Source organism: Salmonella sp. 741265116_PST (genome assembly GCF_046567715.1).
Classification (GTDB): domain Bacteria; phylum Pseudomonadota; class Gammaproteobacteria; order Enterobacterales; family Enterobacteriaceae; genus Salmonella; species Salmonella enterica.
Window position 1 is genome coordinate 1 of record NZ_JBKFPH010000021.1, and the last position, 80,872, is coordinate 80,872.

Below are 80,872 nucleotides of genomic sequence, written 5' to 3' on the forward strand. Positions count from 1 at the left end.
GGATCGCGCGGGGAATTCACAGCAATCTGCCTTGCTGGAGGTGACGGTTGACTCAACGCTTACGGTGCCAGAGATTGCGCTGGCAGCAGGTGAAGACAATGGCGCTTCAGACAGCGATAACGTGACGAATCACCCCCAGCCTAAGTTCACGCTGCAGCATATTGATGCTGATGTGACCGGGGCGACCGTAAACGTGACGCATAACGGCGTGACAGACATCTATCAGGCGACGCAAGGCGCGGATGGCTGGACCTTCGCGCCGCCAGCCGCCTGGAGTGACGGTACCTACACGCTGAGCGTGACGGTGGTGGATCGCGCGGGGAATTCACAGCAATCTGCTTCGCTGGAGGTGACGGTTGATTCAACGGTGACAGTAACAGCGGATAACCTGCATGACGATGCGAGCGATGACGCCACGCCAACAGTGGTTACTCCACCGGAGTCTGAAACAGCGAATGCCGAAAGTGATACGCATCTTCGTACAGTGCCGTCTGCGGCGGAAGAAAGCGTGGTGAAGGAGACAGCCTATAGTATTACCTTGTTAAACGCTGACTCTGGGGATGAAATAGATCGTTCAATTAGTCAGACACCTTCTTTTGAAATATCAGTACCTGAGAATATTGTTAATGTCAGTGTTATGTTTGAAGGAGAAGAGTTTACTCTGCCGATAACTAACCAGAAAGCAATATTCGAAGTTCCGCTATCTTTGGACGATGGTGAATATACTATGGACGTGAAATTCATTGATAAGGACGCTGATTTCCTGATTAAGGAGAAAACATTCTCAGTCGATCACTCCTCGGCGGATATTGTGAACGCAATGAATGCAAGAGGAAAGACCGAGGATGATATTAATGATTCCCCTTCAACAAGTTCTGTAGGGCACAACAATAACGGCGCTATTGATGTTTTCGCCGTTAATGAAGTTACGCTACCTGTAGATAATCAAGAAGAACACGCATAATAACGGAGACCCCTCACCTTTGGGTGAGGGGGTTTACTTATGGATAAAAAACTAGAACCTTATTATTTAAGTGCGGAAACGGCATTATCTATAGTGTCTAAAAAATTCAACATAAAAATTGACATCAAAGAGGATGATATAAATTTAAGATTTAAAAAGTACGACAGAAATAACACTGATGACTCTATACAAATGAAGAATTTCTTTCTGTCGTTAGGGCTTTCTCTACAGGATGTATTATTTAGTAATGGTGAGGATTTACTAAATGAGCCTATGCCGATTTTACTATTAACACCAGAAATGAAGTGGATGGTGTGTGTGAGTGGCGGGCAAAAAATAAAGTTGGTAAACGCGCGCGGTGAACTCTGTTATGTTGAAGTTGAAGATGAATATTTAAAAGAGTTATCTGCATTTAGTATACTACCTTTAAATAAAGTTGTTGATAGTATAAGAGTAAAAAACATCATAAAAAACTCTTTATCGATGAACAAGATTTTTTATACTAAATACTTCTTTTCATCTCTTTTTATGGCAATTTTTGCGTTAACTATCCCAGTATTTAGTAATCTGTTCTATGATAAGCTTGTTCCAAGCGCTTCGGTTTCATCTTTATTTGGCGTGGCTATAATTGTTGCTGTATTTATTATTTTTGAGTTTATCCTTCGCACTTCGAAAGATATTTATCAGTCTATCACAGCAAGGCAGGATGACGTCGATATTGATATCGCATTTCTTGAGGCGGTCCTTTATAGTAAAAAGAAAAATGGCAGATCCATGTCATCAGCATTTGTGCTATGGAATGAGTTTCAGAAAATTAAACCCGTTTTATTAAACTCGATCTTTCAACGTATAGCCGATATTCCAATATTTATTATATTTCTTATTGTTATATATATAAATTTAGGTCTGGTCGTTATTGTACCTGTTACCATGTTTATCGTCTCTATTATTATTTCCATCGTTAACCACCATTATACTAATGAGTTAATGAACAAACAAAAAGAAGGACAGAAGAACAGGAATATTTTCATCTCAGAAGTTTTCTTATCTATTAAAATGATCCATACCTTAAATAATCAAGGTTTACTTTTTGATTGGGTTAATACATCAAATGAACAGTCGTATCTTAACCTGAAGATAAGGAAATTAAATCTTATCTATCAATCTATATTGGGTAGTATGTCATCTATTACCCAAATAACTATTATGGTAATAGCCTTTTTTATGGTAATTAAGGGTGATGTTACCACTGGCGCAATTGTTTCATCTGTCATTGTCTCTGGTCGTATCTCCGGAATCATTTCGAATTTTTCTTCTACATTAATCTCTATTTTATCAGCAGAAAAAACCGGTAAGGATCTGCTTTCTTTTTTTGATGAAGATCAGGCAGAAAAAACACCGGCATTACAGTCCATATCAAAGTGCAATGGCGATATCTCTATCCGGGGCGTGAGTTATCAGTATGATGCTCAATCTCCGATGATTATTAACCGACTGTCTATAGACATACCTGCGGGGCAGCGTGTCGCGGTGGTAGGCGAATGCGGTGCAGGAAAAAGCTCATTACTGGGAATGCTATCTGGCTACCTTTCGCCAACAGACGGTGCCATCTTATATGATGGATATAACTTAGGACATTTATCGCAGAACTTTTTTTCTCAGCATTTAAGTGTGGTGACGACACATGATGTTTTATTCACCGGAACCATTGAAAGTAATTTCGCGTTAAAACCGCAAAACGACAGGGGACGAGTACTCAAGGCGCTTCATCTGGCGAACTGTGGTTTTATCTTGCAACATCCTATGGGGCTGAAGTTTCCGGTGAATTTTATGGCTAAAAACCTGTCATCCGGACAGCAGCAGCAGTTATTATTAGCACGTAGTCTGAGCAGTAACGCCAGCGTCTTTTTATGGGATGAACCAACATCCAATCTGGATGAGAATACCGAGAAGCAAATTTTTGATAACTTAGATGAGTTTATTCATGGGAAAACGTTGATCATGGTGACGCATCGTCGATATCTGATAAAGTATTTTGACCGGGTTCTGGTAATGAAAGGTGGAAAAATAATCCGTGATTGTTCTCCGGATAAATTATTAATGTAAAATAAGCAGCGCTTGTCGCTGTTATCAGGTGGTACTGCTTAATAAAAAAGACCCGTTGCACAAACGGGTCTTTTTTGTCATTTAACGAGTCGGCAACGTCTTCAATAAGTTTAGCTCGATTCTGTTAGGGCTATTCCACTTGCCATTTTAGGATAACCACACCTGGCGGCCCTCATCAACGGCAATGCTAGGGACGTGATGGTTCGCAAGGCTACCCCTGGCGCGCGATTCCGCGTTGAGATAACCGGTGGGCGACTTCAGCGGCAGCGATAGCGTATCAGGTCAGCACCATCGGCCATTCTGGCGGGGTCTGGCTCATCGTTTCGACCATTACGGCTTCAATGTTATGCCAGATCGCAGCGAGATCCATCATGGTAATACCGAGTAAACCGGTGGCAAACCAGCAGGCGGATACCACGCCCAGACCGCTACTGATCACCGCCAGACCAATATAATCTGATTTACGGAAACGGATATTGAGCGTGCTGGCTAAAAACATGAGCACGGCGCTCAGCAGTTGCCAACGGAGAAGAACGACACCAGTGGTTATGGCAGCCATGAAACATTTCCTCTGAATAGACCTTTGTCCAGGACAGCACGGCGTTGTTCCCGGGAAATGTGGGACATTCTGGCTATCAACGGACGTCACATCAACATCGAATGAAACATTGTTTCTGTTTCATTGTTTTTGTGAACTATATCACAAAAACCAGTTTGTTCGCCAGATCGGCAATGTATTTTTTGTGCGTTTTATAACCTTATTTTCTGTGTGACTTCTGCGCATCCGTAGAGAAACTGCCGGAAAGCAAAGATGTATTATTACTACTCTTTTATTTTTTCCGTGAAATTCAGACCTGATAAAAATATCAAGTTATTTATCAAAAGAAAGGAGTAAAGATGTATACGTCATCGTTTACTTGAGTATAAATCTGATATTATCAAAAATATTTAGCGTCCTGCCTGGTATGTGAGAGATATTGCGCGTAGTTATTAATAGTAAATGTTGAACGGTAAAAGTCTGTTGCTAATATTGATAAATTCATGCACCGTAAACCTCCGTTTGGTTCACGTCTTATTTTGCCAACAATAGTCATAAATAATGCAGGGAAATAGGCTGAAAATGAGTCAAAGCACACGACGCAAGGTGTTGAGATTTCTCGGAACGATCATTGTGGTGTTACTTCCTGTATTGCTGGCTCTCTGGTTTGCTCATATCCGGGCAGTCTCTGAAACCAGAAATCAGTTACATTCATTTGCGCAGTTGGTATTAGATAAAACGGAGCGGGTTATCCTGCAAGCAGATTTAGCCCGCGATGCCGCTGAACAATATCAGGGGCAAGCCTGTACGCCAGCCCATCAACAGCGAATGCTGAATATTATCCGCGGTCGTTTGTACATTAATGAGTTGATTTATGCTGAGGGCCAGCGTTTTCTATGCTCTACGGTTATGACGCCAACAAGTCCTTATTTTATTCCCCGCGCTGACTATAAACGAAAGCCTGACATCGCTATTTATTACTATCGTGATACGCCTTTTTTCAACGGTTATAAAATGACGTATATGCAGCGGGGAAACTATGTCGCGGTTATCAATCCCTTATCTTATAGCGAGGTGATGTCAGACGATCCGGCGTTGGCCTGGGGAATGTATGATACGGTGACCAACACCTTTTTCTCCCTGAGTGAACAGGCGCAGGCTGATCGGCTATTACCTTTGGTACGACGGAGTGAACCTGTGTTCCAACAGGGTGAGCGTTTTTATACTCTGGTTAAATCAGCAAAACGACCGGTTGCCGCGATTGTGTCAACCTCAAAGCAACGCTTTTATCAGAACCTCTTTCATCAGCTTACATTAACGCTACCGTTAGGGATCATCTGTAGCATTATCGTCTTATTTATGTGGTCACGATCCCGGCAGGCATATTACTCACCGCGTCGATTGCTGCAACGGGCCATTACCAGGCACCAGCTTTGCCTTCATTATCAGCCGATCATTGATATCCGAAACGGGACATGCGTAGGTGCCGAAGCGCTATTGCGTTGGCCGGGCTATCACGGTCCGGTGATGAGCCCGTGCGAATTTATTCCGCTGGCGGAAAAAGAGGGGATGATTGAGCAGATCACCGATTATGTCGTCGAAGAGGTATTTAATGATTTAGGTGGTTTTCTGGCCGCGCACCCGCATCTTTATGTCTCTATCAATCTCTCTGCCGCCGATTTTCTCTCTTCCCGGTTAATTGCGATGATTCATGAAAAAACGCGTCAGCATTCAGTGCTTGCGCAACAGATAAAGGTTGAAGTGACCGAGCGCGGATTTATTGATGTGCCTAAAATGACGCCGATTATTCAGGCGTTTCGCCAGGCGGGATACGAGGTGGCAATTGATGACTTTGGTACCGGCTATTCGAACTTGCATAACCTGTACTCATTAAATGTCGACCTTTTAAAAATTGATAAATCCTTTGTCGACACGCTAACCACTAATAGCGCCAGCCATTTGATTGTGGAGCATATTATTGAAATGGCGCAAAGTTTGCGGCTAAAAATCATTGCTGAGGGGGTTGAAACGGCTGAACAGGTTAGCTGGTTGCTAAAACGCGGCGTTCAGTATTGTCAGGGATGGCACTTTGCGAAGGCGTTACCACCGCAGGAATTCATCGCCTGGCTACAACAAACGCCCGCGCCTCTGACGATACGCGGGCAGACGCCCTACAGGCGGTGACGGTAATCGCTGGGAGTGCGATCGAACTCGCGGCGAAATACACGCGAGAAGGTTTGCTGCGATACATAGCCCAGGTCCATCGCGATATCAAAAATCGGGCGCTCGGTCGTTCGTAGCTCAACGGCCGCCAACAGGAGACGGCGCTGGCGAATATACTCGCCTAATGTTTGATGCGTTACCGTACGAAACATCCGCTGCAAATACCACTTGGAGTAGCCCGATTTTTTTGCCACCACATCAATGTTTAGCGGTTGGTCGATATGTTCATCAATCCATTCGATAAGGGTCTGAATTATCTGCTGATGCGACATATTGTTGCCTCTTAAACAGTATTCGATTCGTCGTTTTGTCTGCGGGCGAGTATAATTCCTCAAGTTAACTTGAGGTAAAGCGATTTATGGAAAAAAAATCTCCCCGTTTAAAAGCCTTACTGACGCCGGGGGAAGTTGCGAAACGTAGCGGTGTTGCTGTGTCCGCCCTGCACTTCTATGAAAGCAAAGGGCTAATTACCAGTATCCGTAATAGCGGTAACCAACGGCGATACAAGCGTGACGTGTTGCGTTATGTCGCGATTATCAAGATCGCCCAGCGTATTGGCATCCCGCTGGCAACTATCGGCGACGCGTTTGGTATCTTGCCGGAAGGGCATACGTTAAGCGCGAAAGAGTGGAAGCAGCTCTCCTCGCAGTGGCGCGAAGAGTTAGACCGACGTATTCATACGCTGGTGGCGTTGCGCGATGAGCTGGACGGTTGTATCGGCTGCGGCTGTTTATCGCGTAGCGACTGTCCGCTGCGAAATCCAGGCGACAGGCTTGGCGAACACGGGACGGGCGCCCGGCTGCTTGAAGATGATTAACATGCACTCGGCCATCGGGCTGAGCTCACCTAAAACTAAAGCGCCGCTAAGGGCGCTTTAGTTTGTTTCCGGTCTTTGTCTTTCGCTCTATCCCGCTGATTACAGGAGGGTTTCCCCCGACGTCAACACCCCTCATATCGAGCACGTGGTGGAGGTTCCGGTTTGTGTTGATACTGTAAGTGTAAGCGACGACGCCCTGTTCGCCAGCGAAATGCTGATTTTTTAGCCGAAATTTTTACGGCAACTGCCATAATTTTCTATAGTTAGTTGGCATACCTTACAGGAGACAGCCATGCTGACGGTGCACCATTTAAATCAGTCTCGTTCGCAGCGCATCCTCTGGGCGCTGGAAGAGCTGGCGTTGCCTTACCAGATTGTGCGTTACCAGCGTGAAAAGACCATGCTGGCGCCACCGGCATTGAAAAAAGTGCATCCGCTAGGCAAGTCTCCGGTTATCGAAGATCACGGTATGGTTATTGCGGAATCGGGCGCCATCCTGGAATATTTGCAGGACACTTACGACAGTATCGGACGCTTTAAACCTGCGGATGCGCAGGGGAAACAACACTATCGATTCTGGCTACATTACGCTGAAGGTTCGCTCATGCCCTTGCTATTGATGAGATTGCTCTTTACCTCTCTGGGTAAACCGCCGGTACCATTGGGCCTGCGAACGTTGGGCGGCGTTATCGGTAAGGGCGCGCAAAAAGCGTACCTTAATCCGCAACTGGAAACCCATGCGCGCTTTATTGACGGGCATCTGGCAAATCACCCTTGGTTTGCCGGAGAGCAGTTAAGTATGGCGGATATCCAGATGAGCTTCCCGCTATTTGCGCTGCTTGCCCGAGGCGGGATCGCTCATCTCGACCATATCAACGCATGGAAAGCGCGGGTAGAAATGCGTCCAGCCTGGCAGCGAGCGATTCAGCAGGGCGGTCCGTTTACCATTCCCGGCGGATAATGGCGTTTTTGTGAGCAGATTGCGCAACGTATTTGCTAACAGCGATGCGAAAAATTGTTGCTGGATTGCGCAGTAACGATAACGTTTGCGCATCGTCTGGCGATTTATTGAGCATACTAAGCAGAAAAGCATAAAAAGCGGCAAAGTTCAGTTGAAAAAGCGTTTATGATCGCTGGATAATCGTTTGCTTTTTTTTGCCACCCGTTTTGTATACGTGGAGCTAAACGTTTGCTTTTTTGCGGCACCCCGGTTGTCGTAAATGTAGCATAAGGAGATAACGTTGCGCTGTTAGTGGATTACCTCCCACGTATACCGACGAATAATAAATTCTCAGGGGATGTTTTCTATGTCTACGCCTTCAGCGCGTACCGGCGGTTCACTCGACGCCTGGTTTAAAATTTCACAACGCGGGAGCACCGTTCGCCAGGAAGTCGTTGCTGGCTTAACCACGTTTCTTGCGATGGTTTACTCCGTCATCGTGGTGCCAGGGATGCTGGGTAAAGCCGGGTTCCCGCCTGCCGCCGTCTTTGTAGCGACCTGCCTGGTCGCAGGCGTCGGCTCTATTGTTATGGGGCTATGGGCGAATCTGCCGCTGGCTATCGGTTGCGCTATCTCGTTGACGGCGTTTACCGCGTTTAGCCTGGTCCTGGGGCAGCATATTAGCGTCCCGGTCGCGCTTGGCGCCGTATTCCTGATGGGCGTACTGTTTACCATTATCTCCGCCACCGGCATTCGTAGCTGGATTTTGCGTAACTTGCCGCAGGGCGTGGCCCACGGAACCGGTATCGGTATTGGCCTGTTTTTGTTGCTGATTGCCGCCAACGGCGTCGGCCTGGTCATTAAAAACCCGCTGGATGGCCTGCCAGTCGCGCTGGGCGATTTCGATACCTTCCCGGTGATTATGTCGCTTGTGGGGCTGGCTGTTATTCTCGGTCTGGAAAAGCTGAAAGTCCCCGGCGGCATTCTGTTGACCATTATTGGCATTTCTATTGTGGGTTTGCTCTTCGATCCTAACGTCCATTTTTCCGGCATTTTCGCTATGCCTTCGTTGAGCGATGAAAACGGCAACTCACTGATTGGCAGCCTGGATATTATGGGCGCGTTAAACCCTGTCGTTCTGCCAAGCGTACTGGCGCTGGTGATGACGGCGGTGTTTGATGCGACCGGCACGATCCGTGCGGTCGCAGGGCAGGCTAATCTGCTGGACAAAGACGGACAAATTATCGATGGCGGCAAAGCGTTAACCACCGACTCCCTGAGTAGCGTTTTCTCCGGCCTGGTCGGGGCGGCGCCAGCCGCGGTGTATATCGAGTCTGCGGCTGGTACGGCGGCGGGTGGTAAAACGGGCCTGACGGCGATTACCGTGGGCGTGCTGTTTTTGCTGATCCTGTTTCTTTCGCCGCTCTCTTATCTCGTTCCCGTCTACGCAACCGCCCCGGCGCTCATGTATGTCGGTCTGCTGATGCTGAGTAACGTGGCGAAAATCGATTTTGCTGATTTCGTCGATGCGATGGCGGGGCTGGTAACGGCTGTATTTATTGTACTGACCTGTAACATTGTCACCGGGATTATGATCGGCTTTGCCACGCTGGTCGTCGGGCGTCTGGTTTCCGGTGAATGGCGTAAGCTGAATATCGGAACTGTCGTCATTGCGGTCGCGCTGGTCGCTTTTTATGCCGGCGGCTGGGCTATCTAGCTCTGCCTTCATTCTGAAAAACGGGCGGCGTTGGTCGCCCGTTTTCATTTTCAGGACACATCACATTACCTTTTGCGTTAATCTGAAGAAGGTGAAACCGAGGCATGATGCCTCTCTCCATCATAAAAAACATCGCAAACAGGGAACGCATGGAAATTTTCTTCACAATACTCATCATGACCCTTGTGGTCTCGCTGTCGGGGGTATTTACGCGTGTATTACCCTTCCAGCTTCCTTTACCCCTTATGCAGATCGCCATTGGCGCGCTGTTGGCGTGGCCGACGTTTGGTTTGCATGTGGAATTCGACCCGGAACTCTTCCTGGTGCTGTTTATTCCGCCGCTGCTGTTTGCGGATGGCTGGAAGACGCCGACCCGTGAATTTCTTGAGCATGGACGAGAGATTTTCGGGCTGGCGCTGGCGCTGGTCCTGGTAACGGTCGTTGGAATCGGCTTTCTGATTTATTGGCTGGTGCCCGGTATTCCGCTGATCCCCGCCTTTGCGCTGGCCGCCGTGCTGTCGCCGACCGATGCGGTAGCGCTCTCCGGAATTGTGGGCGAGGGGCGTATCCCGAAAAAAATCATGGGCATTCTGCAGGGAGAGGCGTTAATGAACGACGCCTCCGGTCTGGTATCGCTGAAATTCGCCGTCGCGGTGGCGATGGGGACGATGGTCTTTACCGTCGGCGGCGCGACGCTGGAATTTTTTAAGGTCGCTATCGGCGGTATTCTGGCGGGTTTTGTGGTCAGTTGGCTGTATGGCCGCTCGCTGCGTTTTTTGAGCCGCTGGGGCGGCGATGAACCCGCGACGCAAATCGTCCTGCTGTTTCTGCTGCCCTTCGCGTCTTACCTGATTGCCGAACATATTGGCGTCTCAGGCATCCTGGCCGCGGTTGCCGCCGGGATGACCATCACCCGTTCTGGCGTAATGCGCCGCGCGCCGCTGGCAATGCGTTTGCGCGCGAACAGTACCTGGGCGATGCTGGAATTTGTCTTTAACGGTATGGTCTTTCTGCTGTTGGGACTGCAATTGCCGGGGATTCTGGAATCTTCGCTGGCGGCGGCGGAAGCTGACCCGAATGTCGAAACCTGGATGCTCTTTACCGATATCGTGCTGATTTATGCGGCATTGATGCTGGTTCGCTTCGGCTGGCTGTGGACCATGAAAAAGTTCAGCCTGCGCTTTTTGAAGAAGAAACCGATGGAGTTCGCCAACTGGACGTCGCGTGAAATTCTGATTGCTTCCTTCGCTGGCGTTCGTGGGGCGATCACCCTGGCTGGTGTGCTCTCTATACCGTTACTTTTGCCGAATGGCAGCGGATTTCCGGCGCGTTATGAACTGGTATTCCTGGCGGCTGGCGTCATTCTGTTCTCGTTATTTGTCGGCGTAATCATGCTGCCGCTGCTGTTGCAACATCTGGAAGTCGCCGATCATGCGCAACAGTTGAAAGAGGAGCGTGTCGCCCGCGCGGCGACGGCGGAAGTGGCGATTGTCGCCATTCAGAAAATGGAAGAGCGTTTGGCGGCGGATACCGAAGAAAACATCGATAATCAGCTGCTTACTGAAGTAAGCTCGCGTGTCATTGGTAACTTGCGTCGCCGTGCCGATGGGCGAAACGATGTCGAAAGCTCCATACAGGAAGAAAACCTGGAGCGACGTTTCCGTCTTGCCGCGCTGCGTTCCGAACGCGCCGAGTTGTATCATCTGCGCGCCACACGAGAAATCAGCAATGAAACATTGCAAAAGCTGCTGCACGACCTGGATTTGATGGAAGCGCTACTGATAGAAAATCAGTAGTCCTTGTGGCCCGGTGGCGCCATGCTTACCGGGCCTACAAGTAGGCCGGATAAGGTGCTTGCGCCGCCATCCGGCAAGGGTTTTAACCCATGGCTTACGGTTGTTGCAGCCAAAATCCTTCGCAACAGGTTAACCACGCCCGCGCGCTGTGCGACAGATACACGCCCTCTCGCCAAATCATGCCCAACTGCCAGCGGAGATCGCTTTCCAGCGGTAGCCAGCGCAGCGTGGCCTTATCCAGACGCTGACAAATCGGCTCCGGCAAAATGGCGATGCCGACACCCGCTTGCACCATGGCGGCGAGAAAATCCCATTGCCCGCTGCGCACGGCAATCCGTGGTTTTACGTCATGCTGGCTAAATAAGGTCATCAACTGGCGGCTCAGGGCAAAGTCTTCGTTATAGATAAGAAGAGGATGCTCCGCCAGAGCTTCAGGCGCGATGGAGTCGCAGGTTGTCCACTGACCGGAACGGGGAACCAGTACGCACAGCGGATGACTGAACAGCGATAACGTCGTCAGCCCGCTCGCTTCTTCCACCGGGAGCGCGGTCATCGCAACATCCAGCTCGCCATTCATTACCGCCTGCTGTACCGTCAGGCCGCCAAACTCCGAAATTTTGAGTTCAACGCCAGGGTAGCGTTGTCGAAACAAACTGATTGGCCCGGCCATCAACATGCCGACCATCGGGGGAATACCCAGCCGCAGCACGCCCTTATTGAGATGGTTAATATCGCTCAACTCAGCCTCTAACTGGCGAAACTCAGCGAGGATCGCCAGACCGCGTTCAAACACCACGCGTCCGGTATCGGTCAGCAATAACTTACGTCCGTCGCGGATCAGTAGCGTACAGTTAAGCTCATCTTCAAGATTTTTCAGCATCTTGCTAATGGTGGGCTGGGTGACAAATAACTTCTCCGCTGCGCGGGTGAAACTTTGCTGGCGCACCACCTCGACAAAATAACGCAGCGTTCTGATATCCATGATTATTCCTTCCGACTATGCCTGCAATGATTTTAATTCATTTCTGCCCGTGACGGAGGTTCTCTATACTGGTGCTCCGTATTATTTTTCAGGACATTCCCTCATGGCTGTGGCGATAAGCCGCGTTACGCCTGCCGTTGTGCAACGACTCCAGGTACCGGTTCAGGTACTGCTCTATGCAGGTTTATTCATTTTTTCCCAATATCTTGTCTCCTGGCTGCACCTGCCGTTGCCCGCGAATCTGGTCGGCATGGTGCTTATGTTGGCGCTGATCGTTTGCCGGATTATTCCGCTTAGCTGGGTACGCGCAGGCGCACGCTGGCTGCTGGCGGAGATGCTGTTATTCTTTGTTCCCGCCGTCGTGGCGGTAGTGAACTATGCCCATCTGTTACTGGTGGACGGCTGGCGCATTTTCTCGGTGATAGCGATCAGTACCTTAATGGTACTCGGCGCGACGGCGTGGGTGGTGGATAAAGTGTATCGCTATGAGATGAGCAGGCTAAACCGTGAATAACGTTCAGTTAAGCGTACTGTGCCTGGTGATTACGCTGGGAATTTACTTCGCCAATAAGCGTCTGTATCGCCGTTTTCGCAAATTGCCGTTGATGCCATTAGTGTTGACGCCGGCACTGCTGGTGTTAATGCTGGTGTTCGGTCATATCTCCTGGCAAAACTACATTGGTGAATCGCACTGGCTATTGTGGCTGCTCGGCCCGGCGACTATTGCCTTTGCGGTGCCGGTGTACGATAACCTCGCGATTATCAAACGTCACTGGATGTCGCTCACCGCGGGCGTAGTGACGGCGACGGTGGTGGCGGTCACCAGTTCCGTTTGGCTGGCGCGTCTGTTCACGTTATCGGATGAGATTCAGCGTAGTCTGGCGGTACGTTCCGTTACCACGCCATTTGCACTGGCGGCGGCAGAACCCCTGGGCGGGCAGCCAGATCTGGTGGCGCTGTTCGTGGTCGTCACTGGCGTGTTTGGCATGGCGGTCGGCGACGCGCTATTTTTGCGTCTCTCTATCCGGGAAGGCATGGCAAAAGGGGCAGGATTCGGCGCGGCGTCACATGGGGCGGGCACGGCGCGTTCCTATGAACTTGGTCAGCAGGAGGGCGTCGTCGCCAGTCTGGTCATGATGCTGTCCGGCGTGGTGATGGTGCTGGCAGCCCCGCTGGTGGCGAGGGTGATGTTCTGATTTTCCTCCGACCCACAGGGCCGGAGGAAACGGTAAGATTAATGCGCACGCCCTTGTTGTACGCCGAATCCCGTTTGGGAGCGGATAAACTGAGCGCGGAACTGCTCACGTTCACGGTTGCCTTCTGCCGAGTTATCGGTGGCCGAGAAAAACCAGATCCCCAGGAACGCCACGCTGATAGAGAACAGCGCCGGATACTCATACGGGAAGATCGCTTTTTCATGGCCGAGGATCTGCACCCAAATGGTAGGGCCAAGAATCATCAGCACCACCGCTGTCAGTAAACCTAACCAGCCGCCCAGCATAGCGCCGCGCGTGGTCAGTTTTGACCAGTACATGGAAAGCAGAATGATGGGGAAGTTGCAGCTCGCGGCGATAGCAAACGCCAGGCCCACCATAAAGGCGATGTTCTGATTTTCAAACAGGACGCCGAGGATAATGGCGATCACGCCCAGCACCAGGACGGTGATTTTCGACACCTTCAGCTCTTCACGTTCGGTTGCGCCTTTGCGGAACACGTTGGCGTACAAGTCATGCGACACCGCCGATGCGCCCGCCAGCGTCAGACCGGCGACCACTGCCAGAATGGTGGCAAACGCCACTGCCGAAATAAAGCCGAGGAACAGGTTGCCGCCTACCGCGTTGGCCAGATGCACCGCCGCCATGTTATTGCCGCCAATCAGCGCGCCCGCCGCATCTTTATAGGCGGGATTCGCCCCCACCAGCATGATAGCGCCGAAACCGATAATAAAGGTCAGAATGTAGAAATAGCCCATAAAACCGGTGGCATAGAACACGCTCTTGCGCGCTTCGCGGGCATCGCTGACCGTAAAGAAACGCATCAGAATATGCGGCAATCCGGCGGTGCCGAACATCAGTCCCAGACCCAACGACAACGCCGAAATCGGATCTTGCACCAACCCGCCCGGACTCATAATGGCTGAACCTTTCGGGTGTACCGCCATGGCTTCGGTAAACAGATTATTGAAGCTAAAGCCGACGTGTTTCATCACCATAAAGGCCATAAAACTGGCGCCAAACAGCAACAGGACGGCTTTGATAATTTGCACCCACGTTGTCGCCAGCATCCCGCCGAACAGCACGTACATCATCATCAGCACGCCGACCAGCACCACGGCGATGTGATAGTTGAGACCGAACAGCAGTTCAATCAGTTTACCGGCGCCGACCATTTGGGCGATAAGATAAAGCGCCACCACTACCAGGGAGCCACAGGCCGAAAGAATACGGATTGGCCCCTGTTTCAGGCGATAAGAGGCAACGTCAGCAAAAGTATAACGTCCCAGATTACGCAGGCGCTCGGCAATCAAAAACAGGATGATTGGCCAGCCGACAAGAAAGCCCAGCGAATAGATCAGCCCGTCATAACCGGAGGTAAACACCAGAGCGGAAATGCCGAGAAATGACGCGGCGGACATATAGTCGCCGGCAATCGCCAGGCCGTTCTGGAACCCGGTGATATTGCCGCCTGCGGTGTAGTAGTCGCTACGGGAACGTACGCGTTTAGAGGCCCAGTAGGTAATACCGAGCGTAAACACGACGAAAATCAAAAACATGATAATCGCCTGCCAGTTGGTGGGCTGGCGTTCAACCGCGCCGCTAATGGCATCCGCCGCATGAGCGGCGAAGGGGAGTGCGGCGGCAAGCGCCGTCAGAACTCTCTTCATAATGCTTTCACCTCATGCAGTACGGCGTTATTAAGACGATCGAATTCGCCGTTCGCCCGCCAGATATAAATTCCGGTCAACACAAAAGAAATCACAATCACCCCGACGCCAATGGGAATTCCTCGGGTGACGCTGGTTCCCGCATGTAGAGGCGTGCCCAGCCAGCCAGGCGCGAAGGCGATCAGTAAAATAAAGCTAATATAAACCGCCAGCATGATAACCGACAGAATCGTGGCAAACCGTTGCCGTTTTTCAACTAACTCCCTGAAACTCGCACTGTCTTCTATCCGCTGATAAATTGGGTCATTCATCACAGAGCTCTCCAGAGGTCCCCCTGCGTCTTTCGCGCTACAGGCGTGTTGGCCGCACTCGCGCGCCCCAGCCATATAGTGAACTATGCTGCTGGGGATGTGCTCGCTTGCCGCCTTCCTGTAACACGAAATCCTTTGGGGGAGGGTTTTTTTATATTTCCCTCTCCCGGTTTGAGAGAGGGCAGGGGTAGGGTCGTAGGCCGGATAAAACGCTTTCGCGTTGCCATCCGGCATTTATGGTTATGACGGCATCGCGATGGCCTGCTTCTCTTCGAGCAGTTTCTCCACCACGCCAGGATCGGCGAGAGTCGAGGTATCGCCCAGATTGCTGGTATCGCCCGCCGCGATTTTGCGCAAAATACGGCGCATAATTTTGCCGGAACGGGTTTTTGGCAGTGAGTCGGTCCAGTGCAGCACGTCCGGCGTCGCCAGCGGGCCAATCTCTTTACGTACCCAGTTGCGCACCTCCGCGTACAGTTCTGGCGACGGCTCTTCGCCGTGGTTGAGCGTCACATAAGCGTAAATCGCCTGACCTTTGATAGCGTGTGGAATACCCACCACCGCCGCTTCGGCGATCTTCGGATGCGCCACCAGCGCCGATTCGATTTCCGCCGTACCCAGACGGTGGCCGGAGACGTTTAACACGTCATCCACGCGACCGGTGATCCAGTAATAGCCGTCTTCATCGCGACGCGCGCCGTCGCCGCTGAAATACATATTCTTAAAGGTAGAGAAATAGGTCTGCTCAAAACGTTCATGATCGCCGAACAGAGTGCGCGCCTGGCCCGGCCAGGAATCGGTGATGACCAGATTGCCTTCCGTCGCGCCTTCTTGCGGATGGCCTTCGTTATCCACCAGCGCAGGCTGTACGCCAAAGAAAGGACGGGTGGCGGAACCGGCTTTCAGTTCGATAGCGCCTGGTAGCGGCGTGATCATAAAACCGCCTGTTTCAGTCTGCCACCAGGTGTCGACGACCGGACATTTTTCATTGCCGATCTTCTTCCAGTACCATTCCCACGCTTCGGGATTGATCGGCTCGCCGACGGAACCCAGAATGCGCAGTGAAGAACGGTCGGTACCTTCAATGGCTTTATCGCCTTCCGCCATCAGCGCGCGGATGGCCGTCGGGGCGGTATAGAGAATGTTGACCTGGTGTTTGTCGACCACCTGGCACATGCGAGCGGGCGTTGGCCAATTCGGCACGCCTTCAAACATTAAGGTGGTCGCGCCGCAGGCCAGCGGGCCATACAACAGATAGCTGTGCCCCGTCACCCAACCCACATCGGCGGTACACCAGTAAATATCGCCAGGGTGATAATCAAAGACATACTTAAAGGTGGTCGCGGCGTAGACCAGATAGCCGCCGGTGGTGTGCAGCACGCCTTTCGGCTTGCCGGTGGAGCCGGAGGTATAAAGGATAAACAGCGGATCTTCGGCATTCATCGCTTCAGGCTGGTGCTCAGGGCTGGCTTTTTCAATCAGATCGCGCCACCACAGGTCGCGGTCTTCTTGCCAGTCAATGTCGCTGCCGGTGCGCTTCAGGACGATCACATGCTCAACGCTAGTGACATTCGGGTTTTTCAGCGCGTCATCGACATTCTTTTTCAGCGGGATACTGCGTCCGGCACGTACACCTTCGTCAGCGGTGATCACCAGCCGCGAGCTGGAGTCGATAATGCGTCCGGCGACGGCTTCCGGCGAGAACCCCCCGAAGATCACCGAATGCACCGCGCCGATGCGGGCGCAGGCCAACATTGCCACCGCCGCTTCCGGCACCATCGGCATATAAATCGCTACCACATCGCCTTTTTTAATGCCCAGATCCAGCAGTGTATTCGCGAAACGGCAGACATCGCGATGCAGTTCGCGATAAGAGATATGTTTACTCTGCGACGCGTCATCGCCTTCCCAGATAATGGCGGTGCGATCGCCATTTTCCTGCAAATGGCGGTCAAGACAGTTCGCCGCCAGATTCAGCGTGCCGTCCTCGTACCATTTAATCGACACATTGCCTGGCGCAAAGGAGGAGTTTTTCACTTTTTGGTACGGCGTGATCCAATCGAGAATTTTTCCCTGTTCGCCCCAAAACGTATCGGGGTCGTTAATAGACTGTTTATATTTAGTCTCATACTGCTCTGGATTTATCAGGCAACGATCCGCAATGTTGGCGGGAATGGCGTGTTTATGTGTTTGGCTCATGCTGTTGTTCTCCTTGTAGGATGTTAATAATATGTCGCATAAACGTTAAATGTAGGGTCTTAATAAGTTTTGTTTAGTATTTGGGCGACAGATCACGCAAAAAGGGAACTGTGCAAATAAGCAGCAATCTATTTTTTGATTGTGTCCCGCAAAATTAGATAAATTTTCGGGATAACATGACGTTATATGAAATTTTTTAAAAAAGTGATCCGTGTCCGGAAATCACAAAAGAGAGGGAGTTTTGTCCAGGTTACTAACTCTAAAGTGGTATTTTACATACACTTACAATTGATTAAAGACAACATTTTAAGTGTGGTTATTTGTTACACATAGAGGAGAGCAATGTAATAACAGTATTTGTGCGGTTGCTGTTATGGAAAACGATAAAAAATCGCCGTTAAAGATAATGGCGCAATCTGGATGAGACCTCTATGGCAAGGAAAACACTACGCGCACGCCGTTTCTTCAGCCTTATATTTCCTTTTTTCTTCATTACCTCTGTTTACGCTGAGCAAACGCCTGTATCCGCAAAAACCGTTACTGTTGAAGCGAAAAATGAAACGTTCGCGCCTCAACACCCCGACCAATATCAGTCATGGAAAGCGACGTCAGAACAGTCTGCCCGTGAAGATGCGCTGGCGGAAGACCCTCGTCTGGTGATCCTGTGGGCGGGCTATCCCTTCTCCCGTGATTACAACAAACCACGCGGCCACGCGTATGCGGTAACTGACGTGCGCGAAACACTGCGTACCGGCGCGCCAAAAACAGCGGAAGACGGCCCGCTGCCGATGGCCTGCTGGAGTTGTAAAAGCCCCGATGTCGCGCGCCTTATCCAACAAGAAGGCGAAGACGGCTACTTCCATGGCAAATGGGCGCGCGGCGGCCCGGAAATTGTCAACGATTTGGGCTGTGCCGACTGTCATAACACCGCGTCGGACGATTTCGCCCAGGGGAAGCCAGCATTAACGTTGTCGCGCCCCTATGCTGAACGGGCGATGGAGGCTATCGGCAAACCGTTTGAGAAAGCCAGTCGCTTTGATCAGCAATCGATGGTCTGCGGCCAGTGCCACGTGGAGTACTACTTTGACGGTAAAAACAAAGCCGTTAAGTTCCCGTGGGATGAGGGCATGAAAGTCGAGAACATGGAGCAATACTACGACGCCATCGCCTTCTCTGACTGGACAAACTCGCTGTCGAAAACCCCAATGCTCAAAGCGCAGCACCCGGAATATGAAACCTGGAGCGTGGGCATTCACGGTAAGAACAACGTGACCTGTATCGACTGCCACATGCCGAAAGTACAGAACGCCGAAGGCAAGCTCTACACCGACCATAAAATCGGCAACCCGTTCGACAATTTCGCGCAAACCTGCGCCAACTGCCACACCCAGGACAAAGCGTCCCTGCAAAAGGTGGTCGCCGAGCGTAAACAGGCGATTCATGACCTGAAAATCAAGGTTGAAGATCAACTGGTACATGCGCATTTCGAAGCGAAAGCCGCATGGGATGCGGGGGCGACAGACGCGGAAATGAAACTGATTCTGAACGATATTCGCCACGCGCAGTGGCGTTGGGATCTGGCGATTGCGTCACACGGTATTCATATGCATGCCCCGGAAGAAGGTCTACGGATGTTAGGCAGTGCGATGGATAAAGCCGCGGATGCCCGTACTAAACTGGCGCGACTGCTGGCGACCAAAGGCATTACCCATGAAATTCCGCTGCCGGATATTTCGACGAAAGAGAAGGCGCAGAAAGCGATTGGTTTGAATATGCAACAAATCAACGCGGAGAAGCAGGACTTCCTGAAAACGGTCGTACCGCAGTGGGAAGATCAGGCGCGTAAAAACGGTCTGTTAAGCCAATAACCTCACATGTGACAAATTTGCCGGATGACAGCGCAAGCGCTTTATCCGGCCTACAGAAGTCTTGTAGGCCTTAAAGCTGCGCGCCATCAGGCATTATGTAATGGAGTGAATATGAGCGTATTACGTTCGTTATTAACTGCTGGGGTGCTGGCGTCAGGCCTGTTCTGGAGCCTGAGTGGAATCACTGCCACGCCAACGCCGCAGGAGTCGGATCAACGCTGGACGGTCACCCAGCAGCGTAATCCGGATGCTGCCTGTCTGGACTGTCACAAGCCGGACACCGAAGGTATGCACGGTAAACATACGGGCGCTATCAACCCGAACAATAAATTGCCGATAACCTGTACCAACTGCCACGGTCAACCGTCGCTTCACCACCGTGAAGGGGTGAAAGATGTGATGCGTTTTAACGACCCGATGTATACGGTAGAGCAGCAGAACAGCGTCTGTATGTCCTGCCACTTGCCTGAACAACTGCAAAAAGCGTTCTGGCCGCACGATGTTCATGTTACTAAAGTGACCTGCGCCAGTTGCCATTCCCTGCATCCGCAGCAAGACACGATGCAGACGCTAAGCGAGAAAGGTCGGATCAAAATATGCGTGGATTGCCACAGCGATCAGCGTACTAACCCGCACTTTAATCCGGCGTCCGTTCCGTTGCTTAAGGAGCAGCCATGAGTTGCACCCGACGTCAATTTATTACCCGCGTCGGCGCGCTGGCGGCGGTCAGTGGGATGGCAGGACGCGTTGTAGCGAACACGTTGAATATTAACGGCGTGCGTTATGGCATGGTACACGATGAGTCATTATGCATCGGCTGCACGGCCTGCATGGATGCCTGTCGGGAAGTCAACAACGTGCCGGAAGGCGTATCGCGCCTGACGATTATTCGCAGCGAGCCGCAGGGAACGTTTCCTGATGTGAAATATCGCTTCTTCCGCCACTCGTGCCAGCATTGCGACCATGCCCCCTGCGTTGACGTCTGCCCGACCGGCGCATCATTCCGCGATGCCGCCAGCGGTATTGTCGACGTGAATCCGGACCTTTGCGTCGGCTGTCAGTACTGCATTGCCGCGTGTCCCTACCGCGTGCGCTTTATCCATCCGGTCAGTAAGACGGCGGATAAGTGCGATTTCTGCCGGAAAACCAACCTGAAAGCGGGCAAACAGCCCGCCTGCGTTGAGTCATGTCCGACGAAGGCGCTGACGTTTGGTAATCTGGACGATCCCAACAGCGATATCTCCCGTTTGTTGCGGCAAAAAACTACCTATCGTTACAAGCTGGCGCTGGGCACAAAACCGAAGGTCTACCGCGTTCCCTTTAACTATGGGGAGGTGAGCCAATGACACCCGCTTCTGCATTTCATTTTGCATCACTGGTGTGGGACTGGCCCATCGCCATCTATCTGTTTCTGATTGGCATCTCCGCCGGACTGGTCACGTTGGCGATTCTGCTGCGTCGCTTCCATCCGGAGGCGGGCGGTTCGGACAGCACGCTGCTGCGCACTACGCTGGTGTTAGGGCCGGGGGCGATTATTCTTGGTCTGCTGATTCTGGTCTTCCACCTGACGCGCCCGTGGACCTTCTGGAAGCTGATGTTCCACTACAGCTTTACCTCGGTGATGTCGATGGGGGTGATGCTGTTCCAGTTGTACATGGTAGTGCTGGTGCTGTGGCTGGCGAAAATCTTTGAAAAAGAGGTGATTGCCCTGCAACAGCGTTGGCTGCCGCGGTTAGAGATCGTGCAGAAAGTGTTGGCGCTAATAACGCCGTTTCATCGCGCGCTGGAGACGTTAATGCTGGTGCTGGCGGTCCTGCTCGGGGCGTACACTGGCTTTCTGCTGTCGGCGCTGAAATCCTATCCGTTCCTGAATAACCCGATCCTGCCGGTACTATTCCTGTTCTCTGGAATTTCCTCCGGTGCGGCGGTGGCGCTGATCGCTATGGCGTTACGCCATCGTAGCAACCCGCACAGCACCGAGGCGCGCTTTGTACATCGCATGGAAACCCCGGTGGTATGGCTGGAGATCTTCCTGCTGGCGGCCTTTTTTATCGGGCTGGCGCTGGGCGATGACGGCAAAATGCGGGCGCTGGCGGCGGCGCTGGGCGGCGGATTCTGGAGCTGGTGGTTCTGGCTTGGGGTCGTAGGGCTGGGATTGATTATCCCGCTGCTGCTGAAACCCTGGGCAAATCGTAGCGTCACGTTTCACGGCGTGCTGACCGTTAGCGGCGCCAGTTTGACCGGCGTGCTGCTGCTGCGCTTTTTCATTCTTTATGCGGGACAGCTAACGGTTGCATAATCTGGACATCTTCCTTCCTGAAGCCGGATTTCTGGCGCTGTTGTTGAGTCTCGGGGTCAACGTGTTGACCCCGCTGGCGACGTGGTGCGGGATGGGGCAGCATTGGCGCGGCGTCATGCGCCTGACGACCTGCGGCGCGTGGACGGCGTTCACGCTGCTGCTACTGGCGTTTGCGATTCTGGTTAGCTGTTTTCTGACCAGCGATTTTTCGGTCGTTTATGTTGCGCAGCATAGCCATAGTCAGTTGTCATGGGGACTGAAACTGGCGGCGGTATGGGGCGGTCATGAAGGCTCGCTCCTGCTGTGGGCGCTGCTTCTTTCGGGGTGGACGGCGCTATTCGCCTGGCGCTCCCGGCATGAATCTGACGCGCTTTTTCCGCTGACCCTGAGCATCTTGTCCCTCATTATGGCCTCGCTGCTGCTATTTATTGTGCTGTGGTCCGATCCGTTCCTGCGTATTTTCCCTCCCGCCATGGAAGGGCGCGACCTTAATCCCATGCTGCAACATCTGGGGCTGATCTTACATCCGCCGCTGCTCTATCTGGGTTATGGCGGCCTGATGACCGCGGCGAGCGTAGCGCTGGCTTCGCTACTGTGCGGCGGCTTTAACGCGGCAACCGCCTGGGTGTGCTGGCGCTGGGCGTTACCCGGCTGGTGCGCTCTGACGCTGGGTATCATTCTCGGATCGTGGTGGGCGTATTGCGAATTGGGCTGGGGCGGCTGGTGGTTCTGGGACCCGGTGGAAAATGCCTCGTTGTTGCCGTGGCTTGCCGCCAGCGCGTTGCTGCACAGTCTGTATGTCAGCCGCCAGCGCGGGGGCTTCCGTCACTGGTCGTTGCTGCTGGCGATACTGACGCTGATCCTCTCGTTGCTGGGAACGCTGATTGTGCGTTCCGGCATTCTTGTTTCGGTACATGCCTTTGCGCTGGATAACGTGCGCGCGGTGCCGCTGTTTACCCTTTTTGCCGCGTTAAGTCTGGCATCGCTTGTTCTGTACGGCTGGCGGGCGCGGGAGCCGTATCCGGCGACGCGTTTGGGCGGCGGAAAGTGCGAAACGCTCATTCTGACGACGCTGCTGCTCTTTAGCGCCGTCTTGTTGATCGTGCTGGTCGGGACGCTCTACCCCATGATTTATGGTTTGATGGGCTGGGGAAGGCTTTCGGTGGGCGCGCCCTATTTTAATCGCGTCACGCTGCCGTTTGGCCTGCTGATGCTGGTGGTTATCGTGCTTGCGACAATCAGAAGCCGCAAAGTCTCTGTGCATCGTCAGCTTCCGGCATTGCTGGCGCATACGGGCGTATTTATCTTTGCCGCCGGGATCATGGTTTCCAGCGGCAGTCGGCATGAAATCAGCCTTAACCTCAGCCCGGGGCAGCAGGTGGTACTGGCGGGCTATACCTTTCGTTTCGAGCGTCTGGATCTGGAAGCCAAAGGCAACTACACCAGTGAAAAAGCGCGGATCACGTTGTGGCGGAATGAAAAACGCATTGGCAGCCTGCAGCCTGAAAGGCGCTTCTATGCCGCACGACGTCAACAGATGATGGAGCCGGGGATTCACTGGAACCTGCTACATGACTGGTACGCGGTGATGGGCGAAAAAACCGGACCGGACCGTTACGCCATGCGCTTATACGTGCAGACCGGCGTGCGCTGGATCTGGGGTGGGGGATTGTTGATGGTGTGTGGCGCGCTGCTGAGCGGATGGCGAGGGAGGAAGCATCCTGAGTTATTGCCTGATGGCGCGGCGCTTATCAGGCCTACGCGTGAAAAGCATGGTAGGCCGGATAAGGCGTTCACGCCGCCATCCGGCAAGACGATGTTACTTGTGGCTTTTCTGATTTTTCTGCCTTTTAGCACCCACGCCCAGGTGGTGGATACCTGGCGCTTTGACAATCCGCAACAGCAGGAAAAAGCGCTATCTATTGCCAGTCACCTGCGCTGTCCGCAGTGTCAGAACCAGAATTTGCTGGAATCCAATGCGCCCGTGGCGGTCAGTATGCGCCATCAGGTTTACAGCATGGTGGCTGAAGGTAAAAGCGAAGCGGAAATCACCGCCTGGATGACCGACCGTTATGGTGATTTCGTGCGCTACAACCCGCCGTTGAATGAGCAAACGCTGCTGTTGTGGACGCTGCCGTACCTGCTGTTATTGCTGGTGGGCGTGGTAGTCTGGCGGGTGAGAAAGCGTCAGCACGCAGAGGAGGGGGAACAATGAGCCAGTCTGAACACTCCACTGCGCCGTTACGTCCCATGCCCGTAAAGCGTCTGGCGGCTGCGGCGGTGTTGATGGTGGCTGTCTGTATCGGCGGCTATCTGTTGACGCCGAAATGGCAGGCTGTGTGTAGCGAGCAACAGCGTCTGGCCGATCCGCTACGTGACTTTACGAACCCGCAAACGCCAGAGGCACAGCTTTCCAGGCTGCAAGAAAAAATCCGCGCCAATCCGCAGGATAGCGAGCAATGGGCGCGGCTGGGCGAGTATTATCTCTATCGCAATGCGTATGACAATGCGCTGCTGGCATATCGTCAGGCGTTGCGTCTGCGAGGCGATAACGCGCAGCTTTTCGCCGCGCTGGCAACGGTGCTGTATTACCAGGCCGGGCAACATATGACGCCTGCGACGCGTGAAATGATTAATAAAGCGTTAGCGCTGGATGCGACAGAAGTGACCGCGCAGATGCTGCTGGCGGCGGATGCGTTTATGCAGGCGGATTATGCGCAAGCCGTGTCGCTGTGGCAAACCTTACTGGATGCTAACTCGCCGCGAGTGAACCGCACGCAGCTGGTAGAGGCCATTAATTTGGCTAAATTGTTACAAAATCGGCAGAAATAATTTTTTCTTTTTTGTGACTTTTGTCATGTGTGCTGTTTAAAAAAACGGCGAATGAGACACAAGTAAAAATTAATTACCTCAGTGTATTATTCGTTTTTGACGAAGTAAAAAACTTTCCATAACAAATAGTTATTCATCATTAACGCCATAAACTCGCGTTATTATGCATAAAAACAGCCAAAAGCCCTGTTATGAAAGGGTTGCGCAAGACGCTATGCAAATGATACTGATTATGCGCGTTAAAAAACTCTACAAACCAACGCAACACAAATCATACCCTTTCAGTATGTATTGCTCCCATGCTTTCGGCGGAGAGCAACGCTTCATCGAGGAAGTCTGTTGTTATGAAAAATTTGAAAGTCAGCCTGGCCTGGCAAATTTTGCTGGCTATGGTGCTGGGCATTCTGTTGGGCAGCTATCTGCATTATCACAGTGACAGTCGTGAATGGCTGATTGCCAACCTGCTGTCGCCTGCTGGCGATATCTTTATCCATCTGATTAAAATGATCGTCGTGCCGATCGTGATCTCGACTCTGATTGTCGGCATCGCCGGCGTTGGCGATGCAAAACAGCTAGGCCGTATCGGCGCCAAAACCATTCTCTATTTTGAACTGATCACCACGGTGGCGATTATCCTCGGCATTACGCTGGCGAATGTCTTTCAGCCAGGCTCAGGCATTGATATGTCGCAACTGGCGACCGTCGATATTTCGAAATACCAGAACACCACGGCGGAAGTACAAAGTCATGCGCATGGGCTGATGGGGACGATACTGTCGCTGGTGCCGACCAATATCATCGCATCGATGGCCAAAGGGGATATGCTGCCAATTATCTTTTTCTCGGTCCTGTTTGGGCTGGGGTTGTCGTCCCTGCCGGCAACGCACCGCGAACCGCTGGTGACTGTATTTCGTTCCATCTCTGAGACCATGTTTAAAGTCACCCATATGGTGATGCGCTATGCGCCAGTGGGCGTTTTTGCGCTGATCGCCGTCACGGTGGCGAATTTTGGGTTCGCGTCGCTGTGGCCGCTGGCGAAACTGGTGCTGCTGGTACACTTTGCTATTATCTTCTTTGCGCTGGTGGTGCTGGGCATCGTGGCGCGCCTGTGCGGGTTAAGTATCTGGATTCTGATTCGCATTCTGAAAGATGAATTGATTCTGGCGTACTCGACCGCCAGCTCCGAGAGCGTGCTGCCGCGCATTATCGAGAAGATGGAAGCTTACGGCGCGCCAGCCTCTATCACCAGTTTCGTGGTGCCGACCGGTTACTCATTTAACCTCGACGGCTCCACGTTATACCAGAGCATCGCCGCCATTTTTATCGCGCAGCTATACGGTATCGACCTGTCGCTGTGGCAGGAAATTGTACTGGTGCTGACGCTGATGGTGACGTCGAAAGGGATTGCCGGCGTGCCAGGCGTTTCCTTCGTGGTGTTACTGGCGACGCTGGGCAGCGTGGGCATTCCGCTGGAAGGGCTGGCGTTTATCGCCGGTGTCGACCGTATCCTCGACATGGCGCGTACTGCACTAAATGTGGTGGGGAATGCGCTGGCGGTGCTGGTGATCGCCAAGTGGGAACACAAGTTTGACCGTAAAAAAGCGCTGGCCTACGAGCGCGATGTGCTGGGCAAATTTGATAAGACCGCCCAATAACGGATTGCCGGGTGGCGCTTTGCTTATCTGGCCTACAGCGAAAGAGAATGTAGGCCGGATAAGGCGTTCACGCCGCCATCCGACAACCTGCTCCGGGTTGCCTGATGGCGCTACGCTTATCAGGCCTACAACGACTACGTTCATCCGGCAATAAACATCAGCCATTTGTTAGCGTTTCGAACTCTTCGCAACCGGTATCAAACCCTTCCAGACAGCTTAGATTCAACCAGTGCAACGCCTTCTGCTTGTTCTTTTCAATAAAGCCCGGTTCACCGTTTAAAAACATCATTCCCGCCCAGTATTCTGAATAGCCGGTACGGGAAATAGCGGAACTGCGTTTGAAATACCAGGCGGCTTTTTCATCATCGGCGGCAATGCCTACGCCGTTGGCGTAAATCAGGCCAAGCAACATTTGCGCATCCACCGCGGAGTCGTTATCCAGATCTTCAGAGGCCTTTTGCAGCAGCGAGATGGCTTTTGGGTAGTCCGGGCGCCCGGCCTGGGTGTTGACCAGGATCCGCGCCAGCGTAATTTCTCCCGCTTTACTGCCTGCGTTAGCCGCCTTTTCAGCCAGCTTTTTCGCGTCGGGATAATCCAGGCTTACCGGATTAGTGATTTTGATTTGCGCCAGTAGCGCGCAGGCGTCGGCGTCGCCACTGTCGGCGGCTTTTTGCGCCCAGTATTCAGCTTTGTTCAAATCGCCATAGCTCAACCAACTGTCGGCCAGAAAATATTGTGCGCGTCTGTCACCTGCCTCTGCTGCCTGCAAATACTGGCTACCCGGCTCAGGATCTGCGGCATGGGCAAAGAATGTCATAAACAACATCAATGCAAGAAGTAGTTTCATTTTGAATTTTATTTAGGGTACGGAAAAGACAGTATAAAGAGATCGTATGGATAAAAAAACAGCCTCCGGGCGGAGGCTGTTATAGGGAAAATGCCTGATGGCGATGCTAATGCATCTTATCAGGCCTACAGTAGACGCAGGCCGAATAAAGCATTCTGATGCCGCCATCCGGCAGATCAACCCATTGCGCTTTCGCGCAGGCGGGTTTTCAGCTTGTTGTACTCATCAATCACATACTGCTCGGCGGCTCGCTGATCGGCGATCGGCTCAACGCGTACGGCGCAGTATTTGTACTCCGGCGTTTTGGTAATCGGGCTGAGGTTTTCAGTCACCAGCTCGTTACAGGCGCCAATCCACCACTGGTAGGTCATGTAAATCGCCCCTTTGTTCGGGCGATCGCTGACCTGCGCGCGGGTGATGATTTTGCCTTTGCGCGAATGAACCCACACCAGCGCTTCATCTTCAATGCCCAGACGCGCGGCGTCGGCGGTATTGATTTGCGCATAGCCCGGTTCATCGGCCAGCGCGGCCAGCGCCGCACAGTTACCGGTCATTGAGCGGCAGGAGTAGTGGCCGACTTCGCGCACCGTCGACAGTACCATCGGGTACTCTTCGGTGAGTTTATCGATAGGCGCTACCCAGTCGCAGGTGAAGAACTGCGCCAGACCGTTGGGGGTATCGAACTTCTCTTTAAAGAGGTACGAGGTTCCCTGATCGGCATCCGACGTGTCGCGGCACGGCCACTGGATATAGCCCAGCTCGCCCATTTTCTCGTAAGTGGCGCCGTAGAAATCCGGGCACAGATGACGCAACTCATCCCAGATCTCCTGGGTGTTGTTGTAGTGCATCGGATAGCCCATCCGGGTGGCGATTTCACTGATAATCTGCCAGTCGGTTTTCAGGTCCCACTTCGGCTCAACGGCTTTAAAGAAGCGCTGGAAGCCACGGTCAGCCGCAGAGAAGACGCCTTCATGCTCGCCCCATGAGGTAGAGGGTAAAATCACATCCGCCGCCGACGCGGTTTTGGTCATGAAGATATCCTGCACGATGACCAGTTCCAGATCCTCAAACGCTTTACGTACCGCAGAGAGTTCCGCATCGGTTTGCAGCGGATCTTCACCCATAATGTACGCCGCGCGCACTTCGCCATGCGCCGCACGGTGCGGCAGCTCGCTGATGCGATAGCCGGTATGCGCAGGCAGACTTTCTACGCCCCAGGCTTTAGCGAACTTCTCGCGGTTTTCCGGGAACTTAACGTACTGGTAGCCCGGATAAGTATCCGGCAGCGCGCCCATATCGCACGCGCCCTGAACGTTGTTCTGGCCGCGAACCGGGTTAACGCCCGCGCTTGGCTTGCCGAGGTTACCGGTCAGCATCGCGAGGCTGGTCAGTGAACGCACGGTTTCCACACCCTGATAGAACTGGGTGACGCCCATCCCCCACAAGATCGCTGCGCTTTTCGCGCTGGCATACATCCGCGCCGCCTGACGAATCTCCTGTGCGCTCACGCCAGTGATCTCTTCGACGGACTCCGGCGTATAGCCTTCGACAATCTTACTGTACTCTTCAAAACCTTCGGTACGGCTGGCGACAAACGCTTTGTCGTACAGGTTTTCTTCAATAATGACATGCCCCATGGCGTTGAGCAGCGCGATATTCGAGCCGTTTTTCAACGCGATATGCATGTCGGCAATGCGCGCGGTTTCAATTTTGCGCGGATCGCAGACGATAATTTTCGCCCCGTTGCGTTTAGCGTTAATCACATGATTCGCCACGATAGGGTGGGAATCCGCCGGGTTATACCCGAAGACGAACACTAAATCAGTGTTATCAATTTCGTTAATCGCATTACTCATTGCGCCGTTACCGACCGATTGGTGCAGACCTGCAACCGATGGGCCGTGTCAGACGCGAGCGCAGCAGTCAACGTTATTGGTACCAATAACGGCGCGTGCGAATTTTTGCATTACATAGTTGGTTTCATTTCCGGTACCGCGAGAGGAGCCGGTTGTCTGGATTGCATCCGGACCGTACTTCGCTTTGATGGCGCTCAAACGTTCAGCGACGTAATTGAGCGCTTCATCCCAGGAAACAGATTCCAGTTTGCCGCCACGCTGGCGACGGATCATTGGGGTTTTCAGGCGCGGGGTCAGGATCTGGGTATCATTAATAAAATCCCAGCCGTAGTAGCCCTTCAGACACAGGGTACCCTGGTTGGTTTTCCCCTGCGCCGCCTCAGCCCGGACGATTTTGCCGTTATCGACCACCAGATTGATTTTGCAACCTGATGCGCAATACGGGCAAACCGTGACGACTTTTTTCATCGGTTTCGCTCCAGTTAATCAAATCGCGCATACGCGCTGTCGCCCTCAGTATGCATGTTTTATGCCACTTTTTTAGTATGGGCTTTCCCTGATATTACGGGCGAATTTTGCTCAAAACCCTGACGAAAAACAGGCTATCGTCAGTTTTGACGTGTCGAAAGAAAATGCCGCATGACATTTATTATGGGGAGAAACGCTGAGCGCAGGCCAGATAGGGCGGAGCCGCCATCCGGCAATCTGCTCTGCCTGAAGTGGGGGTTTTTAATAAACTGTCCGGATGGATAGACTCAAGGCCAGGGAACGCTTTGAGACTAACGTCAGGATAGAACAGGCCGCGGCAGGCAGTTCCATACCGCGGCCCGGCTTCAGAGGAGGCTGAAAAGGATTATCGCGGCAAAAATAGCGGCAATAACGAGATATTTCAGCGCGTAATAGAGAGTGCGGTTTTTCTTTTTCAGCCGTTGTCCGGCATCGCGTGCTGCGTGAACGTATTTAAAGATGCGATTAATCGCACCGGTGCGATCGTTCTCGTCGTTTGGCGAACTGGCGGCGGACATCAACGATGCGCCGACCCAGTGGTTTACGCTCTGCGCCCAGCGCCATTTCATTGGGCGCTCAATATCGCAAAAGAGGATAATACGCGTCTGCTCAGTTTTATTTTCCGCCCAATGAACGTAGGTTTCGTCGAAGATGACGGCTTCGCCGTCGCACCAGCTATGGCGCTGTCGATCAACTTCAATAAAACAGCGGTCGTCATTCGGTGTGCTTAACCCAAGATGGTAACGTACTGAACCGGCATAGGGGTCGCGATGTTTTCCCAGATAGGCCCCGGGAGGCAACTCGGCGAACATCGCCGCTTTAATAGAGGGGATGCTGTTGACCAGCTTTGTCGTTATCGGGCATAACGTTTCCGCCGACGGGTGGGCATCGGAATACCATTTAAGGTAAAACCGTTTCCAGCCGCGCTTGAAAAAGGTGTTGAATCCGGCGTCGTTATTGGCCTGCGCGGCTTTTATGTGATGCTGAAGCCGTAGCGCCTCTTCACGAATCACCTGCCAGTTTTCCGTCAGCTTCTGCAGCTCTGGAAATGCCGTGGTATCAAAGTACGGCTGCTTTGCCGGTAACGTTGAGAAGCGAGTCATGAACATATTGATCGGCGCCATAAACGTCGAGTGGTCAAAGAGTTGACGGGAAAGTTTTTGTTTTTCCACACCGCGTGAATGCGCATAAATGACGCTGATAATAAAAATACCGATAATGATTGCTGCGAACATAACGTCACTGTCCTTCTAAGAAAACCTCATCCCGGGATTTTCAGGCAACCCTCCCGGTGATGCCAAAGAGAAAAGTGTAGTTCGTTGACAATAAATTTACATTTCTACAACTTAAAAGGGCCATTTTTGCTAAAGAAGCGAGTCAGCCCGTTTAACCTTTATCCAGGCTTGCCGACAGTAGAATTGAGATGGCTCCGCTACTTCACCCGGTGACGGCTGATTACGTTATGCCTTATCTCCTGATGACGGCTGCCCGATCACAATGCTTTCGTAAACCGAAAATGACTTTGCTTGTAACCTTCGCGAAGATAAAAACGGTGGGCATCGCGGCGTTTAATATTTGTGGAAAGCTCCGTTAGCTCGGCACCAGCCTGACGTGCTTCTTCTTCTGCCCAGGCCAGAAGCTGACTGCCAATTTTTTGTCCCCGCATCGGCGGTAATACCACCAGCTCCTGAATTTCGCCAATCCAGTTGGCATGATGGAGATGAAACTGCATATGCAGGCTGATCATGCCGACCACCTCTCCGTTGCGCAGCGCTAAACGATAATGAACGTTGGGGTCCAGTAAATTAGCGGCAAATCCATCCCTGAAAGCCTGATAATCAAGCTCATTTTTAAGTAACTCACAGATAAGCGCGTAAACAGAATCGGTATCCTCTGTTGTCGCGTGGCGTAATTCACAGACTGGCATAATGTCCTCCCGACGCTTCATCAGGATCAACCATCTTTCGCCAGACTGTAGCAAACTACCGTCATGATTTATTCTATGACAGTTAAACGGTGGATAACGTGCAGCCAGAGATCAATCTGATGACAAGGGGGAGGGCGAGCCTCCCGGGGAGTTAGGTGGCAGGCTGAAGTTTAACCACGTTAATCATCCACGGCACACCGAAACGATCGCTGACCTTGCCGAAACCCTGCGCCCAGAAGGTTTCCTGCCAGTCCATTTCGATTTGCCCTTGTGCGGCAAGGTTATCAAACCAGCGCTTCCCTTCTGCTACATCCTGGGTATCAAGCACCAGCGTAAAGCCGGAATAATGCGCCGTTCCCGACGCGCTGGCATCACTCATCATGATATCGCTGCCGGCAATGCGCATGTTGGCGTGGGCGATAGCAGTATCGGGAAAGCGCATTCCTGACGGGCAGCCCTCTTCGTTATCCGCCGCCGAGGGGGGCATTTCACCGAAGCTGAGTTTATAAAGCAGTTCTGCGCCTAACGTTTGTTGATAATACGCGATGGCGTCGGCACAGTTGCCGGCAAAAGAGAGATAGGGACTTAACGGCATGATGGTTACCTCAGGTAAGAGATGCTCGTTAAGTGTAGTTCGAAATTGGCACAATATTGTCGGTGGCAGGGCCGCTCAGGCCCGGTAAGCGAGGCGCTACCGGGCAATGATACGGTAAATCAGTTCTTTTTCACGAACTCGGATTTCAGTTTCATCGGGCCAAAACCATCGATTTTGCAGTCGATGTTATGGTCGCCTTCAACCAGACGAATGTTCTTCACTTTGGTGCCGATTTTCAGCATGGAAGAGCTGCCTTTTACTTTCAGATCTTTCACGATGGTGACGCTATCGCCGTCCGCCAGCAGGTTGCCGTTGGCGTCTTTGACAATCAGTTCATCGCTCTCCTGAGCGGGTTCCGCATCGTTCCATTCGTGAGCGCATTCCGGGCAGATGAACATGCCGTTATCTTCGTAGGTATATTCGGAGTTACATTGCGGGCAGTGGGGTAATGACATGTTGGTATCCTCAAAAAGTCAGCGGGGGCAAACGCGCCCAAAAATGGCAGATCGCCGAAAAAGGCCGCAATTATACACAAAATCCTTAGCGTTGTCGGGACTATTGCCGCTTTTATAAATGGGTCTGCGCCACGCCAGTCAGCAATGGTTTACACTCGAATAACCGCTTTTTTACTGTCACCACAGCGCATTAGGGCGTCCTTGTTTACACCTTTTGACCGAATTGACATATATGTGTGAAGTTGATCACATATTTAAACCCTGTTAGGGTAAAAAGGTCATTAACTGCCCATTCAGGCGTCAACAGGTTCGGTTGTACAGTCCGTAACCGGACAGTGTAAGTAAACCTGCTACGCTTGTATGAGGGATAGCGTTCGCGCCCCTCCCTCCGCTCGACGACGACGCTGGCGCGGTATGCCAGTGCCCGCCGTATATAGCGCTACAGGGCTTAGCCTATGAGGACAGCTATGCTGAAAAGGAAAAAAATAAAACCGATTACACTGGGCGATGTGACCATCATTGATGATGGTAAACTTCGCAAAGCGATTACCGCCGCCTCGCTGGGCAACGCGATGGAGTGGTTTGATTTTGGTGTTTATGGATTTGTTGCCTACGCGTTGGGTAAAGTCTTTTTCCCCGGCGCCGATCCCAGCGTCCAGATGATTGCCGCGCTGGCCACGTTTTCCGTTCCCTTCCTGATTCGTCCGCTCGGCGGGTTATTCTTTGGTATGCTCGGCGATAAATACGGGCGCCAGAAGATCCTGGCGATCACGATTGTGATTATGTCGATCAGTACCTTCTGTATCGGGTTAATCCCCTCTTACGCGACGATCGGTATCTGGGCGCCAATACTGTTGTTAATATGTAAAATGGCGCAGGGCTTCTCGGTTGGCGGGGAATATACCGGCGCGTCGATCTTTGTCGCGGAATATTCGCCGGATCGTAAACGCGGATTTATGGGAAGCTGGCTGGATTTTGGTTCCATCGCCGGATTCGTGCTGGGCGCGGGCGTGGTGGTCTTAATCTCGACGATTGTCGGCGAGGAGAATTTCCTGGAGTGGGGCTGGCGTATTCCGTTCTTTATCGCCCTGCCATTGGGAATTATTGGTCTCTACTTACGCCATGCGCTGGAGGAGACTCCAGCGTTTCAGCAGCACGTGGATAAACTGGAGCAGGGCGACCGCGAAGGGTTGCAGGATGGGCCGAAAGTCTCCTTTAAAGAGATTGCCACCAAACACTGGCGTAGCCTGTTGTCATGTATCGGTCTGGTGATTGCCACCAACGTGACCTACTACATGCTGCTCACCTACATGCCGAGCTACCTGTCGCATAACCTGCACTATTCTGAAGATCACGGCGTGTTGATTATCATCGCCATTATGATCGGGATGCTGTTTGTGCAGCCGGTGATGGGGCTGCTGAGCGACCGTTTCGGTCGTCGTCCGTTTGTGATTATGGGCAGCATTGCGCTGTTCGCGCTGGCGATCCCGGCCTTTATCCTGATTAACAGTAACGTTATTGGCCTGATTTTTGCCGGTTTGTTGATGCTGGCGGTGATTCTGAACTGCTTTACCGGGGTGATGGCCTCGACATTGCCGGCGATGTTTCCGACGCATATTCGTTACAGCGCGCTGGCGGCGGCTTTTAATATCTCTGTATTGATTGCCGGTCTGACGCCAACGCTGGCGGCTTGGCTGGTGGAAAGCTCGCAGGATCTGATGATGCCGGCATATTATTTGATGGTCATCGCAGTGATAGGCTTGATTACCGGTATTTCCATGAAAGAGACGGCCAATCGCCCGCTAAAAGGCGCAACGCCAGCGGCGTCGGACATCCAGGAAGCGAAGGAAATTCTGGGCGAGCATTACGATAATATTGAGCAGAAAATCGACGACATCGATCAGGAAATTGCGGAGCTGCAGGTCAAACGTTCGCGTCTGGTACAGCAACATCCGCGCATCGATGAATAAATTTCGCGCTTAAGGTTCGCTTAATCTCTCGCGGGCATACTCTCCTCCATACCTTTGGAGGAGAGCGTCATGAAAAGCTATATTTATAAAAGTTTGACGACCCTGTGTAGTGTGCTGATTGTCAGCAGTTTTATCTATGTGTGGGTCACGACGTATTAAACGCCTGTTATGCCTTTTTCAACAGCACCCAGGCACGGGTGCCTGTTCTTTCCGTACGGTTTTGCAGGAAAAACTGTCCCTGATGTAGCTGGGTGATGCGGCTGACGATACTCAGCCCCAGGCCAATTCCGCCATAACGGCTGTCCATCCGCACGAACGCTTCGCTTAGCTTCCCGCATTTGCTTTCATCAATACCCGGACCCTCGTCTTCGACCGCCATAATAGCGTCGGGGTCGGCGCTAATGTGGATAGTGATATGGGTTCCTTCAGGGCTATAGCGATGCGCGTTTTCCACCAGATTTCGCAGCAGCATACGCAGTAACGTCGCGTCACCGCGCACCACCACGTCCGCCGCGCTTTCCGGCAGCAACAGAGTTTGCTGGCGCGTTTCCAGCATGGTGTTCAGCTCATCGTAGGAGGGGAGGATCACATCTTCCAGCAGTTTTACTTCCTGATAATTCCCGGAAGAGAATGACTGGCCCACGCGCGCCAGTTGCAGAAGCTGGGAGACGCTATCCATCATCTGGTCAAGACGGGCGATAAGCGGCGCGACATCAACATTGTGGGTTTTTGACAATAATTCCAGATGCAAACGCACCCCCGACAGCGGCGTGCGTAGCTCATGGGCCACATCGGCGGTAAAAAGGCGTTCATTGTCGAGCGTGGTGGTCAAACGCGTAACCAGTTGATTGATCGCCGAGACGACGGACTCAATCTCAAGCGTGGAGCTGTGAATGGCGATCGGCGCCAGATTATCCGCCGTCCGCGCTTCCAGCTCTTTTTGCAGTTCGGCGAGCGGACGGGTAATACGCCGTACCGCCTGGTAACAAATTAGCAGCGTCAGGCTAACCATAAATACGCCGGGGACGATCAGGCTGGCGACCGCCTCGCGAATTTCGTGCATGATATGGCGATCGTTGTTGCGATTATCCCGCAGCGCCTGCTCGAACAATTGGATTTGCTCAGTGCTTTCATGCCATAACCAGAAGGTACTGATTAACTGGAACACCAGCAGAATAAGACCAATTGTCAGCATTAAACGCTGGCGAAGGGTCATCGCTCTTCGCTGAAAACGCATCAGGCTCACTTAGCTTTCCTCAGTGGCAACCAGCATGTAGCCAAACCCGCGAACCGTGCGAATGCGCGACTTGCCGACTTTGTCGCGCAAATTATGTATATGCACTTCCAGAGTGTTGGTCGAGGGTTCGTTATCCCAGTTGTAGATATCGTTATAAAGAATTTCCCGGTGCACCGGGCTGCCTGCCTTGAGCATCAACCGTGAGAGCAGCGCGTACTCCTTAGGCGTCAGGGTCAGTTCCTGTCCATCCCTCCATGCCTGATGGCGGCCTATATTGAGCGTCAGATTGCCAACCGTCAGTTCACTTTCACCCTGATTATTATGGCGGCGCAGCAGCGCGCGGATGCGGGCGTGCAACTCCTCCAGGGCGAAGGGTTTAACCAGATAATCATCTGCGCCGACATCCAGCCCGGTAATGCGGTCATTGAGCGTATCGCGGGCGGTCAGAATGAGTACCGGCAGGGTGTATTTTTTCTGTCGGATTCGCGTCAGGAAATGCAGGCCATCCTCATCAGGCAGCCCTAAATCCAGCACCATCAGACTGTAATGACCAGACTCCAGACTATGCTCGGCGGCACGCGCTGTCGAAACGCCATCACACGCATAGCCTTCGGTTTGCGCGGCGAGTATTAACCCCTGTAATAATAGCGTGTCGTCTTCAACAATCAGTATCTTCATTCGCTTAGTCTCCTGCACGGTTGCAGAATATCATCTGCGGCCTGGTAATACGTCGTTTGTACGCCGGTTAATCCCAGCATGGTTGAGAAAAGATTGTCCTGTGAATAATCCAGCGTGCTCGCCCGTTTTTGCAGGCAGGCCTGATCCACCTGATAACGCTGTTGATAATCTTTAGAAAGCCAAATGAGCATCGGGACATGTTTTTGCGTATCCGGCGCAATGGAATACGGCAGACCGTGTAAATAAACGCCATTTTCACCCAATGATTCGCCGTGATCGGAAAGATAGACCAGGCTGGTTGTGAATTTATCCTGATGAGATTTCAGCAGGTTAATGGCTTTATCTACAATATAGTCCACGTACAGCACGGTATTATCATAGGTGTTGATCAACTGCTGTTGGGAACAGTTCTGAATTTCGTTAGTGTCACAGGTTGGGGTAAATTTTTTAAACTGCGGTGGATAACGGTTGTAATAGGTTGGGCCGTGGCTGCCGATGGTATGTAATACAATAACGCCATCGCCTTTCAAATGGTCGATATAGTCTTCCGGACCGTGAAATAACACTTCATCGTAGCACTCGCCGTCGATACATTGTCCGGGCAGGTTTAGCTCGGTGACATTTTGATGCGGAACGCGATCGCATGCGCCTTTACAGCCGCCGTCATTATCATTCCACAGTACGTTAATCCCCGCGCGCTGGATAATATCCAGTAGCCCTTCCTGGTGATGCGCCAGCTCTTCGTCATAATGTTTGCGCGGCATATCAGAAAACATGCAGGGAACAGAGATCGCGGTCGCCGTACCGCAAGAGGTGGTATGCGGGAAGTAGATCACATCGTCTTTTGCCAGCCGCGGATTGGTGTCGCGCGGATAGCCGCCAGGAGAGAAATCATCGCCGCGCGAGGTTTCGCCAACGATGAGAATCGTCAGGTTTTTGCGATCGCCTTTCAGCATTAATGGATTGCGATGGGCATCCTCGCCAATGCGTACCAGCGGCAAATTCGCCAGCCGTTGATGCGAATACCATGACCAACTGGCGACAATACTGTTCGATGGGCTTAACGCTTTGATCAACTGTTTATTATTTCGAAATAGCGAGGCGTAATCTTTATAGAAAAAGGCGGCGACCAGAATAACTAATAAAATAGAGATCAGGACGCTGGCCAGGCGGTAAAGCCCGCTACGTAAGCGCGGCGTCGCCGGGCGGATTTTGACCCAGAAGGCAATTACGGCTGCCAGAACGCCGCTTAATCCCAGCGTCAGCACCATTTGCGGCGTCATCAGCGCAAAGGTTTCCGCGGGCGTGGTATCCATCATATTGGCGATCATGGAGCGATCGATGATGATGCCGTAAGTCAAAATAAAATACTGCGCGGCAGCGCCGACCAGAATAAAAACGCAGGCCAGCAGTCGGTTTAGCCAAATAAATGAGGCCAGCGTCAGCACACTATTGACCACGCTAAACGCGACGACCGGCATGGAAATAAACACCAGTACATTGCGTAGCGAGTTTAACGGTAGGTCTTGTAGTACCTGCTTGTAGAACGCAATGTTCAGGCAGACGGCAATATAAAAGGAAAAAAGCAGAAGCCAGGCGATTTGCCCAAGAACAGGTCTTTTAAGAAAGCGCTTTAACATGTTGATGCGTCCATCGATTCGGTGACGCTAATCGTGACAAAGTAAAATTAAGTGAACCTTAAGAACTTAATGTTGGTGGTGGCCGGATAATCTACCTATCCGGCCTGTTGCGATAACATTAACTACACGTGGTCAATCCTGTTTAACCGGCGCATCCAGCGGATACGGGTTTTTGTGAATGCGGTTGTAGTTCAACGCATACAGCGCGGTGATCACCATCAACGTGACGAACGACCACATCACTTCTTTGGCGCCGGAACCGATGACCGCCCAGATGCAATACACAAACGCGACGAAGGTAATCAGCAGATACAGCGGGCGCGCTTTACCAAAGTGACCGTGGCCCAACAGCAACAGCGCGGCACAGGTGTAAAGATAAGGCACCAGGGTGAAGATAACCGACACGGAGGAGACCAGACCAAACTCTTTCGCGGCGTTCGGCGACATACTGCTGAACTGGAAGATAGTCATCAGCACGCCGACGATAAGCAACCCAGCCACTGGCGTACCGGCTTTATTAACCCGCGCGAAGATTGGCGGGAAGAGACCATCGTCCGCCGCCGCTTTTGCGGTTTGACCGGCAAGCAGCGTCCAACCGCCGAGAGAGCCCAGGCACCCCGCTGCCGCACAGAAGGAAACAATAGCCCCTGCGGTATTGCCCAGCGCCATACGCGCCGCGTCACCGAAAGGCGATGCCGATACACGCAGCGCCGCGTTGGGGATCATCCCCATAATCGCCGTTGTGGAGAGTACATAGCAGACGGCGGCGATCAGTACCCCGCCGATGGTGGCGATAGGCACGTTGCGTTTCGGGTTTTTGACCACACCGGCCGCAACGGAGGCGCTTTCTACCCCGATGAATGACCATAACGTGACGTTCAACGTGCTTTGAATTGCGCCGAAGGTATTCATGCCGCTCACGTTCCAGGCCGCCATATAGGTTTCGCCTTTAAACCAGAACCAGCCGAAGACCGCAATCCCTACGATAGGCACCAGCGCCAGTACGGTAGCGACGGCCTGTACGCGGGTAATCATTTTTGGCCCGACGATGTTCAGCAGAACAAAAATCCACAGCACCGCGACGCAGGTAAGCGTTAATACCAGCGGATCTTTCAGAATCGGGAAGAAATAGCTCAGATAGCCGACGCCGATAACGACCATCGCGATATTACCGATCCAGCATGCCAGCCAGTACAGCACGTTCGTTTGATAGCCCAAAAACGGCCCGAAGCAGCGGCGTGCGTAGGCATAGGAACCGCCGGGACTGGGATCTAAGGACGACATTTTGGCATAAACCATCGACAGCGCCAGGGCGCCGATGATAGTGACCAGCCATCCGTAGATTGCAATCCCGCCAGTGGCCGCCAGATTGGCAGGGAGTAAGAATACCCCTGAACCCATAATATTCCCCGATACCATTAAGGTGACGGGGATTAGGCCCACTTTGTGAGCATCAGCATCCGAAGACATAATTTGGACTCCTGAAAAGGTGACTTCGTTACGATAAATTACGTCGTATCATACCCCCTCAGAATGCCGCTGAATTATATCGGAGACGGCTTATCGCCAATGCTGATATTATCGTGTCTTATCGTTGAGTGTAGAAAAATTAGGCAGCCGATCGTTCCCGATGTTGGCTAACATAATGCAGGGGGGTCATACCATAAAACTCTTTAAACACGGAAATAAAGTACGACGTGCTGTTATACCCACAAAGCTGTGAGACTTGAGAGATATTCTTCCCGTCCATTAATAATTGGTTTACGGCATAACGCATTCGGCAGGTCGTGATTATTTGGCTATAACTGGTACTCTCGTTTTTGAGCTTTTTCTTTAACAAACTTGGACTCAGGCACAGGCAGCTGGCAACGGCGCTCAGATTCCAGTCTTTATGAATATCGCTCTGAATGATGTGGTAAACGCTGTCACTGATGCGGCTGCGCAGCATGTGCATTAACAAAGAAATAAATTTTTTGTGGTCAAGAAAGCGGGATAAAACGGTGAAAAGGAGCGCACGGGTACGTTCAATAACAATTTCATCCAGTGTTTCCATCGCGCTGTAGCGGGCGGCAACCCTGAAGATGTCCGGCGTCAGACAGGTGGCGGTCAATAAGGGATCGGCGTTGCGTTGCCAGACGGGAAGATGTGAGAGATCTTTATTCAGGAATTGTAAATAGTCTTTAATATTATTGCGACTCACTTGTATTACTAGCACACTATTTAATGATGAAATGTCAATAACGTTATTTTCACAAGCCAGAATGGCCATATGATTCGCTTTTAAACTGATTGGCTCCTTACCATTTACTCGTAACCATGTGTCTTTTTCGGTTAATAACACTATGCAAGGTTCGTTGCTGCAAATCCTCATACCCGAACTCCTGGAATATGAACATAAAATACCGGATCTCGCCAAACAGGAGAGATAACGGGGACTGAATCAATTGTGTGATGAATTGAACCTGCACTAAAATAACTTTCCTGAATAATATTACAACATTTGTACGATGAATTAGGGTGTACAAAAAGTTGTACGCGAGTGGAAACTTGTCATTTTTGTATAAAAAAAGCGCGGGATGGGGCCCGCGCAAAAAGGTATGACAGTATTATTGTTTTGCAGCAATACTCAGGGAATACATGCCATCCTCAAAAAAAAGACTCTTTGTGATTAGGCTTTCACGCACATAACGTGATATACGCCATCTTTAATTTCCGTGCCTTCGGTTTCATGCTCAAAGCCAGGGAAGTGATGATCCCAGGATTGCAGTGAGCGTAAGTAACCCACCTGCGGACTGTTTTCATCGCCAAAGTTTTCGCCGGAGAGCAGCATCGGGATTCCTGGCGGGTAAGGAATAACGGAGTTCGCCGCAATGCGACCCGGTAGATTTTCAATCGCCACCATTTCAATATTGTCGTTCACGATCGCGTTGTAGGCGTCGCGCGGGGTAATCTCCGCGACCGGCAGGGTGGAATAGGCGGCGTTGAGACGGGCGCCAGGGTTATTTTCACGTAGCCAGGCAAACATTTTATCGCCCAGGTCATGAATACCCATGTTCGCGTAAGTGTCAGGATAATCCTGCACCAGTTCCGGCATCACCTGCGCCAGCGGCGTATTCGCGTCGTAATGATGTTTGAAGGAACACAGCGTGTTGATCAGCGTCCCCCATTTCCCGCGAGTTACCCCCATAGAGAACAGGAACATAATCTGGAAGTCGGTGGTGCGGGTCGGCACGATACCGTGGCGGCCAAGCCATGCTGTGACCAGCGCAGCAGGTACGCCGGATGCTTCCAGTTCGCCATCGTCGCCCATACCCGGCGCCAGAATACTGACTTTAATCGGGTCCAGCATACTCCAGTTATCCGGCAGGTCTTTAAAGCCGTGCCAGGTTTCCCCAGGGCGCATGACCCAGCAGTTCTGGTCGGTTGCCAGCAGTTTTGCCGGCGCGTCGGCGAAGTCATACGTTTTACCGGTTTGTGGATCGGTGACGACGTCTTTATTCCACGGTTTAAAGAACCAGTCGCCTTCATCGGTAAACTCTTTATAAAGACGCGCCATCGCCTGACGGAAATCAACCGCTTCGTCAATCACCTCTTGAGTCAGGGACAGGCCGCTATTACCGTCCATCATCGATACCGCCACATCGTTGGATGCGCAGATGGCATATAACGGAGAGGTGGTGGCATGCATCATATATGCCTGGTTGAAGCGGGAGAAATTCACCGCGCCACGGCCTTCACGGACGTGAATGTAGGAAGCTTGTGAAAGCGCATTCAGTAATTTGTGCGTGGAGTGGGTGGCAAACACGGTCGGACCGTTATGGTCGCCTGGCTCACCGCGCATCGCGTAGTGATCGCAATAAATCGGGTTGAAGCGCGCATAGCCGTACCATGCTTCGTCGAAGTGAATGCGATCGCTGGTTTTTGCCAGCAGATCCTGCGCCTCTTTGGCGTTATAGCATACGCCGTCATAGGTACAGTTGGTCACCACGCTGTAAGACGGTTTCTGTCCGGCTTTGGTTTTGGTCAGCGGGCTGGCGCTGATTTTTTTCTGCAAGGTTTCAGGCTGCATTTCCTGCGGGTAGATTGGCCCGATAATGCCGTAACGGTTACGGCTTGGCACCATATATACCGGTTTGGCCCCGGTGAGGATCAGCCCCTGCTCGATGGATTTATGGCAGTTACGATCCAGTACAACGACATCATTATCCGTCATACAGGCCTGCATAATAGTACGGTTAGAACCGGAGGTTCCGACAACCACGGACCAGGAGCGGTCAGCACCGAATACGCGGGCGGCGTTTTTCTCGCTTTCGCCAAACGCGCCGGTATGGTCGAGGAGTGAACCGAGCGTGGTACGCTCAATCCCCATATCGCTGCGGAACAGGTTTTCGCCATAATAATCGTGATAAAAGCGACCGGCAGGCGTTTTAGTGAAACCGACGCCGCCCTGGTGTCCCGGTGCCGCCCATGAATATTCATGAATGTCGCTGTATTTCATCAACGCGTTAAACAGCGGCGGTAACAGTTGCTGGCGATACCGGGTCATGGCGGCAACGGCGCGTCCGGCGATAAAGTCAGCGGTGTCTTCCAGAATCCAGGCGAATTCATCGACAAGCTCCAGCAGGTCGCGGTCCAGCGATGCCGTCGCTTTTTCCCTGTCGCCTAACAGGAAAACGGGCACGTTTTGCTGACGCTCGTGAAGCTTACCGATCAATTGCCTGACGCTCAGGTGCTCATCCGGTTGTTCCATTTGGTAGCTAAACATCAGACAGTCAATGGCTTCGTTCGCGGACAAGATGGCATAGCCGTCATCGAAGGATGTCGATTTAATGACGGTAACATTTTGTTGGCTCAAGGCATCCGCCAGACGCTCAACCGCGTTGCCAACCCAGGTGTCCTGATGCAGAAACTCACTTTCAACAATTAATACTTTCATCATCTTTTACCCGGTTATGGAGGCCGTGCAATTTACACCTTGCCGGCCCGCCGTATGAATGTGACGTGGGCAAGTATTACCCCGTCAAATAGGGGGTGTAAAGTGATGGAATAATGGTCAATTATTGATATTATGTTTTAATAAACAATGAGTTAATTATTGATATCGAGCGATTTTACCTGCCGTTTATCGACAGGTGAATTATTTTTTTGGCTGATAGTGGTATCCGGTTTTAGCCGGGCATCGTCTGGCGTCGTTGCTGGCTTAGCTTGCGGTATTGTTGCGGCGACATGCCGACAAATTTGCTGAAAGTACTGTAAAAACGGCTGCTGGATCGGAACCCGGCAGTCAGAGCGACATCGAGGATCGTTTTGTCAGTATCGCTCAATAAGGCACGTACGTGATTGATGCGCATCGCCGTGATGTACTGCTTCATCGTCAATTGCATAACCCGCTGGAATATTCCCATCGCGTAATTAGCATTGAGTTTGACATGCTCCGCGACGTCGTTAATGGTGAGCGCCTGATCGTAGTTATCGGCAATAAATCCCAGCATCTGGCTTACGTAAAACTGCGCATGGCGTGAGACGCTATTCTTATGGGTGCGTGATGTTTTATTGAGCAAAATGGGCTGCCAGCCGGAAAGACTAAAACGTTTAAGCATCAGGCCGATTTCATCGATCGCCAACTGACGAATTTGCTCATTCGGGCTGCTTGTTTCCTGCTGCCAGCGCAACACTTCAAAGGTGCTAAGCTGCTGGGTCGCCAGTGATTTAACCACCATCCCGTGCGTGACGTGGTTGATAAGATCGCGATCCAGCGGCCAGGAGAGAAACAGGTGCATCGGCAAACTGAAAATCGCCATCTGGCGGCAGTTGCCGGGGCGGGTAAGCTGGTGTGGCGTACAGGCCCAAAACAGGGTGATATGTCCCTGCTTTATTTGCACGACTTCATTGTTAATTAAATACTCCACATCGCCGTCAAACGGAACATTCACTTCTACTTGCCCATGCCAGTGACTGCTGGCCATTCTGTGCGGCGGCCTCAGTTCAACGTCCAGTCGTTGATATTCGGAATAGAGCGACAGCGGGCTACGGGTTTGCTTTTCATCGCCGTTGCACATGTGCGGGTCGGGCGGGAGGAGGGATATTGCTTGCGTACTCATCGTCACTCCATTTCCTGAATTATCAGAATTATGCCCCTTTAGCCGGGAGGAAACCGGGAATCCGGACACAGAATCCGTCGATATTGTAGAGCGTAGCCTGACTTTCAGGCCGAATACTCTGCTTTTTACGCCATTTTGCCCCAAAAACTCAGATCTTCCGCGCGTCAGCATACGATCTGAGTTTTCGGGAATGCTCATCGGGGAAGACGGAGGTTTTCACCGGGAACGCGTGCCACCATGAAGATGTTCACTACTGTTCTGGAGAGTCATGATGACGGCACCCAAAATTACCTTTATCGGCGCAGGTTCTACGATTTTCGTTAAAAATATCCTCGGCGATGTGTTTCACCGCGAGGCGCTAAAATCAGCGCATGTCGCCCTGATGGATATTGACGAAACCCGGCTGGAAGAGTCGCACATTGTGGTACGGAAACTGATGGACTCAGCGGGCGCTTCTGGCCGGATTACCTGCCATACCCACCAGAAAGCGGCGCTACAGGATGCGGATTTCGTGGTGGTCGCCTTTCAGATTGGCGGCTATGAACCCTGCACCGTGACCGATTTTGAGGTTTGTAAGCATCATGGCCTGGAACAGACGATCGCCGATACGCTGGGGCCGGGCGGCATTATGCGCGCGCTGCGGACTATCCCGCATCTGTGGCGGATTTGCGAAGACATGACGGAAGTCTGTCCGAAAGCCACCATGCTCAATTACGTCAACCCGATGGCGATGAATACCTGGGCGATGTATGCCCGCTATCCGCATATCAAACAGGTCGGCCTGTGCCACTCGGTACAGGGAACGGCGGAAGAACTGGCGCGCGACCTGAATATCGATCCCGCCTCGCTGCGCTACCGCTGCGCCGGCATTAACCACATGGCGTTTTACCTGGAACTGGAGCGCAAAACGGCTGACGGGACTTATGTCGATCTCTATCCTGAATTGCTGGCGGCCTATGACGCCGGACAGGCGCCGAAGCCCAATATTCACGGCAATGAACGCTGCCAGAACATTGTGCGCTATGAGATGTTCAAAAAGTTGGGCTACTTCGTCACCGAATCATCAGAGCATTTTGCCGAGTACACGCCGTGGTTTATTAAACCGGGACGCGAGGATCTGATTGCGCGCTACAAGGTGCCGCTGGATGAATATCCGAAACGCTGTGTAGAACAACTGGCGAACTGGCATAAAGAGCTGGAGGAGTATAAAACCGCCGAGCGTATCGACATCAAACCGTCCCGCGAGTACGCCAGCACCATTATGAACGCTCTGTGGACCGGCGAGCCGAGCGTGATTTACGGCAATGTGCGTAATGAGGGGCTGATTGATAACCTGCCGCAGGGAAGCTGCGTGGAAGTGGCTTGTCTGGTGGATGCCAACGGCATCCAGCCGACGAAGGTGGGGACGATCCCTTCTCATCTGGCGGCGATGATGCAGACCAACATCAACGTGCAAACGCTGTTGACCGAAGCCATCCTCACGGAAAACCGCGATCGCGTGTATCACGCGGCGATGATGGACCCTCATACCGCGGCGGTGCTGGGTATCGAAGAAATCTATGCGTTGGTTGACGATCTGATCGCCGCGCATGGCGACTGGCTTCCGGCCTGGTTACGCCGTTAATCTCCAGCCGCGCTGGATGGCAGATCCGGCACCATCATGGGCTTGATTGTCAATGCCACGTAGCGTGAAAGCGTAGCGCCATCCGGCAATTAACCGATAACGCGGCCCGGTAGAACGCCGGGCCTGCCAGGTTATTTCGCGCAGTTAGCGCACTGTTTGCTGACAATCTGCTGGAAGAAATCGTTGCCTTTGTCATCCACCAGGATAAAGGCCGGGAAATCTTCTACTTCAATTTTCCAGATAGCTTCCATGCCGAGTTCCGGATACTCGACGCACTCCAGATGCTTAATGCTCTGTTGTGCCAGTACCGCCGCCGGGCCGCCGATACTGCCCAAATAAAAGCCGCCGTGTTTTTTACAGGCATCCGTGACCTGCTGACTACGGTTGCCTTTCGCCAGCATGATCATACTGCCGCCGTGGGATTGCAGTAGATCGACATAAGAGTCCATTCGGCCTGCGGTGGTGGGGCCTAATGAGCCAGATGGATAACCTGCCGGGGTTTTTGCCGGACCTGCGTAATAGATGGGATGGTCTTTAATATACTGCGGCAGGTCTTCGCCGGATTCAATACGCTCTTTTAGCTTCGCGTGGGCGATATCGCGACCTACGATAATGGTGCCCGTCAGCGACAGGCGAGTCGAGACCGGGTACTGCGATAGCTGGGCGAGGATCTCTTTCATCGGACGGTTGAGATCGACTTTCACCGCGTCGCCTTCGCCCGCCTGACGCAGCGCTGGCGGAATATACTGGCCCGGATTGTGTTCCAGTTTTTCGATCCAGATGCCTTCGCGGTTGATTTTCGCTTTGATGTTACGGTCTGCCGAGCAGGAGACGCCCATCCCCACCGGACAGGAAGCGCCGTGACGCGGCAGGCGAATTACGCGAATATCGTGGGCGAAATATTTCCCGCCGAACTGGGCGCCGAGGCCAAGTTTTTGCGCTTCTTCCAGCAGTTCCTGTTCCAGGTGGAGATCGCGGAATGCCTGGCCGTGCTCGTTACCTTCCGTCGGCAGCGCGTCGTAATAGTGGGTGCTGGCGAGTTTAACGGTTTTCAGCGTGCTTTCCGCCGAGGTGCCGCCAATGACAAAGGCGATATGGTATGGCGGACAGGCCGCGGTGCCCAGCGTGCGCATTTTCTCAACGAGGAAGTTTTTCAGCTTGCCTGGGGTGAGCAGCGCTTTGGTCTCCTGATAGAGATACGTTTTGTTTGCTGAACCGCCGCCTTTCGCCACGCAAAGGAACTTGTACTCGTCGCCGTCGACGGCATAAAGATCGATTTGCGCTGGCAGGTTGCTGCCGGTATTGACCTCTTTGTACATATCCAGCGGCGCGTTCTGCGAGTAGCGCAGGTTATCTTCGATATAGGTATTAAACACGCCTTTGGAGAGCGCGGCTTCATCGCCGCCGCCCGTCCAGACGCGTTGGCCTTTTTTACCCATGATAATCGCCGTGCCGGTATCCTGGCAGGTCGGCAGAATGCCTTTGGCGGCGATTTCGGAGTTTCTCAGGAATTGCAACGCCACATATTTGTCGTTTTCGCTGGCTTCAGGGTCATGGAGAATGGCGGCGACTTGCTGCTGGTGTTCAGGACGGAGCATAAAAGACGCATCATGGAAGGCCTGCTGAGCCAGCAACGTTAACGCCTGCGGCTCAACGTTGAGGATAGATTCTCCGTTGAATTCACTGACGCTGACATAATCGGAGGTGAGCAGATAATACTCTGTTTTGTCCTCTCCCATCGGGAAAGGCGCCTGATAGATAAACTCTTTTTTCGACATGTGCTTCCAGCCTAATAGTAAGAAAATGTATTAAGAGCCTCATGGGCCAGACTCTAAGTCGCGCGCCGCGCATAACCGGGCGGCGCGCGCGGCCATTACAGGAATCCGTACATTGCGGCAAAGATCCAGCCAAAGACGCAGGAGACGCTCACGCCAATCAAACCCGGCAGAATGAAGCTGTGGTTAATGACGAAGCGGCCAATACGGGTTGTGCCGGAACGGTCAAACTGAATCGCCGCCAGATCGCTTGGGTAGGTCGGCAGAATATAGTAGCCATAACATGCCGGCGCAGAGGCCACGATATACGCCGGATCGACACCGATAGCCAGCGCGACGGGAACAATCGCCGCCAGCGCCGCTGCCTGGGAGTTAACAAACTTGGAGACCAGCAGCAGAACGATGGCGTAGGCCCACGGATACTCTTTGACCATTTCGCCCAGCACGCCCTGAATTTCCGACATATGCGCGCCGAACATGGTTTCCGCCATCCAGGCGATCCCGTATACCGCGACAATCGCAATCATACCGGAACGAAAAACTTCGTTTTTTGAGATAGACGCAGGATTGGTTTTGGTCAGGATGATAATGAGCGCCCCGGTCAGCAGCATGAACATCTGAATGACCAGCACCATCGACAACGGTTTGCCGCCGAAGGTTGGGCGTAAGTCGGAGTCCGCGCCCAGGAGAGCGACCACGGCAATCGCCGCCAGGAAGATCCACATCGCCAGCCAGTTGCTTTTCGGCAGTTTTTTATCCAGCAGCGTCGCGGTATCGCCGTACACGTACTGACGGTTTTCCGGTACGGAGATAAATTTCTGAAACGCTTCGTCTTTATCCAAATCTTTACCGCGGAACCAACTAAAAATACCGATTGCCAGGATACCGAGCAGGGTAGACGGGATGGTGATCGACAGCAGATCGAGGAACTCCAGATGTTTTCCGTCAAATGTCACGTTGCCCAGCATCGCTACCAGAGAAACAACGGCGACGGAAACCGGACTGGCGATGATGCCCATTTGCGCGCCGATAGAACTGGCCGCCATTGGACGTTCCGGACGGATATTATTCTTGATCGCCACGTCATAGATAATCGGCAAAATGGTGTAGACCACGTGGCCTGTCCCACACAGAATCGTCAGGGTACAGGTGACGAACGGCGCCACAATAGAGACGTATTTGGGGTTGCGGCGCAGCAGCTTTTCGGCAATCTGCAACATCACATCCAGCCCGCCTGACGCCTGCAACGTTGCCGACGCGGCGACTACCGCGATAATGACCAGCATTACGTCAACGGGCGGTTTACCTGGCTGGAGATGGAAAACAAACACCAGAATGACCAGACCAATACCGCCCAACAACCCGAGCGCGATCCCGCCCTTTCGGGCACCATAAAACAGACATATTAATATTATGAGAAGCTGTATACTAAATAACATTTTTATTTATCCTCGCGATAAACCCAGTCAATTTTGATAAATGGATCACAGCCATCTTCTGATTTGTGTGAATGAGCATCAGGAAATGGCGAATATTCAATGCGCCAGTGGCGACGATTAACGATTAAGCTTTTTACAGAGTTGCTTTAAGTAATTATTTTCTTGCGATGGTGATGTTCAGAGGGGAGTACCCTCTGGCGATGGGCAGGTGGAGTCAGCGAGAACAGTAAATTATGATTTGTCTGTTTTAAAAACAGGCGTTTATTATTTAATTTTTGTGTCTCGCCATCAGGTAAATCACGAGATAAAGCGAACAGAATGTGACTTATGTGATCATTGTCACGCCATTTTTTTAAATTATTAGTATGGCGTGTGGAGACGCGTATCTGCTCACCAATATACGTATTGTCCATAGGCGTAGCACAAGCTCCATTGCTACAAACATAATTTTATTTAAGTGTCAGGAAAATTCCGGACAAATCCCTTTTTTAATAAAAATACACACTCTCGGCATGGGATAATACTTAATTAACTTTTGTTAGCGTTTTGAAATTAAAAACAGCGCAGAGCGCTGTAATAATAGAAAATAACGTTAACAGGCCTGGGTTGAGTATATTTGATCTGACACAATTTCCCAGATTTGTTATTAATGTGATAGCGTTTTTATTGGCATTGTTATAATAAATGTTACCAGGATATAACGCTTCGCGTCGGCTTTATGCGGTATCCTTACTGACAATATTGTTTCAGTAAAGAGTAATGTTCCGGCTGAACGCGGTAGCGGTAAACCGGCCTGCCGGTCACGCCGTAATGAATACTGGTAAACAAGATATGGCAATTCACCAGCCAGATGAGATATTTACGGCAGGAGACGCGCGAGATATTCACTTCGTTGGCCAACTCGTCGGTAGAAAATTCCTGCTCCTGATGCGCATCAATCCACTGGCATAAGGTGCGTAGCGTTTGCTGCGTCAGCCCTTTTGGCAGCCGGCGAGGCTCCTGCTCGCTGGATGAATTACCGTGAATGAGCAGGTCAAGCTCAGACTGTTCGTAATACTGGCGTTTTTCCATCGCCGTTTTCTTACGTAGCCAGCCGGTCAGCGCTTCTTCAAAGCGCGTGGCCTGAAAAGGCTTGATCAGATAATCCACCACGCCGTAGTGAAGCGAATCTTTAATGGTGGCGGCGTCAGCGGCAGAAGAAATGACAATAACGTCGCTTTTGCAGCCTGCGCTGTGCAGGACAGGCAGCAGATCCAATCCGTTTTCCTGCTGCATGTAGATATCCAGCAGGATTAGGTCAATGTGATTTTCACTGTTGAAGATAAACTCTTTCGCTTTTTCCAGCGTCGAAGCGGTTCCACAACAATGAAAACCGGAGATTTGCGCGACATAGCGGCGATTTAACTCCGCGACCATCGCATCGTCATCGACAATTAATACATTGATCATAGGCTGGTCCTTTTTCCATCCCAGGGTAACTGTACAAAAAATTGTGTGAAGATCCCAGGCTCGGACTCCACGGAAATTACGCCGCCAAGCGCTTCAACCTGCTGTTTAACCAGCGCTAAACCGACGCCGCGTTCGGCGCCTTTCGACGAGACGCCTTTTTCAAAAATCGCCTCGATGCGCTCAGGTTCGATACCCGGACCGTCATCGCTCACTTCGCAATGCAGCCAGCCATGGCGGTAGTGTAACGAGACGCTGATTTCGCCGCCGGATTCCTGGCTCAATGCTTCCAGCGCGTTTTCAATCAAATTACCCAGCGCCGTAATCAGCACCGTAACCTGATCTTCATTGTTATTATCCGGTAACTGGCTGTCGCTGCTTATCACCAGGCTGTGCCCGAAATCAGAGGCGCGAGTAATTTTACTGAGCAAAAAGCCAGCGATAATCGGCGACTTTATTTTACCCAGCAGCAAACCGATCTCTTCCTGATAGTTATTGGCCGTCTTGATAATATACGCTTCAAGCTGCTTATAACTCTTCAGGTGCAATAATCCCAGAATCACATGTAATTTGTTCATGAATTCGTGGGATCGTTCACGGAGCGCATCCGCGTAGTTCACCATCCCGTCCAACCGCTGCATCAGTTGGCGAACTTCTGTTTTATCCCTGAAGGTGGATATCGCGCCGATAATTTCGCCGTTGCTGCGCACCGGAACGGTATTCACCAGCAGCAGGCGGCCTTTGACGATAATCTCTTCATCGCGGCGCGGCGTACCGTCACGCAACACTTCGCTAATGTCCACCACCTGCGACCAGGCATGACTCAGGGTGGATAATCTGGCGTCATCCTGCGTTTTTCGATAATCGAGCAGCGCCTGCGCCGCATGGTTAATCAACGTGACTTCGCCGCTATCATCCACGGCGATAACGCCCTCTTTGATTGACTGCAGCATCGCCTGGCGTTGTTCAAACAGGGTTGAGATCTCATAGGGTTCGAGGCCAAACAGGATACGTTTTAGCACCTTGACCAGCGCATACGTGCCTAATAACCCCACCAGAGCGCCGAACAGAATGGACCAGATAATACTGCCGCGGCTATTGTTGATCTGCTGCGTAACGTGACTGAGTTCCAGGCCGATCGCTACCACACCGATCTGCCGGTGGCGTTCATCATAAACCGGTGTGAAAACGCGCAGCGCTTTGGCAAGAAAGCCGCGATTAATGGCAACGTTTTCCTTTCCCTGCAGCGCGAGCAGAATGTCATCGCCTTTGAACGGTTGGCCGATTCGCTGCGTTTCTGGGTGTGAATAACGGATGCCCTGCATGTTGGTCACCACAATAAACAAAAAGCCATTATGCTGGCTCACCGCTTCGGCGAGCGTCTGAATGCCGCTTTCCGCAGGCGGTTTTTTCAGCCCCTCGCGAATTGCCGGAGAGTCCGCCAGCGAGCGCGCCACCGCCAGCGCTTTATCTGCCAACGCGTCGCGCGTCATGCTGCTGATTTGCGAAAAATAGATCAGATGGACCACAACGAGCACCGAAAACAAAACGGCGCTGACCATCAGAATGACGGTAGTGCCGAGTTTCATGGGGCGTTTGCGTAACGCCCGGCATGGCAGGGAGTGTTTCATAGTGGACCTGAGCGGACGAATCGTAAGGTTATTATCCCTGATGAGGCGTCTAATTCAAAGGCATAGGCGATGTTGCTCCAGTGTTGAAAAGCCCGTCTTACCTTGTAGGGGGCGCTACCTGCTCATGTCGACTGGCAAACGTCATGTCGTTAATTAATATCGCCGGATACCGTGATGGGTAATTTATTTTCATCAGAATTGCATAAAATAATTTTTCATTAATTTTTATAATAACGTATGCGGTGTCACGTTTTATTTTTACTGACGTTCAGAATGCGTTTGATCACAATCAATCAGCGCTAATGTTTAATCTATTATGATTAGTTTTCATTACATATTATTAATAATTATGGAAGCAATGTGAGAAATAAAAAATGGAAATAAAAAAATGGCTGAACACAACCATAACCCGACGTGATGCTATTGTCGCTACTGCAAAAGTAGGGGCGGCGGTGACGCTAAGTCAGGCGATTACGCTGCCTTTTGCTACCACTGCCCAGGCGCAGGATACCCCGATACCGAAGGATGCCAACGACGAAACCGTCAGGCACAGCGCCTGTCTGGTCAACTGTGGCAGCCGATGCCCGCTTAAGGTTATCGTGAAAAATGATCGCATCGTGCGCATTGAGCCGGAAGACGCGAAAGATGACGCGGTATTCGGCGAGCATCAGATTCGTCCCTGCCTGCGTGGGCGTTCCAGTCGCTGGCGCGTCTATAGCCCGGATCGCATTAAGTATCCGATGAAAAGAGTGGGAAAACGCGGTGAAGGAAAATTTAAACGTATTTCATGGGATGAGGCCACGGCCTTTATTGCAGCGGAATTAACGCGCGTTAGCGAACAATATGGCCGGGAAGCTATTTATTATAATTATCAATCCGGGGCATATTATCATACGCAGGGCAGGCCCGCCTGGATAAGATTATTAAATCTCACCGGCGGTTATTTAAATTATCACAACACCTATTCCACGGCGCAAATCGCCACCGCCACGCCTTATACCCACGGTGATTATGTCGGTAGCCATTTTACGCAGATCGCGCATTCCGATCTGGTGGTGCTATTTGGTCTGAATCTCTCAGAAACGCGGATGTCCGGCGGCGGTCAGGTTGAAGAGCTGCGCCGGGCGCTGGAGACCTCGAAAGCCCGAGTCATTATTATCGATCCGCGCTATACCGATTCGGTGATTACCGAACACGCCGAATGGCTACCGATTCGCCCAACCACGGACGCTGCGTTAGTCGCCGGCATAGCGCATACGCTGATTACCGAACAGCTTCTCGACGAGGCGCTGGTAAACCGCTATTGCGTCGGTTATGACCGTAGCACCTTGCCGGACACGGCTGCGCCTAACGCCAGCTATAAAGATTATGTTCTTGGCACGGGCGATGACGGTATCGCGAAAACCCCGGAATGGGCGGCGGATATCACCGGAATTCCGGCAACGCGTATTCGCCAACTGGCGCGCGAAATCGCCTCGGCGCGCGCCTGCTATATTTGCCAGGGCTGGGGGCCGCAGCGTCATGCCAACGGCGAACAAACCGTGCGTGCTATTCAGACGCTGCCAGCGTTAACCGGCCACTTCGGGCGGCCCGGCACCAACAATGGCAACTGGCCTTACGGTACGCCGTATGGCGTGCCATTGTTGCCTGTCGGTAAGAATCCGATCACAACCTCTATTCCTTGCTATCTGTGGACGGACGCCATTCAGCATCCGGAGAAAATGACCGCGACGACAATGGGTGTGAAAGGCGCGGACAGGCTAAAAACCGGAATTAAGCTGTTTTTCAACCAGGCCGGTAATACTTTGCTTAATCAGCACGGCGAAACAAACCGCACCCGTCAAATTCTCGCGGATGAATCGCTGTGTGAAACCATTATCGTGATTGAAAACCATATGACGCCCAGCGCGATGTATGCGGATCTGCTGTTGCCGGAGACCAGCTATCTTGAGGCGGAAGACCTGGTGGACAGCTCCTATGCGGCGGGATCGCATAACTATATGATTGCGATTCAGAAAACCGTTAAACCGATGTGGGAAGTGCGCAGCACGTATGACATCTGCGCGGATATCGCCGGGCATCTTGGACTGCGCGAGCAATATACCGAGGGCCGAACTCAGGCGCAGTGGGCGGAGATGCACTATCAGCAGATCCGTGAAAAACGTCCATACCTGCCGGAGTGGAGCGTGGCGAAAGAGATGGGCGTGATTGACCAGCGTATCGCTACCGAGCAGCAGAGCCTTGCGTTTGCCGATTTCCGCGCCGACGCCGAGGCTAATCCACTCTCCACGCCGTCGGGCAAAATTGAAATTTACTCCCAGGCGCTGGCGGATCTGGCGCAAACGTGGACGTTGCCAGAAGGCGAGCGAATTCCCGCATTGCCGGAATTTTGTCCGGCGAAAGAGTCGCACCTTAACAAAGCGCTGACGGCGAAGTATCCGTTGCAGTTAAGCGGCTTCCATACCAAAGGGCATACCCACTCGACCTACAGCAATGTGCTGATGCTGCATGAGGCGGTGCCGGATGAAGTCTGGATTAACCCGATTGACGCCAGCGCCCGCCAACTGAAGTCCGGCGATCGGGTGCATGTATTCAATGACCGCGGCGTGGTGGAGCTTCCCTGTAAAGTGACCCAGCGCATTTTACCCGGCGTGGCGGCGATGCCGCAGGGCGCGTGGACGCGGCTTGACGGCAACGGCGTTGATGTCGGCGGCTGTATCAATACGCTGACCAGCCACCATCCTTCGCCGCTGGCGAAAGGCAATCCGCAGCATACCAATCTGGTTGAAATTAAACGCGCTTAAGGAGTGATGTACGATGAAACAGTATGGCTTTTATGTTGACTCCTCGCGCTGTTCAGGCTGTAAAACCTGCCAGGTAAGCTGCAAGGATAATAAAGATCTGGATGTCGGTCCGAAACTGCGCCGCGTCTATGAATATGGCGGCGGAAGCTGGGTGAAAGAGGGGGAAAGCTGGCATCACGACACCTTTACCTACTACCTCTCTATTGCTTGTAACCATTGCGATGAGCCGGTATGTGTCTCCGGCTGTCCAACCGGGGCGATGCATAAACGCAAAGAAGATGGTCTGGTCGTGGTGGATGACAGCGTATGCGTCGGCTGTCGCTATTGTGAAATGCGTTGCCCCTACGGCGCGCCGCAGTTTGATACGCAGGCGAACGTGATGCGTAAATGCGACGGTTGTCTTGACCGACTGGAGAACAATCTGCGCCCTATCTGTGTGGATTCTTGCCCGCAGCGAGCGCTGGATTTCGGCCCTGTCGATGAATTACGGGCAAAATATGGCACGGAGAATCAAATCGCGCCGCTGCCTTCGGCGTCGTTCACCCATCCTAACCTCATTATTAAACCGCATCCGAAAGCGAGACCCACGGGCGATACGGAAGGCGCAATCATGAACATTCGGGAGGTGCGCCATGCATGAGTTACCGCTGGTCTTTTTTACGGTCTTTACCCAGAGCGCGGTCGGCGCGTTTATTCTGCTGCTGATTGGCGGCGCAATGGGGCTGGTCGCGCCGCGGCGCAAGGCTATCGGTCTGTTCTCGGTGATGTGCCTGTTTGGGCTGGGCGTCATTATCGGCACCTTCCACGTCGGGCAACCGCTGCGTGCGCTGAATATGCTGCTGCGCGTCGGACATTCGCCGATGAGTAACGAGATTGTCTTGTCGGCGGCTTTTGCGGCGCTCGGCGGGCTGGGGGCGCTCGGTTTGTTGCTGAACCGGGCGACGCCGCTGTGTAACGCGTTGGTCTGGTTGGCGGCGATAGTCGGAGTTGTCTTCTTATACGCCGTTCCGCAGATTTACCAACTGCCGACGGTGGCGACCTGGCGTTCATCTTACACCACGGCAATGATGATATTGACGCCGTTGATTGGCGGCGGCGCGTTGGCGGCATTGTTTGGCGTGCGCCGTCTGGGGCTACTGGTCAGCGTGTTGGCGATTTTGGTGAGCTTTTGTCTGCGCCCGGGCTATATGGCGACGCTGATGAGCGCCGATAGCGCTCTGACCGCTGCGCAGCATAGCTGGTTTACCGCCCAGGCGATATTGCTGGCGGCGGGCGTGGTCGGGGTGGTGGTCTGCGCGCGCCTGAAATCGAGCGCTACTGTGCTGGCCATGACGGCTGTGGTGGTTATCGCGGCGGAGTTGGCGGGTAGGATTGCGTTTTACAATCTGTGGACGCTGCCAATGTAGTTTGTAGTTTGTAGTTTTTTGCCCGGTTTATGCCATGTAAGCCTGATAAGCGTAGCGTCATCAGGCGAAATATTTCAGGAGCTATTGCTATGCCTTCCCGTGCTGTTTTGCCGCGTATCCTCGGCGCACTGTTTTACTACTCCCCTGAGAGGCCGGAGGTGAAAGCGTTGTTCGATTGTTTGCCAACGTTGCCTGAGCTTTACCCCTGGCGCGATCGTGGACCTATTGAATCACTGTGTGCGTCATGGTCGCTACCGGATGATGATGCGCTTACATGGCAATTTTCTGTGTTGTTTGAAGGCCAGGGAAAGATGCCCGTCCCGCCCTGGGGATCGGTCTATCTGGAAAAAGATAATTTGCTGATGGGGGAAACCACCGCCGATTATCGAGCTTTTTTACAGTCGCAGGGCATGGTATTCACTGACCGTGAACGCGAGCCGGAAGATCAGTTTGGCCTGATGCTATTGGCCTGTAGCGATCTGCTGGCACGAGGCGACAACGTGGCGGCCAACCGGTTACTGGAGGCGCATCTGCTGCCCTGGGGATTCCGCTATCTGGAATTGCTGCAACGCAATACCGTTAGCGCCTTCTATGCCCGGCTTGCCGTCGTAGCGACCTGTTATCTGCAGGATGTTCAGCAGCAACAGGGACTACAGCCTGAGAATAAACGGTTGTTTTTCTGAGGTATTGGTCGGGTTTTGATGGCGTGCCGTAATACTTGTGCCGCCATCGTGCCCGCTGTTGCGTCAGCGGGCACAGTTTACTATTACAGCTCCGGCGTCTTTTTGAAACCGGTCAGCATCAGCACCAGGCTCTGTTTTGAGTCCGCTGGCGTGAAATCGTAGTGATTTCCCTGACGGTCGCCGCCGATATACCAGGATATTTCCGTTTTCCCTTCCGCCAGCGCTTTGCGCACCGCTTTATCGACATCAACCATACGATACTCATGTGAATGGTCCAGATATAATACGGCATCGGAACGGTAGTTGATCGCCGGTTTATTGTTCCAGGACACGGTACTGGTGTGCCAGTCATTGCTGGTCGGGTAAAAGAAAATTTGATCGGCGCCGTTCGTTTCCGTTTTGCCGCCAAAAAGGCGAATACGGTATTTGAATAGCGAAGTGTCCATATTGGCAGGCAGGGGCGGGATCTTAAATTTCACCAGCGTGAGCGTTTCCGGGTGCTGCGTGCGTCCGCCATTTGTCCAGTCATCCTGTACGTACAAGGTATCGACGCTGGCATGAGGCTTGTCGTCTTCGCTGCTTACCCAGGTATTTTCTTCCGCTTTACTGTAGGCGTAAGGAACCGTAGTGCCGCAATCCAGTCCCTGATTCATACACAGATCCGTCATAAACTGCGCGCCATCTTCCGTCCAGCCATTCATAAAATCGGCATGGGCGGTATAAAGACTTCCCCAGCGCTCTTCCCGGGTTTCGCCATGCATTACCGGGTCCATCGACAATTCTACTTTGGACGTATCCAGCGAGGAGATCTGCGGGAGTACCCAGGCGATGTTCATATTAACCGTCGGGATTTTGACCGGATAGTCTGCGGAACATTTCCCGTGGTCGGCATAGATAGCGTTATTGTGACTATGGGTCGGTTTCAGGTTGACGCCATCCCAACAGTTGGGGAAAGCGATCCCGATATTAAACTGGACGGCATCGCCCGCTTTACGCAGGCCGCATATTTCGCCTACCTTGTTGGTGTAACCTTTGCCGTTGGCACATAAAAAGGTGATTGCGGAACTGGGGCCAGTACCGTGATGATCGCCTGCCAGTAACTCCAGCCCGGCCGGGAATGGATGGAGCGGATATTGCGCAACATTTGTGGATTGATAATAGGTCTTTTGGTAGGCGGGATTTACGATTTCACCATCGGGTAATTTCATGGACGGCGCCCAGTAAGCGGAGCTGTCGGCTTTATTATCACAGGTGGTATCTGGTTGCGCGCGCAACGTCTGGTAGGTAGAGACCGCGTCGGTGTGGGTGTTGCCAAAAAAGTCATGCCACATCGCCTGATTCGCTTTACCAAACATCATAATCGCGTCATCGCCCAGCGTGTGGTGATAGCCGCACACGACATGCGCCTGAGGACCGGCATGGGCCGGGAATGCGCCAGCGGCAACGAGCGTAGCCAGGCTGACGGTAATAAGGTTGAGTTTCATTTTTTTGCTGCCCGGTTGAATAGAAGTGGGAGCAGCAATAGCAGATCAGATTGCGGTGTTACATCTCATTAATTATCACTTTTTGTCATTCGCCCTGCATACAGGGGCGAATTTGCAGACGTACTATTTAAATAATTAGCCGAAACTACCCTCCTCTTGATTATGTCAATTTACAAAAAGGGTACGTTAGTGATTAAAATCGGGCTTTTTGTGATAACCCTCACTATTTCATTTTGCCTATGCTAATGGCGCTCGCCATAACCGAATAACGATTCTATCGGACATCGGCTTTATTTTTAAGAAATGCGTTACGACATCAGTCGTGACGCGATCTGCTATGGATTTTTTATGAGATTACTAAAACGCGTTATTGTGGTTGTACTCTTGGGCGTGATTTTATTTATGGTCAGGGACGATATACGCTATGTTTATCAACTGATCCTCAAATATGGTGATAAACCTTCGGCGCTAGCACTGAGTAGCTATAAAGCGGTTATTCAGCAAAAACCAGTCGCAGGAGTTAAGAGTAACCTTTCAGGTTTGACCTACTCCGCCGAAGACAGGATGCTTTTCGCCGTTATTAATAATCCCCCTGAACTGGTCTGGTTAACGACAGAAGGGCAGCTGATAGGGCGGATGCCGCTCCAGGGCATCCACGACCCGGAGTCTATTGCATGGAGTGGGGGTAACCAGTTCCAGATAGGCAGTGAGAAAGATGGCGCGGTCTATAAAACACAGGTGGATATTCAGCGCGGCACCATGCAGATAATCTCCATGGTGAAGCTTGAGGGTTATGACAAAGCAAAAAATAAAGGGCTGGAAGGTACGGCATGGGATGCGAAAAATGAGAGATTATATGCCGCAAAAGAAAGAAAACCCATAATGATCAAAGAAGTAGAGATGAGCAAAAATGGTATCACCAGAGCGTTGCCTTCTGCCATCACTGCAAGTGTGAGCGATGTTTCCGGACTTGAATACCATGCCCCAACGGATTCGCTGCTGGTGTTGTCGGACGAGTCAAAAATGATTCTGGAGGTCAGTTCCGAGTGGCGGGTGCGCGATCGATTGTTCCTGACGGCGGAGTGGTCAGGGCTCAGAGACGATATCCCCCAACCAGAAGGGATTGCCATGGATAATGAAAATAATTTGTATATTGTGAGCGAACCAAATCTGTTTTATAAATTTTCATGTGATATACAGAATGACTAAAATGTATTTTTACTGCCACAGTATGCTAAAACAGAACAAGGTTATTAATACCATGATTTGACGATTTCTTGATTCGTTGATTTCGTTGATTTCGTTGATTCATTGTTGGGGATATTTATGTTTTACTTACCTCAGTAACGGATTACTTTGTGGTGTAGCGTAACGGTAATTGTCCTCCTCATATTTGCGGCAGCGTAGTCTGCCGCTTTTTTTTATAAATTAACTCTCTTCTGTAATAATTAACAGACAATAAATATTATTCTGTTTTTTTCAGGAGGCCTCCGAAGAGGCCTCGCATGGTGATGTTTAGTTATCAGGCATAATATTCTTCATCAACACTTACCGAATGCAATGTCGCCTCGCTAAGCAAAATCATTTCATCTACGCCGGAACTCTTGTTAACCGGATTTTCCGTCGGCGATGTACCTGTAAATGCTCCACTGGCGGTGGCGCTATTACCGGCGGGATCGGTGGCCGTTATGGTGTACTGATTCGCCCCCGACAGAATAGCGGATTGCGGAACAGAAACATGCCAGTTACCGGTATCGTTATCAACACTGGCGGTGTAGTCCGTATCGTTGACCGTGACCTTCACCTGAATATCCTGATGCGCCTCCACGACTCCCTTAAGGGTGACGGTATTATCCAGACTGCTAATAGTCGATCCCAACGTTGGTTCGGCGGGCGGTTGTGTATCAATAGTCAGCCGCTCGTTCAGCGTATTCTCATTCCCGGCAGCGTCTTTAGCCGTAATGGTGTAGTCATAAGCGCCATCATTGAGGGGCTGCTTAAGAGTAATTGTCCATTTTCCTGTTTCATCTGCAGTTGTTATAAAATCCTTATTATCAATAGTCAGCTTCATTGTTGCGTGCGCTTCTGAGGAGCCGATAAAGGTCGGTGTATTGATGTTAGTGATATTATCGCCTCCGGCGCCGATATCACTATTACCCTCCATGGAAAGTACTGGCGGTGTAGAATCGATCGTCAGCCAGCCGGTAGACAGCGAAGAGGCGTTTCCTGCCTGGTCTTTAGCCTGTACCGTATAGCGGTAAACACTGTCGTCTAACGCATCAGCATCCGGTAAGGTAAATTCCCATCTGCCGTCATTTTCGGCCTGGAATGTATACGTTTTTTGGTTGAGTGTCAGAATAATCGTTGCTCCGGGTTCTGTTGCGCCAGTAAATGTCGGCGTTTTATCACTGGTGATGTTATCTCCCTTATCGCCGGTATCTGAATTCTCGGTAAGCGCGCCAGTAGTAGGCGAGGGTGATGTAGTGTCAATGGTAAGCGAACCGCTGGTTGGCGTAGACGTATTTCCGGCGGCGTCTTTTGCCTGTACCGTATAAACATACGTATCGTCAGGCAGCGCATTTTCTGGCGGCAGTGTGAAACGCCATGCGCCGTGATCATCGGCCTGGATCTCATACGTTTTATTGTTAATGGTAAGAATGATGATCGCGTCAGGCTCTGTCGTACCGGTAAAGGTCGGCGTACTCACGCTGGTAATGCCATCATCTTTAGTTCCCGTATCTGTATCGTCAGACAGTTCTCCAACGACAGGTGCTGGCGGTGTCGTATCGATAGTTATCGATCCTGTGAAGGACTCAGAGGTCGTACCCACCATGTTTTTACCATGCAGCGTAAAGCTATAGGAGCCGTCGTTCAGCTTATCTCCAGCAGGTAAGGTAAAGCGCCAGGTCCCATCATTGCTCACCGGCACGTCGTAGCTTTTATTATTGATGGTCAGAATAACGGTGATATTCGGTTCTGCCGTACCGCTGAAGGTGGGAAGATCCGCACGGGTAATATTATCTCCGGTGTCGCCTGTATCCGACTCGATAGCCAGCCCGCCGTTTGGAACGGCCGGGAGGGTGAGATCGATGGTTATGCTGCCGTGAGCCGTTGCGGAGACATTGCCTGCGGCGTCGGTGGCTAACACGGTATAGGCATAGTTACCGGCTGTGAGCGCATCTGCTGTGGGTAAAGTAAAGACCCATGTACCGTCGTCCGCCGTAGGACATTCATACGTTTTATTGTTGATAGAAAGTGTGATTGTCGCTCCTGGCTCCGCTTTACCGGTGAATTTAGGCGTAGTGATACGTGTGATATTGTCGTCAGCCACTCCCGTGTCATAACCGGGGGCCAGACTGGCCGTGGGGACTGTTGGCGGTGTCGTATCAATGATGAACGAGCCTGCCTGTTCTGCGGAGGTATTCCCGATAGCGTTTTTGCTCTGTAGGGTGTACTCGTAAGTGCCCTCAATAAGACTATCTTCTGCCGGTAATGTAAATTTCCAGGCACCGTCATTTCCTGCCTGGATCTCATACGCTTTATCGTTGATTCGCAGAATGACGACACTGTGAGGGTCAGCCTTACCGCTAAACGTCGGGGTGGTTACGTTAGTCGTGTTATCTGTACCGGTACTGGAATCCGGATCTTGTGTGAGGCCTCCCGTAGGGACTGTTGGCGCGGCGGTATTAATAATTACAGACCCCGCAGTGGATGCAGACTGATTTCCGGCGGCATCCTGGGCCAGAACGGTATACTGATACGTACCGTCTGGCAGCGAATGGCCTACAGGCAATGTGATTGTCCAGGCGCCGTCGCTTCCGGCTTGAGCGGTGTAGTCTTTGCCGTTAATCGTCAGTATTACGGTAGCGTTCGCTTCTGCCGTTCCTGCAAAGGTTGGATTCTTAATGTGGGTAATGTCATCACCCTTGACGCCGCTGTCTGCTATTTCCGCCAGGGCGGCGACGGGGGCGTCCGGAGGAGTGGTATCAATCGTAAAGGCGCCCTCATAGCGAGATTCGTTGCCAGCATTATCCGTGGCCAGAACCTGGTAGTTGTAGGCACCATCCGTTAGCGTGGTTGGTATCTGGAACGTCCAGTTACCTGACGCATCGACAGGAATGGGATAATTCACGCCAGCGTATACAATAACAATCGACGCGCCAGGCGTGGTTTTGCCCGACAGCACAGGCTGAGTGTTGTTGGTCACTTGTTCGCCCGTGACGCTGCTGTCGCTCCCGGCGTGTAACCCGGCATTTGCTGAGGGCGGCGTGTGTTGAACAGTGACATTACCGTTCACCTGTGCGTTGCTCATATTGCCGCTGGCATCCGTCACTGTAATCGTATACGGATAGCTGCCATCCGCTAATTTACCGGCTTCCGGCAGGGTAATGCTCCATTTACCATTCTCACCCACGACGGCGGTATACGTCTTACCGTTAATCATTAGCGTGACGGTTGCGCCGTTTTCTGTGACGCCGCTAAAGGTCGGCATCGTCTGATTAGTAAGATGACTGCCGGCTCCCCCGGTTTCGCTGGTAGTATCCAGTCCGCCGGTTAAATGGTCGGGAGCGGTGGTGTCAATCGTGATGGTTGCCGTCGACGATGTTGTATTGTTTGCACTATCGGTGGCAGTGACCGTGTAATGATAAGCGCCATCCGTTAAGGCGTGAGTCAGCGGGATAGCCCATTCCCCGTCTGCGTTCGCTGTGGTGATGTACCTGTTACCGCCAATTATGAGTGTAATAGTTGCATTGGCGTCAGCGGTTCCCGTTAGTGTGGGCGTGGTATTACTGGTGGTATTGTCGGCTTTCGTGCCGGAGTCCGTATCATGGCTAAGGCCGTTTATCTGAAGGTGCGATTCGCTATCGATAGTCACCTGCCCGGTCATTGGCGGCGATTGATTACCCGCTATGTCTTCGAGCGCGATCGTGTAATCATGGACGCCATCGCGCAATGGGTTGGTAATCGCCAGCATCCAGTTACCGTCCCGATCGGCTACGGTTTTATACGTTTTGCCGTCAATAGTGACGACGACCGTAACGCCAGCAGGCGCGGTGCCGGAAAAGTTAGGTTTTTTATTACTGGTGAGGGTATCGCTGGTATCGCCAGTATTGCTGTGAACATCCAGGCCGCCAGTTACCGAACCGGTGATGTTTCCACTTTGAATATTCAGCGTGCCGGTTGCTGGCGGGCTGATATTTTGCGCAAGGTCGATAACGGAGACGGTATAATTATGCGTACCCGTATTTAATGGCGTGGTGACGGCCACTTCCCAGAGTCCTGTATTGTCCGCTACGACCGTATATGTTTGTCCATCAACCGTAAGCGTTACTGTAGCGCCTGGTTTCGTTTTGCCTGTAAACACGGGTGTTTCATTGTTAGTGATAAAATCACCTAACGTCCCACTGTCCGTAGCGACGCTGAGCCCTACCGTTGTGGCTGGCGGCGTATTATCAATGACAAACTGGCCGGTAATGATGGATGAGGTGCCCGCTGTATTGGTGGCTGTCACGGTATAACTGTAGCTATTGTTGGCCAGATCGGGGAGAGGCAAAGTCCAGTTGCCATCAGCGGTAACGGTTGGCGTATAGATAACATCGTTGATTGTCACCGTCACGGTGGCGCCTGGCGTGGTTGTACCTTTTAACGTTTGATCGTTGTGATTACTCCAGCCATTGGCGATATTCGGATCGGCGGTTGTGTCCAGTCCTCCTGTCAGCGCCACGCTGGAAGTATCTACGGTAAGTGTGCCGGTAACAGGAGTGGAAGCATTACCGGCCTTATCGACGGTCGATATGGTGTAATCATAATTGCCGTCCCGTAGCGCTTCCGGTACGGTAAAGCTCCATTTACCGGCATTATTGGCGGTTACCGTGTAGGTTTGCCCGTTCAGCGTAATGGTTACTTTCAGACCGGCATCCGTGTGGCCACTAAACGTAGGTCTGGTGTTATTCGTGATGCCATCGTTCGGCGTACCGGTATCGCTGGTGTTGTCCAGACCACCAGTTAAATTCGGAGGTACGGAGTCGCGGGTGATTCTAATGGTGTAAGTAGTTTCCAAACCATAACTATTGGTTACGGTCAGGTTCCAGGTGAAGTATCCGCCCTGGGGGGTATCTGCCGGGAATTCTGACGCAGGCAACTGAATTTTCCAGTTGCCATCTGCGTCAACAACGGCAGTAAGAGGGGCAGGACCTCCTGCGCTCTTTCTGATAGTGATCGTATCGCCCGGATTACCGCGTCCGACGATAACCGGCGAGGCGTCCGTATAGAAAATAGTGTTAGTTGAGCCAGCGGTACCAATGAGATAATCTTCATGACCGCCAAATTGTGCATTAGGCGCGGTGACGACATTGCTAACTGAGCCATGAAATACGCCGCTATTCCCCGCACCATCGGTAGACGTTATGGTGTAATCGTAACGTGTGTCAGGAAGAAGATTTACATCCTGTAACCAGATTTGCCAGTTACCATTATCGTCTGAAGTGGTTGAGTAACGTTTTCCATTAATCTCTACAATAACTTCCCGATTGGGTTCTGCTTTTCCATTAAACGTCGGCATAGCCCATCGGGAGGCTGTAGGGTCATTTGGCGTCGCATCGTTGGGCCTAAGTCCCCCGGTAATTTCCGGCGGTGTATGGTCTATGGCGAAGGAACCGTTAAATGACGTGACCGAGTGTCCAATAATCTCAGTCAGTTTGTAGTGATATTCCCCTTCAACGAATGGCCCTCCCGGTAATGTAAACGTCCAGGTGCCATCGGCATTAACCGGAATAGTATATTCCTGCGCATTAAACTCAATACGTAATGTGGCGCCGATACTCGCTTTGCCGCTTAACGACGGTGAGGCATTTTGCGTCTGGTTATCGCCGACTACGCCAGTATCATCTTCGGGGGAAAGAAATCCGATCAGAGTACTGATTGTCACCGAGGCGGAGTGGGTGGTTTCTGTACCAAATTTATCCTTGAACGTTAGCGTATAGTCATGTATTCCTGAGCCCAGCGGAGCGCCATCGGGGACCGTAAACGACCACTTTGTCCCTCCGGCGGTAATCGTGAGCGGATAAGTCTTACCGCCGATGGTAATGGTGCCGCGCAGATTGTCGTTAGCCTCACCTCCGGCGATGGTACCCTCTAGCGTTGGGCGGGTCACGGATGTCAAATTATCGCCTTTGGTATCGCTATCCGTTTCAGCAGAGAGTCCGTTGGTGATAGTCAGTTTACGCTTACAAATATAAATGGCGTCAGAGTTTGTCGTGGTATTGCCTGCGGCATCGGTTGCCGTCATGTAAAAGCGAACAGTGTTATAACTGCCGTTATCCGCTACCAGCCCCGCAGGGAGAGTGAATTTCCAGGTGCCGTCGCTGGCGATATCCGTCACGTCGTAGGTTGTGTTATTAATACGAATGGTCAATTTTGAACCCGGTTCAACCCGTCCCGTCAATGTGGAGGTGAGATCGTTAGTCCAGTATCGGTCTCTGTCGCCCGTATCGCTGCTGCTGTCCAGCTCAGATCCTGTCAGCGTCGGCGGTTTATTATCAGTGATAACATTCCCTTTTGTAGAGGTTTGGTTTCCGGCTGTATCTGTGACGGTAAGGGTATAGCTGGCCGTGTGATTAGGCGGTAACCCCCAGGTCGGGCCTTGCAGCGTCCAGGTTCCGTTATGGTCTGCTGTGGTGTTAAGTGTTTGGCCATCTATATGTAAAGTGATCGTCGCGCCAGGCTCGGTTTTCCCGGTAAATACGGGCCTGGTCGATTGGGTGATCATATCCCCTTTGATACCGGTATCAGAATCGCTCGTTAAACCGACGATGGACATAGGATTAAGGGTATCAATAAAAACATTATTCGTGGCGATGGCGGAGATCCCGGTAGTGGTGTCCGTCGCGGTAACCGTATATTCGTTGAACCCTTCGTGCAATGGGTTAGTCACATCAATAGACCAACTGCCGTCGGCCGCCGCCGTTGTGGTATAACTTTGCCCTGCGATGGTCAGGACAATGACGGTATCCGGCGTAGCCTGCCCGACAATTTTTGGCGTATTGTTATTGGTAATATTGTCGCCCTTAGTGCCGCTATCACTATCTACATCCAACTGCGCCGTTACTTTAGGCGGCGTGATGCCTGATGGGACGTAATTAAAATTGCCCGTTATTGTTGCCGTGTTACCGGCAAGATCCTCTGAAGTTACGGTATACTCATTCAGGCCGGGAGCCGCATCTTTGGGTAAGGTCAGTTTCCAACTTCCGGCATTATCTACGGAAGCCATATAGGTCGCGCCTTTAATGGTGACGGTGACGAGGCTGCCGGGTTCGGCCATACCGCTGAGCGTTGGGCGAACAAGCTGGGTAGTCGTATTCCCCACAGTCCCTTCCATCACGCTGGAAAGGTCAAGCCCACCGCTGAGTTGGGAAACGGTATCAACAGTAAACTGATGCTCGCTGCTTGAGGTATTGCCCGCTTTATCGGTGGTGACGACCGTATAAGTATAAGTTGCATCAGTAAGGTCGTTCGGCATCGCATATTGCCAGACGCCATCAGCGCCGGCTGTCAGAGTATGACTCACGCCGTTAAAAATAATTTCTACGCTGGCCTCGGGCTCTGTCGTACCGGTAAAGATAGGGCGGATAACGTTGGTAATGCCATCCTGCGTACTCTGTCCACTATCCGATGCTTCGTTTAAGCTTGCATCAGATGAAGGTGGCGTGGTGTCCACGGTAATCGTCCCCGTTGTGGTCGCGCTGGTTCCCACCGCATTCTTTACTTGTACCGTATATTCATAGGTTTCATCCGCAAGCGCGTCCGGGAGCGTTAAAGACCAGCTACCGTCCACACCTACGGCGACGGGATAGTCGACATGATTAATGGTAAAAATAACGGTGGTATTTGGTGTCGCCGTACCGTGGAAGGTTGGTTGACTAACCTGGGTGATATTATCGCTGTTGCTGACACCGCTGTCATCGCTGTCCAGCAAGCTGACGGTGATTTCCGGCCGACTGGTATCAATAACCAGGGTTATACTCCCTGCGGTTTCGCTCATATTTCCTGCGCTATCTTTTGCCACAACGGTGACGTCATAGCGACCATCAGCCAGCGGTGTATCCAGCGTGAGCTGCCAGTCGCCATTTTCATCGGCCTGCAGGGTATAAACGTGATCGTCAACAGTCACAAGTACTTCCGTATGGGGGTCAGACTTTCCGTGCAGAGTGGGCGTTGTTATATTGGTGATATTGTCACCTGAATCACCTGAATCGCTGTTGACGTCAAGGGTCACTGTGGGCGCTGGCGGTGGTGTCGTATCAAGTGTAAAACGGCCTTCTAAAGGCGAAGAGGCGTTATTTCCTGCCGCATCGGTGACTGAAAGCGTATAAACATGCTCGCCATCATCTAATACCAGATCTTCTGGCACTTTCCAGGCCCATAGCCCGTTTTCATCAGCCCGTACAGAAAACGATTTGCCGGCAAGTGTAACGGTAACCACGGCAAAAGGTTTCGTGCTCCCGATTAATACTGGATGGGGATTATTGGTAATGCCGTCAGCATCACTGCTGCCAGTATCTGACTCTGCGGATAATGTTGCAGTAACCGTCGGGAGCTGGGTATCAATAGTGACGGTACCGGTTTGCGTGGCGGTATTGCCCGCGATATCGGTTATGGTGACAGTAAAGTCATAGCTGCCGTCGTCGAGCGCCGGAGTGATTTTAAATTCCCACTGTCCCTGCTGGTCGGCGGTGCCTTCATAGACGTGGCCATTCAGGGTGAGCATCACATTCGCGCCGGGTTCGGTTTTTCCGGTCAATGCGGGCTGGGGAATATTCGTCAGAAAATCGTCCTGTTGTCCGGTATCCGTGGCGTCGGATAACGCAAACGTTACGTCAGGCGCAGTGGCATCAATCGTGACGCTGTTAGTCACCGTGGCGGTATTGCCTGCATCATCGGTGGCGGTTACCTGGTAATGATAGACCCCATCAGGCAAATTTGTACCCGGGGATAAAGACCAATAGCCTTCAGCGTTAGTCACCGTAGTTAACGTCATTCCACCTATGATGACATTAATAATGGAGCCCGGTTCTGAGGTTCCCTGAAGCACTGGCTTAGTATTATTTGTTATCGAATCGCCTGTAATGCCGGAATCTGACGTTGGATCAAGCGAGGCAGTAAGTCCGGTAATTTCGCTATCAATCACAATGGTGGTAGTGGAAGCTACCGTTTTGCCGCTGCTATCGGTAATGGTAAAGTTTACATCATAATGGCCATCCGGCAGGGGGGAAGATAGCCGTAATGTCCATTTTCCATCTTTATCGACAGTTAGCGGATAATGTGTTTTGTTGATTATCAGACTTGCCGTTGCGCCTGGCGTAGCATTTCCGCTAAAGGTGGGGTTTGCGATGTTGGTAATCCCATCCCCTGTTTTACCTGAGTCTGTTTTCGCATCCAACTTACCGGTAATAAAGAGGGGCGTTTCCTGAGTGGGTAACGGTGCCTGAGTTTTTTCCGCCGGCTCTCCTGATGAAGAACTGGATGAAGAGGACGAGGCAGGAGGAGGTGGTGGTGTGGCTACGCTATTTTGGACTTCCTCTTCTGCCGGTTTTAGATTTTTCGAAATTTCTTGCTTTGCTTTCTTATCGATAATCTCTTTTTTTTCTGGCGACAGATCGTTTTGTTCGAGCTTTATGTTCTGTTGCTGCTCTTCGGCACGCTCTTTGAGAAGCGCCTCATACTCTTTAATTTTTTGTTGTAAAGCAGTCTCTAAGGATTTATTCGTTTCGACAGACGCCTCCTTATCCGCCTCGTCATTATTAGCCTCAATGGTCGACTCTTCGCTTTTTAGCATATCAGCAAGGTATACAGTATCTAAACCAAGCTGATAGGTTTTTATAGACGAGATAATATGATCCTGATTAATTGTTTTTCCCGATGTGTCGCGTAATTCAATATTTCCCAGAACCAGGTTAGTTAAGCCATCTTTTAATGTTGTGGTATTACCGTCAGCGGTAGTGACTATCAGATCAAAGCCACTGACTTTATACGACTTAATATCCGTAACACTCTCCGGTTTAACGTTCGGTTTTTCAGTCGAAGAGATATCATTTTGCGTCGTCATGTTGTCGATATTCCTTAATATAGCTAATGGTAGATTACCAAAATGGTTTTGATAGTAGGCTAACTTTTCTTTTTCAGAGGCTTAATTTTACCTGTCAGTAAATATGAAATAAATTAAGCAGTATCTTAATGGTCTAAAAATGCAATATCTCAAGCTCATGATTGTATGTCAGATCAGCATGGGATATTTATAATTAAAGTACCTTTACCAATATTAAGATGGCCGTATGAGTGCAGATGAAAATAATGGCGATGAAGAATTGGCGCCGATGGTTGATGGATTAAGCGGAGCTCTTTGTATACTAATACTGATCTCCACAGTATTTATGTTATCAGGAACAGACTCGCTTGTAACATCGGATGGCGGAGCATTAAAGTTCAGAGATTCATTCACAGATCTAAGTAAGAATAGTATTTACTATAGTGGAGCTGTTTCACTTTCGTCTACCGATTTGTATCAAACCCGTAAGCATCTAATTGACTCAGGAAAGAAAAAAATCACGTTTTATGGTGCAGTATCTGAATCTATAGAAAATTACAAGGAGAAAAATACATTTAATCTATTGAAAATTTATACGGACTTAAAATTACCATCTGATATAGAAATCGACTTCCGAGAAGGAAACGTCTCGCAGTGTGGAAAAAATCTGTCGTGTATTTACTGGAGCTATTAAACAAATGCATTTTTTGGGTTTGATTTTTTATATATTAACGGCTGCCTGTTATCTTTTGTTCCCAGCCATCAAAAACATGGTTAATCAGGCTGTTTTTCTGGCACCACAAATTACTTATGCTTGTGGGGTATTGTTTGTATTACCGCTACTCTTGTTTTTAACGCATTGGATATTCAGATTAAAGGCCCGAAGATACTATGCCTTACTGGCAACGCAAACGAAGCTGGCAGCGTCAGTTGCAGTTTCATTGGGACTTATCGGTACCTTTATGGGGCTAACCGATATGGTATCAGCTATTGCAGGTTCGCTGGGGGGAGAAGGCGACCTGGCAGCAAAAATGGGCGCTATGATTTCATCGATTTCGTCAGCTCTGACGGCAATGTCATTTGCGTTCCTGACATCTATATTAGGTGTTGCTGTTTCAGTATTACTTCTGGTCAGTCTTAATTTTTGGGAGTTTTACTACGAAACCGAGAATCACGTTGACAATGAACCGGAGAAAAAGCCTTCGGAGGATGAACTACAAGCGTTACTCAACCGGGTTATGTTGCTCGAAGAGATTAACACCAATATCGCCACTAAACTGGTCTGTATACCAGATAATACCAATATGACGGAACTGTTGGTTATGAATGGCAAAGTGATGGCAGAGAGCTTACAGCAAATAAACACGGCCATCAGTCATCTACAAGCAATAGCAAAAACATCTGCAGAACTTAATGAAAAAGGATTTTTCAGCATGAATACATCACTCATGGATGTTAATCAAAGCAATATGCTGATAAATGAAAAAATAACATCTGGCAACGAACAATTAATGGAATTGAACATCGGTATCAGCACCCTGGTCTCGTTAATGAAGAAAAATTCTGAATTCATTGAAAAGATGGAAGGCATGAAGGCAGAGCAACTGAAACTTATTAACGACAGGCAGGAGGCTCATTTCCATGAAAAATATAAATTTAAGAAAAAAATACAACAGGTTGTAGAGGTGTTGACGAATGAAAACTAATTTTAGCATTATAGGGTGCTTGTTTTTTAGTCCATTGGCTTTAGCCAGTCAGGGGACTTTACATTATTCTGAATTTATTAATGAAATGTATCAAGAATCAGGGGGGATTAGAGCCAAAGCGTTAGAGTTGGAGGCAGAGTTATTGCGTGCAAAACAAACTGATTTGTATTTTATGCCGAAGATTTCTGCAGAAAGTAAGTACAAATCAGATTCCACCCGTGGTGATATAACTGATTCTAAAGTAACAGCGAGTTCTTTAATTTTTAGCACAACGATCGCTGATCGCTTTAAAGAAAAAAATAGTCGGCTTCATGGCGCAGAGTTATCCTTATTGAAAGAAAAAGAGAACTTGTATAAAACGTTAGTAGAAAATTTGATTGGTATTAAATATTACAATAATCTTGAGACGAAGGCAGCGAACCTGGAGCAAACTGCCGTCGAATTATACCAACAAATTGAGGGCCGATATGTATCAGGTATTGCTAAGGCAAGCGATGTAGAACAGGCTCGTCTGTTGATTCAAAAAATAAAAACAGAATCAGAAAATATTAATAAAGAGATTGAGTTGCTTAAATCTAATATAGAGCTGGCAACAGGCATTGCCTTTCCTGCTCAGGGGGTTTACCTACCTGATAATATCATAGATAAAATTAACACTTATACAATAAATGATAAGAAAATCTATAATAATCTCGATTATAAATTGTTGAGCGAGCAGGCTGATGCAGCAAAATTTAACGCATGGCAGCAGGATTCATTGGTTCAAGTGAATCTGGTCGCGGAAGAACGATATAATAACAGTCAGCGTGTAGATAAAGACTCCTGGGGGGGGATTCAGGTAGCAGTGAATCTATTTGATTACGACAAAAAGATTACCAGACAAACGGGAATTAAGGCGTACCAGGTTTTAAAAACAAAAATGGACTTCAAATATAAAGAGCTACTGGCAAAGATGAAGTCTTTGCAATTGACCATCAATTCAAATGAAAAGGAGCTTCAAGGGTTGGCAGAACAAAGTAAAACTACAGAAGTGATCTTAGCCAATCAGAAAAGAGAATATAATATTTCACAATCATCCTATTATGAGATGTTAAATACACAATATGATTATTTTGCATTAGAGCGAAAGATGATTGAAATGAAGATAAGTGATGCTATTAATAAAGTATCTTTGTTACAGATCTCAGGCGAATTATTAAGTTTGTAATATGAAGAGTAATACGCTTTCGCACAAGTTTTTAGCTTTAATCGCCATAATGATGGTTTTGATTATTTATATTGGTGTTGCGAAGATAGATATTGTTTCTCCTGGTACCGGAGTGATTACTGGGGCTTCGGATAAACTGGTAATTGTAAGCCCTGACTCAGGTTTCATTAATAAGTTTGATCTACGAACAGGTTCGCCCGTCAAGATAGGGGATATTCTTTTCTCCTATACCAATCTTGATGTCTTTCATCAGGAGAAAACGCTTAATGAGCTAGTCTCATTCGCTGGCAGGCGTATTCAGAATCTTGAAGAAGATCAACAGTTACTTAAAATGATTCTTGCGGGAGAAATACCTGAAGAAAGTGAATTTTCGGCACAAATTAAAGAACTATTCTCTCAAGAACTCAGTGCTTATAAATTTTTGAATGAGCTTTTCTCTTTAAGGAATGAGGAGAAAAACCTAAAACAGCGGGAAGAGAAAATGAATGAAGAAAAAGACGACCTTCATGAACGATTATTACTTTTGAAAAGAAAAGGTAATTTACTAAAGTCCGCCCGTGCTCCGGAGATAGAGATAATAAATAATCAGACTGAGGTTAGTCAGATTGTTTCTCAGATAACAACCGGAGACATTAGCTTGCTTGCCTTACAAAATGACATTAAGTTGGCAAACAATCGATTCCGCAGCAGCGTGCTTGAACAACTTAATAATAATGCCGAGCAGTTGGAGCAATTACGTAGGGAGCGCCTTGAAAATCGTGGGCAACTGGAACTTCTAAGAAATAAAATTAAGGCTAATAGCGTCTTATCTCCTACGAATGGTGTAATATTAAGCATAGAGCGTAGTTTTGAAAAAGGTTCTTATGTTGAAAATGCGCAGCCTGTCATGACCATCAAAAAAAACAATGAAAGTAAGGTAGTAGATGCGAGAATTCTAGCAAAGTATCGACCTTTTATCTTTACTGGAGCCAGTGTGAAAATTACAGTAACCTCTCCAGGTTATAAAAAAACGATTGCCGGGCAGATTACGAGGATAAGTGCTGACTCGTTTTCTGACGATGAGAAAAATGGTGCTGAGCGTTATTACAAAATTGAAATAAAGCCGGATGATAGTGTCAAGGTTCCACCTGAACTGGAGGGTGTGCAGGTTAATGTATATGCGCTTAGCAAAAAAGTCACGCTGTTAAACTATATTACAGCGTTGGTAGGCGATAATATCGTATTTAATGTTTGGTAATGTAACTATGCTTGGATTCGTTTCTGCCTTATCCTCGGCTGTAGCGGTGATGATATTACTGATGTCCGTATTATTAACTAATCTTTTATCGATAGCAATTGAAAAAGATGAAAAATTAGATTCATCTATACTCAAGTACAGTTCTGATACTGAAGAGTTGAAGAATAAGCAAAAAGCTATTATTATGTCTGGTCAAGGATTTTCCATATCTGTTTCAGACCTTTTACCGCTTCGTTCTTCCAGTTCTGCAGTCAGGCTCTACTGCACATATGGTAATAATATGAGTCTGAAGGTTGCTAAAAAATATACAACTTATAATTATATTGTTTCCAAATCAGTTTTAGGTAACAAAAAAATTATTGTGGTATCACCGATTTATGAGCCGACAAGTAAAAATAACTGTGCTGTTGAAGAACTGAAAAATGAATAATGATTTCTTTGATGTTATCAGGAAATATTGCCTGGTAGAGGAAGTTGCTTTTGTTTATAAAAATAAAAGCAAAGATATGTATGATATAGTGCAGAATTTTAATGATTATGTAAATGATAGTTTTTTTGACTTTGAGTTAACCAGTAATAGCTGTTGCGAGTACGCTCATCTTCCTAAAACATTTATAGTTGAATGGACAGAATCTTATTTTTTAATCTTACAAAAAGAAAAAAATAAGATTATTAATCTGAGTTCTTCTGAGGTGGTAACGCAAGATGATTTACGTAGTAAAAGAATATTTTATCTCTCAAAGGAATTAAAAAATATAGATGACAGAGATGTTTTTGAAGCTATCAAAAAGATGACACCAAAGGCAAGTTACCTTGCGCTAGGATTAATCTTTTTTGCTTTAATGACACCACTTTATTCAAATCTATTTAATACACGATTGATTTATAGTGATTCTTACCATTCCATTATCTTTGTGACTGGAATATTCATAATTTTTGTTCTTTTTGAACTTATTTTAAAAGGTATGCTTTATGATAAAACATCTGCACATATTAGAGTTAACAATATAAAATGTAATGCTTTATATCTCCATGCATTAAAAGCATCCAATTGCAGAAATGCTGCGGTGAAGATACGTACTATTGAATCTTCAGTGGTGTCTCTTTGGGAGTCATATCCATTAATATCGGTTGATTTATCATTAGCTTTTTTATTCCTGATCGGTCTTTTTGTAATGATGGGGATCTATGCTTTCCCCCTTTTGATCTACTATATAGGCTTAACATTTGTTTGCGTTTATATTCGTTTTTCTGCTTATAAAAAAACGTTGCAAACGAATACCGTCAGTTATGAAAAAATGTCTACACTAATCTCTTTAGAAGAAAAAAGGAAAGAGCTGAAATTCTTACGCGGCACCTTCTTTGAAAAGTTGTTGATGGATAAAACGCATCGCGATGAGTATACGAAAATGGAGATGAATATCGAAAATCACCATTGGGCGGAGATGATAAAGGCCAACTCCTTTCTTTCTATGATTGTGATGTTTATGTCATCCTATTTTGCTGTTGTTAACGGAGTATTGATGACTGCCTCTATTATTGCCATTATGATTATTAACTCCAGACTCTCTGGGGCCTTAGTAGGTGGGGTTAATAAACTATATTTGACAAGATTGCATATGTTCCATATTAAAAATAGTTTGGCGGAACTATTGAAAGATAAGGACACGTTTATATCACATAGTGGAATTTATATATCCCATATCGAAAAACTGTCGATTGAAAAATTATCCATAGCGTTTGCAGAACGAAAACTGATTGATCAGCTTTCATTCACTGCTGTTCCCGGAGAATTTATTGGTATTATTGGTGCATCAGGTTCAGGTAAATCTTCTTTAATCAAAGCACTATCAAATTCCAGTCATTGCTATACGGGATCAGTTAAATTAAATAATGTAGATATCACTCATATCTCTGAAGATTATATCCAGAATTGCCTTGCCTACCACTCTACCAACAGCACTTTTATAAAAGGAACACTCCGTGAAAATTTCATGATTTATGGTGTGGTTGATGATGATGATATTATCAAAATATTAACTTTATGCTGCAATAATCTTGTTCTCTCGAAAGAGAATGTAGACGAAAAATTTGTCGATGAACTCAATCTTTCTAATGGGGAAAAACAAAAGGTTTTGTTGTATCTGGCTTTATTTAAAAAACCAGATATAGTCTTCCTGGACGAGTCAACATCTTATCTTTCCACAACTGATGCGTTAGCATTTCTGGAAAAGATAAAGCATCTGTATTGTCATAGCATTGTCATTTTTGCAACCCATGATATTTCACTGCAAAGAATGTTTACCCGCAAAATTGACCTTTCTGGTGAAAGGTTAAGAGCAGTAAGTAGCACAACAATAAATGTACCACAAATGAAGTTAAGTGGGTGAGATCGGATCTGAAAAGATGAAAAGCAGAGCGGTGATATGACTAAGAAATATCGCCGCTTGCATTTTTTGATTTACCTTAGGGTACTTTTCTTTATACAGAAGGAAAGATGGTCTTTGTAATTTCATTTGAGCGTTAAAGTTATCAACACAGTAAACTTAAATAACTGGTGCTGTTTGACGCATAATTTTAGAAAAAATTACGTAAGATCGACTGATATGTAAAACTCATTCAGCATCAAATGGATTAATTCAACATCAGTAGTAATTTCCATTTTTTTATAGGCTGATCTTTTTTGTGTTGAAATCGTTTTTATATTTCGATCTAATAAATTTGAGCAACTTTTAACAGATAATCCTGCTGCCACGTAATAAATAACTTTTTTCTCGCTCAATGTTAGATCGAATTTTTTAGCGAGCAACAGAATTCCATCTCTTATATTAATATGTTTTATTTTGTTCTTATACTGCATTATCAGATATCTCAATTAATATATTGATGACGAGAGGAGGATAAAAACGCTAAAAATTCTGATGGTGTAGTTTTGAAATGTTTTTTAAAAACGCATGTAAAATAAGAAGCACTGTCATAACCACACATATAAGCCACTCTGGTAATATTATATTCACTATTACGTAGAAGTTTTGTCGCTTTATTCATTCGCGCATTAAGGTAAACTTCGCTGAATGAGGTGTTCTCTTGTTTTAATTTCCTTTTTAATGTGGAACAACTCATATAGAGTGAGTCAGAAATATCCTTGAGTGCCCATTTTCGACTTATGTCGCTTATAATAATATTATAGATATTTTCGGCTAATGTATTTTGCGATAGTTCTCTAAAGAGAGAAAATGCTTCGGGTTCATAGATGAACTCTGAAAGTAGAAATCTTATTAAATATTCCTTTTTATCTTGGGGTAATTTCTGAGTTTTATTTGAAGAGTGTAAGAGGTTGAATACTCTTGCTACACCTGTTTCTATTGGCGCTAACAGATGTTTTGTCGTCGGTTTTGTTAATGGGGCCGAAAATTCTGTATGTTCATACAGAAAAAAATTATAAGCATTTTTTATTGACGCTGAATCTAATTCAATTAAATTATAATTTAACTGTTCATGAGTCTCTTCCATAGTGATATGAATAGTTTGATCTTTAGCTAAAAATATTAACATTGGCCCTGATGCCGTAATATACTCCCCGGACGATGTCGTAATTGAAATTTTACCCGTGGTGAGCTTGATGAGTACGGACTGCAGTAAATTTAATCCCTGAAGTGATAAGGATTTCCTCTGCCAGTTTTGCTCTGATTGTAAATATTCAATGTTCCCCACCGGGACAGGTGAGGGATTAAACACTTTTAGCATGATAACTTCCTTTTATTAAATGTGTGTGTAAATCAAAATTATTCTGAAAAATATTTCAAAAAATAACTAATATATATCCATATAAGTATTGGAGAACTTAAGGTGTCAGGTGGCGATCTTTTCATTTTCTATGGAAAATGATATTTTATATTGCATTTCTACATATTATAGTATCGTTAAAAAACTATGTCGCGTATAAAAAAAAGATGGAAATTTACAAGAATTGGCTCATGTTATTATCAAATTATCTCTTTAAAATTTGAATTAAGTAATAATTTCCTTTAATCTTTTAGAGAATAGCTCTTTAATTTCATGGAGGTAGTTAGCATGAGGTATAAGATCTGATTTTAATTTGTGATAAGGTTTATCCTGGAGGTAAATATTAACGTTCTCGGTTAGGAAAGGCATACAACGCGGTAAATATATACTGCGGCGGGTAGATGGCGTAGCGATATCCGGAAGTTTGAGGGGGAGGGGAAGCATTCAATCGTATGGTTGACATTATGAAAAACGGTGTAACACGTTATTGAGGTTCTTACTGTGCGTATCCGTTAGGTTTATGCTTTCTGGATTGCATAATGTAGCGTGTTTTGGCGCGGCAGTATTGAATCTTTTGCTGCGCCGGCCCCGAAGAGGAATCACTCACAGCGAATGCTAGCGCATGGCCTGGTCCTGAATCTCTAAATGAGTAGAAAACCTTTCGGTTCGATACTCCGGTTCTATTCCTTCTAAATTTATCGTAATGACATCTGCGTTACACGTGTTGTACACTTAATATCCACAGAAACACAAGAGGACAACACCATGTCAGCCGCAAACAGCATGTCTATTAAGCGCGAAACATTAAATTTGCGCATCAAACCCGCCGAGCGCGATCTTATCGATCGGGCGGCGAAAGCCAGAGGGAAAAACCGCACAGACTTTGTGCTGGAGGCTGCCCGTGCTGCTGCCGAAGAAGCGCTGATCGAGCAACGTATCATCATGGCCGATCCCGAGGCTTATCAGGAATTTCTTGCCCGTCTGGATCAGGCTCCTGCGCCTAACGCCGCACTGCGTAAAACCATGCAGACTCCTGCGCTGTGGGGGCAGGAAAAATGATCTCCGCCCCTGAGCCGCTTCATGCCGGACATATTATTACTCCGTTTTGCTGCGGTGTGGATTCTATGGATAACTGGCTGAAACAGCGGGCGATGAAAAATCAGACCACTGGCGCGTCCCGTACCTTTGTGTGTTGTGGCAGCGATTCTAACGTACTGGCCTATTATTCGCTGGCGTCCAGCGCGGTCATGACGAATACCGCCCCCAGTTGCTTTCGCCGCAATATGCCTGACCCGATCCCTGTGGTAGTGCTGGGCCGTCTGGCGGTGGATAAATCGTTGCATGGGAAGGGCGTCGGGCGTGCGCTGGTACGCGACGCCGGGCTGCGGGTAATCCAGGTGGCGGAGACGATCGGCATTCGCGGGATGCTGGTTCACGCCCTGTCGGATGAAGCGCGGGAGTTTTACCTGCGGGTGGGGTTTGTACCGTCGCCGATGGATCCGATGATGCTGATGGTGACGTTGGGGGATTTGGTGGAGAGTGTTTAAACTGCAGGGCGTATCCTTTAACCTCACAGACACTTCAAGTTACGGATAAAAATTGCCCCTGAAATGAAAAAATGAACTCATTTCTGAATATTTTTCCATCAAATTCAGTGGTTTTTCGTCGACATACAGCGTCAAGTTGTACAACAAATAGTTACGAAACACACCCTGGTCCTACGTTACTTATAAGCGTTATCGCTTGTTATTATGCAGCAGAGAGGTCAGCACAGAACCAGTAACGTGTTACGTAAACAGAGTGTCTCCGGAAGCGGTGTCCGTTCTATTTGGTTTCGCCATAACCTTGATAACTTCAAGAAACGTCTGAAAGCGCTGGAAGAAAAGGTAGCACGTGATGGTATCGAGCTAACCGGTTCCCAGATTGCAGCGCTGGAGCGTAAAGCCAGTGACGACGAAGCGTGTGGAGAAATCGAAACGGCGCATCCCGGCTATCTGGGTTCACAGGACATATTCTATGTTGGCAACCTGAAAGGCGTTGGGCGTATTTACCAGCAAACCGTTCATCGAACTGAATGAACCCTCAATCTGACCCACAATTTTCCGGATACACAGGGATAAATCGAAACGCATCTGGAAAGTTTTTCACGCTAACTTAGAGCCTATTCCATTAGGGCTATTTTACTTGCCATTTTGGTCCTGGGCAGTGCTCAAAATCCTCACGTACTACGTGTACGCTCCGGTTTTTGCGCGCTGTCCGTGTCCAAACTGGCTGCGCCAATAACGCCTGGTGGGATAGGCTCTTATTCAATTACACACATAGGAATTCATAGGGAAGCATAAAAAAGGAAAGGTGGCGGACTCGGAATCATATCCACGATTAAGGTGCTGTTTGTTATTGGTTTTGTAGGCATTTCTTGTAAATAGTGCCCCCCACGAAGGCCCCATAAAAAATCGCTTTATTTTTGTGATATTTATCACGAAAAATCGGTGTTAAATTGACTCACAACCCCACTCTTACGACACGACTTGTTCCATATTTTCCGCATTTTTCCACCACGCATTCCTGCATTCTGCCTTGTAAAGTTATTCTGGACGTTATCAATTCATACTTTCGTCCGAACTTGTAGCACACCGATTCCGGTATTTTTCTGATAATAGAGGAAAGTCACTGGAGAAAATATTGTGATAAAAATCACAAAGTAAGGCAGGCTGCTGGAGAAAAAGTCCGCAACGGCGAATTATCGTAGTCTGTGTACCTCAACCAGCATTTTGAAGGCTTTGCGACATGGAAGAAAACACAAGGCAGCGTACAGAGAATTATATTTCAGCAAAAAACCAGCATCCTGCCTGGATACTTCTTGCCACCCGCCGCGCCCCGCTGGTATTGAGTTGCCTGAAAACGCTGTTTGAAAAATCACATGATGGTATCCCCCTTGAAGAAGCGATCCAGTCTCTTTCCGGCATTCTTGTCGAGCATGTGAGTCAGGAACAGTATGACATTAATCAGGACAATCCCTCTCTTCAGGCCAGCCGTGAACTGCGGGAATGGATTAAACGCCGTCTCATCGTCGAACGGGATGGCCGTATCTTCGCCACCGATGCGCTTGAGGTCGCGATTACGTTTGTTGAGTCGCTGGATAATCGTTTCATGACCTCTACGGCTTCCCGTTTGTCCACCGTACAGCGAGAAATTGAAAACCTGGAAACCCGGCTTAATCCAAATCCGGCAAACCGGGTTGCAACCTTACGTCGTCGTATTGCCGAACTGGAACGTGAATTACAGGAGGCAGAGGCCGGGCATATTGAAGTGCTGGAAGCGCATCAGGCGGTTGAACATATTCGCGAGGTCTTCAACTTAGCTTCCAGCCTGCGGGCTGACTTTCGTCGCGTGGAAGACTCCTGGCGTGAGGCCGACCGCGCGCTTCGGCAATCCATTATCGGCGAGCAGTATCATCGCGGCGATATCGTAGAACGCCTGCTCAACGATCAGGACGCGCTGCTTAATACGCCTGAGGGAAGAGTTTTCGACAGTTTTCAGCAACAGCTCCGTCAATCTTCCGAACTTAAAGCAATGAGCGAGCGACCGAGCGTAATCCTTAGCCACCCTTCGGCTTC

The 80,872-nt window shown here is 50.1% G+C and carries 61 protein-coding genes and 3 pseudogenes; 34 read left to right on the plus strand and 30 right to left on the minus strand.

The window, feature by feature from the left end; genetic code table 11:
- Together ACLD11_RS15100 and siiF are read left to right on the plus strand one after the other, a co-directional pair.
- The coding region (locus ACLD11_RS15100; RefSeq protein WP_411015072.1) for an Ig-like domain-containing protein at positions 1-964 on the plus strand (964 nt) is incomplete at its 5' end.
- A 39-nt stretch (positions 965-1,003) separates the two neighbouring features.
- Entirely contained in the window at positions 1,004-3,070 is a 2,067-nt protein-coding gene (gene siiF / locus ACLD11_RS15105; protein WP_094964427.1) for an SPI-4 type I secretion system protein SiiF, read from the plus strand.
- A 277-nt stretch (positions 3,071-3,347) separates the two neighbouring features.
- Here the strand turns inward: siiF and ACLD11_RS15110 are convergent, their stop codons facing one another.
- Positions 3,348-3,629 (minus strand): YjcB family protein, encoded by a 282-nt coding sequence (locus tag ACLD11_RS15110; RefSeq protein WP_000719058.1) that lies wholly within the window; start codon positions 3,627-3,629, stop codon positions 3,348-3,350.
- A 561-nt stretch (positions 3,630-4,190) separates the two neighbouring features.
- Here ACLD11_RS15110 and ACLD11_RS15115 point away from each other — a divergent pair.
- Positions 4,191-5,792, plus strand: a complete 1,602-nt coding sequence (locus tag ACLD11_RS15115; RefSeq protein ID WP_411015073.1) for an EAL domain-containing protein — start codon at positions 4,191-4,193, stop codon at positions 5,790-5,792.
- On the opposite strand, the gene soxS is transcribed toward ACLD11_RS15115, so the two are convergent.
- Complete coding sequence (gene soxS, locus ACLD11_RS15120; RefSeq protein ID WP_000019483.1) at positions 5,780-6,103, minus strand: superoxide response transcriptional regulator SoxS; 324 nt, start codon at positions 6,101-6,103, stop codon at positions 5,780-5,782. The genes ACLD11_RS15115 and soxS overlap by 13 nt on opposite strands.
- A gap of 86 nt (positions 6,104-6,189) precedes the next feature.
- On the opposite strand from soxS, the gene soxR reads away from it, so the two are divergent.
- The 4 genes from soxR (at position 6,190) to ACLD11_RS15140 (ending at position 11,101) form a co-directional block, all read left to right on the plus strand.
- Positions 6,190-6,648 (plus strand): redox-sensitive transcriptional activator SoxR, encoded by a 459-nt coding sequence (gene soxR / locus ACLD11_RS15125; protein WP_000412686.1) that lies wholly within the window; start codon positions 6,190-6,192, stop codon positions 6,646-6,648.
- 292 nt (positions 6,649-6,940) lie between these two features.
- Positions 6,941-7,609: a glutathione S-transferase family protein gene (locus ACLD11_RS15130; protein WP_000958575.1), complete on the plus strand. Its 669-nt coding sequence runs from the start codon at positions 6,941-6,943 to the stop codon at positions 7,607-7,609.
- 346 nt (positions 7,610-7,955) lie between these two features.
- Positions 7,956-9,305, plus strand: a complete 1,350-nt coding sequence (gene ghxP / locus ACLD11_RS15135) for a guanine/hypoxanthine transporter GhxP (protein ID WP_000106901.1) — start codon at positions 7,956-7,958, stop codon at positions 9,303-9,305.
- Between the two features lie 149 nt (positions 9,306-9,454).
- Positions 9,455-11,101: a Na+/H+ antiporter gene (locus tag ACLD11_RS15140; RefSeq protein WP_411012002.1), complete on the plus strand. Its 1,647-nt coding sequence runs from the start codon at positions 9,455-9,457 to the stop codon at positions 11,099-11,101.
- Positions 11,102-11,195: 94 nt separating this feature from the next.
- Here the strand turns inward: ACLD11_RS15140 and ACLD11_RS15145 are convergent, their stop codons facing one another.
- Positions 11,196-12,083, minus strand: coding sequence for a LysR family transcriptional regulator (locus ACLD11_RS15145; RefSeq protein WP_411012003.1), 888 nt, complete (start codon positions 12,081-12,083; stop codon positions 11,196-11,198).
- Between the two features lie 103 nt (positions 12,084-12,186).
- On the opposite strand from ACLD11_RS15145, the gene ACLD11_RS15150 reads away from it, so the two are divergent.
- The gene (locus ACLD11_RS15150; RefSeq protein WP_000257347.1) at positions 12,187-12,597 is read left to right on the plus strand and encodes a CidA/LrgA family protein; all 411 of its coding nucleotides are present in this window, start codon (positions 12,187-12,189) and stop codon (positions 12,595-12,597) included.
- Entirely contained in the window at positions 12,590-13,279 is a 690-nt protein-coding gene (locus tag ACLD11_RS15155; RefSeq protein WP_001067096.1) for an LrgB family protein, read from the plus strand. The genes ACLD11_RS15150 and ACLD11_RS15155 overlap by 8 nt, the downstream gene beginning before the upstream one ends.
- Before the next feature lie 38 nt (positions 13,280-13,317).
- Here the strand turns inward: ACLD11_RS15155 and actP are convergent, their stop codons facing one another.
- The 3 genes from actP to acs all read right to left on the minus strand — a co-directional run bounded on the left by actP (position 13,318) and on the right by acs (position 17,477).
- Positions 13,318-14,967 (minus strand): cation/acetate symporter ActP, encoded by a 1,650-nt coding sequence (gene actP, locus ACLD11_RS15160; RefSeq protein WP_000832529.1) that lies wholly within the window; start codon positions 14,965-14,967, stop codon positions 13,318-13,320.
- A complete protein-coding gene (locus ACLD11_RS15165) occupies positions 14,964-15,278 on the minus strand; it encodes a DUF485 domain-containing protein (RefSeq protein WP_411012020.1) in 315 nt (104 codons plus the stop codon). Before ACLD11_RS15165 ends, actP begins: the two co-directional genes overlap by 4 nt.
- Positions 15,279-15,518: 240 nt before the next feature.
- A complete protein-coding gene (gene acs, locus ACLD11_RS15170) occupies positions 15,519-17,477 on the minus strand; it encodes an acetate--CoA ligase (RefSeq protein ID WP_183060033.1) in 1,959 nt (652 codons plus the stop codon).
- Positions 17,478-17,908: 431 nt separating this feature from the next.
- On the opposite strand from acs, the gene nrfA reads away from it, so the two are divergent.
- The 7 genes from nrfA (at position 17,909) to gltP (ending at position 26,131) form a co-directional block, all read left to right on the plus strand.
- A complete protein-coding gene (gene nrfA / locus ACLD11_RS15175) occupies positions 17,909-19,345 on the plus strand; it encodes an ammonia-forming nitrite reductase cytochrome c552 subunit (protein WP_411012005.1) in 1,437 nt (478 codons plus the stop codon).
- Between the two features lie 111 nt (positions 19,346-19,456).
- Positions 19,457-20,023, plus strand: coding sequence for a cytochrome c nitrite reductase pentaheme subunit (gene nrfB, locus ACLD11_RS15180; RefSeq protein ID WP_000115065.1), 567 nt, complete (start codon positions 19,457-19,459; stop codon positions 20,021-20,023).
- On the plus strand, positions 20,020-20,691 hold the full coding sequence (gene nrfC / locus ACLD11_RS15185; RefSeq protein WP_001278025.1) for a cytochrome c nitrite reductase Fe-S protein: 672 nt from the start codon (positions 20,020-20,022) through the stop codon (positions 20,689-20,691). Before nrfB ends, nrfC begins: the two co-directional genes overlap by 4 nt.
- The gene (gene nrfD, locus ACLD11_RS15190) at positions 20,688-21,644 is read left to right on the plus strand and encodes a cytochrome c nitrite reductase subunit NrfD (RefSeq protein WP_411015074.1); all 957 of its coding nucleotides are present in this window, start codon (positions 20,688-20,690) and stop codon (positions 21,642-21,644) included. Before nrfC ends, nrfD begins: the two co-directional genes overlap by 4 nt.
- Positions 21,637-23,859 carry a heme lyase NrfEFG subunit NrfEF gene (nrfEF, locus tag ACLD11_RS15195; RefSeq protein WP_411015075.1) on the plus strand — a complete coding sequence of 741 codons (2,223 nt, stop codon included), beginning with the start codon at positions 21,637-21,639 and terminating at the stop codon, positions 23,857-23,859. The genes nrfD and nrfEF overlap by 8 nt, the downstream gene beginning before the upstream one ends.
- On the plus strand, positions 23,856-24,476 hold the full coding sequence (gene nrfG, locus ACLD11_RS15200; protein WP_411012006.1) for a heme lyase NrfEFG subunit NrfG: 621 nt from the start codon (positions 23,856-23,858) through the stop codon (positions 24,474-24,476). Before nrfEF ends, nrfG begins: the two co-directional genes overlap by 4 nt.
- Before the next feature lie 344 nt (positions 24,477-24,820).
- Positions 24,821-26,131 (plus strand): glutamate/aspartate:proton symporter GltP, encoded by a 1,311-nt coding sequence (gene gltP / locus ACLD11_RS15205; RefSeq protein WP_000793278.1) that lies wholly within the window; start codon positions 24,821-24,823, stop codon positions 26,129-26,131.
- A 157-nt stretch (positions 26,132-26,288) separates the two neighbouring features.
- Here the strand turns inward: gltP and yjcO are convergent, their stop codons facing one another.
- From yjcO to ACLD11_RS15235, 6 genes are all read right to left on the minus strand, one after another.
- Positions 26,289-26,978, minus strand: coding sequence for a Sel1 family TPR-like repeat protein YjcO (yjcO, locus tag ACLD11_RS15210; RefSeq protein WP_000771454.1), 690 nt, complete (start codon positions 26,976-26,978; stop codon positions 26,289-26,291).
- 176 nt (positions 26,979-27,154) lie between these two features.
- Entirely contained in the window at positions 27,155-29,302 is a 2,148-nt protein-coding gene (locus tag ACLD11_RS15215; protein ID WP_011233236.1) for a formate dehydrogenase H subunit alpha, selenocysteine-containing, read from the minus strand.
- 365 nt (positions 29,303-29,667) lie between these two features.
- Positions 29,668-30,576, minus strand: a complete 909-nt coding sequence (lpxO, locus tag ACLD11_RS15220; RefSeq protein WP_411015076.1) for a lipid A hydroxylase LpxO — start codon at positions 30,574-30,576, stop codon at positions 29,668-29,670.
- Positions 30,577-30,833: 257 nt separating this feature from the next.
- On the minus strand, positions 30,834-31,268 hold the full coding sequence (gene phnO / locus ACLD11_RS15225) for an aminoalkylphosphonate N-acetyltransferase (RefSeq protein WP_001526214.1): 435 nt from the start codon (positions 31,266-31,268) through the stop codon (positions 30,834-30,836).
- Between the two features lie 151 nt (positions 31,269-31,419).
- A complete protein-coding gene (gene yjdN, locus ACLD11_RS15230; RefSeq protein WP_411015077.1) occupies positions 31,420-31,863 on the minus strand; it encodes a VOC family metalloprotein YjdN in 444 nt (147 codons plus the stop codon).
- A 119-nt stretch (positions 31,864-31,982) separates the two neighbouring features.
- Entirely contained in the window at positions 31,983-32,318 is a 336-nt protein-coding gene (locus tag ACLD11_RS15235) for a zinc ribbon domain-containing protein YjdM (RefSeq protein WP_000056482.1), read from the minus strand.
- A gap of 467 nt (positions 32,319-32,785) precedes the next feature.
- Here ACLD11_RS15235 and proP point away from each other — a divergent pair, with 467 nt between their 5' ends.
- Both proP and pmrR read left to right on the plus strand, forming a co-directional pair.
- The gene (gene proP, locus ACLD11_RS15240; protein ID WP_000919703.1) at positions 32,786-34,288 is read left to right on the plus strand and encodes a glycine betaine/L-proline transporter ProP; all 1,503 of its coding nucleotides are present in this window, start codon (positions 32,786-32,788) and stop codon (positions 34,286-34,288) included.
- A gap of 69 nt (positions 34,289-34,357) precedes the next feature.
- Positions 34,358-34,447, plus strand: a complete 90-nt coding sequence (pmrR, locus tag ACLD11_RS15245) for an LpxT activity modulator PmrR (RefSeq protein WP_000844399.1) — start codon at positions 34,358-34,360, stop codon at positions 34,445-34,447.
- 7 nt (positions 34,448-34,454) lie between these two features.
- Here the strand turns inward: pmrR and pmrB are convergent, their stop codons facing one another.
- The 7 genes from pmrB to melR all read right to left on the minus strand — a co-directional run bounded on the left by pmrB (position 34,455) and on the right by melR (position 43,944).
- Positions 34,455-35,525 (minus strand): two-component system sensor histidine kinase PmrB, encoded by a 1,071-nt coding sequence (gene pmrB, locus ACLD11_RS15250; RefSeq protein WP_001212189.1) that lies wholly within the window; start codon positions 35,523-35,525, stop codon positions 34,455-34,457.
- A gap of 9 nt (positions 35,526-35,534) precedes the next feature.
- Positions 35,535-36,203 (minus strand): two-component system response regulator PmrA, encoded by a 669-nt coding sequence (pmrA, locus tag ACLD11_RS15255; RefSeq protein ID WP_000697899.1) that lies wholly within the window; start codon positions 36,201-36,203, stop codon positions 35,535-35,537.
- Positions 36,200-37,843, minus strand: a complete 1,644-nt coding sequence (gene eptA, locus ACLD11_RS15260) for a phosphoethanolamine transferase EptA (protein ID WP_411015078.1) — start codon at positions 37,841-37,843, stop codon at positions 36,200-36,202. Before eptA ends, pmrA begins: the two co-directional genes overlap by 4 nt.
- A 132-nt stretch (positions 37,844-37,975) precedes the next feature.
- Positions 37,976-39,313, minus strand: a complete 1,338-nt coding sequence (gene adiC, locus ACLD11_RS15265; protein ID WP_411015079.1) for an arginine/agmatine antiporter — start codon at positions 39,311-39,313, stop codon at positions 37,976-37,978.
- A gap of 139 nt (positions 39,314-39,452) precedes the next feature.
- Positions 39,453-40,214: an AraC family transcriptional regulator gene (locus ACLD11_RS15270; protein ID WP_411012009.1), complete on the minus strand. Its 762-nt coding sequence runs from the start codon at positions 40,212-40,214 to the stop codon at positions 39,453-39,455.
- Between the two features lie 297 nt (positions 40,215-40,511).
- Entirely contained in the window at positions 40,512-42,779 is a 2,268-nt protein-coding gene (adiA, locus tag ACLD11_RS15275; protein ID WP_183060060.1) for an arginine decarboxylase, read from the minus strand.
- Between the two features lie 232 nt (positions 42,780-43,011).
- Complete coding sequence (gene melR / locus ACLD11_RS15280; protein ID WP_000106992.1) at positions 43,012-43,944, minus strand: transcriptional regulator MelR; 933 nt, start codon at positions 43,942-43,944, stop codon at positions 43,012-43,014.
- 268 nt (positions 43,945-44,212) lie between these two features.
- On the opposite strand from melR, the gene melA reads away from it, so the two are divergent.
- The gene (melA, locus tag ACLD11_RS15285; protein ID WP_411012011.1) at positions 44,213-45,568 is read left to right on the plus strand and encodes an alpha-galactosidase; all 1,356 of its coding nucleotides are present in this window, start codon (positions 44,213-44,215) and stop codon (positions 45,566-45,568) included.
- 131 nt (positions 45,569-45,699) lie between these two features.
- Here the strand turns inward: melA and fumA are convergent, their stop codons facing one another.
- The 5 genes from fumA to ACLD11_RS15310 form a co-directional block, all read right to left on the minus strand.
- A complete protein-coding gene (gene fumA, locus ACLD11_RS15290) occupies positions 45,700-47,346 on the minus strand; it encodes a class I fumarate hydratase FumA (protein WP_000037190.1) in 1,647 nt (548 codons plus the stop codon).
- A gap of 95 nt (positions 47,347-47,441) precedes the next feature.
- The gene (dcuB, locus tag ACLD11_RS15295) at positions 47,442-48,782 is read right to left on the minus strand and encodes an anaerobic C4-dicarboxylate transporter DcuB (RefSeq protein WP_000899149.1); all 1,341 of its coding nucleotides are present in this window, start codon (positions 48,780-48,782) and stop codon (positions 47,442-47,444) included.
- Positions 48,783-48,928: 146 nt separating this feature from the next.
- Positions 48,929-49,195, minus strand: coding sequence for a hypothetical protein (locus ACLD11_RS15300; protein ID WP_076727836.1), 267 nt, complete (start codon positions 49,193-49,195; stop codon positions 48,929-48,931).
- A gap of 316 nt (positions 49,196-49,511) precedes the next feature.
- Entirely contained in the window at positions 49,512-50,231 is a 720-nt protein-coding gene (dcuR, locus tag ACLD11_RS15305) for a two-component system response regulator DcuR (protein ID WP_000611307.1), read from the minus strand.
- The gene (locus ACLD11_RS15310) at positions 50,228-51,859 is read right to left on the minus strand and encodes a sensor histidine kinase (protein ID WP_000682903.1); all 1,632 of its coding nucleotides are present in this window, start codon (positions 51,857-51,859) and stop codon (positions 50,228-50,230) included. The genes dcuR and ACLD11_RS15310 overlap by 4 nt, the downstream gene beginning before the upstream one ends.
- Positions 51,860-52,233: 374 nt before the next feature.
- Between ACLD11_RS15310 and ACLD11_RS15315 the strand changes: the two genes are divergently transcribed.
- The 4 genes from ACLD11_RS15315 to ACLD11_RS15330 all read left to right on the plus strand — a co-directional run bounded on the left by ACLD11_RS15315 (position 52,234) and on the right by ACLD11_RS15330 (position 56,752).
- Complete coding sequence (locus ACLD11_RS15315; RefSeq protein WP_076727843.1) at positions 52,234-54,663, plus strand: DMSO/selenate family reductase complex A subunit; 2,430 nt, start codon at positions 52,234-52,236, stop codon at positions 54,661-54,663.
- A 13-nt stretch (positions 54,664-54,676) separates the two neighbouring features.
- On the plus strand, positions 54,677-55,303 hold the full coding sequence (locus ACLD11_RS15320; protein ID WP_000816143.1) for a DMSO/selenate family reductase complex B subunit: 627 nt from the start codon (positions 54,677-54,679) through the stop codon (positions 55,301-55,303).
- A complete protein-coding gene (locus ACLD11_RS15325; RefSeq protein WP_108638555.1) occupies positions 55,296-56,069 on the plus strand; it encodes a dimethyl sulfoxide reductase anchor subunit family protein in 774 nt (257 codons plus the stop codon). The genes ACLD11_RS15320 and ACLD11_RS15325 overlap by 8 nt, the downstream gene beginning before the upstream one ends.
- Before the next feature lie 89 nt (positions 56,070-56,158).
- A complete protein-coding gene (locus ACLD11_RS15330; RefSeq protein ID WP_001524257.1) occupies positions 56,159-56,752 on the plus strand; it encodes a molecular chaperone in 594 nt (197 codons plus the stop codon).
- Positions 56,753-56,835: 83 nt separating this feature from the next.
- Here ACLD11_RS15330 and ACLD11_RS15335 read toward each other — a convergent pair whose 3' ends face one another.
- On the minus strand, positions 56,836-58,236 hold the full coding sequence (locus tag ACLD11_RS15335; protein WP_411015080.1) for a DUF1996 domain-containing protein: 1,401 nt from the start codon (positions 58,234-58,236) through the stop codon (positions 56,836-56,838).
- Positions 58,237-58,539: 303 nt separating this feature from the next.
- On the opposite strand from ACLD11_RS15335, the gene ACLD11_RS15340 reads away from it, so the two are divergent.
- On the plus strand, positions 58,540-59,445 hold the full coding sequence (locus tag ACLD11_RS15340) for an SdiA-regulated domain-containing protein (RefSeq protein ID WP_076727846.1): 906 nt from the start codon (positions 58,540-58,542) through the stop codon (positions 59,443-59,445).
- A 313-nt stretch (positions 59,446-59,758) separates the two neighbouring features.
- Here the strand turns inward: ACLD11_RS15340 and ACLD11_RS15345 are convergent, their stop codons facing one another.
- Positions 59,759-60,145 carry an Ig-like domain-containing protein gene (locus tag ACLD11_RS15345; protein ID WP_259468482.1) on the minus strand — a complete coding sequence of 129 codons (387 nt, stop codon included), beginning with the start codon at positions 60,143-60,145 and terminating at the stop codon, positions 59,759-59,761.
- 51 nt (positions 60,146-60,196) lie between these two features.
- Positions 60,197-69,340 (minus strand): annotated as a pseudogene (locus tag ACLD11_RS15350) (Ig-like domain-containing protein); the annotation flags it as partial.
- Between the two features lie 226 nt (positions 69,341-69,566).
- Between ACLD11_RS15350 and ACLD11_RS15355 the strand changes: the two are divergent.
- From ACLD11_RS15355 to ACLD11_RS15380, 6 genes are read left to right on the plus strand one after another with little or no spacing between them, the layout of a single operon-like run.
- On the plus strand, positions 69,567-70,013 hold the full coding sequence (locus ACLD11_RS15355) for a hypothetical protein (protein WP_058331909.1): 447 nt from the start codon (positions 69,567-69,569) through the stop codon (positions 70,011-70,013).
- Positions 69,976-71,025 (plus strand): hypothetical protein, encoded by a 1,050-nt coding sequence (locus tag ACLD11_RS15360; protein WP_259468480.1) that lies wholly within the window; start codon positions 69,976-69,978, stop codon positions 71,023-71,025. The genes ACLD11_RS15355 and ACLD11_RS15360 overlap by 38 nt, the downstream gene beginning before the upstream one ends.
- Positions 71,015-72,232: a TolC family protein gene (locus tag ACLD11_RS15365; RefSeq protein ID WP_411012014.1), complete on the plus strand. Its 1,218-nt coding sequence runs from the start codon at positions 71,015-71,017 to the stop codon at positions 72,230-72,232. The genes ACLD11_RS15360 and ACLD11_RS15365 overlap by 11 nt, the downstream gene beginning before the upstream one ends.
- A 1-nt stretch (position 72,233) precedes the next feature.
- Positions 72,234-73,469 (plus strand): HlyD family secretion protein, encoded by a 1,236-nt coding sequence (locus tag ACLD11_RS15370; RefSeq protein WP_411012015.1) that lies wholly within the window; start codon positions 72,234-72,236, stop codon positions 73,467-73,469.
- Positions 73,459-73,899, plus strand: a complete 441-nt coding sequence (locus ACLD11_RS15375; protein ID WP_411015081.1) for a hypothetical protein — start codon at positions 73,459-73,461, stop codon at positions 73,897-73,899. The genes ACLD11_RS15370 and ACLD11_RS15375 overlap by 11 nt, the downstream gene beginning before the upstream one ends.
- A complete protein-coding gene (locus tag ACLD11_RS15380; protein ID WP_411012016.1) occupies positions 73,892-75,859 on the plus strand; it encodes an ATP-binding cassette domain-containing protein in 1,968 nt (655 codons plus the stop codon). Before ACLD11_RS15375 ends, ACLD11_RS15380 begins: the two co-directional genes overlap by 8 nt.
- Before the next feature lie 197 nt (positions 75,860-76,056).
- Here the strand turns inward: ACLD11_RS15380 and rtsB are convergent, their stop codons facing one another.
- From rtsB to ACLD11_RS15395, 3 genes and pseudogenes are all read right to left on the minus strand, one after another.
- Entirely contained in the window at positions 76,057-76,344 is a 288-nt protein-coding gene (gene rtsB, locus ACLD11_RS15385) for a transcriptional regulator RtsB (RefSeq protein WP_411012017.1), read from the minus strand.
- Positions 76,341-77,216 (minus strand): transcriptional regulator RtsA, encoded by an 876-nt coding sequence (locus ACLD11_RS15390; protein WP_411012018.1) that lies wholly within the window; start codon positions 77,214-77,216, stop codon positions 76,341-76,343. Before ACLD11_RS15390 ends, rtsB begins: the two co-directional genes overlap by 4 nt.
- 264 nt (positions 77,217-77,480) lie before the next feature.
- Positions 77,481-77,703 (minus strand): annotated as a pseudogene (locus ACLD11_RS15395) (hypothetical protein).
- A gap of 317 nt (positions 77,704-78,020) precedes the next feature.
- Here ACLD11_RS15395 and ACLD11_RS15400 point away from each other — a divergent pair.
- From ACLD11_RS15400 to ACLD11_RS15415, 4 genes and pseudogenes are all read left to right on the plus strand, one after another.
- Positions 78,021-78,314: a DUF1778 domain-containing protein gene (locus ACLD11_RS15400; RefSeq protein ID WP_183060051.1), complete on the plus strand. Its 294-nt coding sequence runs from the start codon at positions 78,021-78,023 to the stop codon at positions 78,312-78,314.
- Positions 78,311-78,802: a GNAT family N-acetyltransferase gene (locus ACLD11_RS15405; protein WP_183060052.1), complete on the plus strand. Its 492-nt coding sequence runs from the start codon at positions 78,311-78,313 to the stop codon at positions 78,800-78,802. The genes ACLD11_RS15400 and ACLD11_RS15405 overlap by 4 nt, the downstream gene beginning before the upstream one ends.
- Before the next feature lie 216 nt (positions 78,803-79,018).
- Positions 79,019-79,315: pseudogene (locus ACLD11_RS15410) on the plus strand (IS481 family transposase); the annotation flags it as partial.
- 727 nt (positions 79,316-80,042) lie between these two features.
- Positions 80,043-80,872, plus strand: an 830-nt coding sequence (locus ACLD11_RS15415) for a DUF3375 family protein (RefSeq protein WP_411015082.1), incomplete at its 3' end; no start/stop codon positions are given.

Coding starts and splice junctions, on each gene's coding strand:
- ACLD11_RS15115 (WP_411015073.1), top strand. CDS start 4,191: ATGAGTCAAAGCACACGACGCAAGGTGTTGAGATTTCTCGGAACGATC.
- ACLD11_RS15380 (WP_411012016.1), top strand. CDS start 73,892: ATGAATAATGATTTCTTTGATGTTATCAGGAAATATTGCCTGGTAGAG.
- phnO (WP_001526214.1), bottom strand. CDS start 31,268: ATGCCAGTCTGTGAATTACGCCACGCGACAACAGAGGATACCGATTCT.
- yjdN (WP_411015077.1), bottom strand. CDS start 31,863: ATGCCGTTAAGTCCCTATCTCTCTTTTGCCGGCAACTGTGCCGACGCC.
- nrfG (WP_411012006.1), top strand. CDS start 23,856: ATGAGCCAGTCTGAACACTCCACTGCGCCGTTACGTCCCATGCCCGTA.
- dcuB (WP_000899149.1), bottom strand. CDS start 48,782: ATGTTATTTAGTATACAGCTTCTCATAATATTAATATGTCTGTTTTAT.
- ACLD11_RS15330 (WP_001524257.1), top strand. CDS start 56,159: ATGCCTTCCCGTGCTGTTTTGCCGCGTATCCTCGGCGCACTGTTTTAC.
- ACLD11_RS15390 (WP_411012018.1), bottom strand. CDS start 77,216: ATGCTAAAAGTGTTTAATCCCTCACCTGTCCCGGTGGGGAACATTGAA.
- ACLD11_RS15140 (WP_411012002.1), top strand. CDS start 9,455: ATGGAAATTTTCTTCACAATACTCATCATGACCCTTGTGGTCTCGCTG.
- nrfC (WP_001278025.1), top strand. CDS start 20,020: ATGAGTTGCACCCGACGTCAATTTATTACCCGCGTCGGCGCGCTGGCG.
- ACLD11_RS15300 (WP_076727836.1), bottom strand. CDS start 49,195: ATGGACAATACGTATATTGGTGAGCAGATACGCGTCTCCACACGCCAT.
- ACLD11_RS15150 (WP_000257347.1), top strand. CDS start 12,187: ATGGCTGTGGCGATAAGCCGCGTTACGCCTGCCGTTGTGCAACGACTC.
- ACLD11_RS15145 (WP_411012003.1), bottom strand. CDS start 12,083: ATGGATATCAGAACGCTGCGTTATTTTGTCGAGGTGGTGCGCCAGCAA.
- gltP (WP_000793278.1), top strand. CDS start 24,821: ATGAAAAATTTGAAAGTCAGCCTGGCCTGGCAAATTTTGCTGGCTATG.
- soxS (WP_000019483.1), bottom strand. CDS start 6,103: ATGTCGCATCAGCAGATAATTCAGACCCTTATCGAATGGATTGATGAA.
- adiC (WP_411015079.1), bottom strand. CDS start 39,313: ATGTCTTCGGATGCTGATGCTCACAAAGTGGGCCTAATCCCCGTCACC.
- soxR (WP_000412686.1), top strand. CDS start 6,190: ATGGAAAAAAAATCTCCCCGTTTAAAAGCCTTACTGACGCCGGGGGAA.
- adiA (WP_183060060.1), bottom strand. CDS start 42,779: ATGAAAGTATTAATTGTTGAAAGTGAGTTTCTGCATCAGGACACCTGG.
- ACLD11_RS15365 (WP_411012014.1), top strand. CDS start 71,015: ATGAAAACTAATTTTAGCATTATAGGGTGCTTGTTTTTTAGTCCATTG.
- ACLD11_RS15320 (WP_000816143.1), top strand. CDS start 54,677: ATGAAACAGTATGGCTTTTATGTTGACTCCTCGCGCTGTTCAGGCTGT.
- acs (WP_183060033.1), bottom strand. CDS start 17,477: ATGAGCCAAACACATAAACACGCCATTCCCGCCAACATTGCGGATCGT.
- fumA (WP_000037190.1), bottom strand. CDS start 47,346: ATGTCGAAAAAAGAGTTTATCTATCAGGCGCCTTTCCCGATGGGAGAG.
- actP (WP_000832529.1), bottom strand. CDS start 14,967: ATGAAGAGAGTTCTGACGGCGCTTGCCGCCGCACTCCCCTTCGCCGCT.
- ACLD11_RS15340 (WP_076727846.1), top strand. CDS start 58,540: ATGCGTTACGACATCAGTCGTGACGCGATCTGCTATGGATTTTTTATG.
- ACLD11_RS15235 (WP_000056482.1), bottom strand. CDS start 32,318: ATGTCATTACCCCACTGCCCGCAATGTAACTCCGAATATACCTACGAA.
- ACLD11_RS15130 (WP_000958575.1), top strand. CDS start 6,941: ATGCTGACGGTGCACCATTTAAATCAGTCTCGTTCGCAGCGCATCCTC.
- ghxP (WP_000106901.1), top strand. CDS start 7,956: ATGTCTACGCCTTCAGCGCGTACCGGCGGTTCACTCGACGCCTGGTTT.
- dcuR (WP_000611307.1), bottom strand. CDS start 50,231: ATGATCAATGTATTAATTGTCGATGACGATGCGATGGTCGCGGAGTTA.
- ACLD11_RS15405 (WP_183060052.1), top strand. CDS start 78,311: ATGATCTCCGCCCCTGAGCCGCTTCATGCCGGACATATTATTACTCCG.
- ACLD11_RS15165 (WP_411012020.1), bottom strand. CDS start 15,278: ATGAATGACCCAATTTATCAGCGGATAGAAGACAGTGCGAGTTTCAGG.
- melA (WP_411012011.1), top strand. CDS start 44,213: ATGATGACGGCACCCAAAATTACCTTTATCGGCGCAGGTTCTACGATT.
- ACLD11_RS15315 (WP_076727843.1), top strand. CDS start 52,234: ATGGAAATAAAAAAATGGCTGAACACAACCATAACCCGACGTGATGCT.
- ACLD11_RS15355 (WP_058331909.1), top strand. CDS start 69,567: ATGAGTGCAGATGAAAATAATGGCGATGAAGAATTGGCGCCGATGGTT.
- yjcO (WP_000771454.1), bottom strand. CDS start 26,978: ATGAAACTACTTCTTGCATTGATGTTGTTTATGACATTCTTTGCCCAT.
- ACLD11_RS15110 (WP_000719058.1), bottom strand. CDS start 3,629: ATGGCTGCCATAACCACTGGTGTCGTTCTTCTCCGTTGGCAACTGCTG.
- pmrR (WP_000844399.1), top strand. CDS start 34,358: ATGAAAAGCTATATTTATAAAAGTTTGACGACCCTGTGTAGTGTGCTG.
- ACLD11_RS15270 (WP_411012009.1), bottom strand. CDS start 40,214: ATGAGGATTTGCAGCAACGAACCTTGCATAGTGTTATTAACCGAAAAA.
- ACLD11_RS15335 (WP_411015080.1), bottom strand. CDS start 58,236: ATGAAACTCAACCTTATTACCGTCAGCCTGGCTACGCTCGTTGCCGCT.
- siiF (WP_094964427.1), top strand. CDS start 1,004: ATGGATAAAAAACTAGAACCTTATTATTTAAGTGCGGAAACGGCATTA.
- pmrA (WP_000697899.1), bottom strand. CDS start 36,203: ATGAAGATACTGATTGTTGAAGACGACACGCTATTATTACAGGGGTTA.
- lpxO (WP_411015076.1), bottom strand. CDS start 30,576: ATGTTCGCAGCAATCATTATCGGTATTTTTATTATCAGCGTCATTTAT.
- nrfB (WP_000115065.1), top strand. CDS start 19,457: ATGAGCGTATTACGTTCGTTATTAACTGCTGGGGTGCTGGCGTCAGGC.
- ACLD11_RS15370 (WP_411012015.1), top strand. CDS start 72,234: ATGAAGAGTAATACGCTTTCGCACAAGTTTTTAGCTTTAATCGCCATA.
- nrfA (WP_411012005.1), top strand. CDS start 17,909: ATGGCAAGGAAAACACTACGCGCACGCCGTTTCTTCAGCCTTATATTT.
- ACLD11_RS15310 (WP_000682903.1), bottom strand. CDS start 51,859: ATGAAACACTCCCTGCCATGCCGGGCGTTACGCAAACGCCCCATGAAA.
- eptA (WP_411015078.1), bottom strand. CDS start 37,843: ATGTTAAAGCGCTTTCTTAAAAGACCTGTTCTTGGGCAAATCGCCTGG.
- ACLD11_RS15325 (WP_108638555.1), top strand. CDS start 55,296: ATGCATGAGTTACCGCTGGTCTTTTTTACGGTCTTTACCCAGAGCGCG.
- melR (WP_000106992.1), bottom strand. CDS start 43,944: ATGAGTACGCAAGCAATATCCCTCCTCCCGCCCGACCCGCACATGTGC.
- pmrB (WP_001212189.1), bottom strand. CDS start 35,525: ATGCGTTTTCAGCGAAGAGCGATGACCCTTCGCCAGCGTTTAATGCTG.
- proP (WP_000919703.1), top strand. CDS start 32,786: ATGCTGAAAAGGAAAAAAATAAAACCGATTACACTGGGCGATGTGACC.
- ACLD11_RS15400 (WP_183060051.1), top strand. CDS start 78,021: ATGTCAGCCGCAAACAGCATGTCTATTAAGCGCGAAACATTAAATTTG.
- ACLD11_RS15375 (WP_411015081.1), top strand. CDS start 73,459: ATGTTTGGTAATGTAACTATGCTTGGATTCGTTTCTGCCTTATCCTCG.
- nrfD (WP_411015074.1), top strand. CDS start 20,688: ATGACACCCGCTTCTGCATTTCATTTTGCATCACTGGTGTGGGACTGG.